The sequence below is a fragment of the Algoriphagus sp. genome (assembly GCF_013373065.1).
Taxonomy (GTDB): domain Bacteria; phylum Bacteroidota; class Bacteroidia; order Cytophagales; family Cyclobacteriaceae; genus Algoriphagus.
Map to the genome: position 1 here is coordinate 115343 of NZ_JABXIN010000011.1, position 115343 is coordinate 230685.

The following is a 115343-nucleotide window of genomic DNA, read 5'->3' on the forward strand; positions in this document are numbered from 1 at the left end:
TTTTTGGAAGATGTTTCCTACTCTGGAACTTTTCACTCATCTATTACAATCCATCATATGTTGAGCCATACCTCAGGTATTCCAGACTATGATGGGGTTTCTGATTCTTTAAAAGAAGAAGGTTTTCTAAGACTAAAACGACAGCATTTTGATCCAGTATCCTACATTGATTTCATTAGTCAGCTACCTCCTGTTTTTAATCCTGGCGAGGGATTTTATTATAGCAATTTCAGCTACCATCTTTTGGCCATAATTCTCGAAAGAATTTATGACATGCCTTTTGATAACCTTTTGAAGGAAAAAATTACTATTCCATACGGGATGGCTCAAACGTTTTCTACTACGAATAATGAACAGGTTTTTCCTCGGCTCGCAGAAGCTTATAATTATGATGAGGGAAAGATGGAATGGTACAGGAACGGATTTATTGATTTGACATTAGGAAGAAGAATTTTTTCTACAGCGGGTGATCTTTTTAGATGGGGTCAAATCACAGCGAACAATGAATTACTAGATGTGGGTCTTTATAAATTAATGACAACCAATCACTTGAAATCCATTACTGATGAAATTTCTTATGGCTATGGTTGGGTAGTTTTTCAGCCTGGAGATCACTTCCGGATGGGTGATTTGGGGATTGATATGCCGTATTTAATTCATGGAGGAAATACAGAAGGATACCGATCAATGCTGATCATTTTGGATGGAGGAAAGCACATTTTAGCTATGACCACCAATTCTGGAAGTCGGTCAAATGAAATGGAATTAAGCAAACGAATTATTCAATTATTGATAGAAAAGAAATGATAAATCAAATTCTAAAACTTTCGCTTTTTCTGGTTTTATGTATCGGGAATGTCTCGTTTTCACTCGGCCAAAACTTGGTTGGACTGTGGGAGTTCGAGCATGTCAGGGTAGGGGATCAAGAGCTTACGCCGATTGCGCGGTGGACAGAAATAACAGAAGATGGGACTTATTATTCTGGAAATGGCTGGTCGCGTCATTCCGAAGGAACCTGGAGTTTTGATGCTTCCACCAACGAATTTCTGCCTGTAGACCGATATGGGCCAGAGGACCCTTCAGGACCATTTAAAGTCGTTTTTGAGAGTAATGATAAAATGATTTGGACCCGTATGGAGGAAGGGGAAAATGTGGTGGTCTCCATAAAAAGAATTGAAAAAAAGCCTACAGCTCATTGGGATTTAGTAGTTGGTTTGTGGGAATTATCGGATGTAGCTGATAAGGGAGGATCTGAAACAGAGCAGCAGAATTTCTATGTAAATAGTTTTCTTTATTTCGGATGGGATCGAAGATATAGGCAAATGTCTACCGAAGAAGGGAGGCAAACGGGTTATTGGCATGCACATGCCCATCGTCCAGAGGTCACCCTACTAAGTCATAATCCAAATAAACCCGTAGAAAGCTGGAAAATTCTGTTTAGAGGTGAAGATGAACTTGAATTAGAAGGTGTTTCTGATAGTAACAAAGGAGTTAAAATTGTTTTCCAACGAAAGAAACAATTCCCTGGTTAAAAAAACACCCCTTCAATTTTGAAGGGGTGTTTTGTTTTAGTGTGGTGAGTGATTGGACTTTTTCTAAGCAAAAAGCCCAAACATTTCCCGCTCGATTTTTTCAACAATGAAGGAAAAATCCTCTGGTCTTTCTACAAAGTCCAAATCATTGACATCTATGATCAGTAATTTTCCTTCTTTATACCCTGCAATCCAATCCTCATAATGTTGATTGAGGTTTTTTAGGTAGTCAATTCGCATGGCAGTTTCATAAGTTCTGCCACGTTTTTCAATCTGCCCTACCAGCTTGGGAATGTCAGCCTTCAGATAAATCAACAAATCCGGAGCATTGACGTGTTGAATCATGGAGTCGAATAGGCTCCTGTAGTTCCAATAATCTCGTTCAGTTAATAACTTACTCTTATAAAGGTTTGCAGCGAAAATATAGGCGTCTTCATAAATCGTGCGGTCCTGAATAGTATTCTCCTTGCTTTCCTGAATCTTCCGGATTTGATTGTAGCGGGAGTTAAGAAAATATACTTGAAGGTGAAAGGCCCATCGCTTCATGTCTTCATAAAAATCGGGGAGGTAAGGATTATTGTCCACCGCTTCAAACTCAGCTTTCCAACCGTAATGTTTGGCAAGCTTTTCTGTAAGCGTAGTTTTCCCACTTCCGATATTTCCGGATACTGCTAAATGCATACTTATTAACTTCTATTTATTTGATGAATCTTGGTGAAACCACCAATTCCTTGCTCCCTGGGTTGTATTTGTAAAATCCTTCTCCTGTTTTTACACCTTTGTACCCTGCTTCAACCATATTGATCAGCAAAGGACATGGGGCGTATTTTGGGTTACCGAAGCCATCATGGAGCACTCTTAATATGGAAAGACAAACATCCAATCCAATGAAATCTGCCAATTGTAGTGGGCCCATCGGATGTGCCATTCCCAATTTCATCACGGTGTCGATTTCTTCCACACCAGCTACACCTTCATACAAACTGTAAATGGCCTCATTGATCATTGGCATCAAAATTCGATTGGCGACAAATCCAGGGTAGTCATTTACCTCAACAGGAACTTTGCCCAAATCTTTTGATAATTCCATGATCGTTTTTGTGACTTCATCTGAAGTTGCATAACCACGGATGACCTCTACCAACTTCATCACAGGAACCGGGTTCATGAAGTGCATCCCAATTACTTGAGCCGGACGCTTTGTAGCTGCTGCGATTTTTGTAATGGATATGGAAGAGGTATTGGTAGCAAGAATGGCAGCAGGTGGAGTCAATTCATCCAACTGACGGAAAAGGTCCAATTTGATGGCCATGTTTTCGGTAGCTGCTTCCACAACCAAATCGGCAGTCTGAACGCCTGCATTTAAATCGGTGAAGGTTTGGATTCGGGCCAAAGCAGCTTCTTTTTCACTTTCAGAAATGACACCTTTGGAAACCTGTCGATCCAAGTTTTTGCCTATCGTAGCCAAAGCCTTTTGCAAAAACTCTTCTTTAAGATCAACCAAAGATACTTTATATCCTCGCTGTGCAAACACATGGGCAATGCCATTTCCCATGGTTCCAGAACCGATTACTGTAATATTTTTCATAAAAGAAAGTTGTTTAAAATGATTTATTTGGGTTTAATATTCTTTCCTAATTAGAGTTTCAAAACTACCCCTGAAAAGGAGTTTTTCCAATTTTTAACTGGAGCATCTCTGACTTTGTTTGTCTCAAATTTCGGAGAGTGGATGAATTATCCCTTACCTTTGGGATATGGAAGAACTCGGTCAAATTAGTTTACTACCCATCAATAGGTTTACAGACTTTGGGGCTTATCTGGCTACTAAATCCGGTGAGGAAGTTTTATTACCTAAGCGTTATCTGACTGGAACTGAGCGTGAAGGTGATGTCCTTTCCGTTTTTATTTACACAGATAGTGAAGATCGGCCTGTCGCTGTTACAGATACTCCAAAGGCTATTTTAGATCAGTGGGCAGTGCTTGAAGTAAAAGAAGTAACACCTATTGGTGCTTTTTTGGATTGGGGATTACCGAAAGATCTTTTTGTCCCTAAAGCAGAAATGGGGAAGTCCATGCAAGTCGGCCAAAAGTATCTAGTAAAGGTTTGTATGGATTACCGAACCAACCGATTGATTGGATCCGGCAAATACCGAGATTTCTTTTATCCCGCGCCAAAAGACTATGAGCCTGGAAATGAAGTTGAGGGATTGATTTTTGAAAAAACAGATTTGGGCTACAAGGTTTTACTTGAAGATCGCTATGAAGGTTTGATTTATGCCAATGAGGTTTTTCAACCAATTAAGATTGGAGAGCGAAAGCATCTGTTTGTGAAAAAAAGAAGAGATGATGGGAAAATAGATTTACAACTTTTACCCACCGGGCGAGCCAAATATGAAGAAGGAGCAGAGAAGATTCTTGAAATTTTGAACGAAAAAGGCTTTTTGCCTTTACATGATAAATCTGATCCTGAGGAGATCAAGGCCATGCTCGGAATGAGTAAAAAACACTTTAAGCAGTGTATTGGCCAACTTTACAAAGCTCGCGAAATACAGATATTGGATGATGGAATACACCTTTCCAAAAAATAGATTAGGAGTTTACTATTGATCCAAAGTTCTAAAATGGATTTAGAAAGTTTCAAAAAAGAAAGTCAATCTGACTTCCCCGGAAACAAAAAATTGCGGGATAGGCTAAAGCGCTTAAAGCCTAAAGAGTTGGATCAAAAATTCGAAGAATACCATGAGGAGGTGTTTGAAAATTTGGATTGTTTGGATTGCGCAAATTGCTGTAAAACCACAAGTCCGATTTTCTTGCTAACAGATATCGATCGTTTAGCCAGAGTTTTTAAGCTAAAGCAGGCTGTTTTTATTGAAGAATATTTGGAACGCGATGAGGAGGGAGATTACGTGCTAAAATCCTCGCCTTGTCCTTTCTTGGGATTGGATAATAAATGTTTGGTTTATGAGGATCGACCGAAAGCTTGTCGAGAATACCCTCATACCAATCGGAAAAATATAAGAGGGATTCTTAACTTGACCCTGAAAAACACATTGGTCTGTCCGGCGGTACACAAAATTTTCCGCCAGTTAGACAAAGAATATAGGAAGTAAGCCGAATTTTTGGCTTTTTTGAGAATCAAACCTATAAATAACTCTATGGAACAAGCGGAAACACACTTTTTGGGAGTGGATGTGGGCGGAACCCATTTGAAGATTGGATTAGTTAATAAAAACGGTGAAATCCTTGATTTTGAGAAGGAAGACACAACTCCTTTTCGTGATCACCCGAAGGGTTTTGGCTACGCATTTACCGAAGGTCTTTCAAAATATCTTCGAAAATATCCCCAAGTTGAGAAAATTGGAATTGGGCTTCCGGGCTTGATTTCTAAGGATCGGACCACTCCACTTGAAATCCCTGCAATTCCTAGCTTAAATAATTTTAACCTAAAAGAAATTCTGGAGGCTAGTTATCCTGACAAAGATTTTTTCTTGGAAAATGATGCTGCTGCTGCAGCTATTGGAGAGTTCTATTTTGGAAAAGACGATCCATCTGATAATTTCCTTTTTATTACCCTAGGTACTGGAATTGGAAGTGCCTTGGTTTTAGACGGGAATGTCTTCAAAGGTTCTAGAGGAAATGCTATGGAAATGGGACATATGCTTTCCAAAGGAAGTGCTAGGCTAGAAACCTTGATTGGAAGAAAGGGGATTCTGGATATTTTGGAGCGCATGATTGCTGCTTTTCCAGATAAGGCAGGTAGGTTACAAGGGGCAACCTTGGGTGCTCATTTGCTTGTCGAAACAGCTCGGGAAGGAAATCCAGTTTCCTTGATGGTTTTCGAAGAGGTAGGAGAAATTTTAGGCCAGGCAATTGTATCCACCGTGAGAATTCTGGACGTAACAGAAGTTTATTTTGGTGGTGGAATATCTGCCGGTTTGGAATTTATGATGCCAGCATTGGAGCGTACCATTCGTCAGTACCTTACCAATTACTACAACAAAGACTTGAAATTGAAGAAAGCAACACTAGAAAATGATGCTGGAACACTTGGAGCGGCTGCGCTCTGTTTTATGGGTTCAGGTCTGTAATTGTTACTTCAGAAACTTTGGATAATGCATTCATTCGGAAAAGAACCTTTAGGGGTTCTTTTTCGCTTTCTACCCCTTCACAATCTGAGCTTGGTTCCAAGTAGTAGAAAAAGAAGCTTTGGCTTTTGTCTACTAATTCCACTCGATCCGGCCTTCCGAAAGTTTTAATCAAAGCCTGATTGCTAGCTCCCAAAAAGTTATTTTTAATTTTTTCAAGCTCATCTAAGTCTTGAAGCCGAAGGCCCTTGCAGCCATCTCGATCAGCCTTCCAATTTTCTAAATTGACAGCACCTGCATCCAATTTTGAATCACAGGCAAAAAGGAGTAAGGAAAGAATTCCTAAAATGAGGAATTGCGAAAGTTGGTTTCGAAGTTTTTTCATTCTAATGGCAAAGGTAATGTCCATTTTTTTGACATCAAGTCGAATTTGAAATCGAGTACTTTTTATTTGATCAAATTTGTTTCGTTAAAATTCTGATTTGACTTAGGGTAAAAGGAATTTGAAAACGAAGGACAGTATTTGAGACAATATTTGTCACAATCCTAAACCCGATAAATCACATTCTGTTTGGCCAAATCCTGTATATTAGCGCAACTAAATTCAAGCATATGTATTATCGATTTGGGAAAGCTTTCTATTTCCTGAGCATCTTGTTTTTCCTCTTTTTCTTATTGTATTTCTACTCGGCTCTTCCTGAGCAAGTTTCACTACGCCCTTCGTCTGAAGGAGAAGAAACCTTCCGTTGGAGTAGGGGTAATTTCTTCTATGGAATGGTTGCGCTTTTTGTTTTATTTAATGCCATCGCTCTACTTCCTCCAAAAATGTTGGAAACTAAAACTTCCATGAAACTGCATCGGATTTTCCCAAAAGGTGATCCCTTTAGAGATTATATTTTGACTTGGTTTTATTCCTTTGGAGGAATTTTAAATTTAAGTTTGGGTATGATGGTCTTTTACACTCATTCCATCAATAATCAGCAAGAAATAGGCTCCGATCAGTTCAGTTTCTTCTTTTATTTAATCCCAATTCTCCTTGCAGTTTGGGTCCTCGCACTTTTTTTGCTATTTGTTGGAAAAACCAAGCAACTCCAAAATCAATCTGAGTAAAAGTAATGGCAAACAATCCTGTAAATTACACAGAAGACAGTATTAAATCCCTTGACTGGCGCGAGCATATTCGCTTACGTCCTGGTATGTACATTGGGAAATTAGGAGATGGAAGTGCCCAAGATGATGGGATTTATGTCCTTGTAAAAGAGGTTGTAGACAATTCCATTGACGAACACATGATGGGATATGGCAGGACCATCGATATAAAGATTTCCGAGCATCGGGTGGAAGTGCGGGATTATGGAAGAGGAATTCCTTTGGGTAAAGTCATTGATTGTGTTTCTAAAATCAATACTGGAGGAAAGTATGATTCCGGAGCCTTTCAAAAGTCTGTGGGTTTAAATGGAGTTGGTACCAAAGCTGTAAACGCACTTTCGGAGTATTTCAAAGTGCAATCCTTTCGGGATGGGGAAAGCAAGGTGGCTGAGTTTGAAAAAGGGGTTTTGATTCAGGATAAAAAGATTGAAAAAACATCCGAGCGAAACGGAACGAAAGTAATTTTTTCACCTGATTCTACCGTTTTCAAAAACTACCATTTCATTCCAGAATACCTTGAAAATCAAATCTGGAATTATGCTTACCTCAATGCTGGTTTAACAATCAATTACAATGGCAAGAAGTATTTTTCCGACAAAGGCTTGTATGACTTGCTTTCCAATAAAGTAGATGAAGAGTCTATCCGATACCCTATTATTCATTTGAAAGGGAATGATATCGAAATGGCTTTGACTCACTCCAATCAGTATGGTGAGGAATATTATTCCTTCGTAAATGGTCAATTCACTACTCAAGGAGGTACACACTTAGCTGCTTTCCGTGAAGCCATAGTCAAAACTGTTAGAGAATTTTACAAAAAAGATTTTGATGCTTCTGATATTCGTCAGAGCGTTGTTGGAGCTATAGCTGTAAGAGTTCAGGAGCCAGTCTTTGAATCTCAAACAAAAACCAAGCTTGGTTCTCAAAATGTAGGCCCTGAAGGTCCAACCCTTCGAACTTTCGTCAATGATTTTGTTAAGACTGAACTGGATAATTACCTGCATAAGAATCCAGCAACTGCAGATGCACTCTTAAAAAGAATTCTTCAGTCTGAGCGGGAGCGTAAGGAAATTTCCGGAATCAAGAAATTAGCGAATGAACGAGCTAAAAAGGCTAATCTCCACAATAAAAAATTAAGAGATTGTCGAGTTCATTACGATGATAACAAGGCAGATGAAGATTTGAAAAACAATACCATGCTCTTCATCACGGAAGGTGACTCTGCCTCGGGCTCCATTACCAAATCCCGTGATGTACAGACCCAAGCGGTTTTTTCACTGCGTGGTAAGCCGTTGAATTGTTATGGAATGACCAAAAAGGTGGTCTATGAAAATGAAGAATTTAACCTTCTTCAGCATGCTTTGAATATTGAGGACGGGATAGAGGGTCTTCGGTATAGAAAGATTGTTATTGCGACTGATGCTGATGTGGATGGAATGCACATTCGTCTTTTGATTATGACCTATTTCTTACAGTTTTTTCCGGACTTGGTGAAAAATGGTCATTTATTTATTCTGGATACTCCTCTCTTCCGAGTTCGAAATAAAAAGGAGACCATCTACTGTTATTCGGATGAAGAGCGGCAACGAGCGATTCATAAGCTTGGAAACAAGCCAGAGATTACCCGATTCAAAGGGTTAGGAGAGATTTCTCCAGAGGAGTTTGGCAAATTTATCGGAGAAGACATTCGCTTGGAGCCAATTATCCTTAGAAAAGACACCAAGATTGCTGACTTGCTTGGATTCTACATGGGTAAAAATACTCCAGACCGTCAAAACTTTATCATTAAAAACCTGAAGGTCGAAAAGGACTTGGCTTTGGATGATCCAAAGAATGAGCCTGAGGCTGAAGAGGAAGAAGCTGCATAAGTTTTATTATGCCTTGAATTTGCGGTATAAGGGTGTTTTCATTGGTTAAAGCTTAAGAAAAAACTGTCAAAATGAGTGACAACGAAAATATAATCAATCCCGGAGACGAGAACCTGCACGATTCGGTTCCTGTGACGGGGATGTATAAAGACTGGTTCTTGGATTATGCTTCCTATGTAATTTTGGAGCGAGCAGTTCCGGCAATTGAAGATGGGTTGAAGCCAGTTCAGAGAAGAATTTTGCATGCCATGAAGGAAATGGACGATGGCAGATTCAACAAAGTGGCTAATATCATCGGTCAATCCATGCAATACCATCCCCATGGAGATGCTTCAATTGGTGATGCCATTGTCAATTTGGGACAAAAGGATTTATTGATTGAGACGCAGGGTAACTGGGGTGATATCCGAACAGGTGATTCAGCTGCCGCTGCTCGTTATATTGAAGCTCGCCTTTCTAAGTTTGCGCTTGAGGTTGTTTTTAATCCGCAAACGACTGATTGGCAACTTTCTTACGATGGTCGAAAACGAGAACCAGTTACGCTGCCTGTAAAATTCCCGCTTTTGCTTGCCCAAGGGGTAGAGGGGATTGCAGTTGGGCTTTCGACGAAAATCCTTCCTCATAATTTCTGTGAACTCATTGAAGGCTCCATTGAAATTCTAAAAGGGAATAAAACCAATATACTTCCTGATTTCCTTACTGGGGGCTTGGCTGATTTTAGTGAATACAATGGAGGTCTGAGAGGTGGGAAAGTAAAGGTTCGTGCGAGAATTGAAGAGGAGGATACCAAGATTTTGGTTATCAAAGAAATACCTTATGGGACAACTACCGATTCTCTTATTGATTCGATTTTGAAAGCCAATGATAAAGGCAAAATCAAAATCAAGAAAGTTGTAGATAATACGGCAAAGAATGTTGAAATACAGGTTCATTTGGCCTCTGGTGTTTCACCGGATGTAACCATTGATGCGCTTTATGCATTTACGGATTGTGAGGTTTCTATCTCACCAAATGCCTGCGTGATCATCAATGAGAAACCGGTATTCCTTTCTGTCAATGACATTCTAGAATACAATACCAAGCAAACCAAAAAGCTCCTTAAGCAGGAATTAGAGATCCGAAAAGGGGAGTTAATGGAGAAGCTTTTGTTTTCTTCCTTAGAAAAAATCTTTATTGAGAATCGAATCTATAGAGACATTGAAGAATGTACGACTTGGGAAGAAGTTCTTCAGGCCATTGACAAAGGATTGGATCCTTATAAACCTGATTTTTATAGAGAGATTACCCAGGATGACTTGGTTCGTTTGACGGAAATCAAGATCAAGCGGATTTCCAAGTATGACTCTTTCAAAGCTGATGAATTGATGCGTCGATTGGAAGAAGAACTGAAGGAAGTAAATTACAATCTTCGACATCTTACTGAATACTCCATTAAGTATTATGAAAGGCTTTTGGAGAAATATGGTAAAGGACGAGAGCGAAAAACTGAGATTCGTGCTTTTGATACCATTCAAGCTACTGTTGTAGCTGCTAACAATGCAAAGTTGTATGTAAACCGAAAAGATGGTTTTGTTGGCTTTGGTCTTAAGAAGGACGAGTTTGTTTGTGATTGTTCTGATTTGGATGACATCATTGCGATCCGGAAAGATGGGAAAATGATGGTGTCTAAGATCCAGGATAAGCTTTTCATGGGGAAAGACATTCTTCATGTAGGTATTTTCCGAAAGAATGATGACCGCCTGACTTTTAATTTGATTTATCTGGATGGAGCCAGTGGTCGTGCAATGGTCAAGCGCTTCCAACCTGGAGGTGTTACTCGGGATCGTGAGTATGATCTCACCAAAGGCACGAAAGGGTCTAAAGTTTTGTATTTGACTGCCAATCCTAACGGAGAAGCTGAAATTGTAACGGTTTATCTCACACAAGGAGCGAAGGCTAGGGTGAAAGTTTTTGATTTTGATTTTGCCACCTTGGATATCAAAGGACGGGGTGCTGGAGGAAATATTTTGACTAAGTATCCTGTAAGAAAGGTTCAGCTGAAGATGGAAGGCGTTTCCACCTTGGGAGGCTTGGATATTTATTATGACCCAGTTGTCGGTAGATTGAATACCGATGAGCGAGGGCAGTTGATTGGTAATTTCTTAGGTGAGGACAAGATTTTGGTCTGCTACAAATCTGGAGATTATGAATTGACAGGATTTGAATTGACCAATAGATATGAGCCCAATGAGGTTCTTTTGATCGAAAAATTTGATCCTGAGAAAGTCTTGTCTGCAGTTTACTATGATGGTGGTAGCAAAACCTATTATGTAAAACGCTTCCAGATTGAGACTACTACCATGAACAAGAAGTTCAACTTCATTACAGATCATCGATCTTCTTACCTCAAATTGATTTCTACTGAAAAACAGCCGCAAGTCAAGGTTCTTGTTCTAAAAGGAAAAACCGAAGAAGAGCAGGAATATGATTTGGATATGCTGATAGATGTGAAGGGTTGGAAGGCTATGGGCAATAAGTTAAGTTCTCATCCTGTGAAGGAGGTGAATCTGATTTCTTCTCAAAAGGCTGAAAATAAAGTGAAAGAGGGACAAGATGATGATAGTTCAGATGAATTGGAAATTGGAAGCACTATCGATTTGAGTCCCAAAAAGGATAGCGACGAGGAGCAATTGGGCTTGTTTTAAATTCGATTCATGAGTCAAAAACAACCGGAAATAGCATTCGATCAGGGACTTTTAGAGTATTTGGGCCAATATATTACAGACCATAAGAAGAAACTGATTGATGACGTTCTTGAAAAAAGAACTCGTTTTATTACGGTTGTTTTAGAGAATATTCATAAACCCCACAATGCAAGTGCAGTCATCCGTACCTGTGATTGTTTCGGTGTTCAGGATATGCATGTCATCGAAAAGACAAATGCTTATAAAGTAAATCCCTATGTAACGAGAGGAGCAGCTCAGTGGGTGGATTTACATAAATACTACCGAAAAGAGGGTTCTTCAGTCGATGCTTGCTTTGATGATTTACGGGGAAAAGGATATAAAATTTATGGAACGAGTCCTGATCCGACCTCTTTAACTCTTGATGAGCTTGAACCAAAAGAAAAAATAGCCTTAGTCTTTGGAAACGAGCATGAAGGAATTTCTGAAGAAGTAAAAGAAAAGGCCGATGGTTTGGTTCACATTCCAATGTTAGGTTTTACGGAAAGTTTCAATATATCAGTATCAGCCTCTATTTTTCTGTATGAGTTGATCAAAAAGGCTGAGAGTTTCCATCATCCTGATTTTTACTTATCTGAAAGCGAAAAGGACATTCTTCGAATGAAATGGTATCGATCGATAGTTAAGCGATCTGACCTGCATGAAAAGCATTACTGGAAAAGTAAGGAAGCATAAAAAAATCCCCAGTCGGGGATTTTTTCTTTATTCTTCGTGGATGATGATTTTTTCAATTTTATCACCGGCTCGGATATCATCAATGACCTCAAGCCCTTCATATACTTTTCCAAAACAGGTGTGATTTCTGTCTAAGTGACTGGTATTTTGTCTGCTATGGCAAATGAAAAATTGAGACCCCCCGGTATTTCTTCCAGCGTGAGCCATGGAAAGTACCCCTCGATCGTGGTATTGATTTTCTCCAGTCAACTCACAATCGATCATGTAACCTGGTCCCCCTCTGCCTGTTCCTTCAGGACATCCTCCTTGAATTACAAAGTTTGGTATGACACGGTGAAAAGTAAGTCCATCATAAAATCCTTTTTTAGAAAGATCAATAAAGTTTTTCACTGTATTGGGAGCATCCTTTTCATAAAATTCCACTTTCATGGTTCCCTTTTCAGTGATGATTTCAGCTGTTTTCATGGATTTGGTTGGTGTTAAGAATATTAAAGTTGCCAAAAATAAGCCTAGAATCTGAAATATCTACTCAAATCAGATTTTGGATTAAAAAAAGCCCACTTCAAAAGAAGTGGGCTAAGGGTTACACTTGGGTTATTGAATGGTTTAAATAGAAGGTGCCCCTTTTAAGATGTCCTCAGAAGCAAATTCTTCAAACTGTTTGAAATTATTGATGAAGGATTCCGCAAGAATCCATGCTTGTTTATCATAATCCTCTGGATTGTTCCAGGTATTTCTTGGATTAAGGACATCACTTGGAACCCCAGGACAACTTTGAGGAACTTCAAAGCCGAAAATCGGGTGTTTCTTATAGTTTACATCTTCAAGTTTTCCTTCCAAAGCTGCTGAAATCATCCCACGAGTATGTGATAACTTCATTCTGGTACCGACTCCATAATGTCCTCCAGTCCATCCTGTATTTACCAACCAAACATTGGTTTGATATTCTTCCATTTTTTCCCCAAAAAGAGTCGCATAAGCGGTTGGGTGGAGCGGAAGAAATGCTGCGCCAAAACAGGCTGAGAAGGTGAGTTTCGGTTCAGTAATTCCCATTTCTGTACCAGCGACTTTTGCAGTGTATCCAGAAATAAAATGATACATTGCCTGACTCTTGTTCAATTTTGAGATTGGGGGAATTACTCCAAATGCATCTGCGGTGAGGAAGAAAATATTTTTAGGAATACCTGCAATAGAAGGATTTTTTGAATTGTGAATGAAATGGATAGGGTAGGCTGTTCGGGTATTTTCAGTGACAGACTTGTTCTTGAAATCCACTTCCCTACTATTTGGCTTGAACCGCGTGTTTTCTACAATCGCCCCAAACTTTATGGCGTCATAAATCTCCGGTTCTTTCTCCCGATTAAGATCAATAACCTTTGCATAACAACCACCTTCAAAATTGAAAACGCCATTTTCTGCCCATCCATGTTCATCATCTCCAATCAAAGCCCGTTTTGGATCGGCAGAAAGGGTAGTTTTTCCAGTCCCAGATAGACCAAAGAAAATAGCCGTATCTCCTTCTTCTCCTACATTGGCCGAGCAATGCATCGAAAGCGTATTTCGTTCTTCTGGAAGAATGTAATTCAAAACGGAGAAGATTCCTTTCTTCATTTCTCCGGCATACCCCGTACCTCCAATAAGAATCATTCTTCTGGAGAGGTTTAAAATTGCAAAGTTTGGATTTTTTGTGCCGTCTGTAAAAGGATCGGCTTCAAAGCCAGGTGCGCAAATAATAGTGAAATCATGTTCAAAGTTTTCCAATTCTTCCGAAGTGGGCCTTAAGAACATGTTATTGCAGAATAGGTTATGCCAAGCCCAAGTATTGATCACTCGGATGTTTAATCGATAATTTGGGTCAGCACCTGCAAAAGCGTCTCTAACATACAGGTCCTTATCCTGTAAGTAGTTTTTCATCTTTTCCAGAAGACTATCAAACTTTCCTTCATCAAAGGGAATGTTGATGTCTCCCCACCAAACCGTATGCTCGGTTTTGGAATCTAAAACGATGTAGCGGTCTTTTGGCGATCTTCCCGTAAATTTTCCGGTATCGGCCATTAAGGCACCGGTAGAAGTTAAAGAACCTTCTTTTCGAGCCAAGGAATGCTCAATTAACTCGGCTGGGGTTAGATTGTAATGGATTTTTCCACTCGTTATAAGACCAAGGAAATCCAAGGGAGAGGTTTTTAAATCCATAGCTAAATCCTGCATAAATATTGGGTTTATATACTGAAAATTGTCTGTTCAAAATTAAGTAAATACCTTTTACTAATTACCAAAAAATCTTCATTTTTTGCTCATTCAATCGATTACGAAGAAAATTCAGAAAATTATTTGGTGTATTCTAAAATTCTGTTTTTTCCATTAATCATAAACTGACTATTGTCATATCTATAATTGAATAATCTTAGGATGTAGGTAGGCTTTTTTTGGAAGTAAGTACCAAATTGCTTTATCATTGTAAAATCTATACACCCAAAAAATCTTGATCCTTGGAAACACCAAATAATCCTGAATTTGAAGGGCCTACCATTTTTGGCCATCCAAAAGGTCTGATGACCTTGTTTTTTACCGAAATGTGGGAACGCTTTAGCTATTATGGAATGCGTGCCCTCCTTATTCTATTTATGACCGCTGCTATTGCAGATGGAGGTCTAGGTTTTGATGATAAAACCTCAGGTGCCATCTATGGACTTTATACCATGGGGGTTTATCTCTTAGCCTTGCCAGGTGGTTGGTTAGCGGATCGACTTTTTGGTTTGAAAAAATCTGTATGGTATGGTGGAATTATTATTGCTATGGGTCACTTTACAATGGCCTTACCAGGTATTTTTTCTGCTGGAGATTATGCCTCTAAAACTGAATTGAGTTCACTGGACATTAATTCATTCTTCTTGGGATTGATTTTAATTGTTTTTGGTACTGGTCTGTTAAAACCTAATATCAGCTCTATTGTAGGTCAATTATATCCTGCAGGAAGTGCCAAACGCGATGCTGGTTTTTCCATTTTCTATATGGGAATCAATCTAGGAGCCTTAATTGCACCAATAGCATGTAGTACACTGGCAGAGTATGATTGGCACCTGGGCTTTGGTTTAGCAGGCTTTGGAATGGTATTAGGCTTGATCCAGTATAAATTGACTGGAAGTTCTTTAGATGGATACGGCGAAGCACCAATTCCAGTAAACGATGTTGAAAAGTCTCAGCAAAGTCGTCTTAAGAAATCTGTTAGTTGGATAGGGCTGGTAGTTTTAGGAATTATAGCTGTTTTGTTTACAGGAGTTGTCCCGGTTAATGCTGCCGCTATTGCGAGTCTTTCGGGTACAATTATCGCTTTGGTGGCTTTTGGATACTTAGGCTATGTGATTCTTTTTGGAGGTCTCGATAAGTCCGATAGAAATAAGGTGGGTGTTATTGCCATTCTTTTCTTGTTCTCAGCGATGTTCTGGTCCGGATTCGAGCAAGCAGGTTCTACGCTGAACTTATTTGCTGATCGATTTACAGATCGCACCGTTTTAGGGTTTGAAATCCCAACAGGTTATTTCCAGTCGATCAACTCCATGTTCATTATCATTTTTGCTCCAATTTTTGGTGGAATGTGGGTTTGGTTGGGTAGAAAAAATTTAGAACCTAGTTCTCCATTGAAGTTTACTTTTGGTCTTTTCCTTCTTGGCTTAGGCTTCTTAGTAATGTATTTCGCAGCTAAAATTGCGGCATCTGGTGAATTGGCAGCTCCCACTTGGTTGATCATGACTTATATGCTACACACCTTTGGAGAGTTGGCGCTTTCTCCGGTAGGATTGAGTTTGGTGACCAAATTGGCTCCTAAAGGATATGGAGGTCAGATGATGGGTATTTGGTTCCTTTCTGTTTCTTTGGGTAACCTATTTGCAGGTTTGATTGCAGGAGAAGCAAGTGGGGGTACGGAAGAAGCCTTGGCTCAAATGCCTGATCAGTATATGTTGATTGTTTATACAGTGATAGGTTCAGCTGCAGTACTCTTCTTGTTGAAACCAATCATTCGAAAAATGATGGGAGAAGTTCATTAAAGTTCATCAACGATAAAAAAGAAGGCTATCCAATTTAGGATAGCCTTTTGTTTTTAAAACAAACTTGTTTGAACTGTTGAAGGTCGGCTGGCTTGTATTGTACCTTTTAGCATGTCCTGTAATAATTTCAAAAACCCATGCTGCCAGTTTTCGGGGTTTATTTTTACCTCTTTTCCCTCATAACCAATCGGCCCGAGCATTTTTTCGAAACCGATAATCATGCTCCATACGGTGTAAAAAGTGATTTCAGGCTGCAATTCAGGGCGAATACTTCCATCTTTGATTCCTTGGCTAACCATCATTACTCCAAACTTGGCCGGTTCATGATGGATTTCTAAAAGCTTCTGGAAATGCTGACTCTCCAAAATTAAAGGATCAATCGTTTTACGGGATTCTTCATCATTGAACTTTTTGACAAGGTCCATAAAGCCAATTATTGAATCATATAAAATCTGGTTTTTCTTAGCGAATTCAACCACTCGAATAACGAGCTCATTGAGCTTTTCTAATCCATTTATTCCTTTCAGGAGATAAACTTCCCGGAATTCATCCTTAAATAGATCAAATGCTTTTTTGGTCAGGGCCATGAACAAATCTTCTTTGTTCTTATAATAAAAATAGGTAAGCCCCTTACTGATACCAGCAGATTTGGCAATATCATCCATTCGCGTGGCTTGATAACCTTTTGTTGTGAACAGGAAGATTGCAGTATCTAGAATTAACTTTTCTTTATTCTTCTCCTTAGGCATCGTAACAAATCAAATTTCTTTCGCTCTGTGAAAATATTAAACCTTGGTCAAAAAAATGAATTAGCCCTCAGTCAATTTTAAGAAAATGGCCGAAATAAAAATCCCGGCCATTATTTCAATCTTTTTTAAGCTGTAACCTCTACGATGAAATAATTCTTCTTTCCTTTTTGAACAAGAAGGTATTTTCCTTGTAAAAGTTGGGAAGTGAATGCTCCGTTTGGATCCGTTTGTTTTTCCTTATTAATACTTAGACCACCTCCTTGAATCAACTTTCTAGCCTCTCCTTTAGAGGAAAAGATGACTCCTTGAGTCATTTCGCCAAATAGGTCTAAGACAGTTTCAATTTCTTCGAATTGAGTTTTGTTAATTTTCACCTGTGGAACTCCATCAAATACTTGCAGGAAGGTTCGTTCGTCCAGGGTCGCCAAGTCTTCTGTAGAAGATTTTCCAAAGAGAATCTGTGAAGCTTTTTGAGCTATCAAATAATCCGCTTCACTGTGAACCATAGTCGTTACCTGTTTTGCAATTTCATGCTGCAAAAGCCGCAAATGTGGAGCTTCTTGGTGAGACATTTCCAAGTTTTCGATAGTTTCTCGATCCAGGGTTGTGAAGATCCGGATATATTTAGAAGCGTCTTCGTCTGATACGTTTAGCCAGAATTGATAGAAGGCGTAAGGAGAAGTTTTTTCGGGATCCAACCATACGGAGCCACTTTCTGTTTTTCCGAATTTGCTTCCATCAGCTTTGGTAATCAAAGGAACGGTCAACGCATAGGCAGAACCTCCACCCATTCTTCGGATTAATTCGGTACCTGTGACGATGTTTCCCCACTGATCAGAACCACCCAATTGGACGGTACAGTTTTTATTTTTCCAAAGATGGTAAAAGTCATATCCTTGGATCAATTGATAGGAGAACTCTGTAAAGGAAAGACCGCTACCTTCTTCCAATCTTCGTTTGACACTGTCCTTCGCCATCATGTAATTGACGGTAATATGCTTTCCTACATCCCGAATAAAATCAAGGAATGAGAATTGGGACATCCAATCGTAATTATTGACCAGTTCGGCTTTATTGGATGAGTCCGTCGAAAAATCTAAGAATTTGGAAAGTTGGTTTTGAATACAAGATACGTTATGGTCTAGCGTAGCTTTATCCAAGAGGTTTCGCTCTGCAGATTTAAAAGAGGGGTCTCCGATCATTCCTGTCGCTCCACCCACCAAAGCATAAGGTTTGTGTCCCGCTCGTTGAAAATGCAAAAGTGTCATAACCCCAACCAAATGGCCGATATGCAAGGAGTCTGCCGTTGGATCAAATCCCAAATATGCAGCAGCCATGCCTTTATTAAGGTGATCATCAATTTCAGGAGTCATGTCTTGGAGCATTCCTCTCCAACGTAGTTCTTCTATAAATGAATTCATTTTTGCCTTTTGGTATTTAGCCTGCAAATATAGGATGCTTGTTTTAGGGATGGAAAGAAAATAGGATGCTTTACCATCTTAAATTGAATTCTTATCTATAAAATAAGATTGCTGGTTAAGAATTTGGTTTTTTCTTACTTTGGGTCCGCATTTTACAGATAATAAGAAATGAAAAAAATCAGCCTTTTAGGAGTTCTTTCGGTATTGCTTAGCCAATTAGTTTTTGGTCAAATAAACCCGCAGTGGATTAGGTACCCAGCAATTTCACCAGATGGTAGTCAGATTGTCTTTACGTATAGAGGAGATCTGTTTACTGTTCCCAGTGGCGGTGGAGAAGCCAAACAGTTGACCTTTCATGAAGGCCATGATTTCAAGGCCATTTGGAGTAATGATGGTCAAAAGATTGCCTTTGCTTCAGATCGATATGGTAATTTTGACATTTTTATTATGGATGCCGCCGGTGGTCCTGCTGAGCGTTTGACCTTCCATTCCAATGATGAAATGCCTTATGACTTTTCTGCGGATGGAGCTCATGTGATTTTTGGTGCGCAACGAATGGACATTGCTGCTCATCGTCAATACCCAACCGGATCCCAGCCTGAATTGTATAAAGTTCCGGTAAATGGTGGTCGGGTTGATCAAATATGGACCATTCCTGCCGAATATGTTCAAAGCAGTTCAGATGGATCCAAAATGATATACCATGACAAAAAAGGAGGGGAGAACGAATGGAGAAAACATCATGAATCAGGAATCGCAAGGGATATATGGCTCTATGATGCAGCTACCAATTCACATCAAATGTTGTCCACTTTTTATGGTGAAGATCGTAACCCTGTTTTTTCACCGGATGAATCTGAAATTTATTACCTAAGCGAGCAGAATGGGAGTTTCAACGTATTTGCTATGCCATTGGAAAATCCTTCTCAGGTCAGATCCTTGACGCAATTTGAAAATTTCCCGATCAGATTTTTATCTGCCTCCGAGGATGGCTTGATGAGTTTCAGCTATGATGGGGAATTGTATACACTAAGAGATGGTGAAGCACCTCAAAAAGTATCTGTGAATCTTTTAACCCAGGCTATTTCAAATCCTGACAATTTTATTTCTATCAATGGAGGTGTCAGTGAAATGAGTCTTTCTCCGGATGGGAAAGAAATTGCATTTATCGCAAGAGGAGAGGTGTTTGTTACATCTGTGGATGGAAGTCTTACTAAGAGAATTACAGAAACTCCAGAACAGGAACGGTTTGTCGAGTTTTCTCCAGATGGCAAATACATTCTTTATTCCAGTGAACGAGATGGAAGATGGCAGATTTTCAAGGCGGAGAGGGAACGGGAGGAAGAGAAATTCTTTTTCGCTTCTACCTTAATTAAGGAAAGTCCTATGTTGGAATTGGATGTGGATGTCTACCTACCAAAACTTTCTCCTGATGGAAAAAAACTAGCATATGTAGAAAACCGAAGATCTATTGTTGTTTTGGATTTGGATACAAAGGAAAAAGTAACGCTTCTTTCTCCAGATGAATTGTTTCATATGCGTGATGGAGACCAGTATTTTACCTGGAGTCCAGATAGTAAGTGGTTATTGGCAACCTACAATCCGACGATGGTTAATGGAGAAGTTGTTCTTCTGGATGCATCTGGGAAGGAGCCATTCCGAAATTTAACCAAAAACGGGTATGACGACGGTCAGGCTATTTGGGTAAATAAAGGAAAACAAATGATGTGGTTTTCAAACCGAGACGGTCTCCGGAGTTATGCAACTTCTGGACGAAGTGAACGTGATGTTTATACCTTGTTTTTTGACAAAGAGGCTTGGGATCTCTTTAATTTGGATGAAGATGACTACAAACTCTGGAAAGAGCTTCAAAAGTCAAAAGAAGATGAGAAAGATTCTGAAAAATCCGAATCAAAAGAGGAAAAGGCTGTAGCGGCATTAACATTTGATTGGGATGGAATTGAGGACCGAAAAGCTCGTCTGACTATTCACAGCAGCATGCTTGGTGATGCTGTTCTGAGCAAAGATGGAGAAAAGTTATTTTACCTTTCTCGTTTTGAAAAAGGTTACGATCTCTGGTCAACTAACCTTCGAACTAAAGAAACCAAAAAGGAGATTTCTTTAGATGCAAGTTTTGGAAGCTTGGCTTGGGATAAAGACCAAAAAAGTCTTTTCCTATTAAGTAATGGATCGATCAGTAAGATTAATCCTGAATCTATGAAGCGTGAATCGATCAAGATAAGGGGTGAAATGACTTACGATCGACAAGCTGAATGGGCACATCTTTTTGACCATGTATGGCAACGTACCAAGGGGATTTTCTACACTCCTGAAATGCATGGTGTAAATTGGGAAAAGGCTCGAATTGATTATGAGAAATATATTCCGCATGTTGGGAATAATTATGAATTCGCGGAAGTGCTTTCTGAAATGCTCGGTGAGTTGAATGTATCCCATTCCGGCGCTAGATATTCAAGAAGTATTCCGTTACCTGATCAGACAGCTGCTTTGGGGATTTTCTGGGATTATAATCATCAAGGAAATGGAATTAAAATTACCGAAATCATTCCAGGTGGGCCTTTGGATAAAGCTGATTTAAACATCAAAGCAGGTATGATTATCCAAAAAATCGATGGAATTCCTGTTACTGAAACAGTTGACTTTGCAAAACTTCTTAATAGAAAAGAAGACAAATTCACTTTATTGGAAGTAACCGATGCACAGGGTCAAAATCAGCAGCAAATCACGATCAAACCGATTTCCCTTCGGGAAGAAGGAAGTTTGTTATACAAGCGATGGGTGAAAAAGAACCAAGAAGAAGTTTCTCGATTAAGTAATGGAAAGCTGGGATACGTTCATATTCCTGGCATGAGTGATGGGCCTTATCGAAATGTGTATGAGGAAATGATGGGGAAATATCATGATACAGACGGTGTCATTGTTGATACTCGATTTAATGGAGGAGGAGATTTAGTTGCAGACTTGGCGATGTTCTTTACAGGTGAGCGATTCTTGACCTATGCAACTACAGCGAAAGAGGTTGGTTATGAACCAACTGCAAGATGGACGAAACCAACTTTAGCAATGTTTAATGAGGCAAATTATTCAGATGGACATTGTTTTGCTTGTGGGTATACAGATTTGAATATTGGTAAGACAGTAGGGATGCCAACTCCTGGTACTTGTTCGTTTGCCGGATGGGAAGGATTACCAAACGGAGTCCGTTGGGGAGCTGTTCCAATTTCCGCTAAAAACAAAGCAGGTGAGTGGTTAGAAAATAACGAAACAAGACCTCAATTTGAGGTTAAGAATATGCCAGGAAAAATCGATCAAGGCGTCGATCAGCAATTGGAAAAAGCTGTGGAAGAATTACTCAAAGACGTAAATAAGTAAAACGTTTAAAATGAAAAAGGCTGCTGGTAAAAACTAGCAGCCTTTTTTAGTGCTTATCCCAAAATTACGTCCGTACTTATTGATAGTTCTTATTGTTCAAGGTTTCTTCTTCCTTGAAGAACTGAGTCATTTTAGCAAATGAACTATCGAAGTATCCTTCAAGCATTCGTTTGATGATGAAGGTTCGGTATTCATCTTTTGAAACGATTGGAAAATACTCGTGGCTTTTGCCATAAGATTTGTGACTTACAAAGCCTTTGCGTTCCAAAATCCGTACGATAGTCGAAACGGTATTGTAAGCTGGCTTTGGTTCTGGCATAGGGACAAGAATATCTTTAACGAATCCCCGCTCGATATCCCAGAGGATTTGCATGATTTCCTCTTCTGCTCTGGTTAATGGTTTCATATGGGTGTGTGTTAAGTTTTAAGATGTTTGAAAATTATTGGTTTAGTTCCATAAATCCAAGAATTATCCAAAAAATCGGTGTATTTTTTAGTTCAAATACAATAACTATCTAAAAATCAGTAAAATAAAAAAGGAGCTTGAAAAAGCTCCTTCTTAAATTTTTTACGTTGTACGTAGTCGAATAATCCCCGATGCATGTAAAAGCTTTACAATAGGATAGGTTGGATCAAATTCATACCATTTCACAGCGAAATTTGGCCGATTTGGTAGCTTATGATGATTGTTTTGGAAAAGTTCACCAAGCATCAAAACATCCAACAAAAGGCTGTTTTTAGATTTATCATTATTGTCAAAATTTGCATAGCCATATTTATGACCGCTCCAATTCACGATAGCTCCATGAACTGGTCCCATTAAGAAATGAATGGGCAATAAGAAATACATCCACCAATGGGTGCCAGGAAGTTCAAATACTGAAATACAAAGGATGTAAATAAGTACGTAGAAAAGCCCCCAAGCAACACGTACCCCCATGTTGTCAGCGAATCGATCAAAAGCTTGCCAATCCGGTATATCTTTTGAAAAACGATCTTCAGGTTTTAGTCTAAATGAGAAGTAATCATTGTAGATGTTTTTTGTCTTCCACATCATTGTGAAAAGGTTCTCAGTATGATGAGGAGAATGGGGATCTTTTGGTGTGTCACTGTAGGCATGATGCATTCTGTGTAGAATAGCATAAGCTCTTGGAGAAAGGTAGGAGCTTCCTTGCCAAATCCAGGTGAAAAAATAGAAGAATTTTTCCCAATATTTATTCATGACGAACATTTGATGGGCAGCATAGCGATGGAGAAAGAAACTCTGGCAGAATAAAGAGAAATACCAGTGTAGGAGAAAGAAAATAATAATAATCACTCGTAATTGATAATTTGGTTTTCAACAAATATAGAGGTTCACTATGGAAAAATGAGAAAGGAATTTGAACAGTGGTAAAAAAAAATTGAAATTGAATAGATTAAAAAAAGAAAAGTAAACATCATGGCGACAGAAAATAAAGGATCTTCGATTTTAATTAAAATAATTTTAGGTGGCATTGCAGTTTTGATTGCAGAGTTTTTCTTATCAGGGGTTCACATTGATGGCTGGTTGACAGGATTTCTTTTAGCTGCTGTATTAATTTTAATCAATATGACAATAAAGCCTTTGATGATCATTTTCACGCTTCCCTTAACGCTACTTACTTTAGGGCTATTTTTACTTGTTATCAATGCACTCACGATAATGATCGCTGATTATTTTATTCCTGGCTTTGTTGTAGACAGTTTTTGGTGGGCACTTCTTTTTGCAGTTGTTCTAAGTATTATCAACTCTTTATTTGGCAATAGCTTAAGTTCCACTGATTGAAATCGTCCGATCTCCCTTTCTTTCGAAATATTTTTTTTCTCCACTTTTACCAATCCAGAATGTACCTGGATTTTTAGTGATCGAAACAATCAGAAAGTATTTATCGATGGGTTGGAATTGGTTTGTGTCAAAATCTCTGAAGTGAATGGTTCGGGATTTTATTTGAGTAGGAGGATGGCAATAGGTTTCATTTGCGGATTGGATCATATACAGTTCTTCCTCAGGGTCAATGCCGGTAATTTCTCCTTTATCCGAAATTCCTACTAACAATACACCTCCTTCTGTATTAGCCATCGCCGCTATAGTTTTGGCAATTTTTTCTCGGGAAGTAATTTTTTGCTTTCGATCCAATTGCGTTCCTTCTTTTGATTTTAGTAGGTTATCGAAGCTTTCTGGATCAAAGTTTTCAAATTTATCTTTATTCATTGTTGATTTACTTTCAAAATTCTTTGTTATTAGTTGTAGAAAGTTAAATTACTAGTCTGATACAAAAACGCTCAGCAATGAATTCGTTGGAAAACCCAGGATTTGACCCAAAAGAGGTCAACAAACTCAGGAGTTCACTTGAAGCTTCTGGTAAAACTTATTACCTAGTCCCTGAAGCAGAGAATTCAGATGAATATGTCAATTTCTATTTTATAGGAATGTATGAAGGTAGAGAAGTAATTTACGATGCTGCTCTGTATACGTTGCGTTTGCATCATGCCAGTGAAGTTTACGAACTGGCGGAGCATGAAGCTGCCAAAAAGTTTTCGGATTTTAATGGTATTCGTTACGAAGAGGATGAGAATGGTAATTTGTTACCTCTAACTAGTGAAGAAGAGGAAATAGGTTGGTTTATTACTGAAATGATAATGGAAATTGAGGAGGAAGAATCCGTTAAAGTTCAAGAGTTTTTAGATATTGATACGCATCATGACTACGGAATTGGTTTGGATGCTGCTTTGAATGTAGAGCACATCGACGATGCCGTAATTAAAAAATTTATAGTAGAGTTTAATGATGACACCATTCAATTGGACGAGACACTTTATTCTTTCCAATCTGAAGAAGAGGATGCCTAAATAAAGGTTTTAACAATTTTAGCTAACGCTTGTTAATTTACAAGCGTTTTTTTTATGCTTAAAATTGCTTGGTCACCCGAATATGTACACCCGCTACCAAAGGGACATCGCTTTCCTATGGAAAAATATGAATTGCTACCAGAGCAACTCATTTATGAGGGCACAGTTCATTCCTCAAACTTCTTTAAACCCCAACCACTTCCTGAAGAAGAAATCATTGCAATTCATAATTTGGCCTACTGGGAAAAATTAAAAAACCTACAACTCAGTCGTTCGGAAGAACGAGCAACTGGTTTTCCGCTTAGTGAGGAATTGGTAAAAAGAGAAGTTTTAATTGTTGGGGGATCGATTGAGGCAGCGAATTATGCTTTAACCCATGGCATCGCCATGAATATAGCAGGTGGAACACATCATGCGTTTTCTGATCGGGGTGAAGGTTTTTGTTTGCTCAATGATATTGCCCTGGCCTCAAATTTTCTCTTATCTCAGGGCTTAGCTCAAAAAGTTTTGGTTGTGGATTTGGATGTTCATCAGGGAAATGGGACTGCTTCAATTTTTAGAAATAGACCTGAGGTTTTTACATTTAGCATGCATGGACAAAAAAACTATCCTCACCGAAAAGAGCGTTCAGATCTTGATGTTGAACTGCCAGATGGGATAGAGGATGACTCTTACTTGAAATTATTGTCCTCCCATTTTCCTCGATTGATTGAAAGTTTTGAACCTGACTTTATAATATACCAATCTGGTGTAGATGTATTGAAAACTGATAAACTTGGCCGGTTGGGAATGACACTAGAAGGAGTTCAGAAACGGGATTATAAGGTGTTGTCTATTGCCAAAAAGAACAACATCCCCATTATGTGTTGTATGGGAGGAGGCTATAGTCCACAAATCCGCCATATTATCGAAGCACATGCCCAGGTTTATCGCTTGGCTCAGGAGTTATTTTTCTGATTTGGATAATTTAAGAAAGGAGAGTCAAAAGCGACCTTGGAAAATCAATTCTTTCTTTATATTTGCGCCCTTGTCAACCATAATGAATTTATCGTGAAAAAAGTATTACCCATCTTTGTTTCTTTTGGAATCCTGTTGATTGCTTTTGCCTGTCAGCCAAAAGCTTCTGAAACTGCAGAGACTCCTACTCAGCCTGAATCCAATGCTTCATTTTCTGATTTAAAAGTAGCTTACGTCTACACAGATAGCGTTATCAGTAAGTATGAATACTTTAAGGCTAAGTCGGAGGAATTGACCGAAAAGGGAAAGAAATTTGAAGGTGATCTTCAGAGTAGAGCTCGCGGATTTGAGCAGGAAGTTTCCAATTTCCAGCAAACTGGTGGTAACATGACTCCTAATCAACAACGGGCAAAACAAGAGGAGCTTTTGAAGAAGGAACAAAACTTGATGACCTATCGAGACAACTTAATGCAGGAACTGGCTTCTGATGAGTCAAATCTATATAGTGAAGTTTATGATAAAGTTCAAGCTTATTTAAAGAAGTATGCTGAAGAAGAAGGATTGGATTTGATCCTGAGCTATACTCGAGGAGGAGCTGTTTGGTATGGTAAAGGAGCTCTAGATTTGACTGAAGAAGTAGTAGCTGGATTGAATGAAGAATACGCGGCTTCATCAGAGCCGGCGAAATAATCAACATAAACCAAATATAAACCCGGTAAATCCGGGTTTTTTTATGCCTTATTTTAGGTATTTTTGGCCTGAATTTAAAAAAACAGAAATCATGAAGATCACGGAATTTTTGAAACATCATTACCGACACTTCAATGCGGCAGCTTTGATTGATGCAGCTGATGCTTATAAAAAACATTTGGATGAAGGGGGGAAGATGATGATTACCTTGGCGGGTGCCATGTCCACAGCTGAATTGGGTATTTCTTTGGCTGAAATGATTCGCCAAGATAAAGTTCAAATAATCACTTGTACCGGGGCTAACTTGGAAGAAGATGTATTCAACTTGGTGGCGCATGATTATTATGAGCGCATTCCTAACTACCGTGATTTATCTCCGGAGGAGGAACAAGATCTCTTAGACCGACACATGAATCGGGTGACAGATACTTGTATTCCTGAGATGGAGGCTATGAGAAGAATTGAGGATGTCATTTTGGAAGAGTGGGTAAAAGCAGACCAAGCAGGTGAAGCTTATTTTCCGCATGAGTTTTTCTACAAGATTCTATTGTCTGGAAAATTGGATGATTCATTCCAAATTGATCCTAAAAACTCCTGGCTCTTGGAAGCAGCCAAAAAAAATCTTCCAATCATCGTTCCGGGATGGGAAGACTCTACGCTTGGCAATATGTTTGCAGGACATGTTATAGCAGGAGATGTGAAAAATGTGCACACTGTTCGTTCAGGAATTGAATACATGATGTTCTTGGCAGATTGGTACACCAATAATGCTACCGAAGAAAGTAAAGTAGGATTCTTTCAAATTGGAGGTGGTATTGCTGGTGATTTCCCGATTTGTGTGGTTCCAATGCTTCATCAGGATTTGCAGAGAGATAATGTTCCACTTTGGGGATATTTCTGCCAGATTTCGGATTCAACTACCTCTTATGGTTCTTATTCCGGTGCAGTTCCAAATGAAAAAATCACTTGGGGTAAGCTTGGCCTAGAAACACCGAAATTCATTATTGAATCAGATGCCACGATCGTAGCTCCTCTGGTGTTTGCCATAGTTTTGGATCAATAAAATGAGAAAAATTAAATCGTATATACTTCAGGCAGGCAGAATTTCTCTGCTTGCTTTTTTTATTTCAGTAGGCGTAAAAGCACAGGAAATTCAAAACCTATCCGGTGCGAATAGTGCTCAAGATGACCAAAATCCCGTTTGGATTGGGGATGGAGTTCTTTTGTTCACAAGAGCCAACCATTTTCAAAATGTAGGCGGAATTACTGATCCTGGAGACATTTGGATGACCAAAAAAGATTCAGATGGGAATTGGTCAGATGCGATTCACCGACCCGACCTAAGTACAGATGGTTATGATGTGGCTTTAGGCTTGGAGGATTTACTAACCTTATTGGTGTATCATCGAGGTCAAGATAAAACAGGTGTTTTTCAGTATTCCAAGTTTGGAAGTGAATGGAATTTTTTGCGTCAAGTTTCTATTGAAGGAATTTTTGAGTTGGAAGGAAATGTAACTGGAAGAGTTACAAAAGGAGGGAAGTATATTTTTCTTTCTGGTAAAAATTCGGATAGCAGAGGAAATGAGGATATCTATGTGAGTGAAAAAATTGGTCCTATTCAGTGGTCTCAACTCTCCAATTTGGGAAATGTCATCAATACTCCAGGACAAGAGATTAGTCCATTTTTTGACCCAGAAACTGATTTGTTGTATTTCTCTTCTAATATGCAAATTGGCGCAGAAGGGAAGGATATTTTTGTTGCAAAGCGAATGTCAGATTCATTTGATCAATGGAGTGCACCAAAAAAATGGATTCAATTAAATAGTCCCGGCTCTGAAAGTTCAGTAACCTTTGTTTCGGATCAGGAAATTGTATGGACTACTACTCAGAATAGTGATGGGTTTGCTGACCTTGTGACTTTTAAAAGTCCCGTCCCATTAGAAATTCCAACTGATTTCAATAGCCCCACTATCGTAGCAGTAGTTCAATCTGAGCAAAGTAACGCCTCAGCAAAGGTGTCTGAATTGAAACCAATTTTCCCTTCCAGTTCCGTTGGAATTCCTGAAGTTAAATGGGAAGAAAAAGAAGTGGAAATTAAAGAGGAGCCCCTTCGCTGGTTGGTCATTGATCAAAAAAATAAAACTAGGGTTGAAGAATTTGAGGTATTTCTAGGAGATTCCAATTTAGGGGAACCATTAGACTCAAAAAATTTAAGACTTTCTGAGCTTCAAGGATCAACCAATTTCCTTCGATTTGAAGCCCCTCAATTTTTTCCAGTGACTATTTCTCTAAGTACTGTAAGAACCAATGAGCCAAACGTTGTTTTAATGACTCGGGCTGAAGCTGGAAATAGTTTGCTATTAGATCAGGTTAATTTTAAACGTGGTACGGCTGAATTAGAAGATGATTCTACCAAGGCTTTTTTGGATCAACTAGCAGGATTTTTAAATGATAATCCAGAAGTAATTATCCGAGTCAGCGGACATACGGATAACGCAGGAGATCCAGGTCTTAACAAAGCCTTATCTCTCGATCGTGCGGGAGCAGTTCGGGATTATTTGGTTGAAAAAGGAGTAGCATTTGAGCGTCTTCGTATCGCTGGTTGGGGTGGGACACGACCGATTGCATCCAATGCTACGGAGACTGGAAGAAGTAAAAATAGAAGAGTAGAAATCACTGTTGAAAATTAAAAAAGCCCGTATTCGGGCTTTTTTTCCTACAGGCTATAACCTTCTCGATAGGTCCTTTTTACAAATTGATTGGCTGGTTCGAAATTCGTAATCTTCATGTTTGGACCATCCCAAACAAGTTTTATTCCTCGACCAGGATAATCAAATTGGTTTTGATTTCCGCCCTCTCTTGGAACTCGGTAATCATAACTTCTGATTGCTAAATTACCCATGAGGACAGATTCTGTCAAAGGACCTGCTACACTAAATGGAGAGCTTAGACGCTTATATTCTTCGGAACCATATCCGGCAATACAAGCTTCCACCCAGTTATTGTAATGGCCTCTATCCCCTCCTGGTACTCGGTATTCTGTCTCCGGAACTTGAATGTATTGGTTTTTAGAGGTAGGCAATAGTTTTGGGTTTATACCATAAGTGGAACACATCATTTTGCCAGCGGTTCCTTCGATAATAACGCCATTTCCACCATCTCCCATTACTTCATTAGGTTCCAATTCTTCTGGTCTTGTAGGCTGAATTCCTCCATCCATCCAATGGAATTCCAATTCTTTGCCACCTGGCATATCAAATCGTAGCGTGATGTGAGAAGATGGGGGACAACTATCCGGAAAATATCCTCTTTGAAATTCTCCGACATACACAGAGCCAACAGAACACTCAGCCGACTTGGGATAACCAAGGCCTAAAACCCGGAATGGTGGCTCCATGATATGACAGGCCATATCACCCAATGCACCGGTTCCGTAATCCCACCATCCTCTCCAGTTGAATGGAACTAGGTTGCCCACGTAATCTCGATAAGGGGCAGTTCCCAACCAAAGGTCCCAATCTAAATCTGAAGGAGGAGTTTGTGGCTCTGAAGGCCATGGAATTCCTTGGGGCCAAACAGGCCGGTTTGTCCAAGAATATACTTTTGTTGCTTCACCAATAAGGCCTGCATTATACCATTCAACCATCTTTCGAACGCCGTCCCCCGAAGAGCCTTGGTTCCCCATTTGTGAGACGATTTTATACTTTTCAGCAGCTTCGGTTAGCATGCGGGCCTCATAAATATCATGGGAAAGTGGTTTTTGAACATAAACATGCTTACCCATTTTCATGGCCATCATCGCCTGCACAGCATGCATATGATCTGGTGTCGAAACGGTAACAGCATCTATATTATCGGCCTCCTTTTCTAACATTATTCGGAAGTCCTTATAATAGGCAGCCTTTGGATGCTCTTCTCGACTCCGTTTTGCTCGGGTGTCATCTACATCACAAAGTGCAACGAAATCAGCTTTTCCGCTTCTATAAACTCCACTTACATCATTGTAACCCATACCCCCAACTCCAATGCCTGCAACTCGCAGTTTATCACTTGGAGCAATATACCCTTGGCCTCCAAGGACATGCCTGGGGACTATATAAAATCCAGTTAAGGCCAAAGCAGACCCTTTGATAAAATTTCTTCTTGAATTTTCTGGTTTGTTTGGGTTTTGTTTCATATCTGACTTCTTCGATTTAAAGTATTCTAAACTATTCAAAATCAATAAATAAATCTTTTGATTTTGGGATTAAATACCAAATGATTAGGATGAATGGATATTCATTTTTAAGATTTTAGTAGATATCCTTTTACATCTGTAATTAGGTAAGAAATTCAGCAAAGAGCTAAGCATTTACAAAAAAATTAAAGTAAGTTTAGGGTCATTTCCATTATAATTATGAAAAAGCACAATTTAATCATCACCCTCCTGTTTATCTCTATATTCTATGCTTGTCAGTCCTCTGGTCCCTCATTTGAGGAACGGGGATTAATTCCTGTCCCAAGCCAAATAAATTCATCCCGAGGCGCATTTGAGTTGACAGGTTCTGCTGCAATCCAATTGGTAGGAGATGCTTCTAGTCTTTCTTCTGTTGCCACTTATTTGGCCGATCAAATTCGCCCTTCCACAGGTTTTGATCTCCAACAAAGTGAATCAGGCAACATTATCCTTGAACTTACAGGCAATGATTTATCAGATGAATCATACCGACTTGAAATTCAACAAGATCAGGTGAAAATTCAGGGGAATTCACCTGCCGGTGTTTTTTATGGTGTTCAGACATTTTTACAATCTTTTCCGCCCGAGTTATTCTCAAGTGAAAAGCAAGCTGTCAAATGGTTAGCTCCAACAGGTACGATCGAAGATGCTCCTGAATATGAATACAGAGGAGCGATGCTTGATGTTGCGAGACACTTCATTGGAATGGAAGATGTGAAACACTTTATCGACCAAATGGCCCACCTAAAGTTGAATTATTTTCATCTTCATTTGACCGATGATCAAGGATGGAGAATTGAAATCAAATCCTGGCCTAAGCTCACGGAGATTGGTGGAAGCACAGAAGTTGGGGGAGGTGAAAGTGGATTCTTTACCCAAGAGGATTATCAAGAGATTATTAGATATGCAGCAGAACGCTTTATTACGATTGTTCCAGAAATCGACATGCCCGGTCATACCAATGCAGCTTTGGCTTCTTATGGCGAATTAAATCCTGGTATTAATTTACCAGATGGTGATTTGAGTACGGTTAATAAGCCAGTTCATGGTTCTGAAATAGACTTTTCTTCTAATTTGATTATTCGAGAACCAGCTGAATTGTACACGGGTACAGAAGTTGGGTTTAGCACATTTGACACGGATTTGGACTTAACCTATCAGTTTATCGATGATGTGGTGCGTGAACTTTCAGCAATTACTCCGGGCGACTACATTCATATTGGTGGGGATGAATCCCATGTAACCCGAAAAGACGATTATGTGGTCTTTGTTGAGAAGGTTCAGGAAATTGTTCAAAAGTATGGAAAGACTAGTATTGGTTGGGATGAGATTGCTACAGCCAAGTTGCTATCAGGAAATATTGCTCAATTCTGGGCGGATGAAGAAAATGCTGGCTTAGCTGTGGAGCAAGGAAATAGAATTTTAATGTCTCCGGCGAAAAAAGCTTATTTGGACATGCAGTATGATTCTACCAGTAGAATTGGTCTCCATTGGGCTGCCTATATAGAATTGGATTCCGCTTATCTGTGGGATCCAGCACAATATGCTTCAGGAATTTCCAAGGAAGATATTTTCGGTATTGAGGCTCCTCTTTGGACTGAGACTGTAGAAAACCGTGCTGATATTGAATATCTGGTTTTCCCAAGGTTAGCGGCGATAGCAGAAGTTGCCTGGGCTCCAGCTAATACAAGAGATTGGACAGATTTTCAAGCTCGAATCAAGGAGCTTGGAAAAGATTGGGAAGCTCAGGGAATAGAATTCTACCGATCGCCAAAAGTTAATTGGTAATCAAATTTTTCAAATAAAACCCGGAAATGAGTTCCGGGTTTTTTATTTCTAAATACCCTTTAAAAAATTGGTTTTTGGATATTTTGGGGCTATTATGGAAGCTTATTTTGAATTTATAATTAAAGAAGATTAGGAAGTTTATGGGAGAAATTATCATATCGTTTGCGAATTGGATTTGGGGCATGCCGATGCTGATTTTATTGATGGGAGGAGGGATGATATTGTTGATTCATTCGGGATTCGTTCCATTTCGAAAAATAGGTCATGCCATTGGTCTTCTTCGCGGAAAATACGATGATGATTTAGCTCCTGGACAAATCACTTCTTTTCAAGCTTTATCGGCCGCAATTGCTGCTACCGTTGGTTTAGGAAATATTAGTGGTGTTGCAATTGCGATAAATATGGGAGGCCCGGGTGCGATTTTTTGGATGTGGATGTCCGCCTTCGTGGGAATGGCTACTAAATATTACAGTTGTAGCTTGGCAATTATGTTTCGTGGAACGGATTCAGCAGGTGTAGTGCAAGGTGGTCCTATGTATGTAATTGAAGAGGGGATGGGGAAAAAGTATAAGTTCTTATCAATTATATTTTCTGTTGCTGGGGTACTGGGACTTTTAGCCATTTTTCAAGCCAATCAATTGTCGGCAGTATTTCGGGCTGTCATGTTGGAACCTGTCGGGATAGAATCCACTGAAACTGTTCGATGGATTATTGGAATTACCATGATGGTATTAGTGGCTTTTGTCATTTTAGGGGGGATTAAACGAATTGCAGCTGTAGCTTCCAAATTGGTTCCTTTTATGGTGGTCTTATATTTCATTACAGTTCTAATTATTGTTGGAAAGAATTTTACAGTAGTACCTGAAATGCTTTGGCTAATAATTTCTGATGCTTTTACAGGAAAAGCAGCGGCAGGTGGAATTGTAGGTGCAGTCATTATCACAGGTGCAAGACGGGCAGCTTTTTCAAATGAAGCAGGAATTGGTACAGCTCCTATGGTTCATGGTGCTTCTAAAAACCGAGAACCTATCCGGGAAGGTTTGATTGCGATGCTTGGACCGTTTATTGACACTATTGTGGTTTGTACACTTACTGCCTTGGTGATTATGGTAACAGGTGTATGGCAATCAACCGAAGCCGATGGAGTTCGATTGACTCTAAATGCTTTTGAGTCGGCCTTGCCTGGAATTGGTAAATACCTCTTAATGACAGCTGTTTTGATTTTTGCTTTGTCTACTATGTTTACCTACTCCTATTATGGACATAAATGTTTCAATTACTTATTTGGAGCAAAAAGAGCTGATTATTACAATTATTTCTACTTGATCACCATTGTAGCAGGTGCTGTTGCTTCTTTAGAGGTGGTTGTAAGTCTGGTTGATGGGATGTATGCGGTCATGGCGATTCCAACCATGATTTCTACCATCTATTTGGCCCCAAGAGTTAAGGCGGCCTACAAAGACTATTTTCATAGAATGGAAATGAAAAAATGAAAATTCTCCTTGCTCCAAATGCGTTTAAAGGGACTCTTTCTGCATTCGAAGCAACGCAGATTCTTTCAGATTTTTTTAGAGATCGATATCCAGAGGCAATTCTTCAATCGATTCCTATCGGGGATGGAGGGGACGGTACCTGTCAGCTGTTAACTGATCATTTGGGGCTTCAACAAGTTGGATGTTGGTCTTTAGATGCGCTGGGAAGGCCTATATATGCTTATTATGGACTAGATAAGGATTCTTCTACCATTTATTTAGATGTATCCTCTGCCAGTGGGATAGCAGTATTGAAAAAGGAAGAACTAAACCCACATGTTGCCTCTACCTATGGGACTGGACTTCTGATAAATGATGCCTTGAAATTTGGAATCAATCGAGTTATTCTTGGATTAGGAGGGAGCGCCAGCATTGATTTAGGTTTAGGGATTCTTCAAGGATTAGGATTTGTGTTTTTGGATCGGATGGGAAAAGAAATCATTCCTTTTTCAGACCGTTTGCTGAGTTCTATTGCTCATATTCAGCGTAGCCCAAAAATCCCTTCTTTGACTTTTGATTTTTTATGTGATGTAGATAATCGATTTTTTGGAGAGGATGGCGCCATCCCGGTTTTTGGTCCTCAAAAAGGCCTAGATATTCAAAATGTGAATGAATTTGAAAGGAATGCTAAAAATGCTGTCGATTTAATTTATTCGAAAAGCAAAAGGACATTTCTGGATAATCCCGGTTTTGGAGCGGCAGGAGGGATTGCTTTAGGAATCAGCTCGTTTTTTCCGGCTCAAATAAATTATGGCGCAAGATTTTTCTTCGAACAGGTAGATATGGAAGAATCTGTAGCAGAAGCTGATCTCATTATTACTGGTGAGGGGAGGTTTGATGGACAATCGCTTTCTGGAAAAGGATGTTTTGAATTGCTCAAACTAGCCCAAAAATATTCCAAATCAGTATTTATTATAACTTCTGGAAAAGAGGCTGAAAAATTTGATTTCCAGAAAGTTATAAGGTTGCCTGACCTGGATTTTTCTCAACCTGATTTCAAAAAAATTGCTAAAAAGAAATTTATTGAAACAATAGAAAAAGAGATTGAAATTTAAACTCTTCGATAATCTCCTCTCCAGTTTTTGATCTTCATTTTAATTTCCTTGCTGGATAAATTATTAGAAATACTTTCTTCTACTAAGGGAATTAGCTCCTCGTCAGATGCAAACCTTAGAGCAATAATTTGTCCACCAGAAAGCTTGGATTCCACTTCCGAAAAAGACCTTCCTCTGAGCTCAGCATATCGAGCCCGCATCTCGGCAAAGATGATCCGATTTTGATTTTTAAGTGCGTAAATACGCGCTAATAGTGGAAGGCAAACAATAATGAAGGCTAAAATCAGAGACTTTATACTTTCTGAAGTGGCTGAACCCGAAGAAAAATCCAAATCTACGATAGTCCAAATGAAGTAGACTAAGGTAAGCGGGGTCAAAATAAAATGGTGAAAGGGAAAGTACCTTGTATGATTCTTGAAGTTCTGTGTTTGTTCCATGGCAAAAAAAAAGGAGGCGAGCCTCCTTTATATTTTTAATGATTCTTTTTTCCTTTTGAGAATGTTTTTCTCGCATCCATTGCTGATAGACCTGCGCCAAGTCCAATCAAAATAACCACAATCAATAAGAATAGTTGTGCACCAGAAGCAATAGGGGAACTGAAGATATCAAGCAAGATCATGAGTTTGAATTATTAAATTTTCAATGCCCGAAGATAAAACCAAAGGTTGATATTCACAACATTCGGGTTTAGGCTTTGATTTTTTTAAAAGTCGTCCTCAAAATCGTCTTCTAGATCCTCATCGTCGTCTTCGTCGAAGTCTAGAATATTGTCATCAATAAATTCGGAGTCTTCTTCTAGATCATACTCATCTTCAAATTCAGTGTCGAAATCGTTCTCGGTATCGAAGTCGTCCATTTCGTCAAAGTCATCTTCGAAATCTTCCATAGCTAATTTGGTTTAGGTTGATATGGTGCGAATTAAATTAAAAATTCAATTCACTCAATACACTGAAATTATATTTTTTTTCTCCTCTTCAATATTTAGTGCTGGCTGTTGTTTTTCCCATCTCTCTCTGAGCACCTTAGCCCAGGTTTCAAGGTAAAAAATCACGTCTTCTTTTTTATTCTGCGATAATCCATTTCTTCTTTCCTGCGGCATGTTTGATAATACTTCTGGAGAGGAAAGACGTTCTAAATGTCCCAAATCATCAAGAGTCAAACCATAAGAAAGCATGCGCTCTATTATCAAATCAATTGGATATCCACTACTTGGACAAAATTCTAAAATCTGATCATTCCAATCGCCAGATCGTTCCATAGCAAAACGATGAATTTCAGCTTTAGTAAATGGGGTTAATTCTTGGGCTAAATTCCCACAATTACATGCTCCCATGTGGCCCCATTGATATGCAGCCCCTTCTTTTAATCGCTTGGCTGTTCTTTCGATTGCGACAATAAGTTCAGGATGTATTGGTTTCATGGTCAAGTTTTTTCTTTAAAACGAAAATTTAACCAAGTTGTTAATGCAAAAAAAATGACCCTTCTCTGGGTCAACTGAAAATGCTTTGAATGTATTTTTTTATCAGTGGTTTAGAAAGATAATCCTTTACTACCTGATAATGGCTGGCCTTATTTATATCACGTTCATCGACCGAACTGCTGAGGATATAAATTTCGGCTTCATTTTTCTCCGTGTCAAAATTGTCTAAAAAATCCCATCCCGTCATTTCAGGCATGTTAAGATCTAAAAAGAGGTAGTTTGGCTTGATATCATAAATTTCATTTAATGCTTTTTTGGCACTTTGATACTTGAAAAACTTACAAGGCTCCTTCACATTTTTGGAGATAAGTTTTTCAGTCACAAAAGTGCTGATTGGGTCATCATCTATGAGAACAATGGTTAGCATTAAATGCAAATATTTGCGATTGAAATACAATTAAGCTTATACAAAAGTACTACTCTTTTGTATCCTTACAAATAATTTGCCAAATAAGTTTTTGATTCTCCTTTAAAACTGGAAGTAAACCCATATTTTTCAATGAAATGGGAAGGATTTAGACAAAAAGACCGAATAATAGTTCTTTTGAAACTACATGTTGTCTTTTTATAAATCCAAAGACTTTCTAATTTAAGAGGAAATTCAGGAGTGGTAGGGGAAGGGTTTGGAAATTAGATTTTCGTAAAATCTTCAGTTACTTACCTTTTTTCAACTACTTCTTCTCGGCTCTCTTGTAGAAATCGTTCAATAACCTTATTGGTGGTTTTTAGGACTTTTTTTTCCTTGCTCTGAGGACTATTTACTTCTGTGACTCCTGTTAGTGTCATTAAAAATTTATCCTCTTTTGCATCAATAAAATCTACAATGACCTGGACCAGTTCATAGTTATCAGTTCGTGGTCGATTATCATAAAAGGAATAGGGATTATACATCCAAGGATCCCAAACTCGACTACCCCAAAATGGGTAAGGATTGTTAAAACTATTAATCTCCCGTTGCCTTGGATCTTCGTTTGAAGTATATCGAATGACTAAATCAGGATTTATCCGGTCATAAACCAACCCCTCGGCTTCTAGTGCCTGCAGTAATAAGTCTTGAACTTTTGCATCTAAAAATTGAGCTGAAAATCCGCTCATGTTTACCTCTTTATTTACTAAAACAAAGGAGTTGTAGGAGTGCCTAATTGGAATCTCTGAATTTTCTTTAAAGACCTCAATACTACTACAAGCTGTGGAGCCTGAAATTAGGAGAACTAATAGGAGTAGCCGTGAAATTTTAGAATTCATATCTGAAAATATCTTGTTTATAATTTCCCTGCAAGTCAGACTTAATCATAAACATTTTTTTGAAGCTTTTAGTGTTCTTTTTCTTTGGGTACAAAGCAAATACTATTTTTGAACAAAATTCGCGACATGATTCGACCTGATTTTGACGATATTTTTATGGAGTTGGCTCTTAATTTGGCCAAAAGGTCTCACTGCATCAAAAAACATGTAGGGGCTGTTCTGACAAAAGACACACGCATAATTTCTATAGGTTACAATGGACCTCCTGCAGGAACGCATAATTGTGATGTAGAATTCCCGGATAAAGGTTGCGCAAGAGACAGTAAAGGGAGTTGTTCTCTAGCTTTACATGCAGAGCAAAATGCCATCTTGTATGCAGTCAAAAATAATACTTCTGTAGAAGGTTCTACCCTTTATGTCACCCTTGCACCTTGTTTGGCCTGCGCGAGGATCATCTTCTCCATGGGTATTTCAAAGGTTGTGTATTTGTTTTCTTATGCAGAATACAAAGGAATCGGCAGTGATGAAGGAGTAGATTTTTTAAGAAAATTTGGAGTTAATGTGGAACGGTATGCGAAGGAGTTGGATGTTCAAGATCCTTTGATTTAAAGGAAGTTCACCTCGGGACTTAGTTTTATTCCAAACCTTTCTTCAACTGAGGATTGAATTTCTGAAGCTAGCTTGGCGATTTCGGCCCCATCTCCATCTCCAAAATTCACCAAAACAAGTGCTTGTTTGTCGTGAACTCCGACTTTCCCTCTTTTGAAGCCCTTCCATCCCGCTCGCTCGATTAGCCATCCTGCAGGAACTTTTATTCCATTGGGTTGAGGATATCCAGGTACTTCAGGAAACCGTTCTTTTAGTTTCTCGAATTCTTCAAAAGAAATGGTAGGGTTCTTAAAAAATGATCCTGCATTTCCAATCATTGAAGGATCAGGAAGCTTGGATTGACGAATCTTTATGACAGCTTCGGATATTGTTTGAATGCTGGTCTCTGAGACATTCATCTCTGAAAGAGTCTCTTGAATAGCTCCATATTCAGTATGAAAGGTGGGTTTTTTCGAAAGTTTAAAAACTACAGAACAGATTACAAATTGATCTTTAAGCTTGTGTTTGAATACACTTTCACGATAGCCAAACTCACATTTATCTTTAGTGAAGATTTCTAGTTCTAGAGTATTCCTGTTTATTGCTTTTAAACTGTGAAATACGTCCTGAATTTCTACACCATAGGCTCCTATATTTTGCATAGGAGATGCCCCAACAGTTCCCGGAATCAATGAAAGGTTTTCTAATCCAGCCCAATTCTTATGGATAGCAAATTGAACCCATTCATGCCACACCTCACCGGCACCAACTTCTACAAAAACCTCTTCCTCATTTTCTTCTAATATTTGGATTCCAGTTAATTTGATTTTTATGACTAGGCAATCCAAATCCTGTGTAAGAAGGATATTACTGCCACCTCCTAAAATGATGATGGAAAGGTTCTTTTGCTTTCCAAAGGTTAATGCTTCTTGAAGTTCTTTAATCGTAGTGACTGCAGTAAAAAATCTTGCTTTCTTATCAATCCCAAAAGTATTGAAAGGTTTTAGAGAAATGTTTTCTTGTATATTCATGGACAATTTTGCTGCATTGCAAAGGAAAGAAGTTTTGAATGAAATTGAAATTTTAGGCTTAGTCAAACTATGAGGGAAATTAATATCAATGGAACTAAAATCAGGCCTGGCCAAAAAGTGAACATTGAAATTCCTATTGCAAAGCTACCAAGTCATACCCTTATAGATCTTCCTATTTTTATTCGTTCTTCCAAAGTGGATGGGCCGGTTGTTTTAATCAGTGGCGGAGTTCATGGTGATGAAATCAATGGGATTGTTACCGCTCGTCGAATCTTAGAGGAAATTGATGCTGGTTTGAAGCTGCTGAAGGGGACAGTAATCATTATTCCATTGGTGAATATTTATGGTTTTTTGTCGAATAGTCGCACTTTTCCAGATGGCCGTGATTTAAATCGAAGCTTTCCAGGTAGTAAAAAAGGCTCACTTGCTGGTCGGATTGCACATATTTTAAGCGAGGAAATAATTCCCCTGATTGATTATGGAATTGATTTTCATACCGGAGGTAGAATGCTGAGTAACCAACCACAAGTTCGGGTGGATTTCAAGGATAAAACCTCAAAAGAATTAGCGGAAGTATTTGGAACTTATTATGTCGTTAACTCCAAAGTAATTGATAAATCTTTTCGAAAAGCTGCCAAATCTGCAGGAAAATATATCTTGGTTTTTGAAGGAGGGGAGTCGATGCGAATTGATGAAACTTCCATTGAAGAAGGAGTTTTGGGGACGAAAAGAATTCTTCACCATTTTGGAATGATTGACATTGCGCCTGAGCGGAGAGATAGCATCATTTTAAAGGAATCAAGTTGGATTCGTGCTAGGTCTTCGGGGATTTTCAATGCTTCAGTAAAGCTGGGTGATCATGTAAAAAAGGGACAGGTTTTGGCTCGAATTTCAGATCCTTACGGTGCAGTAAAAATACCTGTAAAATCTCCCTCAAATGGCTATGTCATTGGAATCAATAATCTTCCCGTCATTAATGCAGGAGAAGCTTTGATTCATTTGGGAAAAGAAGAATAGGGCGATATTTAAAAAAGAAAAAGAGCAGCTTCTAGGCTGCTCTTTCTTTTTTTAAGAAAAGTAACGCTTCAAGTCTTCCAGTCTTTTACTTAACTCACCTTCCACCTTGCGGTAGTCTTTCAAATTATCAAGTGGAGCATGGACTGAGAAGTAGTATTTGATTTTTGGTTCTGTTCCTGAAGGTCTGGCAGAAATTTTACTTCCATCGGCTAAATAAAACTGCATGACATTCGATGAATCCAAATCAAGAACTTCTTTCTTACCACTGGCAACATCAAGAATTTTGCCTTCTTTCACGTCAACAATTTTTTCCACAGGAATTCCATTCATCGACTTTGGTGGATTTTGCCTAAAATCCATCATCAAGGCTTGAATTTGCTCTGCCCCATCTTTCCCTTTTTTGGTAATTGAGATAAGTGATTCCTTGTAGAAACCAAACTGCTGATAAACTTCAGCTAAAACATCAAAGACAGATTTTCCTTGGGTTTTATAATAGGCAACAACTTCTGCAACCATGGCACAAGCGCTGACCCCGTCTTTGTCCCGTACAAAATCTCCTACCAAGTAGCCGTAAGATTCTTCTCCACCACCAATGAATTTCTCTTTTCCTTCTAAATCCCGAATGATGGCAGCGATATTTTTAAAGCCGGTCAATACGTTAAAACATTTTACCCCAAATCCTTCTGCAATACAATTAATCAGTTCTGTGGTAACAATGGTATTGACCATAAACTGCTTTCCATTGAGTTTCCCTGCTTCCTTCCATTTGGTCAATAAATAATATGAAAGGAGGGTGCCGGTTTGGTTTCCATTGAGAAGTTCAAATTCTCCAAATTCATTGGGTACAACTGCAGCATATCGATCGCCATCCGGATCACAGGCCAAAATCAAATCAGCATTGACTTTCTTGCCTAGGTCGATGGACATGGAAAGTGCCTCAGCTTCTTCTGGATTAGGATATATGACAGTAGGGAAATTGCCGTCAGGTTCTGCTTGTTCTTTGACAACGTGAATATTCTCGAAACCAAAGGTCTTGAGTGCGGCAGGAACCATTTTTCCTGAAGCACCATGAATTGGAGAAAAGACAATAGAAATGTCTTTTTGATCCTGAATTGCAGAAGGTTCCAGACTTAGACTTTTTACTTGGTCAAGGTAGATTTGATCAAAATCGTCCTCAATGTATTCAATCAAGTCATCGTTTTTATCCCAATTCACAAGGTCAAAGGAGGTGATTTTCTTTACCTCGTCGATAATGTTTTTATCATGTGGAGCCACTACTTGCGCGCCATCTTCCCAATATGCTTTGTACCCGTTGTACTCTTTTGGGTTATGAGAGGCCGTGATCATCACACCGCTTTTGCAGCCAAAATGTCGAACGGCAAATGAAAGCATTGGAGTGGGGCGCATTTCCCGGAAATAATAGACTTTTATTCCGTTTGCGGTTAACACATCTGCAGTGGTTTTCGCGAAAAGTGTATTGTTGATCCGGCTATCATGTGTAATGGCTACAGCTATTTCTTCTTTTGGAAAACATTGAAGGAGATAGTTTGCCAATCCTTGAGTAGCCATACCAACCGTATAAACGTTCATTCGGTTGGTACCAACTCCCATCAAACCTCTTAATCCCCCAGTTCCAAATTCCAGATCCTGGTAAAAGGAATCAATTAGTTCTGTCGGGTTTTCATCAATAAGCTTTTGGATGGCTTTTTTGGTATTATCATCCACATTTCCTTCGAGCCATGATTGAGCTCGGACCATGATTTTTGGATCTATTGCAGTCATTTGATTAAAAATTATTTCAAAATCTAAGTTATATAAAAAGTAAAAAAATGCTAGCCTCAAATCAGCAATGAGGTGGGGAAATAATCGAAAGGTTAAAGACTCAGCATAGAGGTTTAATACTTACAATAAATTAAGTATTTTCGTAACAAATTCACCCTTATTTAATGTTTGTCTTTCTCTCTCGAATCCTAAGTTTTTTATTTCTTCTAGTTATTCCTTTCGGGTTGGTTCCGAATGAATTGAAAATTACGAATTCTGAGGAGGTTGTTGGTGCTGTAGTCATTCGAGAATCTACCATTGATATTCAGGTTCGTGCAAACGAGCATCTTTTTGTTTTTTCGAAATCGGCAGGAATTCTGGAAAAGGTGAAAATCGGTATGGAGGTTATTTATTTTTCCCAAGAAAAACTTTCTAATGAGGGTTCTGCTGCATGGAAACGATTAAAAAATGGGGATGTACAGATTTTAACCTCCAATCAAAGTAAGCATCAAGTTTGGACTATACATGACAATGGAAGGCTTAAAATGGAATCTTTGCTTCATGAAAATAAAGATGAGGCTTCTTTGTCTTTTGAATTTTTAAATTCTCAAGTAAACCAACTTAGTTGGTTAGGTGGAAAAAATATAGAAAAATCAATTAAGTACCCTCTCAATGAAAGTTTTAGCCCAATTGAAACGAATAATATTCAATTTGTGATGGTGGAATTTACAAACGTTACCTTGAAGGTAACACCTGAATTCAAACCAGTTGGTTTCCGTTTTTTGGGTGGAACGGATGGGGCGCTAACATTCGAGAGAAATACTATAAAAACATCAACTTCTCAATCTGAGTCCCCTGATGGAATATCAGGCAAAGACCAGGGGGATGGGGTTGATGAAAAAGCGCTTGTACTTTGGTTTGATTTTAAATAATAGGAGCCTAGAGCTCGATTTTTCCTTTAAGGATTTTAAGCGAATCAATCCCTAGCGTTCTATTGATTTTTACCAAATCCGATTTTTGTAAAGTGGTGCTTTTCAATTGATTTTTTTTAAAAATCACCAAATTCCCACTCCAGCTTTCAGGAGATGAAGGAACAAATACGAGTACATTTTTTTCATCTAGATGTTCTACCAATAAACCAAACATCCAGCCATCAATAGGAGCTAAAACAACAGGGAAGTTGTCACTATTTTCAAGTCCTAATTTTGTTTCATAAGTGGTTTTGATCAATTGATACCCCGGGAAAAGTGTGAGAATATTGTTTTCAATCCAAGAAATAGTCCGCCTTCCAAGGCCAATTTTGGCGATGACACCTGCTAAAAAGAACAGAAATAAAATTAGGATTATGGTTAATAAATAGGGGGCTTTCAAGATGTGAAAGTTTATGTTTAAAAAATCTCCGATTTGAATGCTTATGGGCTTTATGATTGAAACTAATTTTTCGAACAGAATAATCACTAATGCCAGTGGAAGTAGAAAAAATAAGCCTCCTTTTATTGAATTGGTGATGAAATTTTTCATATGTCAAGGTGATTCTTTGTGAATGTTGCTTTGTATAATTCATAAAAAAAAGCTGGCCTTTCGACCAGCTTTGGAAATTAAATCAATATTAAAGATTTCCCCGTAAAGCCTGCTCTCGTTCTATGGCTTCAAAAAGGGCCTTGAAATTTCCTTTTCCGAAGGATGTTGCTCCTTTTCGCTGAATAATTTCAATGAATAAAGTTGGGCGGTCCTGAAGTGGTTTGGTGAAGATTTGAAGTAAATAGCCTTCATCATCTCGATCCACAAGGATATTTAAATCTTTCAAAGGTTGAATGTCTTCATCAATTTCACCAACTCGCTCAAACAAATCATCATAATACGTAGAAGGAACTTCCAAGAATTCCACTCCTCGACGTCGAAGTTCTCCTACTGTATGAATGATATCATCCGTAGCAATCGCCATGTGTTGTACGCCGGCTCCATTGTAAAAATCCAAATACTCTTCGATTTGAGATTTTTTCTTTCCTTCTGCAGGCTCATTAATAGGGAATTTGATGTAGCCATTTCCATTTGAAACCACCTTTGACATCAATGCAGAGTATTCTGTGGAAATATCTTGGTCATCGAATGTTATCAAGAGCTTGAATCCCATCACATTTTCATAGAATTCCACCCATTTGTTCATTTCACCCAATTCTACATTTCCTACGCAATGGTCAATATATTTCAGACCGATTGAAGTAGACTGATAGGTGCTTGCACGTGTAATAAATCCTGGTAGGAATACGCCTTGATAATTTTTGCGTTCTACAAATGTATGGATTGTATCTCCATAGGTTTTGATGGAAGCTACTTTCACCTCTCCATGCTCATCAGAAATGACCTTTGGTTCACCTGCAGATTCAGCTCCACGTGAGGTGGTTTCTTTCCAAGATTTTTCTGCATCATCAACCCAAAGCGCCAATACTTTTACACCGTCACCATGTTTTTGGATATGGTCTGCGATTGGATGGTTAGATTGAAGAGGAGAGGTAAGCACCAAACGGATTTTTCCTTGTTTCAAGACATAGGAAGCACGGTCTCGAATACCTGTTTCTGGCCCCGAATAGGCTATAAGTTCAAAACCAAATGCATATTGATAGAACAAAGCGGACTGCTTGGCATTGCCCACATAGAGTTCGATGTAGTCTGTGCCGTTTATTGGCAGAAAATCTTCACTCATGATAAGTATATTTTGGGTTACTATTCGTTTGTTCAAAGTTAAGGAATATGTCCAAATAATATTTGGCTTGGCAGTCTTATTCTTGAGGCGTTTTATTCCAAAAAAGACTGATTATCCCCATGATCAAAAAAGTTAAAGCCCAAGTGCCCCAATTCCCTCCAAATACTGCAGTCCAAAGTAAAAAGTACCAAAGCGGCCCAAGGAAAAAACCAATTAAAAACTTGAATGTAGAATAGAAAACATGGTCTTCAATTTTTGGTTTGATGACTAGCCAAATCCAGTATAAGGGAAGATGAAATAGCTTCATTAATTTATTTGGAAGACTGGAAGGAGTATTAACCGTGTAGAGAACTTGGTGATTAAGAAGGTATGCGTCTACCGCTTCTTTTGAAGTTAAGTCAACTTCAGCATCAAGTAGTTTTTGCAATGTTTCTGGGTAGTTTTCATTGGGGATTTCAACAACCAAGCCCTTCAAATCTTTTTCCACTTTTTTGGTGAGTTTTCCAGATTGTGCTGGGGGCATATCCACTGGAATTGGTTTCCCAAAAGTTATTCTAACCAATGAACCCGAATGTTTATGAGCACTAAATTCAAGGGCTGTTGGAAGAATAACTGGCTCTAGTTCAGGATATTTTTCCTTCAAGCCAAAAGCCATTCGGGTAAAGCCTTTACTTAATGGCCGTACATTTCGGACATGACTATGACTTCCTTCAGCAAAAATGACAACCGTTCCATTTTTTTTTAAGACATCAAAAGTGGCCTCAAAAGTCTTTTGATTTTGAGTAATGGTTGAGAATCCATCGCGTACCCGATAAACAGGTAGCATTCGGATAAAGTGTAGGATTTTTGCAATGATCGGATTTTTAAAAACGGAAGCCCTTGTAAGAAACCAAGGGTTAAGTCTCGTATGCGTGGCAATCAGTAAGGGATCGATTAAAGCATTTTGATGATTAGCCACCAAAATGATAGGAACTCCTTTTGGGATATTCTCTTTTCCAGAGACATAAATTCTTCGATAGAAAAGGTGAAGAGCAATTTTTACTAAGATCCGTAAAATTCCATTAAATAAGTTTTTCATCGGTAATTTCTCCAAAAGGCGGCGATCGCCATTCCAGAAATCAAATGCCAAATACCCCAAAGGGCAGTAATAATGGCCATTCCTCCTAAACCTTCAAAATACGTGAAAATTAGAACCAAGCCCAAGCCTGAATTTTGAATACCAGTTTCAATACTCAGTGTTTTTGTATCAGGCAAAGGTAATTTAGCCAGCTTTGCGGTTAGGAAACCTGTTGCCAAAGCAACTGAATTATGGGCCAATACCCATCCAAAAATAAGGGTGATGTATTGTAGAAAGAGATCAAAATTCCCAGCAAAGGCCACCACAACGAATCCCGCAAAGATCAAAATACTCAATGGTTGAAGTACCTTTTTTGCTTGATCAGCAAAATTTGAAAAAAAGGTTCTGGTAAGAATTCCCAAAAAAAGTGGAATTCCAAGGATCAAAATAATGGTCAAGAGGACATCCGAAATATCCAGGCTTATCGTACGTAGGAGTTGTTTACTCGCAGGATACTGACTTGCCCAAAAAGTAAAATTTAAGGGGGTAAGTAAGATAGATCCAATGGAAGAAAAACCTGTCAAACTTACGGATAAAGCAGTATTTCCCCTAGCTAAATTTGAGAGGAAGTTCGAAACGTTTCCTCCCGGACAGGCTGCCACTAAAAACATTCCCAAGGCTACAGAAGGGGGAGGATTCATTATCAAAATCAGGATCCAGGTAAAAAAAGGAAGCAATAAAAATTGGGCGAGAACTCCAAGAAGAAATGGTTTTGGATTTTTGAAAAGATAGGAGAAGTCTTTTAATCGTAAATCAAGTGCCACCCCATACATAATAAGCACCAAAGCCAAATTAAGTAAGAGTAAATCATCCGGTGAAAAATTTAATCGGACTTGGTCCAGTTCATGGGGAGATGTCATCGGTCCAAAATTCAAGGGATTTTGGAAATTTCCAAAATAAAATCAAAAGTGTTTCGAAAATGCAAAGCCTTAATAAAAAAAAGACCCTCTGAGTGAGAGTCTTGGATGTTTATTTTAAAGTTTTTCGACTTTTACGGCAGTGCCGCTTGCGGTAACCATCAGCATGCCATCTCGAATAGTTTCGTAATCTAAATCAATTCCTACAATTGCATTTGCTCCAAAACTTCTAGCCTGCATTTCCATTTCGGTCATCGCAGTTGCTTTTGCTTCGCGAAGTACTCGCTCATATGCAGCAGATCGCCCGCCAACAATATCTGTAATGCTTGCAAAGAAATCCTTAAAAACATTTGCACCGATGATTGTTTCTCCTGAAACTACCCCTAAATAGTCGTTGATTTTGTATCCTTCTAAAGAGTTTGTTGTGGTAATTAACATGGTGTTTAAGTTAAGATTAGTGATAGGTGATAAGACGCCACTCCACTATAATTTGTTTCCAAAAGTGAAAATTTTAAGTCCGATTTGAAAAAACAAAGGGAATTAGTCTCATAAGCTGTTGAAATTAATAAAATGAATTATCTTGAATTATGGATTTGGGAAATATTGTTTACATCATAGCCATTCTGGCATATTTTATCTATCAGGTAACGCGTAGTAAAAGTAAAATGGAAGGTCCAGAGGTTCCTTCCGAGAATGATGCTCCTAGGCCTGAGCGGGGAGTAAGTTTTGAAGATCTATTGCGAGAAATTCGTGATGCTCAACAGGGCAAAAGGACTTCTGCTCCTGTAGAAAAACCCAAGCCCAAGCCACAATTTGAACCTATCAGAGCACAAAAAGTCGAGCGTACTGTTTATAAGCCCCTCGAGGAAAATGATGATGAGATCAAATATTACCAAGGAGCCTTTGAAAATGTAGATCCTAGAAAGGCGAAAACTTCTGAAGGAATTCCAGAAATCCCAAAAACAGAAATAGAACGATTTGAGCAATATTCTGCTAAATCCAAGAAAAACCCTTATGCACAGTTGCTAAAGGATAAAAGCTCCATAAAACAAGCCATCGTTTTAAAAGAGATTTTGGATAGAAAGCACTTTTAAAAACTGGGATTTATCTCAATTATTTCTTTTCAAACTTTCGAATCCAAATTTGACCCAGATCCATCTCCTCGACTTTCCTATAATTTTCTTTTAACCAAGTTTCAATTTTTTCTACATCTTCTTCTTCTTTCGGATAAGCATGGTGATAGTATCGATAAATAAATACTTTCAGATGTTTCGGATTGGTTTGTTTAAGAACCTCTATCTCTTCGATAGGAGTTAAGCGGTTTTGAGCTTCTTTTTGATCTGCTAACACTATTTCCCGGCTAAATACCAAAAAGTTGTTTGTTAGAATAGGAGTTTGATTGGAAGTATTTTTAGCCTCCTCGTTCAGCTTTTGGACCAATAAGGGATATTCTTTCAGCTGTTTTTGGTATTGAATTACATAAATGGCTGGAACTATTAGTAAAATCACCAAAAGCGCCTGTTTCCAAAAAGATGCCTTGATCCAAATTACGAGCACGAATCCAAAATGAAAAAAAGACATTTTTAAATCCCCTTGGTAAATACTGACGATAGCTCCAAAAATTAACAAAAAAGTTAAAAGGCGCTTCCAAAACAAGGAGGCCACCCATAGCTTCCAACTACTTCCTATTAAGAAGGAGAGGAGAGGAATTAAAATAATTAAATGTCTGGGGTTCAAATAAATAGGGTTGTATACTTCAAGTGTAGAAGTCATAAACCAAAAACCTAATAAAAGACATAAAAAGGCAAGGGAAAACTCCTGTAGTCCTCTTCTAGAGTCTTGGAGTCCAGCAACTATTCCCGGTAAGGCAAAAACAATCCAAGGCCAGTAAGCCCGTTCTATAAATGTTAAAATGGGGAGGTAAGTAATCCGCTGAACTATACGTGCCCAACCCTTGTCGGCATAAGTGAACTCCGAAATATAATGACCTGCATTAATGGATTGGATGCGGTAAAGTGGATCTCCAAATTTTAACCAAAAATACCCTAGGTAAGCCGATAGTAGGATTATCCCTGTGAGAATTAAGGAAAAGTAAAAATTTTGATTTAGGTCTTTTCTTTTTAGATCCATGAAAAATAGGATCAATGGAAATAATGCTAATAAAACCATGGTTTCTTTTGTGACCATTCCTATAAAGAATGCCAGGCTCATCAAAATCCCACTGCTAATTCCTTGTTTTTTACGCCTAACACTTGCCCAAGCCACTAGGGAAACACATAATACCAATAAGGTGTCGGGATATACTTTTGTGATGAAATGAAGGAAATAGACCGGAGTTATAAACCAAAGTGAAAAAATCCAAGATTCCTTTCTATCCGTAATTAGCGAAATAATTAATAGATAAGATGATAGGATATATAGAAGTGAACTTAAAGAGGCTAATTGCGGATTCATTCCGAACAAATTGATGAGTAATCCAGCAGGAATATATGCTCCCCAGCGACTTGAAAAATGATAGTCATTAACTTCCATTTCTCCATTCCAAAAATCCCTTCCAGCCAATAAGTAATAAACGTCATCGCTAAAGGTGATTCCATCAAATCCAAACAACCAATAGAGGAATAAAAAAAGAAGGCTAGCAAGCGCTATTCTATTTTTTGAAATAATTGTCGAAGGAGGTAATGATAAATCCGCCATTGAAAACAAAAATAAAGGATTTAATTCCTGGAGGGATTTTGGATCACTTTTTTATTTTGACAGTTTATGACAAAAACCTTTAGATTTTGGGTCAAAAATTTACCTTTGGTTTCCTTTAACCTTTTCAAAAATGGCACAATCCGGAAAAATCGAACAACAGAAAATCCTTCGTGTTTTTAAATTAATAAATCTTTTACGTGGAAATGTGGGAAAGACTGTTCATCGTTTAGCTGAACTTTTAGAAACGGATGCTAGAACGATTTATCGTTATTTCAAATTGTTGGAAGCTTTAGGTTTTCGAGTTGAAAAGGAATTTAGTAAATACAAACTTGCGGAATATCCGGGCTCTTTAGATACACTCAACTATGCTACTTTTTCACCTGAAGAAAGCCAATGGCTAAAGGAGATTATTGAATCGAAAGGGAAGAAAAACTTACTCAAGGACTCGGTTTTGCAAAAACTTAAGTTGCGGTCAGAACTTCGGGAGGGTACGGATGAGTTGTTTAAAGCCAATATGGGGCGCTTTATAGATGAAATTGGAAAAGCGATTGAAGATCAAAAGCAGGTTTGGCTCAAAGAATATTACTCCTTGCATAGTGACTCTGTAAGTGACCGTCTTATAGAGCCGGTAGCATTTTCTAAGAATTATGAATTGATTCATGGATTCGAGCCAGAGAGTAATTCCATGAAGGTCTTTAAAATCGAGCGGATAGGAGAGGTTGTCATTTCCAAAGAAGATTGGAAGTTTTCCAAAAAACACCAGGTACCGGAAGAGTCATTTTTCGGCTATACAGGTAAGAAACGTTTTCATGTACGGCTGAAACTTAGCAAAAAGGCCTATCAATTGATGCTTGAAGAACATCCCAATGCACGTCCCTTTATGAAAGTAGAAAATAGAAATCACTATTACTTTGAAGGGGATATTCCTCAGCTTCCCGGCCTGGGAAGGTTTATTCTTGGGCTTCCTGGTGAAATTCGGGTTGAACAGGGGGAAGAAATGAAGGAATATTTAGCAGCGCAATTAGCTAAGGCAGCCTATTAATTAAAAAAAAACCGGTGATCATTCACCGGCTTTTCTGTTTAAAACATTTTTTGGATTTCATCAATCTTGGAAGACAAGTCTAAAATTGCTTCCGCATAACGTTCATCCCATTCTTCCAGTTTTTCTGTCCGATTTATAGCGACCTCATATTGTATACCAGGTAAAATCCAGGATGCGTAACCAGAGAAGGGATCATTACACACGTACAGTGATTTGTACCAATCCCCATAATACATCCCTTTTGGATCAATCCAACTTTTTTCCAAATTGATCAATTGCTGGTTAATTATTTTGATTTTATCATCGGATAGATTTCCGGAAGACAAAGCCTTATCAATCGATTCTTTATAGGCAGTGGAGCTTTGTTCTAATTTTACTAATGCCTGATTTACTTGGTCAAATTCTTTAAAGTCAGGAGAAATAGTTTGTACGTTTTTTACTGCCTGCTCAAAATGACCTTTTAAATCTTGGGCATACCGAGGCACATCGTAGGGAATTATCTCAGCATTAGCCATTCGAAGTGTTACAAGCCCAAATAATTGAGCGACTGCACCACCCATTTTAAAACTTGGATCTACAAATCGGCTATAGTAATTAAAATTATCATAATTGGAATGATAAGCCGTAGTACCTCCTGCGCCACCGCTTAAGCTCGGCACGCCAACATGCATGTAAAATGCGATGTGGTCTGATCCTCCTCCTAAATTTCCAATTCCTGGTTCTTCATTGTTTCCAGCCCAAACCTCAAAAACGGTTTTTGCAGAATCTGGATACATGACTTCTTGGGATGCATCAATGATCAATTTTTTAAGGGTAGGAGCTGCTGAAGCACCAAAATTTCTTCCAGAAACTCCACCATCAAAATTCATGTAAGCAACCGCTTTGGCGCTTAGTTCATCCCGAAGATGTTCAACCCATTCTGTAGAGCCAATCACTCCTTGTTCCTCCGCATCCCAATGTCCAATGAGGATGGATCGTTCAGGTTGAATTCCTTCCTTTACTAATTTTCCCAATGCTTCAGCCAATGTCAAAAGCATCGCTGTACCTGAGTTTGGATCAGTCGCCCCAAAACTCCAGGCATCAAAATGAGATCCTAGAATAATCCATTCATCTGGATATTTTGATCCTTTAAATGTCCCAATGACATTATTCGCACGGATAAAGTTCACAGGCTGATCAACCATCACACGAACTTTGAGATCCTTGCCTCCCTCAATTTTATAATCAAAAGGTAATCCTCCTTGCCACTCTTCAGGAACAGGTTGTCCTTCCATTCTTGACAAAATTTCTTCAGCTGCTCCGTAACCAATAGGGGTTACAGGTATGCTGTGAAATGCCACGTCCGATGGATCCAATCTTTCGACTTGAGTTGGACCATCTAAAGGAAGCGCAGGCTCATAAGGAGTAAGAGGATCTCCTGTCCAATCCAGGGTGAGCATAGAACCTCGCTGTATCGTTGTCTCATTATAATATGGTCCATTCGGGTAAACTTCTCCTTTGGTATAGCCATTGTCTTTAGGATCTGTGTAGACTACCAAACCAATAGCACCATGTTGTTCAGCAAATTTTGCCTTAAAACCCCGGAAATTACCTCCATAACGGGCAATAACTACTTTCCCTTTTAGATCTATGCCCATTTCCTCCAGTTTCTGGAAGTCTTCTCTTCTTCCGTAATTGGCATAAACTACCTCTGCGGTGACATCACCACTACCAGAGTAGGCATTAAAACCTAAATGAAGACGATCGTCTGCACTGAAGGGATCTTCTTCCAAGACTTTTTCCTGCTGGGAAAGCTTCATTTGAATGGGAGAAACGATTTCCAATTCGGATTTCCCTGGGTCATTTGGCAAATAAACATCATAGGGGTACAGTTTGACGTCCATTCCTGCATCCTCCATGATTTTTTTCATGTATTGCTGAACCAGTTCGTTTTCAGGCGTTCCTGCTATGTGTGGATTTTTGGTTAACTCTTGCAAATGAACCTTGAATCGGTCATAATCAACAGATTCAAGGAATCGGGTTTCAATAGATTTTTCTTTGTCTTGATTTTTTTGGAAAAATCCATCTTGTGCGAATACTGGCTGTAGGACGGATCCCAAACAAAAAGTAAAAAGCACGAAAGCTCTAATAATTTTCTTCATAGGGTTACCAATAAGAGGGCTGATATTTTCAATAGTGTATAAATAAAAAACCACAAGCCAATTTACATTAGCTTGTGGTTTAATTAACGATTAGATCAATTCGTTTTTAAACCTGGGCTTCGATCCAAGAACTCTTGATACAATCGAATATGTCTGTTGCTAAGTGGAATTCGGAATCCATTGATAAATACATGCATAATTTGTGCACGTGTTTCAAATGGGTCGTCAGTAGCAACAATCAAGTTTGCAATTTTACCTTCTTCAATTGATCCTAATTGATCCTGCAAACCAAAGATTTCAGCTGGATTGATCGTAACTGCCTTCCAAGCTTCCTCTTTTCCCATGCCATATGCAGCTGCGAATGCCGCATGGAATGGAAGATTTCTTACGTTCTCAGACTCGTTTGTTCTCAAGGCTACTTTCACTCCGGCTTTTGCCATTTTTCCTGCATTTGAATAGGCCGCATCATAACGATCTGACTCTCGGGAAGGCAAATCCTGAACCGGTCCAGTGATTACAGGGATTTTGGATTTTGCTATTTCATCAGCTACTCTCCAACCTTCTTTTACTCCAGAGAAAATGAAGCGAGCATTTTTTCCTTCCGTCCATTTGATGGCATTTTGGATATCAGAAGCTGCGTTGACCTCAATAATTAAAGCCAATTCACCTGAAACAACTTTTGCCAGCTGCGCGATCTCAGGGTAATATTCCAATTCCGCACCTTTGCTAATTAACTCATTGTAGGAAATTGCTTTTTCCCAAAGTTCGTTAGCATCCTTTAAGGCTTTTTCATTGTCCTTTTTGATATCATCATCAGAACGTCTGTCCCATCTACCTCTTCGGGCAGAACTTGGGAAATTCATGACTACACCTTTAAAACCAGCAAACATTTGATCTGGGGTATAGCCAACCAAATTGATCAATGCGGCAGTACCCGAAAACAATCCTCCCTGCGGAACCGCCAAAGTGGTTGTAACCCCTGAAACACGAGTTACAGGGATTGCCTCTGAATTCGGATTAACAGCAGTAAGAGCTTGCATATTCGGTGTGACATTTCCAATTTCTTGATAATCTACAGTCTCAGGCACAGAATTTACTTCTACCAAACCGAGTGTAGTACCACTATCAATCATCCCAGGATAGATCACCAATCCGGAACAATCTATTTCTTCCGCACCATCAGCAGTAAGGTTAGAACCCATTTTGGCAATTTTTCCATCTTCAATTAAGATAGATGTATTGGCCATAACGCCTTTTGTGATAGTATGGACTGTTGCATTTTTCAACAGAAATTTTCCTCCTTGGGGCTTAATGAATTCCCCATCGATTTGCGCCCACGAAAGGATAGGTAGGAGCGCAATTAGGAAGGTTAAAAAGGTTTTATTGAATCTTTTCATAACTTCTTTTTTTGGGGATTATTGGTTCATTTGGAATAAGGCACTAGCTGTTTCAAACAAGTGCTCTGTATCCTGCATGCAACGATGATTTTCTTCACTCAAAAGAATTGGCTCTACTGTTTCAGTAGGACTAATTCGCTGGCGTTGATCATCTGAATCCTCTTTAATATCAAAATACTTGATACCGTCTACAAAGGTCATTTGTGGAATAGCATAAGAAGAGAGCGGATGTCCTTCAAAGATGACAACATCTCCTTGCTTACCTTCTTCTAGCGAACCAACTTTGTCCTCTATACCCAATTGTTTAGCAGGGTTAATAGTAATCATCGCAAGAGCCTCATCATCTGTTAAGCCACCATATCGTTGAGTTTTGGCTGCCTCATGATATAAATGACGAATCAATTCTGCAGAGTCGGAATTAATAGAAGTGATCGCTCCATTTTGGTGAAGAATAGCAGCATTAAATGCCGTAGAGTAGTAAACTTCAAACTTATAAGCCCACCAGTCAGCAAAAACGGAGGCTCCCATTGTGTACTCTGCGATTTCTGGAGCTACTTTGAACCCTTCATTGGTATGTTGGAATACCAGTTTTTTAATTCCAAAATCTCTTGCAACATTGATTAGCATGTAGATTTCATCTGCTCGGTAAGAATGGCAGTGAATAATGATTTTACCATCTAGAATATCCGCTAATGTTTGCAATCGCTCATTGTATTCAGGTGCTACTGCTGTATTTCCTTTTTGAGACTTCGCTTGGTTATAATCTGCCCAAGCTTTTTTGTATTGTATAGCCTCATTGAAACCATTTCTTAAGATGGCTTCCACACCCATTCGGGTACGAGGTTGTTGACCATTTCCTCTTCCATGAACTCGGGTTGGGTTTTCACCCAAGGCAAATTTGATAGTTCGAGGAGCATCCTGCATGATGATATCAGTAGGGTTATTCATTCCCCATCTATGCTTCAAGGTTGCATTTTGACCACCTACTACGTTCGCAGATCCATGCATGGCATGGGAAATGGTAACTCCACCAGCCAATGCTCGGTAAATTCCAATTTCATAAGGATTCACCACGTCTTTCATTCGAACTTCTGCAACGATAGGAGAAGTAGCTTCATTCACTACATCTAACGCAATATGAGAGTGGGCATCAATTATTCCTGGCATCACGTATTTGCCAGTTGCATCTACAGTCATTACCCCAGATGGTGCACTTAGATTTTGACCAATTTGCTTTATAATCCCATTTTCAACGAGGACATCCGTGTTTTCTAAGGTTCCATTGGTCACCGTTAATACGGTCCCGTTTTTAATGAGGACACTTCCTTTTGGAGCTTGAGCCCAGGAAAAATTCAAACTCAAACTCAATAGCAGTGCTATAAATATATATTTCGTATTCATCTTCATACTTTTTCGAATTTTAGTTTGGATTTCGGGTAGCTGAAATTGGGAAGGATCCAAACTGAGCAATATTCATACTCCCATCCATGGTATTCCCTGATACATCCCCGGAAACATCTACAGAAATTGACATTCCGCCAGCATTTACTTCAAATGCAAAACTTAAAGATGAACCGGAAACGCTGATCTCTGATAGGGAAGAAGTTGCCTTCCCGGATCCAGAGGGATCATCATAAGTGATGGTGCCCTCGTATCCATTTCCATTCTTTTGAATGCTAATGGTACCACCTGAGCTTCCTGCTGGAGTTTCAGAAGTGTAGTCCCAGTTACCTGTAACTTCTGCTGAAGCAGTTTCCCCATTACCATTCTTTTTCTTGGCTTTAACTTCGTAATCGAAGATTTTACCGTCAACTACCACATGCTTGATTTGGCTTTCTGAATCGAAAATTGGTCCGGTAGACAGTACTAAGTTGGCTAATTTTCCATTCTCGATGGTTCCAGCCATTCTTCCAATACCCAAAGCATTTGCGGCATTTGTTGTCAAGGCAGCTAAAGCATCTTTTTCACTAAGACCAGCTTCAATCATTGTTTGTAAGGCTTTCATGCTATCATTAGCCTTTGCTCCAATGGTGGAGAAAGAGAAAGGAACACCAGCTGCTGCAAGTTTTCCAGCTTGTGCGATAGTTTTGTCATAAGCCTCTTTTACACGCTGATACTGTGCTTTTACGGATTCACTGACATCTTCCTTTTGATTTTTAATTGCCTTGTCATCTGGGATTTGCAATTTGAGGATCACTCCAGCTCCACTTTCCTTCAACAAATCAATGATTGATTCATATTCTTCGAGGCCATAAAGGACCAATTGGAATCCTAATTCTTTTTGTAGGCTGATGGCTCGACGAGCTTCCAAATCATCTTCAACTTCGAAAAATACCGGAATGGCACTATCAACTACTTCACTCATGGCCATAAACGTAGGATTGATCTCCGGACGAGTGATACCATTAGCTGATGCAAATAAGGCCATTCTGTCTTTAGTTAATTTCGTATTTTGATATACATCACGAAATTTCGCCATTACGCCGACAGTAGTGCCTGGGTACATTCCTCTTGCACCGTTCAAGTTTGCCGATAGGGATGTGTTTTCCTTTAAAACATTGGTAGACTCCTTTTCTCCAAAAAGCACCAAAGCACCTTTCCCAGCAATCATACCTCCATCTGGAAGAATATGTGCTAAAGTAAAACCTGCTTTTCGTAGATCATTTACTTGAGAAGACTCAATGTCAAATTGGTCTACCGCAGATCTCCATGGCGTAATTCCTGCTATTTCATCGGGGGGGCTGGAATAAACAAAATCCTTAGGTCTTTCTGGATCTTCTGGTTTGGTAATACCGCCTCTAGAAGCAGCATCAATAAACCCTGCGTAGGCATGCAAAGAATCACCTTCAATAATTTGTGCCTCGGCAGGTATACTTAGGTTTTCACCTACTCCTAATATTACTCCGTTTTTAATCAGAATACTTGCCTTTTTACCTTCCATGCCCGGCGATGTATGGACAGTAGCATTGGTAATGGCGTAGGTATTTGTAATGGATTTTTTTCCGGTAGGATCACTCTGTGCATGAACAGTAATCCCACTAGACAAACCCATCAAAAACAGCCCGAAAAGGCTTGCCTTCCAAAGTGTTTTTCTCATATGGATTGATGGTTTAATTTAAGCTTTCTAAGCTAACAAAAGGTTTGAGGCTTTCCTTGTTGAATTATTTAATGTTCGATTTTTTTTGATTAGTGGCAGTTAATTGCTACCAGTTAATCTAGACTAAACAACTGTAATGCTTGCAGTCCAAATTTCACTTAATCCTACCGGCAAAACATGATTATTAAAAACCAATGCCAATTCGGTCCCGCGAAAAATTATCATCAAGGCAATGAATATCAGAGACATGCCCCAAAAATTCCGGAGAAGGAGACGTATTATTTGGAAGAGTGGATTTAATCGAAGCCTTTTGAGCCATTAATAAGCGAGAGAATAGGGTAATGAATGGGAAAATATAGGGTAAAAACGAGTATCTTCAAGAATTCAATTTAAAATAATGAGTAAATCAAACCTTCTTCTTGAGCTTTATAGCAATTTAAGTACCACAGGAGCATTGACTTTTAGCTCCAAAGCCCTCGTCAAAAAAATGGTTTCCCAAGTTGATTTGAAAGGGGCAAAGCTTATCGTTGAATTGGGAGGCGGTGACGGAAGTATCACGCAAGGGATTGTAGATGAAATGGATTCAGATGCAGAGTTGTTTGTTTTTGAAATCAATGAATCGTTTTGCGAGGTAATGAAAAAACAATTTGATCAAAAAAATGTCCATATCATTAATGCTTCTGCCGACGAAATGGGAAACTTCCTAGATGGTCGTAAAGTAGACTTCATATTTTCATCCCTACCATTCTCTTTTATTCCAAAAGACGTCACCGATTCTATTTTAACCCAGTCTAATAAATCCCTCACGATAAAGGGAGCATTTATTCAGATTTGCTATTCTTATTTGTTGAAAAACTTGTTTAAAAAATACTTTGACCAGGTAAGTGTTTCTTTCACTTTGAAAAATCTTCCACCTGCCTTTGTAATGGTTTGCCAGCCATAATGATCAGCCTGTAAAATTGCAGCTTAATTTTCATGGATATTCTCCGAATTGCCATTTTAGAATTTTGTCGACAACGCCCTGATCGTTCCTTTTGCCCATCAGAAGTAGTGAGGAGGCTTTATCCAGAATCTTGGAGGGAATTCTTACCTGATGTTCGGGAAAAGGCCTTAGAAATGTATCGAGCCGGAGAAATCGTAATTACTCAAAAAGGGAAAACGATTGATCCAAAAATAGAACCTCGTGGGCCCATACGTATTTCGAAACCAAAAAGTGATAAATCCAGTTAGTCCTTAAATTGTAGACTTATGAATTCTAATCCTTCACTTCCTCAAACTCCAGTAACTATCCCCACCGGCCAAAAAGTGATTACACTGGGTGCAGGATGCTTTTGGTGTACAGAAGCCGTTTTTCAGCGTTTGGAAGGGGTTGACAAAGTTATTTCAGGATATGCTGGAGGGTTTGTAGAAAATCCATCTTATCGAGAAGTTTGTTCGGGTACAACAGGACATGCCGAAGTGATTCAGGTCTTTTTTGATCCTGAGAAAATTTCATTGGAAGAATTGTTAAAAGTATTCTGGGCAACCCATGACCCCACTACACTCAATCGACAGGGAGCAGATGTAGGACCTCAATATCGATCAGCTATTTTTTATCATGATGAAGTCCAAAAAGAAACTGCTGAACGAATTAAAGATGAAATGAATCAGCAGGAAGTTTTTTCAAAACCAATTGTCACGGAAATTACAGCTTTCAGTAATTTTTACCCTGCTGAATCCATGCATCAAAACTACTTTAATGACAATGGTTTCCAACCTTATTGTCAGTTTGTGATCAAACCAAAAGTGGATAAATTGGAAAAATATTTTTCTGATCTATTGCAAAAATAATCTTAATGGGGAATTTTCGCACCCCAATTATTAACGCCTTTTTCAGCCGTAGTTTTAAGACCCAAAAAGTATGAAGCGAACCAGAGCACAAGAATCCCGATCAGCAATCGAAAGATTGTATATCACCATGCGTCACTTGTTTACAAGAGGGACTTACAAGCCAATGGGAGTTTCAGGTGAAAGTCTTGTGAATGCACTGCGGATTTTGAGCCCTGAGATTTATGGAACTATCAATGACCCTGAGAAAGTAGAATTAGATGGTTTGCTTTATGTCATGGAGCGTTTACCGAAAGGCATTGAGGAATGTCGATTTATTCGACTCATTAGCCGGGAAGGATACGAGACATCCCACTTAGAAGCTATTATACCTCCAAAACGGAGAAGGAACTGTTACCGGCTTGATGAGCATGTGATGTACGTCGAAATGACTCGGGGTCGATCTGATATTTATGATATTCTGACCCACCTCACATTTTTATACATTGAGAGCAATAAGATTTACAACAACAGCACAGATCCAAAGGGCCATATATCCATTAACTGGCGAATGCTGGAAGAAATTATCGAAAAAGAGCAAGCGGGTAAGAGTTTCGATAAAGAAGCCGCTTCGGCCTATCTCAGTCATTTGATAGGAAGAACCTATGAAGAGACTGTTCGTGCGGTTGAAAAATTCGAAAAAAGTAGCAATTCCAACAGCCTGTATTCCATAGTTTATAGTTTGGGGAAATTGGCTATGGAGGAAATAAGGGAAGATAAAGACAGGGAAATCTCTTTTTCGGCCACGTTGCGGGAACGAATTGGGCATCACGTATATGGAGAGCGTTGGGCTAAGAAAATTATGCGACGATTGGATGAATTAAACCTTTTGGAACGGCCAATTCATATCATCTCTGCAAATCTTCATTCAGTTCTGAACACTATTTATGCTCCACAGATATTGGACTTAAAAACTTTTGAAGATATCGAGAAAGTTGCAAGTTCGATTGCCATGAACCAAAAAGGGAATCCCGGTAAGAAGATCTATGATTATGCCCTGAAACATGGGTTTGTCGATATTCCTGATGATTCCGGAACCAATATTGGTACGCAGATTATTGATACAGCCAAGTTGGCTAAAGATTACGTGATTCCTGGAGTTGATCTACCTAAAGAGGGAGAAAGTTGTCCTGTGTTTTTGGTTATGGATTATGCATTTGGGGAACAAGCCTATGAATGCATGGATGAGTTATTAAAGCCTTATAAAAAAGATGGGAAAGAACTTCCTCTAAATATTGTTTCTGTTTCCATTATGGGTAAAGCAGGAATTTTATATGGAGGCAAAGGGGATTTGATGATTCCAGACGCTCATGTTTTTGAAGGAACAGCGGATAATTACCCTTTCCACAACGAATTAAGTAAGTCGGATTTTGAAGGATATGGTTTAGGAGTCTATGCGGGAAGCATGGTGACTGTGCTTGGTACATCACTCCAAAATAAGGATATCCTCCGCTATTTTATGGAATCTTCTTGGAATGCAATAGGTCTAGAAATGGAAGGAGCCCATTATCAAAAGGCCATTCAATCGGCCTCAAAAATCAGAAAAAGCATTCGATCCAATGTAAAAGTATTATACGCATACTATGCTTCAGATAATCCTTTGGAAACTGGTAGCACCCTGGCCTCTGGAGCCCTTGGAATGGAAGGTGTTCGACCTACCTATTTGATTACTTACAAAATTTTGGAAAAACTCTTTAGCTAAAAAAATCCCACTATCGTCTCTAAGTGTAGGATTGAAAAATCAAAAAATCCCCAAAGCATGTGTCTTTGGGGATTTTTTTTTATTTTTCTCTTCGGCGGATTTCCTTTTTAATTGATTTCACTCGCGTGCCTATCATGGAAATAAAAGCACCTAGCATTGCAATCATTCCACCTGCAACTACATTTTGATTAGACCAACTATCGAAGATGATCTTATAGGCGAAATAGATTAAGTATAAAATTATTAAAGCTCCAAGAATATAAATAATAGTCTGAAGCGTCTTGATGCTACTTTTTAACTTCTCTGTTGATTTATCTTCCATATTTTGATTCATAAAGACTGCATCAAAAGCTTGGATAAATTATTGCAAATTTGAATTGATAGGAGGAGGGCCGTCAGGAATAAAACCCTTATAGACATAATCCCCTTTTTTCTCTTTAAACTCTGCTTTTACTGCCTCAATCAATTCTGGGTTTTGAAATAAATCCACCATAGTCATGGACAAAGCTTTTGCAGCGTAGGCCATTCCTTTATGTCCAATTGACATACCACTTGAGGCAACGACAGCCCAAGAATGCCAAGGAGTACCATTTGGAGCGGTAGTAGCAGAAAGTCTGATCGTTGGCACCACCCAACTGACATCTCCTACATCAGTACTTCCTCCCATGCTATGCTCTGCAGTTTCTTCCATAGGTTCGATCTTCGAAACCAATCCAATTTGAGGTTTATCGGTGGCTTCTTGGATTTTCTTTGCAAATTCCTGTTCCTCCTCTGTATAGATGATGGGACCTAAGGATTCTAAATTTTTCTGTAAGGCAGCAGACCCGGTACGATTTACCAAAATTTCATGCACTCCTGAGATGAGGCTTACCTTATATTCCACATTAGCCATAATAGCCGCACCTTCAGCCATCTCTTCTACACGTTTCCAAACCGGGATTAATCCTTCCCGACTGCTATCGCGGACACGGACCCATATTCTGGAATAGTCTGGCACCACATTGACTACTTTTCCTGCGTCTTGAATATGGTAATGGATCCGAACAGTGGGTTTGATATGTTCCCGGTAATAATTAATTCCTGTGGTGTATAGCTCCAAAGCATCACCCGAACTTCGACCATTCCAAGGGTCTGAGGAGGCATGGGCTGCTTGTCCAAAAAATTCAACTTGAAAATCTACCAGAGCTAATCCTTTTTGAACCGCTGTTTTGGTTTCTGCAGCCGGATGCCAATCCATCACTACATCTACATCATCAAATAATCCTGCCCGGACCATCCATAGTTTTCCAAAAAACTTTTCTTCAGCTGGCGTTCCATAAAATCGAACTGTTCCCTTGAGTTCTCCTTTTTCTATCAGGTCTTTGATAGCTGCGGCTGCACCTAAAGAGGCTGTCCCAAATAAATTATGCCCACAGCCATGACCAGGAGCACCTTCATTTAGGGGGCTTTTGTAAGGAACTTTATTTTGAGAAAGTCCCGGTAAAGCATCAAACTCACCCAAAACTCCAATGATAGGCTTTCCTGATCCATATTCTGCTACAAAGGCAGTTGGAATTTCAGCCACACCTCGTGTCACTTTAAATCCTAATGATTCTGCATAATCAGAAAGCGCCGCCGCGGACTGGGTTTCTTGAAATGCTATTTCTTCAAAGGACCATATACGGTCAGAGACATCAGTTAATTCCTCAAATCGGTTATCTACTGAAGCAATCACAGCTTCTTTTTGAGGATTTGGTTTTTGTTTTTTCTGTGCTGAAACCGATAGGGAAGTTCCCGAAAGGATGATCAGCAAACCAACTCGATAAGTAATTTTATTCATAGTAAGGTGATGGTTTAATTTATGTTTGGATTACCAGCCAATGCCATAATCTTCTCCGTAATTAGAACTTCCTCCCCAGAAACTTCCATGCTTCCAGTCAAACCAAATGGCATTGATAGGACCGGATGTTCGGGTCCAAAATTCCATGTTGTATCCTTTTTTCATTAATTCGGCACGAATCCAATTGGGCGTATCCTCGCGTAGAATCATATGTCCCGGCTTAATTTCATGAGCTCCAAAAGAGCTTTGCATTTGGAGGGAATTCATATTTGCTGCTTCAACAGCTTCCTGCACATTCATTCCAAACTCTACCACATTCAAGAAAAATTGAAGAAGATTTTGATCCTGCGAATCACCGCCTTGTACTGCAAAAGACAAGAAAGGTTTTCCATCTTTTAAAGCCATGCTGGGAGTAAGTGTTACTCGCGGTCTTTTTCCAGGTTCGGGTAGATTGTAAGGATTTAACTTTTCATCTAATACAAAACTTTGCATTCGTTGACTTAATCCAACTCCGGTTTTTCCTGCGATGACAGCTGGAACCCATCCTCCGCTTGGAGTAACAGAAACGACCCAACCATCTTTATCAGCCGCCTGAATGGAGGTTGTTCCACTGAAAAACTCATCAAAAAAAGGATCTTGGGGACCTTGGAGCTCATCTTCGTGAATGTAAGAGGCAAGGGGATTTTCTTGCTTTGACAAAAGGTTTTGGAAAGGATTCGTCCCTCCTTGGAAGGGATAGGGATCACCTGCTCCCATGGTTGGATCATTTTTATCTTTAATCAACTTTGCACGTTCCTTGGCATATTCTTTTGAAAGTAATCCTTGGATGGGGCTTTTGGGTTCAAAAGCTGGATCTGAATAATAGAAATCTCTGTCTGCAAATGCTAAATTCATTGCCTGATAAACAGTGTGAAGGTATTCCGAACTGTTGTAACCCATTTTTTGCAGGTCAAAATTCTCCAGGATATTTAAGGATTGAAGCAAAGCAGGCCCTTGCGTCCACTCTTGTAATTTGTAAACATCAATTCCCCTATAATTGACCATCAAAGGTTCTTCAATTTTTACCCTCCATTTGGCCAAGTCTTCCATGGTGAACAACCCACCCTGCTCACGAGTCCCTCTCACAATTTCCTCCGCAATATCTCCTTTATAAAACCGATCATAAGCTGCATAAATGGCCTCTTTTCTAGTTTTTCCATTACGTAGAGCCTCCTTCTCGGTTTGTACCAATTTCTGCAACGTTTGAAATAAATCTTCTTGTACAAAAATTTCTCCCGGTTCTGGAGCTTCACGTTCCTCGCCTAAATGGGTAAGAAAAACTTCTTTGGAATAAGGCCACTCTTTGATTCGGGCTTTGCCATTCTCAATTGAATTAGCGGTTTGGGCTTCAATAGGATAACCTTTGGCCAATTGCATTGCCGGTGCAAGTACTTCTTCCAAACTCATTGTTCCATATTCTGCAAGCATAGTCAGAAGGCCTCCAGGCGTACCTGGAGTAGTAGCTGCCAACGGTCCAAATGCTGGAGGGTAATCCATCCCTTGAGATTTGTAGAATTCAACTGTAGCACCCGTAGGAGCAATGCCCATCGCATTTATAGCAATCACTTTCTTCAGTTCTGGATGATAAATCAAAGCTTGGGTTTCTCCTCCCCAAGACAAAACATCCCACATTGTAGCCGTCGCCGCAAGCATGGCACAAGCTGCATCAACCGCGTTCCCACCTTTTTGAAAAATGGACGCTCCTGCAGTTGCTGCCAATGGTTTTCCGGTAATAGCCATCCAGTTTTTACCATGGAGGATTGGTTTTTGAGTAGAATTTTGACCAGGTGCAAGGCCTGGAAGGCTTTGACCAATAGTCAATAATGGAGTTAAGAAGAGGAGAATTAGAAGTTTTAAAGATTTCATAGGGTGAATTGGTTAATCAATTTCATCAAGGAGTTGGTCAATCAAGGGACTGAACCCAGGAAACATGGAATTATAGTGCGTGAATAATTGAAAGATAGCACTCGGATCTTTGACTGAAAAGCTATTTTCGGTAGCAAATGCTTCCATTTCAGACGCTTTTTCCCCAAATAATTCAAAGAACTTCTTTCTCTTTCGAGGTATTTCGATGACGTTTTTCCCTTTCAAATAATAGTAGGTATTACGTTTCACAATTTGGTCATTTCGTTCTCCAACCATCAATGCTTGGTTGTAATTTGACTCTTTGAGCACAGCTAGAGTCCTTCGCATTAGTGGTAATTCTCCATCTACCAAAACCTCGAAAAATCCGGAAATAGGAACTCCTTCATCTAAAAAATCCATTCCATTAACAAAATATCGGGGGACTTGATAAGTTGAATCAATCCAGACGATATTTTGAATTCGGAGTCCAGGCATCACTGAAACAAGATTGTTTTCAGGCTCCATCAATTCGAACATATTGGAGACAATATTATACCGCACTCTAAAACTTTCTAATACCTGTTGGTCACGGTACATAAGAATGGAAGCTCGATTCCATTTTGAGTCTAAGTAATTATGGCCTTCCAGCTTCTTAGGCTCGGGAGCAATTCCATAGACCATATTGCCTCCGATAAAATTTGGCCGTTCATTAATTAACCGAATGATATTATCCGATCGAATTGTTTTTTGAAGCGCCTGTCCACTTCCTGAAGCTCCAAATTTGACAAGCGGAATACTTCCCAAATTAGTGTCTTTGCTAAGTTTGACGACTTGCTCAAGACGATTGTATCCTTCCAAGGTGAATGATAAAATGTAGCGATCTTCAGGAATATTGGTGAATTCAAAATTACCACCTGCGACACTGACCGTTCCGTAAGCAGTTCCCCGTAAAGTCACACTGACACCATCGATATATTCACCCGATTCAGAATCAATTACCTTTCCGCTTAATCGATAGGTTTGTGACCAGCCATCTAGGGCAAAAACCATGTAGAATAAAAGGCAAATGGAATATTTTAGGCTAGTTTTTAAATGCATTCAATCAATTACTTAAAGCATGGGAAGATAGCTAAAAGCGCACGGTAATTCAATGAAGTATTTTTCAATGGAGCTATTTTTCGGAAATTGGCTTTCCCCATTTATTCACACTATATTTGATTACTACATAAAGTTTTTTATCACCTAATTACCCCCAAATTGGATTTCTCAGGATTTAATTTTGAACCAAGTTTACAGGAAGGCTTGGATGCAATGGGATTTGAACAACCTACGCCGATTCAAGAAAAAGCAATTCCTGTCATTTTAAAGAATAAGGACCTGATTGCATGTGCTCAAACAGGTACTGGAAAAACAGCTGCATTTATTCTTCCCATTTTGAACAAGATTTCAAAATCAGGAAAAACTACCCTAAATACATTGATTTTAGCACCAACCCGGGAGTTGGCGATTCAAATTGATCAACAGATACAAGGTTTCGCTTATTTTTTAGGAATTAGTTCAATTCCGATCTATGGGGGAGGAGATGGAATCGTTTGGGAGCAGCAGAAAAAAGCGCTTGAACTAGGGGCAGAAATCGTAGTTGCGACGCCCGGACGATTGATCGCCCTTTTAGCTGGAGGAAAAATGGATTTGAGTTCTTTAGAACACTTAATTCTCGATGAGGCGGACCGGATGTTGGACATGGGTTTTTCTGACGATATCCTTAAAATTGTCAATTACCTTCCCAAGAATCGACAAACAATACTTTTCTCTGCAACCATGCCTCCCAAAATCAGGCAATTCAGTTTGAAATTATTGCAGGAGCCAGAAGAAATTACAATAGCTATTGGTAAAACTGCCGAAGGTGTAACTCAGTCCTTTTACTCGGTCTATGATGATCAAAAAGAGGCATTGGTGAAGCATATACTTTCCCAGAAAAACTATGAGGCGGTTATCATTTTTGCCTCTACGAAGGAGAAAGTGAAATCCATCTACAAGATATTGAGAAAGAGCTTTGATGTTGAGGCTTTTCACTCTGATTTAGAGCAGGTTGAACGGGAAAAAATTATGTCCAACTTCAAGAATAAAATGGTGAAGATCTTGGTTGGAACAGATATTATTTCTCGAGGAATTGATGTGGTAGGTATTGAATTGGTTATCAACTATGATACTCCCAATGACCCTGAAGACTATGTTCATCGAGTGGGGCGAACTGCTCGTGCAGATATGGAGGGAGAAGCGATCACCTTTGTAAATCCAAAGGACCAATATAAATTTCAGCGTATAGAGGATTTGATTGGGATGGAAGTAAGCTTGTTGCCTCTTCCTGAAGGCTTTGAGAAAGGCCCGGAGTATGTGCGAGGTGGTTCAAAGAAAAAGGGTCATAAATCCTTTAACAGTAAGAATAAAAAACCTTCAAAATTCAAGAAAAAGTACCCAAAGTCCGCTGAAAAAAGAGCTGGAAATCAAACGAAAACATCACAGGGAGATACTAATCAATCAAAAAGAAGCAATAAGTTTTCAAATCGAAAAAATGTGATTGATTAATCTTTTTGAAGGAGCCTCCCTAATTTTTAATTCAAGATTAAAATGATAGAATCTTTTAAAATACTGTTTGATAGAGAATTGGATAAACTCGAGCAAGAGTTAAAACTTTTTCGATCTACAAAAAATCTATGGCGAGTTGAGGGAGAAATAAGCAATAGTGCTGGAAATTTAGCCATTCATTTGATCGGGAATTTAAGGACTTTTATTGCTCATGAAATGGGTGGTTTTGATTATACAAGGAACCGGGATCATGAATTTTCTGCTAAAAATATTCCTCTAGAAGAGATGTTGAATGAGATTCAATTGCTGAAAAGGCAAGTCATAGAAACCTTCCAAAGGATGGATGACTTTGTCTTGAATGAGCGATATCCCATAGAGAAATTTGGGAAGCCAATGACCTACGGCTACTTTTTACTTCATCTTTATGGCCATTTTGATTATCATTTGGGGCAGATAAATTATGCCCGGCGATTATTGGATAAGGCATAAAAAAAGCCGTCTCCAATGAAACGGCTTTAAAATTCAGACTATTCTGAATCAATATAGAATTCGGAATCTGATCGTTCCAGGAATATTTTTTAATGCCTGAATAGCCTCCTCAGTATAAGCCTTATCGATATCGGTAATCACATAACCAATCTTCTCATTGGTTTTCAAATATTGTCCAACAATATTGATTTCAAAGTCAGCTAGAATCTTATTGATTTTTGCCAAAATACCTGGCTCATTGTGGTGAATATGAATGAGTCTATGGGCATCTTGAAGGAAAGGAAGCTGAAGATTGGGGAAGTTTACAGAGTTAAATGTATTTCCCGTGTTGATGTATTCCATGATTTTTCCAGGCACAAATCGGGCTATATTTTGTTGTGCTTCGAGCGTACTTCCACCGATGTGAGGAGTCAAAATCGTATTAGGCAAACCGATAAGTTCGGAAACAAACGGTTCATTGTTGTTTTTAGGTTCTTCAGGGAAAACATCAACTGCGCATCCAGCCAAATGGCCACTTAAAATCGCTTCTTTCAAAGCCGGAATATCTACCACATGCCCTCGACTCAGGTTTACCAAAATGGCTCCCTTTTTCATCATTTTGATCTTCTTGGCATCTATCAGGCATTTATTTTCCTTTCTACCATCCACATGAAGTGAAATAATGTCACAGGTCTGAAGTAATTCCTCCAAAGAATCCAATTTGGTCGCATTTCCCAATGCCAGCTTCTCAACGATGTCGTAATAAAAGACATTGAGCCCCATGTTTTCTGCCAAAACGGATAGTTGAGCTCCGATATTTCCATATCCTATGATTCCCAGTTTTTTGCCACGAACCTCAAATGAACCGTTAGCAGATTTATCCCATTTACCTTCATGCATGGCGACGGACTTGTTATAGAAATTCCGCATTAGGAAAATAATCTCCGCTATCGCCATTTCTACTACGGAGCGGGTATTACTGAATGGAGCATTGAATACAACAATTCCTTTTTCCTGACAGGTTTCGAGGTCAATTTGATTGGTACCTATACAAAACGCTCCGATAGCTAACAGTCGATTGGCGTGATCCAAAACCTTTTTGGTTACATTCGTTTTAGATCGAATCCCCAAAATGGATACATTCTTAATTTTTTCGCAAAGCTCTTCCTCGCTTAGTGCTGTACTGGCTATCTCAACCTGATAGCCTTCCTCACTTAATAAATCCACAGCAATGGGGTGGATATTTTCTAAGAGCAGAACCTTGATTCTGCTTTTGGGATATGAAAATTTCGTATTCAACTTATTGATGTATAAAATTTCGTCAAAACTTGGCGCAATATGATCAGCCTTGGAAGTTACTCGTGGACGATGAACATTCTCTGTGAAGGCATAAAACTTATTTGCCAATCCAGAGGCTTTGATTTCATAGTCCGTATATCCATCGCCAATTACATAAATATCTCCCTCCAGATTCAAATTTTTGATGGTATGAGCCTTACCATTGTTTTCGGAAAGTGGGTTTTCTCGATTGAAATCAACAATTTTTCCTTCGGAGTCATAGACAAACTCATTGGCAAAGACATTCTGTTCTTTGATCCCATAATCGGCCACGATGGGGATGATGAAATCTTTAAATCCGTTAGAAATAATGAAGATATCATGGGCATTTTCCTGAAGAAATTCCCGATTCCGTTCGAAGGATTTGGATACTTTCTGTTTTAATGCTTCGATCAATCCAAAAATCTGCTCCCGGTCTGCCTTTAAAATTTCGAGTCGTTTTTCAAGACTTTCCCGAAAGGTCAAGGTACCTTCCATGCCTTGGTCGGTAATATCTTTAATCGCCTGTAGTTTTTGAGAAGAATCTGGATCATTTCGAAGTGAAATTTCGCCAAGGATATCCAAAGCTTCTACTTGCGTGAAGGTACTATCAAAATCAATGATGAATTTTTTGCTTTGAGGCATGTGCAGGGTTAGTTAAAGATTGGATGTAAAATTAAGAGATTGCTAAAAAAATGGAAGGTTTATTAGCATAAATGTTTTAAATCAAATTTTTGTCAATAATTATTGCAATGAGACAGAAAACTAATCGAAATCAGTTTTTTGATTGGTGATAATTCACACGTTAAATGTTTTAGGACTTCGAGAATTGCATTTATTTTTGAGGAAACTAAATAATCATGTTGAAAAGATATTTTACGGTCGGGCTATTCGCAGCTTCGTTATCATTTTATTCCTGTCAAAAATCAGAGCAAGAATCAACGTCTCATGAAGGTGAAATGCACCATCATGGAGGAGAAATGCACCATGAAGAAAGTTCTGCAGAAGCAGTGATTGGTGTTGCTGAAGTTGTTCCTGGAAACTATGGGGAAGAAATCATGGCCGAAGGTGCCATTTCTTTGGCAGATTTGGTTCAGGAAGTTGAGGCCAATGGAAGTTATGAAGGAAAAATCCAAGGTGAAATATTGGACGTTTGTACTTCAAAAGGATGTTGGCTAACCATGCAGCTTCCTGATGGTGAATCCATTCGAGTGACTTTTAAGGATTATGGCTTTTTTGTTCCAACCAATTCCAAAGGATTTCCGATTGTATTAGAAGGCGTAGCTAATTTTTCGGAAACTGATGTCGAAACGCTTCGACATTATGCAAAAGATGCAGGAAAGGGTCAGGAAGAAATCGATGCTATTGTATCGCCAAAGAGAGAAATTACTTTTGAAGCTACCGGGGTAGTTATTCAAGAAAAAGCCTAATGCCCATTGCTTTAGATAACCTTCGGGTAGGAAGAAAGTACCTTTTCATCAATCAAGGAGAAGTCCGTCAGCTGGAAATTATGGCGCGGTTGAGCGGCGATAATTTTAAGGTGAAGGATTTAGAAACCTTGGAATATTACACTATTGAAGAACTTCTTCGTTGGGGTAAGGGAAAGGATTATGAATTAGAAGAGCTCAGATAGGATTCGTCACCTGCGAATCCTGTCTATCGTGCTCTATGTCACAAAACAAAGTAGGCTGATTGCTACTTTTGCGAAAAATATCGAATAATCAATGGCAAAAGGATTAGGACAAGCGATGCTAGGAGGGAAATGCCCAAAATGTAGGGAAGGAAATATGTTTCCCGTCCCCATAGTAAGCTTTCGAAAGTTAACTGAGGTGAATAAAACTTGCTCGGTATGTAATGCTAGTTTTCAGCCAGAACCAAGTTTTTACGATGGGGCCATGTATATCAGTTATGCTTTCTCGGTTGCGTTGTTTATAACCGTTTTTGTAGCTATCAATATTTTAATAGAAAAACCGGAATTATGGATGTATCTCTCGACCATCATTTCGCTCAACTTGTTGCTCGTCCCTGTTATGCTGCGATATTCTAAAGTCCTGTATTTGTATGGCTTAGGAAAATTAAAATACCGAGGGTACTAAATATTATCTTAACTTTAGATAGGAGCTTGCTAGTTAGCAGGCTCTTTTTTTTGAATTTGATGCAATCTTCAATTTTAGTACTTTCTTGAAAGTAACTAGTAAACAATCACTCAAATGAAAATGAAGCTTATTCGAATGGGGTTGTACCTAATGGCAGGTTTTTATCTAATAGGAGGGCTCAATCATTTTTTAAATCCATCATTTTACCTCCCACTGATTCCAGAATATTTTCCGGAAAAGGAATTTATTAATTACTTGGCTGGAATTTTTGAAATCAGTTTTTCAATCTGTTTACTGCTGAAAAGATTTCGAAAAATTGCATCCTATGGCATAATAGCCATGCTAATTGCTTTTATTCCCAGTCACATCTACTTTATACAAATTAATGCCTGCGTACCTGATGGTCTCTGTACTCCTTTATGGGTTGCATGGGTTCGATTACTGATTATTCACCCATTATTGATGATGTGGGCTTGGATTTATAGAGATCTAGAATAGTAAAGGTCTACCTTTTGTAAATATTACTAACAAAATTGTAAATATTACTAAACTTAATCGAAGTAATACCCGTTATAGCCTCTGAACCTAGAAGAAAATGGAGGCAATTCTTAGTAAAATGAAGGTAGAGGTGAACCCAAATCTCTACCAAAAAGAGCCCTTTAGTTCAAGTTTGGGGATTTCGATTGTTCAAGAAGGAACTCGAATGATCAAGGAACTTGGATTGGAGAACTTTACCTTTAAAAAGCTTTCTCAAGAGATTGGTAGTACAGAAGCGGCTATTTATAGGTATTTTGAGAACAAACACAAATTATTGCTTTATTTGACCGCGTGGTATTGGGGTTGGATGGAGCACAATTTGGTTTTCGGAACAGCTAATTTGGAGGATCCAGCCATGCGATTAGAGTTGGCTATTCGCTTATTGTCAGATGGTCCTATTTTCCAAAAAAATGAATACCTCGACCCGATTCAATTACGGGAAATCGTGATCAATGAATCATTAAAAGGTTTTCTAACCAAAGAAGTTGATTACGAGCACGAAGCAGGTGTATTTGCGCAGGTATACAAATTTGGAGCGCGGATCGCAGCTATTATTTCTGAGTTGAATCCTAATTACAAATACCCGAAAACACTGGTCTATACCGTGTTAGAATCCAGCTTATTACAATCTTTCAATTCCCAGCATTTACCGGGAATGACTGAAAATTCTATCAATGCAGCTGAACGATTTAAGTTTTTCTATCAACTGGTGATCAAAACCATTCAACATGACAACTAATTCTGGTATTACACCCATGGCCCGTTTATTCCGTCTATTGAAGGAAGAAAAGAGCCAGGTTTATTCAATTTATTTCTATGCCGTACTGAATGGCCTTATCACGCTAACCTTGCCTTTGGGTATTCAGGCCATTTTGAATTTTATCCTTGGGGGAAGGATTTCTACTTCTTGGGTAATCTTGGTCATTATTGTGGCCGCTGGGGTTGCTTTTGGAGGATTTCTACAAATCTCCCAATTGCAAATCATGGAAAAACTCCAACAGCGAGTTTTTGCAAAGGCTGGTCTTTCATTGGCCTATCGGCTACCTAGAGTCAAGCCGGAATTGATGCATGGTAATCATGCACCGGAGGTAGTCAATCGTTTTTTCGATACTGTAAACCTTCAAAAAGGCCTTGCGAAAATTCTGATTGACTTCTCAACAGCCTTGTTACAGGTAATATTCGGTTTATTGCTTCTCTCTGTTTATCACTTTACATTCATCATTTTCGGGCTCGTACTAATCAGTATTCTAGCACTGATTTTCTATTTCTCAGGCCCTAGGGGTATGGAGACAGCGTTGAAGGAGTCAACTTATAAGTATAAGACTGCTTATTGGCTGGAAGAGATAGCCCGAACGATGAATTCTTTCAAGCTGGTAGGACAAACACGTTTACCGATTCTGCGTGCTGACAAGCTTCTTCAACACTATGTAGATTTTCGATCCAAGCACTTTGGAGTCTTGATTTTCCAATACAAAATCATGATTGCATTTAAAGTGCTAATCGTTGCAAGTTTGTTGATCGCAGGAAGTTTGCTTTTAATGGAAGAGCAAATCAGTATCGGCCAATTTGTAGCAGCGGAAGTAATCATCATCTTGGTTGTTAACTCCGTAGAAAAGCTGATTCTTTCATTAGAAACTGTTTATGATACGCTTGTAGCAACTGAGAAACTCGGGCATGTGATGGATTTGGAATTAGAGGATGCCGAGGGAAATGAAAAGGTAATCACCAGTACTTCTTCTGGATTGAAATTCGCGATGGAAAATGTCACTTTTCAACCCAAAGACAATTATTCCCCCATTCTCAATAACATCAATATGGTGATTGAGCCTGGGAAAAAGGTAGCCGTCACCGGAAGGAGCGGTTCAGGAAAAAGTGCCATGTTGATGCTTTTTTCTGGTCTTTATGAAGAGTATAAAGGAAAGGTGTCTATCAATGATCTTTCCTTGGATATGATTCAAAAGGAAAAATATAGATCCATGGTCGGCGATTTTCTCGAAATGCAACAAGTTTTTCACGGAAGCATTCTGGAAAATATAACGGTTGGTAGAGAATACGATCAGGCTCAATTAGAAGAAATTTTAGAGCTTACTGGATTAAAAGATCAGGTTTATCAGATGCCAAAAGACTTGGATACGGAGGTACAACCTGAAGGAAAAGGATTCTCAAAAAGAATTATTCAAAGTATTCTATTGTGTAGAGCGTTGCTTGGCCAACCGAAAGCCATGGTGATGGAAAATGCACTGGATCATCTTTTTGAAGATGAAAAGCAACGAGTCATTCAATATCTGATTAGTGGGGATTGGACCTTGTTATTGGTTACTCAAGATGAACAGGCAATCTCCCAGATGGATGAAGTTGTTCTGCTTGATAATGGAAGCTTGGTATACCAAGGTGACCATTCTGGATATGTTAAAATGAAAAAGGGATTGTAAGATGCTGAATATATCACGAATCAAAATCAAGGAATCTATTCCGTTTAGTGGTGCAAAGAGTTTGGTTATGACTTTGCCTCTTCGTGAAAGCCAAAAAAGGGTTCGAATCCTTCTTTCCATCATGTTGGTGTTCTTCATAATTCTTTTTGTGCCTTGGACTCAGAATATCCGAAGTAAAGGATATGTGACTGCTTTACGCCCTGACCAAAGACCACAAACCATTCATTCAGTCATTGCAGGTAGGATCGAAAAATGGTATGTCAGTGAAGGTTCCTATGTTCAAAAAGGAGATACCATCCTTACTATTTCCGAAATCAAAGATGAATACTTCGATTCATTGCTTTTGCCTAGAACACAGCTTCAAGTAGAAGCAAAAGCGCAATCTGTACAATCCTACCAGGAAAAAGTTCAGGCTTTGGAAAATCAAATCCAGGCTTTGCAAAGAAATAATATCCTGAAGCTGCAGCAAGCTGAAAACAAACTTCGTATGTCTGAATTAAAAGTTCAGTCTGATAGTATTAAGTTTCAGCAAGCGAAAGTCAATTTTGAAATCGGGAAACAGCAGTTGGAAAGATGGGAGGCATTGTATGAAGAGGGAATCCGTTCTCTGACGGACTTGGAAAGTAGAAGACTTAAATTTCAGGATGTTCAGGCTAAATTAATTGCAGCTGAAAACCAATATTTAAGCAGTCAAAATGAACTAATCACGGCTAGAATTGACTTAGACGCGATTGATAATGAATTTAAAGACAAGCTAGCGAAAGCCGAATCAGAAATGTATACGGCAATGTCTGCTCAATTTGATGCCGAAGCAACCGTTACTAAATTGGAAAATCAGTATTCAAATTACCAGGCTCGCTCTGGCTTTCGTCATATTCTTGCCCCTCAAAATGGATATTTGGCTAAAGCTATACAAGTGGGTATTGGTGAGACTATTAAAGAAGGGGACGCTATTTTGAATATTGTTCCGGCAGATGCAGATCTAGCTGTTGAAATGTATGTACAGCCAGTAGACTTGCCATTGATTAAGGTGGGGAATAAGGTCCGATTTATCTTTGATGGTTGGCCTGCTATTGTCTTTTCGGGATGGCCTCAAATTTCAAATGGTACTTTCGGAGGAGTTGTGGTGGCCATTGATCAATTTGCAGGTCCAAATAATCAATATCGTGTTTTAGTGGTAGAAGATCTAGAAGAAGAGTCGTGGCCGGATATGTTACGAATTGGTTCTGGTGCAGATGGAATTGCACTTCTGAACGATGTTCCGGTTTGGTATGAAATCTGGCGACAGTTGAACGGTTTCCCTGCGGATTACTATACCCAAGAACAAAAAGACGCAATCGAGAAAGAGAAAAAATGAGAAAGCTAGCTCTTTTAATTCTTCTGTTTTTTTCCTTTCACGGAAGCTTTGCCCAAAGCCCAGGCCTAGATACCCTGCGTTTTCAGGATTTTCTAGAGTGGGTGAGGGCTTTCCATCCGGTTTCTCGTCAAGCAGATATTACGCTTGAGATGGGACAGATGGAAGTCCGAACAGCGCGAGGTGGTTTCGATCCCTTGCTTTTTGGGAATTTGGATCAAAAGACCTACAAATCGACAGACTATTACGATCGCCGCGAGGCAGGCGTCACCATCCCTACCATGGCAGGGATTGAATTAATGGGTACATATGAGCAAAATTCTGGTCAATTCTTGGACCCGGAAAACAGCGTGCCATCGGGCGGTTTGTTTGCTGCTGGTGCTGCTGTCAATGTAGGACAGGGATTGATTTTGGATGAGCGTCGGGCTGCATTGCGACAAGCTAAAATCTATCAACAGTCTACTGAGGCAGAGCGTCAGGTCTTACTGAATGAACTTTATCTAAAAGGTGCTGAAACCTATTGGAAATGGTCTGAAAGCTTTTTCAATATGAAAGCGTTTGAAGAAGCAGTTCGATTGACAAAAATCAGGTATGAGGCAGTAAAAAGAAGCTTTGAGCAAGGGGATGTAGCGGCAATTGATACCGTGGAAGCTTATACACAACTTTTAAGCCGGCAGTACAGATTGCAGGGTTTGCAGAACCAATATTTCGTCCAAACTCAAATGCTGAGTTCTTTTCTTTGGAATGAAGAGGAAGAGCCCATGATGCTCAATTCATATGTATTTCCTCAATCCTTGGATCCGGAAGATGATTTTATGATAAATAATGAAGAACTACGAGTTTTAGTAGGGAATCATCCTCAGCTTCAAATGGCTGACTTTGAGCTGGCTAGTCTTGATGTGGAACGAAGGCTCAAAAGTCAATCTTTGCTACCTGTTGTTAAGTTGAAGTACAACTTTTTGGTGGAGTCTCTCGATGGGTTTGAGCAAGCTCCCTTTTTCGAGAACAATTATAAGTTTGGAGTCTCTTTTTATACTCCCATTTTATGGAGAAAAGCTCGAGGTTCCGTAGGTTTGGCAAAAGCGAAAATTGACTTCAAACAGAATTCCAGGGATTTAAAAGAATTGGAGCTTCGGAATAAACTGGAAGCTGAAATAGATACCTGGTCTACCTACAACTTACAAGTTCAAACTGTTCGGGAGAATGTCAATAATTTAGAGCGCCTGCTATATGCAGAAATGCGAAAGTTTGAAATGGGTGAAAGTAGTTTGTTTTTGGTTAATGCACGGGAGGTTTCAGTCTTTGATGCCCGAATTACATTAAATGGATTGGCTGCAAAACGGAAAATTTCCTTTGCAAAAGTTCGCTACGCTTCAGGGATAGGATTTGAACAATAATAAAAGATAAATGGCTGCATATGTGATCGTTCAGGTCGATATATTCGACAATAAGGTTTACGATGAATACAAAAAATTAAGTGGAGAATCGGTAAAAGCTTATGGGGGTAAGTTTGTGCTGAGGGGGAATCCCGTAGAGGTTTTAGAAGGGGAATGGGACCACGACCGTTTGGTAATGTTGGAGTTCCCGGATAAAGAAAGTGCAAGGAATTGGTACTATTCTAAGGAGTATCAAAAAGCAAAGGAAATCCGTAGTTCAGGCTCGGCTGCAAAATTTATTTTAATTGAAGGTTGAAAAATTGGCATTTTTATTGGTGTATACTTCAAAAAATGGAATATGAAATACAAAATTTCGATTCCATGATTCTTTAGAGTAAATTCTAACACCTTAAAATGTTCAATCGACCTAAAAAAAATTAAAATGAAAAAGAATTACTTCTTAGGAAAGAATCTCCTGATTCTTTTAACTGGATCCCTGATTGCTACTTCTTGTATGACTGATACTGAAAGCCCGGTTATTCAAGATGATCAGGTTGAAATTGCACTAGAGGAAACCGGAGGAACCGGTGATGAAAATCTTCGAAAAGGTGGATTTATGCCTTATGAGGATACTTTTTATAATTCTATTACCCCAACGTTTGGAATAGATGGCTTGTACTTTCCAGGGACCGGAACGGGTAAAGCAAGAGGTTTGGGCAAATCTTACTCCTTTTTAAATCAGCGATTAAGTGAAGATGGTACTCTTCTTTTAGGAGCGCCGGTTAAAGATTATTATACCCAAGAATTAAATGATTTTGGGATAGATAGTGAAACATTAGACGATAAAGTATCCACTGTTGTTATTAATGAAAGAGGCCATGCATTATTCATCGAATCTGAAGAAAACGAATTAATACGTGATATCGTAAATCCCGATATAATTTATTTTAATGCAAAAATTAATATTGTTGGAGGGACAAAAATTTATAAAGATGCAGCAGGTTCGGGTACAGTAAATGGTTGGTTTGATGAAAGTTCAAATGAAGGCGTTTCAAAAGTTTCTGCAACAATAAAATTAAAATAATTCATCACCCTCTATTCAATTAAGGAGCAACCTTCGGGTTGCTTTTTTTATTGGAATGGGTTTCATACTTTTTTATTTCCACCATTGGAATTGGGGCTAGGAAGCTGTAATTTCCATTTCTTAGTTTAGACAAATGAAATCAGTACTTACCCTCGGTGAAGTAATGCTTCGCCTTTCTCCCCCCAATCACTTTCGTTTTGAACAAGCCACTTCTCTGGAGATGGAATTTGGCGGTTCCGAGGCCAATGTGGGAGCTGCATTGTCCAATTGGGGAATTCACGTAAGACATGTTACTGCATTTCCCGATAATGAACTTGGCCATTCTGCAGCAGCTCATCTCAGAAAGAATGGAATCGATGATTCGCTGATTCAATTTAGTGAAGGAAGAATAGGCCTTTATTTTTTAGAACATGGAGCAGCCCAACGAGGATCTAAAATCATTTATGATCGCGCGGGAAGTAGTTTTTCCAATTATGATGGATCCGAGGTTGATTGGAAAGAAGTGCTGAGAAATATTCATTGGGTTCATTGGTCAGGCATTTCTCCTGCTATTTCCCGGAAGTCAGCGGATTTGACGCTTCGTATTTTAGAAGCAGCACATGAATTAGGGATTCGAGTATCAGGTGACCTGAATTACCGTTCAAACCTTTGGAATTACGGGAAACAGCCTCATGAGATTATGCCTAAATTAATGACTTTGACTCAGGTCATGATTGCAGGTAAACGGGATTTTAATCAATGCTTGGGAAAAGATTTTGAATCATTTGATCAGGCGAAATCATTCGCGTTTGATACCTTCCACAAGCTGCAAATGATTGTCCGAACAAAGAGAGAAGTTCACTCTGCTTCATTTAATAGCTTATCAGCCCATCTTTACACTAAAGATCAAGATGTTAGTACCGAAACATTTGAAGTTCAGCCTATTATTGATCGTGTTGGCACAGGGGATGCTTTTGCAGGCGGTTTGATTTATGGGTTATTAATGGATCAAAGTCTGGAGCATTCATTGAATTTTGCAATTGCATGCAGCGTATTTAAGCACAGTATACCAGGAGATATTTTAAACGGAACGGTAGAAGAAATAAATGAGATTCTTCAAGGAAACAGTGGAGCAATCAAACGATAACATGAGAAATCCAGAGAGTAAATTCATTCAAAAGATGGGAGCAGCAGGAATGATGCCCATATTTTTTAATCCTGATTTAGAAACCAGCCTTCGACTAATTGAAGTTTCCTACGAAGCTGGAATTCGCGTTATTGAAATGGTAAATAGAGGGAAGGAAGCTTCTACCATTTTTCCTGAATTAAGAAAATTAGCTGATCAAATGCCGGGCTTGTCGCTCGGAGTCGGTACGATTTACCAGCCTTGGCAGGCTGAAGAATTTGTAGATCAAGGGGCAGAATTTGTGGTAGCCCCGGTGATGAATCCAGCTTTGGGAAAGTGGTGCAAGGCAAATGATATTCCCTGGGTTCCAGGTTGCGGAACGGTTACAGAAGTTTGGGAAGCTCAGGAGCTAGGTGCAGAACTAGTCAAAGTCTATCCAGCCAATGTACTTACTCCAAGTTTTGTTAGTTCGGTTCATGCTGTTTTGCCTACCATTGAAATTATTCCTACCGGAGGAATTGAACCTACTGCTGAGTCCGTAAAGCCTTGGTTTGATGAAGGGGTTCTCTTAGTGGGAATGGGATCCCAACTTTTTGATAAAAAACTAATTAAGGAAAAGAATTGGCAAGAACTGAAAAACCGAATCCAGGTAGCTGCTGCACTTGTTGAAAGTTTCAAAGGGACTTAATGCGTTAAAAATCCTTCGATTACCAAAATTTCCTATTCAAACTCGCATTCAGTTAAAATATCATTTACTTTTTTCGGCACATGGAAAAAGAAGCAATCATCATTTTTCAAAAAAATCCTGAAAAAGGAAAGGTGAAAACCAGGCTTTCTGCCGAAATAGGAGAAGAAAAAGCGTTAGAAGTTTATAAATCACTTTGTAACCTCACATACAAAGCCTGTAATGCTTGGGAAGGCACGAAGTTTCTTTTTTTTGATTCCTATTTACCTCAGAATAAAATTCTCGGCACTGAAAATTACAACTATCAAGTTCAAGGAAAAGGGGATTTGGGTTACCGGATGGAAGAAGCTTTCCAGAGGATTTTTAAGCAGGGATTTGAAAAAGTGATTCTTATCGGTACTGATTGCCCTGAATTGACCTCCGATCATTTGAAAGAAGCCTTTCTACAGCTGGAAAATTATAGGATCGTGATTGGGCCTGCTAAAGATGGTGGGTATTATCTCATTGGTGCAAAAAGAGAAACTCCGCCCGTATTTAAGGGAATTCCATGGAGCACGGATCAAGTACTAAAATTAACCAGGAAAAAGTTGGAAACGCTTGGGCTATCCTATGGAGAACTTGAAACCCTATCGGACATTGATACCAAAAAGGATTGGGATCACTTTAAGGAGTTTTTGACAAATAAATGACTGAAATTCAGTCTTATTCTAGTTTTCTAACTTTTTTAAAAGCTCGATCAAATCAACTAATCGATTGGAATAACCAGCCTCATTATCATACCAGCCAACTAGCTTAATTAAATTCCCTTTGCTCGAAGTAAGGGCTGCATCGATGATGCATGAATGAGGATTTCCAATGATATCCATGGAGACGATGGGATCATAGGTGACTTCCAATACCCCTTTTAATCTTCCTTTCGCAGCTTCCTCAAAAGCTTGATTAATTTCTTCTACATTGGCTTCTCGCTTTAGTTCAATGATCAAATCGGTCAAAGAACCATCTGGGACAGGAACTCGCATAGCTGAAGCTTCTATTTTCCCAGCTAAATAAGGTAAAACCCTGTCCAGAGCTTTTCCGGCATTGGTGGTTGTAGGGATAATTGAGTAGGCAGCTGCTCTCGCTCTCCTTAAATCCCGATGGGGAGCATCATGGAGGTTCTGATCGTTTGTGTAAGAGTGAACCGTAGAAGCATATCCTTTTTCAACCCCGAAGGCTTCTTCCAAAACCTGAACCATTGGAGCTAGACAATTTGTAGTGCAGGAGGCATTGCTTATGATTTTTTCCTCACCAGTCAAAATGGCGTCATTTACGCCTAATACTACCATTTTGATGGAGGAATCGCTTGCTGGAGCGGAGATAATCACCTTTTTAGCACCCGCCTTTAAATGCAAACTGGCTGCTTCCCGGCTTGTAAACCTTCCAGTTGATTCGATTACAAGGTCTACATCCATATCTTTCCAGGGCAGCAGCTCTGGATTGGATTGGGTAAGAAGTTTAGTTTTTTTCAAACCAACTTTTAAATAGCCATCCTCTAGTTTCAATTCCTGATCAAATTTTCCGTGGATGGAGTCGTATTTGAGGAGGTGAACTAGAGAGTTGTTATCTGCTAGGTCATTGATAGCGACTAATTCAACATTAGGATGTTGAAGGAGTAATTTACTTGTATATCTTCCTATTCTTCCGAAACCATTGATAGCTATTCGGATAGGTCTTTCTAAGCTCATTTGGTTCTTATATTTGAATCAAAATTAGAAATAATTCCAGGCTTTTTGGGCTAAAAATTTTTATTGCTTTGAATCAATCACTTAGACCTAAAATCAAGAAATTTTTTAAGGGGCTTTGTTATTCTTAAAACAGACCTCTATATTTGCACAACCTTTCGGAAAAGGCAGTTTTTCTGACTAAAATGGTCCGTTCGTCTAGGGGTTAGGACGCATCCCTTTCACGGATGAAACACGGGTTCGATTCCCGTACGGACTACAATCTCCAACTCAATCACCCGGAGAAAAATTATTTTTATTTATGGTTGTTAGTGGTTAAAGAGAACAGTTCCCGGCCTTTGGTCGGGAACTTGTTTTTTAACCCTATCTAGAATAGTTGCAGCTTCGGATAAATGAAATCCGTTTCTCTTTGTGAAAAAATATTTTTCATTCTAACTCTTATTTTTTGATAGAAATAGGCGGGTAAGGCTTATAACTATTTGCTTTTTTACAAGTGGATAAGGGTATAATTTGATTTTCATTATTTTAGATTCAAATACCAGTAAACCCGAACTATGCCTAATCTCAAATTCCTTCCTAAAGCTCTAAGCTATAGCTTTTGTATTTCAATTTTGGTCTTTTCATGCAAGCCCAAAGAGCCCGTAGATCTCCACATTAAAAAACTAGCGAAGGAAGAAATCCTTGCCCAAGTTGAAGCTGCAAAATCCACGGTAAGCCCCGTCATCAAAGAAGGTCTTGAATTATCTGTTTGGGCAGTTGATTCCTTGGTATATGATCCCATTTCTATTCACATGACGGATGATGGGGATATTTATTATTCTCGCACGAATAGGCAAAAAAACTCTGAGTTTGACATTCGTGGCCACCAAGACTGGGAAATCCGATCTATTAGCCTACAAACCATTGAAGACAAGCGGAAATTCCTCCATGAGGAATTGTCTCCCGAACGTAGTGAAATCAATTCCTGGCTGGACGATTTGAATGGAGATGGTTCTCATGATTGGCGGGATATGACCGTTGAAAAAGAGGAAATCTATCGTCTTTCGGATACAGATGGGGATGGATTTGCAGATGAGTCGCAATTGGTAGTGGAAGACTTTAATGATGAAGTTACCGATGTCGCAGGAGCCGTCATGAAAGGGGAGGATGCGCTATTTGTTGGAGTAGGTCCAGACCTATGGAGACTGATTGATAAAAATGGGGACGGAATCATGGATGAAAAGGAGTCCTTATCGCATGGGTATGGAATTCACATCGGATTTGGGGCCCATGGAATGTCAGGTTTGGAAATGGGGCCTGATGGCCGAATTTATTGGGGAATAGGAGATATTGGGTTTAACGGAAAAGGACCTGATGGAAAAGAATGGAAATACCCAAATCGGGGTGTAATTGCTCGAGCAAATCCAGATGGTTCCGACTTTGAAATTTATGCGATGGGGGTTCGAAATACCCACGAATTCGTATTTGATGCTCATACCAATTTGATTTCAGTCGATAATGATGGGGATCATGCTGGTGAAAAAGAACGATTGGTATACCTAACGAATGGATCTGATACAGGATGGCGAATCAACTGGCAGTTTGGCAAATATCGGGACCCCGATAATAATACTTATAAAGTTTGGATGGATGAACGTCTATTCACTCCTCGTTGGGATAAGCAAGCAGCTTTTATTACACCCCCTATTCAAAATTATGTTTCGGGACCCACCGGAATGGTTTTTAATCCGGGAGCAGGCTTAGGTCCAAGATGGAAAGATCATTTTTTTGTTGTGGAGTTTGTGGGTAATGCCGCTAATTCCGGAATTCATGCATTTACCCTAGAACCGAAAGGGGCCACTTTTGAACTGAAAACAACGGAACGAATCTTATCAGGAGTATTGCCTACAGGGATGGATTTCGGGCCTGATGGAGCCTTATATTTTGCTGATTGGATTACCGGCTGGGGCACAAAAAATTATGGACGGATTTGGAAGTTGGAAGATGATTCTGCTAAGGGATGGGAATTTCAGTCAGATACTCAAAAAGAACTTCAAGCAGACTATAAAAAGGTATCTGAGCAGGATTTAAAAGAAAAACTTTTCCATGCGGATTTAAGGGTTCGTCGCAAGGCCCAATTCGAATTGGCAAAACGAGGACAAAAAGGAGCTGATGTATTTGAAGAAGTGCTTTCAGATCCATCAAATCAATACGCGCGTATTCATGCCATCGTAGGTTTGAGTCAATTGGCTCGTCTTGAAAACATGGACTATGCTGATCTGATTGTTCCTTATCTAACTGATGCTGATGCAGAAATTCGCGCCCAATCCGCAAAATGGTTGGGGGATATTCGGTATCCGAAAGCTGCTTCTCAATTAATTCAAAACCTTCAAGATGAGAATGCAAGAGCTCAGTTTTTTGCTGCTGAGGCACTGGGTAGGACATCCAATCAAAATGCATTTGATGGATTAGTTAATCTATTAGAACGAAACAACGATGAAGATGCCTATATCCGACATGCAGCTAGTCTAGCACTTGCCAGAATTGGACAGGAAGAAAAACTTATTAGTCTCCACGATCATGCATCTCCCGCTGTTCGGATGGGGGCTGTAATAGCACTCAGAAGATTGGAAAGCCCTGGTCTATCCAATTTTTTGAAGGATTCAGAGGAATTAATTGTCACTGAAGCAGCACGTGCGATCCATGACGATTTTTCGGTTGAAGAATCCCTCCCAGATTTAGCTGCATTGATCCAGACCACACCATTTCAAAATGAACCATTAATTCGCAGAGTTATCAGCGCGAATCAACGGGTAGGAGGTGAGCAACAATTGACTGATCTATTGGCATATATCAGCCGAAAGAATGTTCCTGAAGCTATGAAAACAGAAGCAATAGCAGCTATTGGGACTTGGGCAAAACCATCTGTCGTTGATCGTGTCGATGGTAGGTATCGCGGGGTCGTTGTTCGGAATTCAAGTTTGCTTCATGAAAAGGCCACGCCTGTATTGTTATCCCTTCTGAATGATAGCCAAGCAGAAGTTCGAATTGAGGCTGCAAAAGCTCTTGGAAAAGCTGAAATTTTAGAGGCTGGAAGTGCTTTGCTCACTGTAATAAATAATTCCTCTGATCCTGATTTAAAAGTTACGGCTATAGTAGCTTTGGACAGAATGGGCTCAGAAGATTTATCAGCGGCCATTCCTGTGGCTATGAATGATAAAAATCAAGCTGTCCGAGTAGCTGGTTTGTCCCTGCTTTCCCAGTCGGATTTAGATTCAAAACAAAAAGAAGATCTTCTTTTGAATATCATTCAAAATCAATCTAATGATGAAAAAAGACAAGCGCTGCTGACGCTTTCAACTCTTGAAGAGTCCAGTGCAGTCGATGGATGGAATATCATATTAGCTGATTTTAAATCAGGAAAATTAGATCCTGCAGTTTGGATTGAATTGGAAGAAGCGATTGATAAAACAGGGAACGAAGACTTGATTGCTCAATTTGATCAGGAGTTAGAGGCTAAATCCAATGATGAGGCTTGGAAGCTATATCAAGGAGCTTTGGCGGAAGGAAGTGTTCGAAATGGAAGAACTATATTTTTCCAAAACCAAGCAGCTCAATGTATACGATGTCATGCTTATGATGATATGGGAGGAAATGCAGGTCCACGGTTAAATGGAATTGCAAATAGACTCAGCAGGGAGGAATTATTGATTGCCTTGGTCGATCCAAGTGCAAGAATAGCTCCCAACTTTGGATTTGTGACCTTGGAACTATCGAATGGAGAAACTGTAAGTGGTACCTTACTCGCTGATGAAAAGGCTTCAGTAAGCTTGAGAACTGGAAGCGGGGAGGAAAATACTTATTCCATAGATCAAATTAAGTCCAAAAAATTAGCACCATCCAGTATGCCAGCAATGGGAGCAATCCTTAGCAAGCGGGAAATCCGGGATTTAGTTAGCTTTTTATCGACGCTGAATCAGGAGGAATGAAAAATCTCTTGAAATGGGGGATAGCAGGACTTTTGATGATACTCCTACTATCCCCTTTTATTTTGATCATAGCGGGAAATCAACTTCTTCATAACCGAGATATTCCAGAAAGGGATTCTTTAATTCCAGTTGAAGAGCCCAAGACAATAATGGCTTTTTTCCCACATCCCGATGACGAAATAACGGTTGCCGGTACGCTAATTTCCTTGATTGAAAAAGGTCATAAAGTCCATTTAGTATGTTTGACAAAAGGGGAAGCTGGAAGCTCCAAAGAAAATTTTTCTAAACAGGAATTAGGAGAAATTCGCTCGAAAGAGATGAAAAACGCCGCTGCTGCCCTAGGAGTGAAAGAGTTACATCTTTTGGATTATCCCGACAGTGGCTTGGCGGATTTAGGCTTGGACAGTATTAAGGGAATAGCGAGGTTTTGGATTGAAAAAATTCAACCGGAAATCCTTCTAAGTTACGATTCTAGGGTTGGGCTTTATGGCCATCCTGATCATCGTTTGAGCGGTTTAGCTGTGCAGGAAGTTTTTCTTGATAATAAGGGGCAATCCGACTTTTCTCCATCTCAGCTTTTTCAAGTTACGCTTTCACCCAAGCAGATTGCTTTTGCGCTTAAGGTTTCCGAAGGCTTTCAACGGAATTATCCAAAAGATCCTGAAAAGGGTCTACCGCTTCCGGATTTTTCCATCGATACGCATGAAAACTTCAAACAAGTCCTTAGCGCAATGCAGGCTCATGAGAGTCAACAAAAGGTTCTTAAGGATTTAATGCCCTATCATGATCAAATACCTGTTTGGATATATTCTCGGGTTTTTGGAAGAGAATATTTTCATGAAGTGAACTGATTGATCTGAAGAAGAAACATAAAAAAAGACCGCCATGCAGCGGTCTTTTTGTAGGGTTGGTGGTTGATTGTTTCTTTCTTAATTCAAGAACTCATCGAAAGTCAAGCTTACGAAATACATGGTTCCAACGGTAGGGTTACCCCAAGCCTGGCGATAGCCATTGCTAAATAGGTTGGATCCACCAATTTTCAAGATTGACTTCATGCTTTTCAACTTGTAGCTGATTTGTGCATCGAAAGTTCCAAAGGCCGGCATAACAGAAAGCTGACCTGCAGAGACAGCTGGTCCAACGAAGGAAGACTGCCATGCAAATTCACCTTGCCATCTGTAAGCCATAGCAAAACCAAAGTTTTTCCAAACTTCACGATTTGCAAAGTTTACGACATAACGGTACTCTGGAGTGTTGAATGAAGGTTGGAAACCAGTCTCTACTAATTCATCCAAGTTGGAAAGAGTATTGTAAGAAACGTTACCTCCTAAAGTATAACCTTTGTTAAATTTATAATCCAAGCCCAAAGCCCATCCCCAAGATTTGATAATCTCTGTTCTGTTAACTGGGATTGAGAATACATTTCTTCCTCCTGGACCAACTCCTATTAGGTTCAAGCCGGAAATAGCATTTGGACCTAGGCTACCAGTTGTAGGATCTCCATCCTGAACTAATACTTGACCTCCGATGAAGTTTTCAAATCGGTTGAAGTAAGCATAAGCATCTACTAACAATCTGTTACCCCAGATTCCTTTGTAACCTACTTCGAAAGACTTCACTCGCTCAGGCTTGAATTCTGTCAACTCAAATGGTTGAAGAGTATCCAAGTTGTTATCCGCTGCAATAACAGGGACTAGCTGTGGAGTCAAGGCTTGAATAGCTGCAGCAATAGCCGCTGGATCATTTGGAATCTGACCTGCTGCTACTTGCTGAAGTACAATTTGAGTCGCTTGAGAAATAGCTGCTTGGATAATTGCTGGATTAGAGACATCAGCAGCCACACCTGCACCAAAGTTTTGTACAGTGGTAAGGGTGTAAACCGGATTGGTATTGAAGTTATAGCGATCTCTGAATAGTGGAAGACCACCCAACAATCTTGCTTGAGGAGTTAACAGGTCAATGTATTGATCCTGTGTAGTTGGGATTCGGAAACCGGTCTGATAAGATGCTCGGAAATTGTGATTTCCTGTAGAATAAACACCAGAAACACGAGGAGACCACTGTCCTGCAAAGTTTTCATTCTTATCGTAACGTACAGAAGCTGTTAATTTGAACTTGTCATCAAATAGCGACTTGGATCCTTGTACATATCCACCGTATTCCTTGATATTAAACTCATTGCCATTTTCATCTGTAGCGAAAAGAGTCTTTTCTGAATTCAATTGATAAACCCGGTAGTTAGCACCTACTACAAATTCAGCAAACTTGATTTGGTCACTCAAATTGTAAGAACCTTCTACATGGTATAAGTTGGTCTTGTCTACAAATTGAGCACCTACGCCAGAGGCATTTCCTGGAATAGGTCGAGAAGTAACATCTGCCAAAGCTTGGTTGAATTCAGCAGTTCCAGGCAAAAATCTACCCTGATCCGCGAAAGCTCTAGCTGCTCCATGGGCTTGTTCAGGAGTCAAACCTCCTTGAATAGCTTGTGTATAAGCACCCACGTATTGAGGAAACCACAACGTACTTGGTTTCCATGCTTCGTTGATACCTTGAGCAGCGATTCCGACAGCATAAGCATCACCTGAACGCTCCTGAGTGGTATAGGCTCTTAAATACCAGTTTGAACCTCTAAGCTCTGCCTTGTATTGACCTAAGTTAAAGTTAGCAATGGAATAGCGGTCAGCACCAGTATATACAGTGGTACCGAAGCCGTAATTACCTTGTAGAATCGCTTCTACTCGGTCATTTAATCTCCAATGCAAAGCAGCATTTAATTTCAAAGACTTTGTTCCATAATCGGCAACATCACGCTCGAAGTAACCGGTTCTGGATACATTCACATTTGTTGGAATAATTCCCAACGCTGCCTCAGGAAGTACGCCTGCAGCAACCATTCCCTGTGCAACGGAGAACATATTGACATTTGTCTCATCTCCATAAACGTTTACACCATTATATCCAGGGTTGTTTTCTCTAGTACCATTAGCGATACCAAATCCATTTAACAATGATTGATCTCGGAAATCATTGGCTTGCCAGTCATCAGCTTTCAGGTATTGTAAGTTTACTTTAAAAGCTACTTTATCATTGAATGCTTTGGCATATCGAGCACTGAAATCATAGAATCCTGTGGAAGCTGTAGAACGTCCATCTTCACTCATGATACCAGTTCTCACATTTGCAGAAAGACCTTGATATTGGAATGGATTCTTTGAAGTCATCAACAAAATACCATTGATGGCATTCGGTCCATAAAGCGCAGAAGATGCTCCTGGCAACAATTCTACACTTTCCAAATCCAATTCAGAAATACCTACAATGTTACCTACAGAGAAGTTCAGGCCTGGAGCTTGGTTATCCATTCCATCGATCATCTGGACAGTTCGAACGTTTCCGTTAGCATTGAAACCACGGGTGTTGAAGGATTTAAAGGTGAGTGATTGCGTACTCATTTCTACACCCTTGAGATTGTTAAGGGCATCGTAGAAACTAGCCTGAGGAGCTTCACGAATCGCAATGATGTCCATTTTTTCAACAGACACTGGGGATTTCATTACGCTTTCTTCAACTCGGGATGCCGAAACTACCACTTCTTGTCCTAAAACTGTGGCTTCTGATAATTCAACATCCAAAGTGCTCATTCCACCCGTTACCTCAATTTCTTGGCTGGTATATCCAACCATTGAGAAAATCAAAGTGAATGGAGGAGCCTGATTTACATTAAGAGAGTACTTACCATCGAGGTCTGTAATTGTACCAATTACTTTTCCCTTCACGATAATGTTTACTCCGATTAATGTTTCTTTTGTTTCTGCATCCGTAACTGTACCGGAAATAGTCGTTTGGGCAAAAACTTTCCCCATTCCTAGGGAAACCAGAAGAAGACAAAGCATAATGATCTTCTGGAGATTTGAAGTAAAATTGCTCATAGGCTAATTTGGATTTTAGTGATTGAAAGCTTTCAGGCTTTGGGTGAAAGCTGAATTTTCATTCGAAATTTATATCAAAAAGTGAATAATCAATGAAATAAGGTAGAAAAACATTTTCCCTTTTTTTGGAAAATTTTTTGCTCTAAATGGAAACTTGAGGACTTTTTAAGAAAACAATTAAAGATTCCCCTTGAATATTAAGGATTTATAAGAAGGTTTCGTTGAATATTAAAAATTCATCAAAAAACAGGAATCTCTAAAAAAAAAGAAGTCTGGAATTTTCCAGACTCTTTTTTGACTTTATCACTTGTTTTTAGCGTTTTCTTCGTTGACATGCCGGACAAGACGATCGCAAAGATCCTTCATTTCTTCAGACATGAATTCATCTCCCGTACTATTAAGAATAGTCTGTGCCATCCCTCCAATAATGTCTATGTAGAAGCGTTTCATCTCCACCACCGACATTTCATTTGTCCATAGATCAATGCGAAGTGTACTTTGATTAAGATTATCCCAAACATTCACACTGATGCTCCGAGTGGATTCAGGGCCTTCGCCTTCTTTATCACTGGCATCCCACAGAATTTCTTTGGGAAGATTATCCTGATCCAGACCAATCTGGAAATTAATTTCTGATTTTTTCATGGCGCAAATTTGAAGCTCATCTGGTAATATTCCAAAAAGGTAGAATAAACAGACATTGATTAAAATTTCATTTCAGGAATTTCTCCCTCAATGATGAGTTTACCAGCAGTCTTTTGAGTAATTTCTTCCACACTTACTCCTGGAGCTCGCTCTTTTAAGATGAAACCACCTTCTTTATGGATTTCCAAAACTGCTAAATCGGTGACTATTTTTTTGACACAACGAATTCCGGTAATCGGAAGAGTACATTCTGGAAGTAATTTAGAATCTCCGCTTTTGGAACAATGCTGCATGGCGACAATGATATTTTCAGCAGATGCTACCAAGTCCATGGCACCTCCCATTCCCTTTACCATTTTTCCGGGTATTTTCCAATTTGCAATATCACCTCGCTCGGAGACTTCCATAGCACCTAATATGGTTAAGTGGACATGTCCACCACGAATCATGGCAAATGATTCTGCTGAATTGAAAATAGCTGATCCTTTTACCATCGTGATTGTTTGCTTTCCAGCATTTATCAAATCAGGGTCTATTTCTTCTTCAGTAGGGAAGGGGCCGATTCCCAATAAGCCATTTTCGGATTGAAGTACAATTTCCAAATCCTCAGGAATATAATTTGCGACCAAAGTAGGAATGCCAATTCCTAAATTGATGTATTGTCCATTTTTGACTTCTTTCGCTATTCGTTGTGCAATTTGTTGTTTGCTCAGCATATCTCTGGTTACTTGGGTTTATAAATCAATTGGAACTAACGGTTCGTTGTTCAATCCGCTTTTCATAATTTTCACCTTGGAAAATCCGTTGGACGTAAATTCCTGGTGTATGAATTAGGTTAGGATCCAATTCTCCTGCAGGAACAAGTTCTTCCACCTCCGCGATGGTAATTTTACCAGCCGCTGCCATCATAGGATTAAAATTTCTGGCTGTTCCTTTAAAAATCAAATTGCCTGCAGTATCACCTTTCCAAGCTTTTACCAAAGAAAAATCTGATCGCAGCCAGCGCTCCATGAGGTATACTTTACCATCAAACTCTCTTGTTTCTTTTCCTTCGGCTACTTCGGTTCCAACTCCTGCTGGAGTGAAAAAAGCAGGAATACCTGCACCTCCTGCCCGAACACGTTCTGCTAATGTTCCTTGGGGAATAAGATCTACTTCCAATTCTCCGCTAAGTAGCTGCCGTTCAAATTCTGCATTTTCTCCTACATAGCTAGAGATCATTTTTTTCACCATTCGCTTTTTGAGAAGGAGACCGATTCCAAAATCATCTACACCGGCATTGTTGGAGACAATGGTTAAATCTTTAATGTCACGCTCCAACAAAGCAGAAATGCAATTTTCAGGAATCCCACATAATCCAAAGCCGCCCATCATTAAAAAAGCTCCGCTAGGAATGTCTTTCACAGCTTCTCGGGCATCTTTTACTGTTTTGTTGATCATTATTTTTGGGTTTATAGTAACATTTTAGCTTGTTGCTGATCCTTTAGCAATTGGGCTTGTAAGGCTGCTAAACTCTCAAACTTCTGTTCCTCACGCAAGTAGGCTCTTAAGTATATGGTAATTTGCTTTCCATACAAATCTCCTTGAAAATCAAACAGATGTGTTTCTACACTCTTCTGTGTCCCATCCACTGTAGGTCTATTCCCAATATTCAGCATGGCTTTGTACAAATTACCATTTACTTCAGCCTCTACTGCATAAACACCATCTTTTGGAATGAGTTTGTAACTATTGGGGATATGTACATTAGCGGTTGGAAAGCCGATTGATCGGCCGATCTGCTGACCTTTAATAACTATTCCATTCAGCTCATATGACCTGCCTAAAAATGAATTGGCAGTTTGGATATCGCCAGATTCCAGTGCTTTTCGAATTTTCGTACTGGAAACACCAATGGCATCCACATCTTGCCGAGAAATTTCTTCTAATTCAAAACCAAAGTCTGAAGCATGTTCCTGTAAATATTCAAAGGAGCCTTCCCGGTTTTTGCCAAATCGATGGTCATATCCAATGACTAGTTTTCGAGTATGAATTTTATCAACAAGCATTTTTTGGATAAACTCCTTGGAAGACATCTGGGAAAATTCTTTTGTAAAAGGAATCGTAATCAGATGATCAATTCCAAATTGGCGTAGGAGTTTAGTTTTTTCTTCAAAAGTGCTCAGCAACCGTAAATTATGCTCCTCAGGGTATAGCACTAAGCGGGGATGCGGCCAAAAAGTCAAAAGAATGGTTTCTCCATGAATTGACCGTGCAATTTCCCGGATTCGCTGTAGAATTTTTTGATGCCCTAAATGGACCCCGTCAAAAGTTCCACTTGTTACGACAGGATTTGGAACAGGTTTGAATTCACTAAGTCCTTCATAGATTTTCATGGTTCCTTCGGGATTTTAGAGTTTCCACCAATTCAGAAAGGGAATGCGCATCTTTCAAATGAAATTTGCCGATTCGGGTTCTGCAAAGACTTTTCATATAAGCTCCCACATGAAGAATTTCGCCTAAATCCCGGGCTATACTACGGATATATGTGCCTTTAGAACAGGAAATCCGAAAATCCACCTCATCATTTTCGAATCGGGTAATTTCAAATTCCCGAATAGTCACCGGTCTTGGCTCTAATTTAACCGACTTCCCTGCACGTGCAGATTCATAGACACGCTTTCCATCCACCTTTACAGCTGAATGCATAGGAGGGACTTGAAGAATATCTCCTGTCAATTGACGAGCGGCATCTTCAACTTGCTCCAAGGTAATAGAACTTGGATCGGCTACTTCTACAACCGGCTTCTCAAGGTCGTATGATTCCGTTGTTTTACCGAGAACAAAGGTTCCTGTGTACTCCTTTTCCTGCCCCATGAAGCTTTCAATTTGTTTGGTCATTTTTCCGGCACAAACAATTAAAAGTCCTGTAGCTAAGGGGTCCAGGGTTCCAGCATGCCCAACTTTTTTGATTTTTAGGGCGTTTCGGATCTTTTTAACCACATCGAAAGAAGTCCACTCCAGAGGTTTGTCTACCAAAAAGACTTCTCCATAGGCTTCTTGTTGGTTATTCATCGTCATGAAATGGCTTTACTCTGACTTTGCCAGAATGGCATATATTTCAAATAAAAACCCACTCAGAGTCACAATTGGGCCAATTGTTAGCCCGAGAACGCCATTACCATGAGGTTCGGGATCCAGTCCTATTAGAACAAAGCCTAAAATGATAAGGCCGATACCGATAAACATCAGCTTGTAGTTTTTCTTTGAAAATGGAAATGAAGCTTTGCTCATAGATTAATATAATTCGTCTAAAGACATATTTAAATATTTATTCACCGCCCGAAGCGTACTTAGAACGGACAATATGCCACCAGCAATAATTAAAACCGCAAATAAGACAATTACCAATTCCTGATTTTGGAGCAGTGCAAACCCTTCAATGGTTGATTGGGTATAGGTGATCAATCCATACAAAATCAAAGAAGCCATTGCACCGGCCAGCATTCCGAAAATCCATGACCGGATTAAAAAAGGCTTTCGAATAAAGCCTCGGGTAGCTCCAACCAATTGCATGGATCGGATTAAAAAGCGCTGTGAAAATAGGGCTAATCGTATGGTATTGTTGATTAGCATTACGACAGTAATGACCAAAATCAAGATGAATCCACCCATGACCAAACTGATTTTTAATAGATTCTTATTGATGGAATCCACTAAATCGGTCATGTAGGATACCTCAAAAACCCCTGAGAGGGTCTGAATCTCGTTGCTGATTTCGGCTAGTTGTTCAGAGGTTTGAAATTCCTCTGCCACAGTAAAAACAAAACTATCCCGGAGCGGATTGTCTTCGAGGAATTTTGTAAAATCTTCTCCCGTACTTTCGATGAAGGTTTGGGCGGCCTCTTCATCAGAAATATATTTAAATGACACAGAATCGTCTTTTCTTAACACAAATGGACGGTTTTTTAGGTCATTTTCAAGTTTGGCCAATTCCTGTTCTGATAAATTCTTATCAAGAAAAACCTGAATTTCCACATTCTCACGTATCATTGTTGTAAGCCCTTTGGCTTGGATTAAAATCGCTCCAAAAAGCCCTACAATGAATAGGGAAAGGGTGGTGCTAAAAAGTACACTTCCAAATTTGAAATGACCGAGTCTTTTCTTTTTGCGAGGATAAGTTGCCATTTAGAGATGAAATTCAAACCAAAGCTAAACATCCCCAAGGATTTTGCCAATCATTTTAAGAAACGATAGGAAATACCTTGGATGGAGTGATTCCGAAAACGGTGGCTTCTTGGCTTAATTGAAGAAGTGCTAATCCAGTGAACTGTCCAAAAGCAGGAAGGATTAGATGGTGCTTTGTTTTGTAAAAACAAGGAATCCGAAGGGATTGTCTTCCTCTACCTTTCATTCGAATTCCAGGGTGAATATGTCCACAAAGATTCAAAACTCCATCTTCAACTTGCTCCAAAGGTTCATGGGATAGAACTAAATTATCGATGTAAACAGGTTGGGACAAAAGCTCGAAAGGAGCCTTCTCATAATTGTAAGCCGGTAAAATATCATGATTTCCTCTCACGAGAAAGAATTCAATTTCTAAGTATTGATCTAAAAAACTCATTAATTGATCCCATGATTCATTCCAATCACTATGGAACAAATCACCTAAAAAATAAACCTGGCTCGGAAGATAATTTTCAAAGAGAAAAGAAAGGTTTTCTAAGTCTTTGTCGTGTATAGGTTCGGGAATTGGAATACCAGATTTCCGAAAGTGGGAGGCTTTTCCAAAATGAAGATCAGAAATAAACAATATCTCTCTTTGTTTCCACCAAATTGCTTTTTCTTTTAATAACTCTAGTTCTACCTCCTCGTGATTTAATAGCATTATTCGACTTCTTTCACTAAAATGGACCTTGATTTATTTTAGCTTGTTCAATTGAGAATACAACAGTGTACAAAACAATTTCAAAGCTAAAATGATTTTAAATCTAAAATTGAACCCGTCTATGAAAATACGTCAATTGGCTTCGCTTTTCGCTGTCTTATTTTTAATCACCATGCACGGAGTAATTGCCCAAGAACAGGATGATATTCTTGGTGTTTGGTATAACACAGAAAAAACCGCAAAAGTCCAGATAACTAAATCAGGCAAGGAATTTATGGGTAAAATCGTTTGGTTATTGGAACCGGAACGAAATGGTGTTCCTGCCATGGATGACCAAAATGACGATGAAAATCTTCGAAAAAGACCTTTGATGGGTTTGACTATTTTGGAAGGATTGCAATACAAAAACGGTACTTGGAAAGGAGGGAAGATCTACGACCCTAAATCTGGCAATACCTATTCCTGTGAAATCAAATTACTTAGTGAAGATGTATTGGAAGTGACTGGATATTTAGGTTTTTCTTGGATAGGACGCACGGTAGAGTGGGAGAAAGCTGAAGATTGACCAAAAGTCAATTTCTGCTTTCAGTGCTAACATAGAAAGATTTTAGGATGTAATGTAATTGTTCAAATTCTATCAAAAACGCATCGTGCCCAGCGGTAGATTGAATTTCTCTGTAACTTCCTTTGGGGACAAATCGGGAAATTTCCAGAGACTCTTCAGGTAAAAACAATAAATCAGAGTTTACACCAACAGCCAAGGTTCTAGCTTTGATCTTTTTTAAAGCATCCTGGTAACTATCCCTATTCCTTCCCAAATCATGATTATCCATAGCCTTACTTAGAATCCAATAGGAAAAAGCAGTAAAACGTTTGGCTAATTTTTGACCTTGATAACGTAAATAAGAAGCTGCACGAAAATTATCCAACATTCCCGAAGGGCTTTCTTGTTTCCTAGCAAAATCAGAAGGATGCCGATAACTAAGCATTGCAATTGCCCGAGCGGTTTCAAGACCTTTTTTTCCAGCATCCGGATTTTCCTCACCCCAGGTACAATCAGACTCTATCGCCATTCGCTGGCTTTCATTGAATCCTATAACCCACGGGGAAGATTTAGCTGTAGATGCCAGTATGACCAATTTTTCTAAGGAATCACCCAATTGATAAGCCCATTCCAAAGCAACTTGACCTCCCAATGACCCGCCCAAAAGCGTGTGAATTTTTTTGATGCCAATGGATTCCCTTACCAAATCCAGGGACTTAGCCATATCCCTTGTTGTCAGTAAGGGAAAATCATAGAAGTATGGTTTACCGGTTTTGGGATTTTGAGAAAGTGGGCTGGTCGATCCATAGCAGGACCCCAGCAAATTGACACAAATGATGAAATAATCTGCTGGGTCAAAAAACTTATCCTCACCCACCATACCATTCCACCAATCACCAACTCGTGAATCTCCTGTTAGGGCATGGATTATCCAAATGACATTATCCTGAGCTGCATTTATCCGCCCGTAGGTAGTATAAGTCAATTCGATTTCAGGTAATTCTTGTCCTGATTCCAAGGTAAATGGGACGTTCGAATGGAAATTTTTGGTCTGCATTTCGGAAGGAGCAATAGGGTAGGTGAGGTTAATCATTAGATTTTATTAAAAGCTTGTTCCAAATCTTCCTTGATATCATCTATGTGTTCGATACCAACAGAAAGCCGAAGTAAGTTTGGAGTTACACCTGAGGCGAGTTGTTCTTCCTCTGTCAATTGCTGATGTGTGGTGGCTGAAGGTTGAATTATCAAAGTTTTCGCATCACCAACATTCGCTAAATGGGAAATCAGCTGGAGACTATCAATGAATTTGGTTGCTTTTTCCTTATCGCCTGCTATTTCAAAGCTTAATACACCACCAAAGCCATTCTTTAGGTATTTCGTTGCCAAATGATGATAAGGAGAAGAGGAAAGGCCGGGATAGTTTACTTTACTTACTTTCGGATGTTGCTCTAGCCAATTCGCTAAATTGAGGGCATTATCTACAGTTCGTTGAACTCGAAGCGCTAGCGTTTCTAGCCCTTGAAGAAGGAGAAATGAATTAAAAGGACTTTGTGAAGGTCCAAAATCCCGTAAGCCTTCTACTCTTGCTCTTATTGCAAAAGCTATATTAGGAAGGCCAAGAGGGTTGTTTTCTCCGAAAACCTCCCAAAAATTCAATCCGTGATATCCTTCTGATGGTTCAGAGAATTGTGGAAACTTTCCATTTCCCCAATCGAAATTTCCTCCATCGACTATGACCCCTCCGACGGAAGTTCCATGACCACCTATCCATTTGGTTGCTGATGCGGTAACAACATTTGCCCCATGATCCAATGGCCTGAATAAATAACCTCCTGCACCAAACGTATTATCTACGACCAAAGGGATACCATATTTTAGGGCCAAAGCTGCTATGGCCTCAAAATCAGGAATATTAAATTCTGGATTACCGATGGTCTCTAAATACAAAGCCTTTGTGTTTTCATCAATTAATTTTTCAAATGCTTCAGGCTGATCACCCTTTGCAAAACGAGCTTCAATTCCTAGCCTTTTGAACGCGACTTTAAATTGATTGTAGGAACCTCCGTATAGAAAGGAAGTGGAAACGAAATTTTCTCCTGCTTGTAGAATGTTGTTTAAAGCCAAAAACTGAGCTGCTTGGCCAGATGATGTAGCAACAGCAGCTACTCCTCCTTCCAATGCAGCTACTCGCTTTTCGAAAACATCGGTGGTGGGATTCATAATTCGGGTATAGATATTCCCAAATTCTTTCAAGCCGAAGAGGTTCGCACCATGTTCTGCAGAATTAAAGGTGTAGGAAGTTGTTTGGTAAATAGGAACTGCCCGAGAATTAGTTGTTGGATCCGGTTCCTGTCCAGCATGAAGCTGTAGCGTCTCAAAACGATAGGTAGTTGACATAATCAATACGGTTTAAAGGGTTGTGAAAAGATTTTGAATAAATAAGTCCTACGATGGATTCCAGAAAGAACCATCACATGAATAAAATCCGTGAAGTAGTAGGGGTAATAAAAGGGGTATAAATTATCATACTGTGAAGAATTTATAGCTCCAATTGAGACCTTCTCAATTGGCAGGATTTGGCACCTTTCCAAGATGGAAGGTTGCCAGAGGGTCACAGAGCCTGTCTCTCACCTCTTCTTTATAAATCCTCACACTCAAAAAGTATAAGGATACTCAAAGTAAAGTTCCTTAATCCATATATCAAAGCTTTGAAGTCAAGAATTTTTTTAATGAGGAACTTTTAACTGTTCTTCACTATATCGAAAAATGGGGTCGATATTTTCAAAATCAGCTGGAATAGATACCAATTCATTCACCAGACCATCCTTGATCCCATACACCCATCCATGAATATGAGGGGCTTTTCGCTCCATCCAGGCTTTTTGTATTATGGAAGTTTTGATCAAATCCTGACATTGTTCAATGACATTGAATTCTATTAGTTTATCCAACTTCCCGTTTTTATCTTCAATCATATCAATTTTATCCCGGTATAAACGGTACACTTCTTTGATATTTCGAAGCCATTTATTGATAAGTCCGAGATGTTTATTGGATAAAGCCGCTTCGACACCCCCGCATCCATAATGCCCACATACAATGATATGCTCAACTTTTAGGACCTCAACCGCATATTGCAATACAGAAAGGAGATTCAAATCAGTATGGACCACCATGTTGGCGATGTTCCGGTGAACAAATATTTCACCTGGATCTGTGCCAGTGATTTCATTTGCAGGAACTCGGCTATCAGAACATCCGATCCAAAGGAATTTTGGCTTTTGTTGTTTTGCTAAACGTTCGAAAAAATTCTCATCTATGCCTGTTTTTTCTTCAGACCAGGCTTTGTTCTGTAACAAGAGCTTTTCATAATCATTCATAGTATTTCCTCTAGGTTGTATTTTAATCCCTCTGTCTCAACTTCAATATTCTTCTCAGGTGCGGCATTAATAAAATCATTCAAAACCTCCTGAATATCATGGTCGATAAATTGGGCTTTAGTGGCATTTATGATGACTTCACTTCCTTCAGGAATAGTTTCTAAGGCTTTTCGAAGAGGAGCCTTATTGAGAAAGGAAACATCTTTTTGAAGTTTTACCAAATATTTTCCTTTGAGCTCAGTCACAATGATGGATTTGCGATAGTTGGTCCGCATTACAAAAAAGACACCAGCGACAAGTCCAATTCCTATTCCGATCAACAAGTCTGTAAAAAGAATGGCAAAAACAGTGATGATGAAGGGCAAAAACTGATTGGGACCTTTTTCATATTCTCCCACAAAAATCGATGGTTTGGCAAGTTTAAAGCCAACCATAAATAAAACAGCTGCTAAACAACTCAAAGGAATTTGATTCAGGAGATTCGCGATTCCTACGACTAAAACCAACAACAAAACACCATGTAAAATGGCTGAAAGCTTGGTTTTTGCACCTGATGCAATGTTAGCTGATGTCCGAACAATGACCGCTGTAATTGGAAGGCCTCCAATCAGACCTGACACTGAATTTCCAATTCCTTGCGCGACCAATTCTTTTGAAGCAGGGGTGATCCTTTTCTTTGGATCCATTTTATCTCCAGCCTCAATACTCAGTAATGTTTCAATACTTGCTATAATGGCTATCGTGAAGGCAATTAGCCAAAATTCGCTACTTGCAATTTTAGAAAAGTTAGGGAAAGTGACTAAGTCGGCTAAGTCTTCTACTCTTTCAACAACAGGGATATTTACCAAATGCTCTCCAGACAAGGTCCATTCAGGGATATAGGAGGCATAAAATTGATTCGAAAGAATTCCGAAAAGAACTGCCCATAAAGCTCCCGGAACCAAGCCTAAAATCGGGTTATTTTTAATGACAGGTCTTTCAAAAAAGTAAATGATAAATAAGGAAATGAGGGTAATAGGAATAGCACCAGGACTAAAATATTGGATAGCATACCAGATTTCAGAAAAGGTATTAGCATTGTCCAGTTGGAGAAAGGCCATATCACCCATGGCATCCTTATCCCAACCCAAGGCATGAGGGATTTGCTTTAGAATTAAGATCAGGCCTATGGCTGTTAGCATTCCTTTGATCACGGAATGCGGGAAATAATAACCCAAGACGCCACCTTTTAAAAGGCCAAAGGCCAATTGAATAATCCCAGCAATTACTACCGCACCTAGGAAAAGTTCAAAACCTCCCAAAGTGGCTATAGAATCCAAAACAATAACTGTCAAGCCTGCAGCAGGCCCGCTGACACTTACATGAGATCCAGAAAGGGAACCAATAATGACACCTCCAATAATCCCCGCAATTAATCCAGACATAGGAGGCGCACCGCTAGCAACGGCAATACCTAAGCAGAGCGGTAAGGCTACTAAAAATACAACTAATGAGGATTTTAGATCATATTTCAAAGAATTGATCAGCAAAGGCTGGGACATATATTGGACTACAGGATCAAGGGTTGTTTTACCTAATTTAAGATAAAACTAATGGCAATTCAACTCTTTGGACTATAATCATTTGCCTAATAAAGCACTGATAGCCTCATCTATAGATTCAAAATTGAATGAGTTCACTGCCAATTGTACCTTTTGGTTGATTTCTTCCAAATTTAAATTCCCAATACTGCCTTCATGGGTATGAGCAACTTGGCTTTGATCTGGTTTAAATGTCCCTGCCTCAATATCCAATCCCACTTTCTTATAAGCATCTCTAAAGGGCATTCCTTTTAAGACGAGGTCATTCACAACTTCAACAGAAAACACATGTTGATAAAAGGAATCAGATAGGATGTTTTTGCGAATTTTAATCGATTGAAGCATAAACGTACTCATTCGCAAACAATCTTTTAAACTTTCTATTGCTGGGAAAATTTCTTCTTTCAACAATTGTAAATCCCGATGATATCCTGTCGTGGAATTGGTTAGTAAGAGAGAAATCGTTTGAGGAACTGCCTGAATTTGGTTTGTTTTTGCTCGGATCAATTCAAATACATCCGGGTTTTTCTTATGCGGCATGATGCTCGATCCTGTCGTCAGTTCATCCGGAAAAGAGACAAAGGCAAAATGTTGATTCATGAACAAACAAATATCATCCGCCAGTCTATTTAAGGTAGCTGCAATTCCAGACATAGCAAAAGCTAATGTACGTTCAGTTTTCCCCCGGCTATTTTGAGCATTAATTACGTTATGGTGTAAATCCCCAAAACCAAGCAATTGAGTAGTTAAAGTTCGGTCTAACGGAAAACTTGACCCGTACCCAGCCGCAGAACCTAGAGGATTTTTGTTTGATAAATCAAAGGCTGTTTTCAAAAGCTGTAGATCTTCAGAAAGCCCCTCTAAAAAAGACGCAAACCACAAACCAAAACTAGAAGGCATGGCCAATTGAGTATGCGTATATCCTGGCATGAGATCTTGACGATGTTTCTCAGAAAGCTGAGCCAAGAGATTGGCTAGCGATGAGATTTCCATAACCAGTTCTCGAATAGCTTCCCGATAAAAAAGCTTTAGGTCTACAAGCACTTGGTCGTTTCGACTGCGGCCAGAGTGAAGTTTTTTCCCAACAGGACCCAAGCGCTGAGTCAATAAGAACTCAACTTGAGAATGAACATCTTCTACGCCTTCACCTATTTCAAATTTTCCCGCTTCAATTTCCTCAAAAATAGTTTTTAGACCTTGTTGCAGGGCTAGATTTTCTTTTTGGGTCAATAAGCCTATTTTCTCGAGCATGGTGGCATGCGCCATCGAACCCAAAACATCATATGGAGCTAAAACCAGATCAAATTCAGGATCCCGTCCAATTGTGAATTGTTCAACTTCTTTTTTATTACCACTGGCTTTTTGCCAAATTTTCATAATTCTAGTCTAGTTTGATTTGAGCGTATTTTTCAAGCAAAAGGACGTAATCCACAATTGCCTTTTCAATTTCGCTGATATAAATAAACTCATCGGCACTATGGGAGCGGGCCGAATCACCTGGTCCAATTTTAACCGAAGGATAAGGAATCAAAGCTTGGTCCGAAAGGGTAGGGCTTCCAAAGGTTTCCATCCCACATTTTGCAGAAGCTTTGATGATGGGGTGATTTTCAGGAGTTTTGGAACTTCGAAGTCGCATGGATCGAGGAGTGAGTTTTGCAGTAAGTGACTCTTTTAATTCTTCCAAAGCTTCTTCCAAGGTATAGACATCTGTCACCCGTACATCCAAAGTGTAAGTACATCGGTCCGGGACCACATTGTGCTGGCTTCCTGCCTGAATGATAGTTGCTGATACCTTGGATTTTCCTAAATAAGGAGATACTTTCTTGAATTCGAAGTTTGTGATCTTTTGAAGGTCATCCAAGGCTAGATAGATCGCATTAATCCCTTCATTTCTTGCAGCATGGCCAGGCTTCCCAACTACTTCTGCATCCAATACCATCAAGCCTTTTTCTGCAAGGGCCATTTTCATTTGAGTAGGCTCTCCAACAAGTACCAATTCTGGTTCGGGTAAATGCTCAAGTACCAATGCAATTCCCTTTTTTCCCGATATCTCTTCCTCTGCTGAGGCAATGAAAATCAAGTTAAAGGGGAGAGGCTTGTCTTTTAAAACAAGAAAAGCCCCAAGCAGGCTAACTAATGGTCCTCCTGCATCATTTGAACCCAAACCATAGAGTTTTCCATCTTCTATATCCGGTGAAAAGGGATCTCGAGTATAGGCTTTATTGGGCTTGACCGTATCATGATGCGAATTCAGCCAAACACTTGGTTTTGTTGAATCGTAAGGCTTTGCAAAGGCGACAATATTATTCCCGTACCGTTCAAAATCAACCTCATTTGTTACTAAGAATCGACTGATGGTGGTTGCGGTTTCTTCTTCTTTTTTGGAAAAAGAGGGAATCTTGATCAATTCACGCAAAAGTTGGATACAAGCTCCCGTGATTTCTTCGTAATTAACCATCAGTATAAGTCGTATCGGTGACGTTCAATTACAGTTCCGGAGATTTTTCCTTTGGTAGATAGTAAAAGATTTTCCGCTTTTCCAATCCAAACATGATGCACTCCTTTTTCCAGGGCTACAAAGGCATTATCCAATTTGGGAATCATCCCGGAGTGGATAACATTTTCTTTTCTTAGTTCGGCGTAAATATCCTCATTAATCAAAGGAATAATGGAATTTTCATTTCGCTCATCAACCAATACCCCGCTTTTATTGAAGCAAAAGTAAAGATTAACCTCATGCTTGGTAGCCAAACTTGTAGCCAAAGCAGAAGCAATACTATCGGCATTTGTATTCAAAAGTTGTCCATGGGCGTCATGGGTGATCGCATTGAAAACCGGTACCAAATCAGCGTCTAATAACTGCTTGATAAGTGTGGTATTAATTTCCTTGACATCCCCAACAAATCCATAGTCAATTTCCTTAAAAGGGCGTTTTTCTGACCGAATTGCATTGCCATCTGCCCCTGTCATTCCGATAGCGTTCACTCCTAAAGCCTGAAGGGAAGCAACCAGGTTTTTATTGATCAATCCTGCATAAACCATGGTAACAATATCCAAGGTTTCCTTGTCGGTTATTCTTCTTCCATCCACCATCTCAGGCATAACACCCAAGGATTCACCAAAGCGTGATGCCATCACACCACCTCCATGAACAAGAATCTTAAAACCCGGAAATTTTGCGAATTGATGAAGAAATTCTTCCAACTTTTCAGGGTCGTCAATTACATTTCCTCCGATTTTTATTATAGATATTTTCATAGGACAGGGGGCAGCAGGGTTATTCAATTATTTTGCTCAAGACAGCCTGAGCCGCGAAAATTCTATTTTTAGCCTGAATCTGTACCAAGGACCGATCACTATCCAATATTTCATCCGATAATTCCAGATTTCTTCGAACAGGCAAACAGTGCATTACTTTGGCATTAGGACCATGCTGAAGGTGCTTTTGAGTCAACATCCAATTGGGATCGGTGGATAGAATTTTTCCATACTCGTTAAAAGATGACCAATTCTTAACGTACACAAAATCAGCACCTTCTAGCGCCTTACTTTGATCATATTCTAATCTAGCTCCATTTGTAAAACGCTCATCCAATTCATATCCTTCTGGATGTGTGATGGTTAAATCATACCCCATGCCAAGGGACCATTCTGCAAAGCTATTGGCTACTGCATGAGGAATTGCTTTGATATGAGGAGCCCATGTTAATACCACTTTGGGCTTATAATCTTCAGGTTGATGTTCTTGGATACTAATCATATCCGCCAAACTTTGGAGAGGATGGCGTATGGCTGATTCCAAACTTACCACAGGGATCCCCGCGTATTTTATAAATTGGTTAATTACAAAATCACTGAGATCTTCTTGCTGCTGGGTAAGGGTAGGGAAAGCACGGATTGCCAAAACATCAAAAAAACTTCCCAAAACGCCTGCTGCATCTTTAATATGCTCCACCGTTCCTTTATTCATGATGGCTCCGTCCTGCATTTCCAAGGCCCATCCTTCCTTGTCCATATTCAAGACTATGGCATCCATTCCAAGGTTTTGGGCAGCTATTTGCGTACTTACTCGAGTTCGGAGGGATGGATTGAGAAATACACAGCCTATTCGCTTTCCACTCCCTTTTTGACCATCTATCCGTGGATTAAACTTATACTGAAGTGCTAAATCAATAAGCTCTTGTCCTAATTCACGGGATTCAAATTGAGTAAATTGTTTCATCGTTGCTATAGCCAATCAGGCTAAAATTTCTTTAATGGCGGTTAAAAACGAATTTAATTGATTCCATTCAACAGACAAGGGCGGAAGCAAACGAATCGTTTGTTTTTTTGATGCAGAGCCAGTAAAAATTTTGTATTTGGATACCAATTCAGAACGAACAGAAGCGGCTTCTCGATCCAAATCTATTCCTATCATGAGTCCTTTTCCTCTTACTTCTTGAACCTGGGGAATGGTCTTTATTTCCTCAATCAGTTGCTCTCCTAGATCTAGGGCTTTTTGCTGTAGATTTTCAGCTTCCAACACTTCTAAAACAGCTATTCCAGCAGCACATGCCAAATGATTTCCGCCAAAAGTAGTGCCCAATAGTCCATAACTAGCTTCAAATTCTGGAGAAATCAGCAAGCCTCCAATTGGAAAACCATTTCCCATTCCTTTGGCCATGGTAATCAAATCGGGTTTCAATCCTTCAGCCCATTGAAAGGCAAAAAAACGTCCCGTTCGTCCAAAGCCTGACTGTACTTCATCAAGAATTAATTTGGCTCCATATTTTTTGCAAAGACTGGAAAGACCATGAAGAAATTCTGGATCTGGAACTTGAATTCCTCCAACCCCTTGAATTCCTTCAATAATCACACCTCCGATAGACTCGGTTTTCAATACTTTTTCAACCTGCTCTAGATCTCCAAATGGAAGAATTTGAAAATCTTCTCTTGCGTTGCAGGGAGCTACAATTTTGGGGTTATCGGTCAATGCTACAGCTCCGGAAGTCCGACCGTGGAATGAGCCACTAAATGCGATCATTCCGGGCTTTCCACTTGCAAAAGAGGCTAATTTGATAGCATTTTCATTAGCTTCTGCACCCGAATTACATAGAAATAGTTGATAATCGGGTAAACCGCAGAGCTCCCCCAATTTGGACGCATAGGCTTTCTGAATAGGAATTTGGACTGAATTAGAGTAAAAAGCGATAGCATCTAATTGATCCTTGATCCTCTTCACATAATGAGGGTGCGTATGTCCAATCGAAATAACCGCATGACCACCATATAAGTCCAAATACTCCTGCCCCTTATCATCCCAGAGTTTTGCGCCTAAGGCTTTTTCAATGGTGACAGGGATCAAGGGATATACATCAAATAAATTCATTTCTTCTGTTTTAATGGAAGCTTTCCAGTGACGGGAAGATTCAAGAGTAAGCTTTTTTAAGGATTCAATACCAATTCTACTGCTTAAAAAGCAATGCTTTTCAAATTTAAACCTGTTCGTTCATCCAATCCGAAAGCAAGGTTGAAATTTTGGACAGCTTGACCAGATGCGCCTTTCAAGAGGTTGTCAATAGCTGAATAAATGACGAGTTGTCCTCCTTCTTTTTGAACTTGAATCAAGCACTTGTTGGTATTGACAGCCTGCTTTAAATCTAGATTTTCAGTGGTAACATGTGTAAATGGAGTATTTTGATAGAACTCCCTGTAAATCTTCTCGGCCTCCTCCAAGTTTCCTTCAAAAGGGAAATAAGCAGTAATCCAGATCCCTCTTGTGAAATTCCCACGATAGGGGACAAATAATAATTTCTCATCAAACCCTGGCTGAATCTGTCCAAAAGTCTGTTTGATTTCTTTTAAATGCTGGTGTGTAAACAGCTTGTAAACAGAGATATTATTGTTTCTATAGCTAAAATGAGAGGTTTCCGCCAATTTTTTACCGGCACCTGTACTTCCGGTAATTCCTGAAATGTGAATAGAGTCTTTCACCCATCCTTTTGCTATTGCAGGAGCTAAAGCCAATTGTATTCCTGTGGCAAAACATCCTGGATTTGCGATCCGTCTTGAGGACTTAATTTTTGTCTTATTTACCTCCGGCAAGCCATAGACGAATCCATGAGATTCATCCCTAAAATCAGTCGATAAATCAATAATGACGGTTGATTCAGGAAAAGGATTTTCTTCCAAAAAGGCCTTCGTTTGACCATGTGGTAAACCTAAAAATACTGAATCCAATCCATCAGTCTCTACTTGGTCGGTAAATACAAGATCACAATCCCCGATCAAATCCGGGTGAACAGCGGTTACCGATTTTCCTTTTTGACTATTGGAATGAATATAAACTAATTCACAGTTGGGATGATGAACCAATAAACGAATCAATTCCCCACCTGTGTATCCTGCTGCTCCAATAATCGCCGTTTTTATTTTATTCATGATAATTGACTTGATGGAAAATGGAAGTTTGATTTCCTAGAATTCGGGTAAATCCTTTCACATCTTCAGCAGTATAACCTTTGTTCATTTCTCCATAGCTACCAAATTTGGAGGCCATTAAGTCATGTGAGGAAGAAATTCCCAACAAGGTGAATCGCTTCTCTTCCAAACGTACAAAAACATCTCCGCTGACAAATTCTTGAGTTGAAGCTAAAAATGCTTCTAGGTTTCGCATTACTGGGTCTAAATAATGTCCCTCATGCAAATGATTTCCATAAAATTCTCCCAATTGGTTTTTCCAGAAGGCTTGCCACTTCGTTAAAGTGTGCTTTTCAAGTAATTGGTGCCCTTTGATTATGATGATGGGAGCCGCTGCTTCAAAACCAACCCGCCCCTTGATTCCAATAATCGTATCTCCAACATGAATATCACGTCCAATCCCAAATGGAGCTGCTAAAGATTGAAGCTTTTGAATAGCATCAACTGGACTGGCATACATTTCTCCGTTAACCCCTTTCAACTCTCCTTGAACAAAAGTCAATTTTACTTCTTTTGGCTCTTTTTCAGTTACTTGAGTAGGCCATGCTTCTTCTGGAAGGTAATCGGAAGACGTCAATGTTTCCTTTCCTCCAACAGAAGTACCCCAAATTCCTTTGTTGATAGAATAGGCTGCCTTCTCAAAATTCATACTTACCCCATGTTTTTTGAGGTATTCAATTTCTTCCTGTCTTGACAATTTCAAATCCCGAATAGGAGTGATGATCTCAATATCCGGAATGATAGTTTGAAATATCATATCAAATCGAACCTGATCGTTACCAGCACCTGTAGAACCATGTGCTACAGCTTTTGCTCCTATGGATTTCGCATAATCGGCTAGGGATTTGGCTTGTAAAATCCGCTCTGCGGAAACAGAAAGGGGGTAGGTTGCATTTTTTAGGACATTCCCAAAAATCAAATACTTAATGACTTCCTGATAATAGGTCTCAACCACATCCAAGATTGTAAATGAGGCAATTCCAAGACTTTTAGCCCGACTCTCGATGTTTTTTAATTCATCATCAGAAAAGCCTCCGGTATTCACGAGGACAGCATGTACTTCATAACCTAGATCTTTGGATAGATGCAAGGCACAAAAGGTAGTGTCCAAACCACCACTATAGGCTAAAACGACTTTTTTCATGATAGGGGATTCTTTATTGATTAAATAAATATACTCTGTACAGATTTCTTAGACTTCGAAAGCTTCAAAAAGACATACTTTTTCAGGCGTACCCAACGATCAAATAACTTGATTCTCTTCTCAAAATCTTTACGCAAGGCCATTTCTGCTAGCTTATTTTTGGGCGCATTGGGATCATACAGCATAGCAGTACACAAGCAGTTTTGTCTGTTTTTTGACATCAGAATTTCATAATTCACACAACTCTGACATCCTTTCCAGAATTCATTGTCATCCGTTAAATCGGCATAAGAAACCGGGATATAGCCTAATTCTGAATTGATTTTCATGACTGCCGGTCCAGTTGTCAATCCAAAGATTTTGGAATCTGGATACTTCGCTCGACTTAGTTTGAAAATCTCCTGTTTGATCTTTCGAGCTAGGCCATACTTACGGAATTCAGGAGACACAATTAATCCTGAATTGGCAACATACTTTCCATGCCCCCAAGCTTCGATATAGCAGAAGCCCGCCCAACGACCATCACCGGTCAAAGCAATTACTGCTTTGCCTTCTTCCATTTTGGTTTCGACATATTCAATGCTTCGCTTTGCAATACCAGTTCCTCTGGCCTTGGCGGAATTAGCCATTTCCTCTGTCACTTCCTGAGCGAATGATTTGTGACTTGCATCAGCCACGATGATTTTAAAGGTGATTTCTTCCATATGAGTTGGAGAAATTAACTGCCAATTGGCAAGGATTGAATTAAAGAAAGGGAATTAATAGATGGATTTCCCGCATGGGGAAATGAAATAAAGTACAGGGTCAAACCCTGAAAAAATACCTTCGCCTCCTTACTGGGGAAAAATCAACAATAACTTTTGCTACCTCAACCAGCATACCAGTTGGGCGGTTAGAAAGTGTTATGTTGTTAAAGGTTTTCATTTGAGGTCATAAAGTTGTGGTCTTGGAAATCATTATCCAAGATAATTTTTATAAAAATCTTGAAATAAAGGCCAATACTTGATTTAGACTCAAGCTAAAGGTTTTTTATTCTGTAATTTAAAGTTTGATAGAATTAAATATTGTTTCAGTTAGGCGTTTCCAGACAACTTTTTGAGTGCTAAGACGAATTGGTCCAATTCTTCAATGCTCGTGTAAATATTTGGTGTAATCCGGCATCCTTGAACTCCTGCGCCATCGATGGCAACCGTATAAACTTTAAATTCACCCATCAACCGCTTAGCCAATTCAGCTGGTTTCATAGAAGGTATCCCTACATTGGCAATAGCACAGGATCGATGAGGCTCTACAGGGGTGTTTATTTGAATATTTTCCAGATTCCTCACCTGATCTGACCAATAGCGTTGAATAAATCGAAGCCGATCTTCTTTTCGTTTTGATCCTATCTTTTCCTGAAATTCTATGGCATTCAGCACTGCCAAGTCAGTGGCAACAGGGTGAGTCCCTGTGTGATTAAGATTCAATATTCCCGGACGATCTAATTGATAGGGGGCAAGTAAAGGTCTTATTTTGTCAGCTTTCCCCTTCTTTACAAATAAGAGCCCTGCCCCTAAGGGTACGCTTAACCATTTATGTAGGCTGGATCCATAATAGTCGCAATCCAGATCCTTCATAGAAAAGGTAAAATGTCCTACAGCATGTGCACCATCTACCATGACTTCCACACCATGACGATGAGCCATGTCACATATTTTTCGAATTGGAAGAATATGCCCAGTAATATTTACAATATGCGGAACCATTATCAGCTTTGTTTTACTGGAAATGGCCTTTTCATACACCTTAACAATTTCCTCATCTGATTGCGGATGCATCGGAATATCAATCCTTTTGAGATGGACTCCATATCGACGATGAGCTAATTCAAACATCGTCAACATACTACCATAGTCCTGATTGGACATAATGGCCTCATCACCACGCTCCCAGGGAAATCCTGAAATGATCAAATCCAGGGATTCTGTAGTATTTCTTGTAATTGCCACTTCCTCTGGATCGGCTCCTACCAATTCCGCCAACTTAGCGGCGGATTTTGCCTTATTATCCCATTGAACCGTTCGCATATAATAGGATCCTTGGTAATTCACCTCCCGAATATGTTCTATGTATTTTTCCAGCGTTTCTTGTGGAAGAAAGCAATAATAGCCGTTCTCGAGATTGATATAATCTGGCTTGAGTTTATAGCCTTTTCGGATTTGCTCCCAAATGTCTGGAGCTTCAAAATCCAATTGATCAAAAGAAAAGGCGGGGCTTTGGGCTCCAAAAGAGGCTAGTGAACCTAAGCCTAATCCGGCCAATGATTTTAAGAAAGATCGTTTTTTCATAGGGGTTGGGTCAGAGAATATAGGTCAAAATCCAAATGATAAGTAGAAGAATAGCCAACCAAGTTATCCAAGGGGATCGTTTGGGAAATTCGTATTTGCAAATGGGGCAAATCTGTGCTTTTGCATCGATTTCCATGGCACAGGAAGGGCATTCTTTAGTTTTCAAACTTTGAGTGAACTCTTTTGATGGTCTTGGGTTTTCTCCCTTAAGTAAAGCAAAAGTCTATGAAAATCGAAATCTGGTCAGATGTAGTTTGTCCTTTTTGTTACATCGGAAAACGAAAATTGGAGAAAGCTTTGGAAAAAGTTCCATTTAAGCATCAAATTGAAATTGAGTGGAAAAGCTTTCAACTCAATCCAGATGAAAAAACGAATCCGGAAATCAACAGCTTGGAGCATTTAGCGAATTCCAAAGGATGGACCTTTGAACAAGCCCAAGGAATAAGTGCACAGGTAGCTTCGATGGGAAAGGAGCAAGGATTAGATTTTAATTTTGAAAAAGCCAAAGTAGCCAACACCTTTCGAGCCCATCAATTGATTCATTTAGCCAAAGCACTTGGAAAAGGAAGTGAAATGAAAGAACGGCTTTTGAAAGCCTATTTTTCGGATGGATTGAATGTGGATGATACCGAAACTTTGAAAAAGCTAGGTCAAGAAATAGGTTTGGATTCAGAATCCATAGAAAATGCCTTGACTTCTGAGCAATTTACTAATGAGGTTGAACAAGATATTTATGAAGCTCGATTGATTGGGGTTCGGGGTGTTCCTTTTTTTGTTTTTGATAGGAAATATGCCATTTCTGGCGCCCAACCAGATGAAGTTTTTGATGAAACCTTGAATAAGGCCTGGTTGGATTTTTCAGCAAGTCAACCTACTCATCTTATCCAAGAAGGGGAAGATGGGGATACCTGCGATTTTGAGGGAGAAAATTGCTAAAATAAAAAGAGACTGTCTCTTAAATACCCTTAGTTACGTTGAGCGGAGTCGAAACGTTAATAAATCAACCTAAAATAGGCTTTAATTTACTTTCCTTGCGGGAAAGCAGGTGCTCAGCCTGACAAAAACTGACTTTTGAGACAGCCTCTTTTTAAGATCGTTTTTTACCAAACACCTCGAACCTTCATTTGCAAAGTATATACCGCGTCCATAGCGGTAATGAATAGTGTTTTTCGGTCTAGTGAAGCAAATGTCACATTTGCGGTCCATTTGGCCGGAACAGGGATATGAGCGATTTTTTCTCCTTTGGAGCTGAAAACCGTTACTCCATCACCAGTTAAGTAGACATTGCCTCGGTTGTCAATGGTCATTCCATCAGATCCCATTTCACAAAACAATTCCTTGTTGATTAAGTAGCCATCATCTCGTATTTCATAACGATAGGTTTTGCTATCTCCGATATCAGCAACATAGAGGTATTTACCATCAGGTGTTCCGACAAGTCCATTGGGCTTTACAAAATCCTCAGCAACCCGGAAAAATTCGGAACCATCTTCGGAGAGAAAATAGACATGTTCTCCATCTTGCTCCATCTCTGAGCTTCGAATTCCTTCCCAATAGGGACGAGCGTAAAGCGGATCGGTAAAGTACATTCCTCCTTTAGGTCTGACCCACACATCATTGGGTCCATTTAACTTATTTCCGCGAAAATTCTTCACCAAAACGGTTTCATTTCCTTTTGTATCAATTGCCCACAATTGATTTTCTTCATCTGCACAGGAAATTAAGGTTCCATCCAGTTTAAAATACATCCCATTAGATCTTCCTGCATTTTCCTTAAATACAGATATTTCTCCTGAGATTGCATTCCAATGTAAAATCCGATTATTAGGCTGGTCTGTAAAATACACGTCTCCAACCCGACTGACCGCAGGGCCTTCAGTAAATGAAAAACCATCCTGAACCTTCACTAATTCAGCACCTTTTTCAACAATTCCTTTTTTATCTTCAATCTGAGCCATCAACTGATTTGTCATTAACAGACCTGCTGCAATAAGCAGGCTTACTTTATTCTTTATCATTCTTAATTATTGTTTTTTCTTTCCATAACAGCCACTAAAACATTTAAATCCGCACTGTATGCCATTCGGGATATATTTTTATGGGAAGGGATGGTCAATTCTCCAATTTCGATCCAAGAGTCTTCATTCCATTTTCTGCTGAAAACTTTATTTCCTTTACCCATTAACAACACTTGTTTATCCAACCAAATAAAATCCATAGCACCAGGAAGTCCAAATCCCAAATCAATTTGATTGTCATCTTTAAAATCAAACCCTCTAAGACTATAGGCGGAACCACCAGGAAAATCCTGTTTTTGATCCATGGAAAGGTAGGTGATTTGATCCGTTTTTGGTCTTCTTTTAATCGATCGTCCTACATTTTGATCAATTTTGAGAATGTCGCCTCGGGATTTCGCATAAATTAATTCATTGGGTTCACCCAAGACAAACATGGCCGCTTTGTTATCATACCAATCATAATAACCCACCGGTTCGATGTCATCATAAAGAAGCTCAGGCTCTCCAAAATTAGTAGGATATAACCAAAGCCGTTGGCGATTATCTGGCTCGACTACAACTGAAGCTATGAATTGACCACATTCGGTAATTGCTGGTGAATATTCACTACGATCCACCGTTTTTGTAAGATTGGTGAATTTCTGATTTTCGAAATTATAGACGATGATATCATGGTTCCCATTCTCATCTGAAGCCGAAAACACGAGTTGAAATTCATTGATAAAATTAGGCTGATTATCATAGGCATCTCGGTCAGTCAAAAGTCTTTCAGTTCCAGGTATCAATTTTAAATTTTTACCTTTTCCTTGTGTATCGACAACCACTAGATCAAAAGTACCTTGGCCATGAGATTTTATAATCAGAATAACTAGGAATAGGTTGACTAGGAAGAATTTCGTTCGCATTGATCAATCAAATTATGTAACCAAATTACAAAATCAAGGTTAGAATGCTGTGGAAAAATTAAAGCTTTACACTTGGGAGCATCTCGATGCCCTTCGAAAAAGAAAAGATCCGCTTGCAGATGCTGCAGTGGCTACGCTTATAAAAAATCCCAGCTTAGCTGAGGAGATAAATACTTGGACTCAGATTCCCGATGCCTTTCCTAAGAATTACCCACAGCCATTAGTGGAATACCTTTCCTTTTTTAACGTGGCGAAAGAATTTGCAAATCCTGAAATTCTAAAAGTTGGGCAGCAATTTTTTAATAAGGAAGGAGATATTTATTTGGGACTTCTTGGATTCTATTCCTTGCCTTATTGCTATGCTTTTGGAGATGGGGCGGAGGTTTTGGTTCGTTCCAAACGTATCGTTAATGAAATTGGAAGTCGCTTAGGGGAAACGGGGCTTTTTGTCTTGGATTTATTTAAACCGGGAGGTTTTATTTCAGATTCCTCGCCCTATCTAACTTGTGCAAAGGTTCGATTGATACATGCTTTCAGCCGCTATTTCATCCTCAATTTTTCCAATGATTGGTCAGATGAATTTGGAGCCCCAATCAATCAAGAAGACATGTTGGGTACCAATTTAGCATTCAGCATGATTGTACTTCGTGGCATGACAAAAATGGGAACTGCCATCGATTCCGAAACATATAATACGATTTTAGAATATTGGAAATGGATTGGATACCTTCTTGGAGTTGATCTTAAATTTTGGCCAAGCAATGCAAAAGAAGCTTTCGAATTGGATCGATTAATTCGGAAAAGGCATTTAAAGCCCACCCTGGCAGGTAAGGCTTTGATTACTGCACTTGCAGCCTTCTACAAGGAAAATATTCCAGATCCATTAATTCGGGATCAAGTGGATTTGCTTTTGGGATTTTTCCTTGGAAAAGAGGCTGGTGAAGCTCTTGGGCTTCCCTCTTCAACAAAACTTCCCGGAAGTCTTGTCGAATTGATGTTTAAATTATCTGGTTGGAGAAATTACGGTTCTAAGAAAAATTATTCCCTCATTCGGAAAATGATGGAATTACAACATCAAGAGCAATTCGGGAAACAGTTTGAAATTCAAATTCCAGTCATCAATCGTTCATAAACGGACACATTTTTGTACGTTTATCTAGCATTTTTTCAAGAAAATGTCGGAAAAACCTTCATAATTAAGCATTTTCGGTACTGGCACTCTTTTCGTATCACTCATTCACATGAAAGCATTCATCCATAGACTTCAAAAGTTTCCATTGGAACTTGTCTTTTGGATTGGGAGCATTCTGGCGATTCTTACGATTGACCCTTGGGCTACGCAACATCTGACACTATGCCCTTTGGAAAATTTAGGATTCGACTGGTGCCCCGGATGTGGATTGGGAAGGTCCATGAACCTACTCGCAAGAGGTGAGTTTCAAGCTTCCTGGGACATGCATCCATTAGCAGCTTTAGCCTATGTGGTGATTCTTTCACGAATTTGGAATTTAATAAACAACCTTAAAGCAACACACAATTATGGCTAATGTATTAAGACACTTGCCCGAACTGGAAGGAATGGAATTAGGCTACATCCAGGGCTTACTTAAAAACATGGACGATGAACAAGCGTCTTTATTTGCTCAAGTTTATCGAGCAAGACGAAAGGATGCTCAAATGATTCTAATCCTAACGCTCTTGGGCTTCTTTGGATTTGCAGGGCTTCATCGCTTTATTCTAGGCCAAATTGGCTTAGGGATCTTATATATCTTGACAGTAGGACTTTGTTTCATTGGTACGATTGTCGATTTGGTCAACTATAAGAGTTTGGCTTATGAGTACAACATTAAAATGGCGCACGAAACACTTGCGATGCTATCCACTCAGTTTCCTACAAATTTCGAAGGCTCTGAAGAATCAAATAGCTAAGCGAAAAAACCACTAACCGAAAAACTCCAGAAATCTGGAGTTTTTTTTATTTACCAATTTTCATCATCCTCGGGCTCGGAATTAGTCGTCGATATTTCTTGAAAAAAATCTTTCCCCTCAGCTGATAGAAATAAATGGAAATTTAACAGTGCCGAATAACTGCTTTGAAGTTCCTCAAATGAAGCTTGATGATAATGAAAAGGAAGTGAAAGTACATTTTCCTGCTTTGGAGAAAATGGGGGAGAAACTTCAGCATTGAAAAAATAGGGCCAAAGGGTTTTGCTACAAGAAATTCCCCACCTGCTAATTGGAAACTTTTCAGAATAATCTTGAAGCCTTTCATTTATTTCATTAAAAAATCTAGCGGTCTCTGCTAGTCGAATACGCGATCCGGCGCGGGATTTACCCTTAGTCTTCAGATGCTTAATTTGAGATTTTCCCTGTTTTTGCCGTACCATGTAAGCCCGAAAGACTTTGTGGTCTTCTAATTGGTCTTGGTGAAAATACCCAGCAAAAGCTTGACCGGCACGAATAGCCAACAAGGCTAAATGAAAATCTTCAATTTTTTGGAGTTCATTTTTTATCCAATCATGGTCCCAAGGAAGATAAAGTTTTGCCAGCAGTTGGTGATTTTTAGAAATTTCCAATTGGTGTTTTTCGGGGACATATTCGATACCCAATCCTTCTTT

At 39.3% G+C, this 115343-nt stretch carries 111 protein-coding genes, 1 tRNA gene and 1 riboswitch (2 of these 113 running past the window's edge); of the genes, 52 read left to right on the top strand and 60 right to left on the bottom strand.

Going from position 1 to position 115343, the window contains the following annotated elements; genetic code table 11:
- On the top strand, positions 1-807 hold the 3' portion of the coding sequence (locus HWE15_RS07350; RefSeq protein ID WP_290506870.1) for a serine hydrolase. 336 nt of this gene lie to the left of the window's left edge; the window shows 807 of its 1143 coding nt (coding positions 337-1143); its start codon lies off the left edge, out of view; its stop codon occupies positions 805-807.
- Positions 804-1532, top strand: a complete 729-nt coding sequence (locus HWE15_RS07355; protein ID WP_290506871.1) for a hypothetical protein — start codon at positions 804-806, stop codon at positions 1530-1532. Before HWE15_RS07350 ends, HWE15_RS07355 begins: the two co-directional genes overlap by 4 nt.
- Before the next feature lie 63 nt (positions 1533-1595).
- Here the strand turns inward: HWE15_RS07355 and HWE15_RS07360 are convergent, their stop codons facing one another.
- The gene (locus HWE15_RS07360; protein WP_290506872.1) at positions 1596-2213 is read right to left on the bottom strand and encodes a deoxynucleoside kinase; all 618 of its coding nucleotides are present in this window, start codon (positions 2211-2213) and stop codon (positions 1596-1598) included.
- 16 nt (positions 2214-2229) lie between these two features.
- Positions 2230-3120: a 3-hydroxybutyryl-CoA dehydrogenase gene (locus HWE15_RS07365; protein ID WP_290506873.1), complete on the bottom strand. Its 891-nt coding sequence runs from the start codon at positions 3118-3120 to the stop codon at positions 2230-2232.
- 166 nt (positions 3121-3286) lie between these two features.
- On the opposite strand from HWE15_RS07365, the gene HWE15_RS07370 reads away from it, so the two are divergent.
- From HWE15_RS07370 to HWE15_RS07380, 3 genes are read left to right on the top strand one after another with little or no spacing between them, the layout of a single operon-like run.
- Positions 3287-4120, top strand: a complete 834-nt coding sequence (locus HWE15_RS07370; protein ID WP_290506874.1) for a S1-like domain-containing RNA-binding protein — start codon at positions 3287-3289, stop codon at positions 4118-4120.
- A gap of 33 nt (positions 4121-4153) precedes the next feature.
- Positions 4154-4642, top strand: coding sequence for a YkgJ family cysteine cluster protein (locus HWE15_RS07375; RefSeq protein WP_290506875.1), 489 nt, complete (start codon positions 4154-4156; stop codon positions 4640-4642).
- A 45-nt stretch (positions 4643-4687) separates the two neighbouring features.
- A complete protein-coding gene (locus HWE15_RS07380) occupies positions 4688-5620 on the top strand; it encodes an ROK family protein (RefSeq protein WP_290506876.1) in 933 nt (310 codons plus the stop codon).
- Here the strand turns inward: HWE15_RS07380 and HWE15_RS07385 are convergent.
- Complete coding sequence (locus HWE15_RS07385) at positions 5601-6026, bottom strand: hypothetical protein (protein WP_290506877.1); 426 nt, start codon at positions 6024-6026, stop codon at positions 5601-5603. The genes HWE15_RS07380 and HWE15_RS07385 overlap by 20 nt on opposite strands.
- 203 nt (positions 6027-6229) lie before the next feature.
- Here HWE15_RS07385 and HWE15_RS07390 point away from each other — a divergent pair, with 203 nt between their 5' ends.
- From HWE15_RS07390 to HWE15_RS07405, 4 genes are all read left to right on the top strand, one after another.
- Positions 6230-6727, top strand: a complete 498-nt coding sequence (locus HWE15_RS07390; protein WP_290506878.1) for a DNA topoisomerase IV — start codon at positions 6230-6232, stop codon at positions 6725-6727.
- A gap of 5 nt (positions 6728-6732) precedes the next feature.
- Complete coding sequence (locus HWE15_RS07395; protein ID WP_290506879.1) at positions 6733-8634, top strand: DNA topoisomerase IV subunit B; 1902 nt, start codon at positions 6733-6735, stop codon at positions 8632-8634.
- Between the two features lie 71 nt (positions 8635-8705).
- Positions 8706-11318, top strand: a complete 2613-nt coding sequence (locus HWE15_RS07400; protein WP_290506880.1) for a DNA gyrase/topoisomerase IV subunit A — start codon at positions 8706-8708, stop codon at positions 11316-11318.
- 9 nt (positions 11319-11327) lie between these two features.
- Entirely contained in the window at positions 11328-12032 is a 705-nt protein-coding gene (locus HWE15_RS07405) for an RNA methyltransferase (protein WP_290506881.1), read from the top strand.
- A 27-nt stretch (positions 12033-12059) separates the two neighbouring features.
- Here HWE15_RS07405 and HWE15_RS07410 read toward each other — a convergent pair whose 3' ends face one another.
- Both HWE15_RS07410 and pckA read right to left on the bottom strand, forming a co-directional pair.
- Positions 12060-12497, bottom strand: a complete 438-nt coding sequence (locus HWE15_RS07410) for a peptidylprolyl isomerase (protein ID WP_290506882.1) — start codon at positions 12495-12497, stop codon at positions 12060-12062.
- Positions 12498-12638: 141 nt separating this feature from the next.
- A complete protein-coding gene (gene pckA / locus HWE15_RS07415; protein ID WP_290506883.1) occupies positions 12639-14240 on the bottom strand; it encodes a phosphoenolpyruvate carboxykinase (ATP) in 1602 nt (533 codons plus the stop codon).
- A 281-nt stretch (positions 14241-14521) separates the two neighbouring features.
- On the opposite strand from pckA, the gene HWE15_RS07420 reads away from it, so the two are divergent.
- Positions 14522-16078: a peptide MFS transporter gene (locus HWE15_RS07420; protein WP_290506884.1), complete on the top strand. Its 1557-nt coding sequence runs from the start codon at positions 14522-14524 to the stop codon at positions 16076-16078.
- A 53-nt stretch (positions 16079-16131) separates the two neighbouring features.
- On the opposite strand, the gene HWE15_RS07425 is transcribed toward HWE15_RS07420, so the two are convergent.
- Positions 16132-16827 (bottom strand): TetR/AcrR family transcriptional regulator, encoded by a 696-nt coding sequence (locus tag HWE15_RS07425; protein ID WP_290506885.1) that lies wholly within the window; start codon positions 16825-16827, stop codon positions 16132-16134.
- A gap of 125 nt (positions 16828-16952) precedes the next feature.
- Positions 16953-18248 (bottom strand): tyrosine--tRNA ligase, encoded by a 1296-nt coding sequence (gene tyrS / locus HWE15_RS07430; RefSeq protein ID WP_290506886.1) that lies wholly within the window; start codon positions 18246-18248, stop codon positions 16953-16955.
- A 168-nt stretch (positions 18249-18416) separates the two neighbouring features.
- On the opposite strand from tyrS, the gene HWE15_RS07435 reads away from it, so the two are divergent.
- On the top strand, positions 18417-21641 hold the full coding sequence (locus tag HWE15_RS07435) for a S41 family peptidase (RefSeq protein WP_290506887.1): 3225 nt from the start codon (positions 18417-18419) through the stop codon (positions 21639-21641).
- 76 nt (positions 21642-21717) lie between these two features.
- On the opposite strand, the gene HWE15_RS07440 is transcribed toward HWE15_RS07435, so the two are convergent.
- Complete coding sequence (locus tag HWE15_RS07440) at positions 21718-22047, bottom strand: BlaI/MecI/CopY family transcriptional regulator (RefSeq protein ID WP_290506888.1); 330 nt, start codon at positions 22045-22047, stop codon at positions 21718-21720.
- Between the two features lie 162 nt (positions 22048-22209).
- Positions 22210-22959 (bottom strand): acyl-CoA desaturase, encoded by a 750-nt coding sequence (locus tag HWE15_RS07445; protein ID WP_290506889.1) that lies wholly within the window; start codon positions 22957-22959, stop codon positions 22210-22212.
- A gap of 123 nt (positions 22960-23082) precedes the next feature.
- Here HWE15_RS07445 and HWE15_RS07450 point away from each other — a divergent pair, with 123 nt between their 5' ends.
- The gene (locus HWE15_RS07450) at positions 23083-23448 is read left to right on the top strand and encodes a phage holin family protein (RefSeq protein ID WP_290506890.1); all 366 of its coding nucleotides are present in this window, start codon (positions 23083-23085) and stop codon (positions 23446-23448) included.
- Here the strand turns inward: HWE15_RS07450 and HWE15_RS07455 are convergent.
- Positions 23431-23874 (bottom strand): helix-turn-helix domain-containing protein, encoded by a 444-nt coding sequence (locus HWE15_RS07455; RefSeq protein WP_290506891.1) that lies wholly within the window; start codon positions 23872-23874, stop codon positions 23431-23433. The two genes, HWE15_RS07450 and HWE15_RS07455, sit on opposite strands and share 18 nt — an antisense overlap.
- Positions 23875-23951: 77 nt before the next feature.
- Here HWE15_RS07455 and HWE15_RS07460 point away from each other — a divergent pair, with 77 nt between their 5' ends.
- The 5 genes from HWE15_RS07460 (at position 23952) to HWE15_RS07480 (ending at position 28849) form a co-directional block, all read left to right on the top strand.
- Positions 23952-24512 carry a hypothetical protein gene (locus HWE15_RS07460; RefSeq protein WP_290506892.1) on the top strand — a complete coding sequence of 187 codons (561 nt, stop codon included), beginning with the start codon at positions 23952-23954 and terminating at the stop codon, positions 24510-24512.
- Between the two features lie 54 nt (positions 24513-24566).
- Positions 24567-25469, top strand: coding sequence for a histone deacetylase (locus tag HWE15_RS07465; RefSeq protein WP_290506893.1), 903 nt, complete (start codon positions 24567-24569; stop codon positions 25467-25469).
- Positions 25470-25562: 93 nt separating this feature from the next.
- Positions 25563-26159 (top strand): OmpH family outer membrane protein, encoded by a 597-nt coding sequence (locus HWE15_RS07470; protein ID WP_290506894.1) that lies wholly within the window; start codon positions 25563-25565, stop codon positions 26157-26159.
- A 91-nt stretch (positions 26160-26250) separates the two neighbouring features.
- Positions 26251-27222, top strand: a complete 972-nt coding sequence (locus HWE15_RS07475) for a deoxyhypusine synthase family protein (protein ID WP_290506895.1) — start codon at positions 26251-26253, stop codon at positions 27220-27222.
- A 1-nt stretch (position 27223) separates the two neighbouring features.
- Positions 27224-28849 (top strand): OmpA family protein, encoded by a 1626-nt coding sequence (locus HWE15_RS07480; protein ID WP_290506896.1) that lies wholly within the window; start codon positions 27224-27226, stop codon positions 28847-28849.
- Positions 28850-28875: 26 nt separating this feature from the next.
- Here HWE15_RS07480 and HWE15_RS07485 read toward each other — a convergent pair whose 3' ends face one another.
- Complete coding sequence (locus HWE15_RS07485; protein ID WP_290506897.1) at positions 28876-30336, bottom strand: Gfo/Idh/MocA family oxidoreductase; 1461 nt, start codon at positions 30334-30336, stop codon at positions 28876-28878.
- A gap of 219 nt (positions 30337-30555) precedes the next feature.
- Here HWE15_RS07485 and HWE15_RS07490 point away from each other — a divergent pair, with 219 nt between their 5' ends.
- From HWE15_RS07490 to HWE15_RS07500, 3 genes are all read left to right on the top strand, one after another.
- On the top strand, positions 30556-32163 hold the full coding sequence (locus tag HWE15_RS07490) for a beta-N-acetylhexosaminidase (protein ID WP_290506898.1): 1608 nt from the start codon (positions 30556-30558) through the stop codon (positions 32161-32163).
- A gap of 140 nt (positions 32164-32303) precedes the next feature.
- On the top strand, positions 32304-33656 hold the full coding sequence (locus HWE15_RS07495; RefSeq protein WP_290506899.1) for a sodium:alanine symporter family protein: 1353 nt from the start codon (positions 32304-32306) through the stop codon (positions 33654-33656).
- The gene (locus HWE15_RS07500; RefSeq protein ID WP_290506900.1) at positions 33653-34750 is read left to right on the top strand and encodes a glycerate kinase; all 1098 of its coding nucleotides are present in this window, start codon (positions 33653-33655) and stop codon (positions 34748-34750) included. The genes HWE15_RS07495 and HWE15_RS07500 overlap by 4 nt, the downstream gene beginning before the upstream one ends.
- Here the strand turns inward: HWE15_RS07500 and HWE15_RS07505 are convergent.
- The 6 genes from HWE15_RS07505 to HWE15_RS07530 all read right to left on the bottom strand — a co-directional run bounded on the left by HWE15_RS07505 (position 34747) and on the right by HWE15_RS07530 (position 37475).
- Positions 34747-35187: a DUF6526 family protein gene (locus HWE15_RS07505; RefSeq protein ID WP_290506901.1), complete on the bottom strand. Its 441-nt coding sequence runs from the start codon at positions 35185-35187 to the stop codon at positions 34747-34749. The two genes, HWE15_RS07500 and HWE15_RS07505, sit on opposite strands and share 4 nt — an antisense overlap.
- 35 nt (positions 35188-35222) lie before the next feature.
- Positions 35223-35369, bottom strand: coding sequence for a hypothetical protein (locus tag HWE15_RS07510; RefSeq protein ID WP_202615334.1), 147 nt, complete (start codon positions 35367-35369; stop codon positions 35223-35225).
- An 84-nt stretch (positions 35370-35453) separates the two neighbouring features.
- Positions 35454-35636: a hypothetical protein gene (locus HWE15_RS07515; protein ID WP_290506902.1), complete on the bottom strand. Its 183-nt coding sequence runs from the start codon at positions 35634-35636 to the stop codon at positions 35454-35456.
- Between the two features lie 54 nt (positions 35637-35690).
- On the bottom strand, positions 35691-36170 hold the full coding sequence (locus HWE15_RS07520) for a hypothetical protein (protein ID WP_290506903.1): 480 nt from the start codon (positions 36168-36170) through the stop codon (positions 35691-35693).
- 70 nt (positions 36171-36240) lie between these two features.
- On the bottom strand, positions 36241-36597 hold the full coding sequence (locus HWE15_RS07525; protein ID WP_290506904.1) for a response regulator: 357 nt from the start codon (positions 36595-36597) through the stop codon (positions 36241-36243).
- Between the two features lie 290 nt (positions 36598-36887).
- On the bottom strand, positions 36888-37475 hold the full coding sequence (locus tag HWE15_RS07530; protein ID WP_290506905.1) for a DUF4136 domain-containing protein: 588 nt from the start codon (positions 37473-37475) through the stop codon (positions 36888-36890).
- 126 nt (positions 37476-37601) lie between these two features.
- On the opposite strand from HWE15_RS07530, the gene HWE15_RS07535 reads away from it, so the two are divergent.
- Positions 37602-38084, top strand: a complete 483-nt coding sequence (locus HWE15_RS07535) for a dCMP deaminase family protein (protein ID WP_290506906.1) — start codon at positions 37602-37604, stop codon at positions 38082-38084.
- Here the strand turns inward: HWE15_RS07535 and murB are convergent.
- A complete protein-coding gene (gene murB, locus HWE15_RS07540; RefSeq protein WP_290506907.1) occupies positions 38081-39094 on the bottom strand; it encodes a UDP-N-acetylmuramate dehydrogenase in 1014 nt (337 codons plus the stop codon). The genes HWE15_RS07535 and murB overlap by 4 nt on opposite strands.
- A 69-nt stretch (positions 39095-39163) precedes the next feature.
- Here murB and HWE15_RS07545 point away from each other — a divergent pair, with 69 nt between their 5' ends.
- Positions 39164-40111 carry a succinylglutamate desuccinylase/aspartoacylase family protein gene (locus HWE15_RS07545; protein WP_290506908.1) on the top strand — a complete coding sequence of 316 codons (948 nt, stop codon included), beginning with the start codon at positions 39164-39166 and terminating at the stop codon, positions 40109-40111.
- 51 nt (positions 40112-40162) lie between these two features.
- Here the strand turns inward: HWE15_RS07545 and HWE15_RS07550 are convergent, their stop codons facing one another.
- Positions 40163-41893 (bottom strand): phospho-sugar mutase, encoded by a 1731-nt coding sequence (locus HWE15_RS07550; protein WP_290506909.1) that lies wholly within the window; start codon positions 41891-41893, stop codon positions 40163-40165.
- A gap of 365 nt (positions 41894-42258) precedes the next feature.
- On the opposite strand from HWE15_RS07550, the gene HWE15_RS07555 reads away from it, so the two are divergent.
- Entirely contained in the window at positions 42259-42804 is a 546-nt protein-coding gene (locus HWE15_RS07555; RefSeq protein ID WP_290506910.1) for a hypothetical protein, read from the top strand.
- Positions 42805-42811: 7 nt separating this feature from the next.
- Here HWE15_RS07555 and HWE15_RS07560 read toward each other — a convergent pair whose 3' ends face one another.
- The 5 genes from HWE15_RS07560 to HWE15_RS07580 all read right to left on the bottom strand — a co-directional run bounded on the left by HWE15_RS07560 (position 42812) and on the right by HWE15_RS07580 (position 46988).
- Positions 42812-43393 carry a hypothetical protein gene (locus HWE15_RS07560; protein ID WP_290506911.1) on the bottom strand — a complete coding sequence of 194 codons (582 nt, stop codon included), beginning with the start codon at positions 43391-43393 and terminating at the stop codon, positions 42812-42814.
- An 88-nt stretch (positions 43394-43481) separates the two neighbouring features.
- Entirely contained in the window at positions 43482-44576 is a 1095-nt protein-coding gene (gene hppD / locus HWE15_RS07565) for a 4-hydroxyphenylpyruvate dioxygenase (protein ID WP_290506912.1), read from the bottom strand.
- 76 nt (positions 44577-44652) lie between these two features.
- Positions 44653-45654, bottom strand: a complete 1002-nt coding sequence (locus tag HWE15_RS07570; RefSeq protein WP_290506913.1) for a 1-acyl-sn-glycerol-3-phosphate acyltransferase — start codon at positions 45652-45654, stop codon at positions 44653-44655.
- Entirely contained in the window at positions 45651-46553 is a 903-nt protein-coding gene (locus tag HWE15_RS07575; protein ID WP_290506914.1) for a bile acid:sodium symporter family protein, read from the bottom strand. The genes HWE15_RS07570 and HWE15_RS07575 overlap by 4 nt, the downstream gene beginning before the upstream one ends.
- A 114-nt stretch (positions 46554-46667) precedes the next feature.
- A complete protein-coding gene (locus tag HWE15_RS07580) occupies positions 46668-46988 on the bottom strand; it encodes a YbjQ family protein (RefSeq protein ID WP_290506915.1) in 321 nt (106 codons plus the stop codon).
- A 149-nt stretch (positions 46989-47137) separates the two neighbouring features.
- Between HWE15_RS07580 and HWE15_RS07585 the strand changes: the two genes are divergently transcribed.
- On the top strand, positions 47138-47644 hold the full coding sequence (locus HWE15_RS07585) for a hypothetical protein (protein WP_290506916.1): 507 nt from the start codon (positions 47138-47140) through the stop codon (positions 47642-47644).
- 19 nt (positions 47645-47663) lie between these two features.
- Here HWE15_RS07585 and HWE15_RS07590 read toward each other — a convergent pair whose 3' ends face one another.
- Entirely contained in the window at positions 47664-49247 is a 1584-nt protein-coding gene (locus tag HWE15_RS07590; protein WP_290506917.1) for a hypothetical protein, read from the bottom strand.
- Between the two features lie 130 nt (positions 49248-49377).
- Here HWE15_RS07590 and HWE15_RS07595 point away from each other — a divergent pair, with 130 nt between their 5' ends.
- Positions 49378-50289 (top strand): YafY family protein, encoded by a 912-nt coding sequence (locus tag HWE15_RS07595; protein ID WP_290506918.1) that lies wholly within the window; start codon positions 49378-49380, stop codon positions 50287-50289.
- Positions 50290-50327: 38 nt separating this feature from the next.
- On the opposite strand, the gene HWE15_RS07600 is transcribed toward HWE15_RS07595, so the two are convergent.
- From HWE15_RS07600 to HWE15_RS07615, 4 genes are all read right to left on the bottom strand, one after another.
- A complete protein-coding gene (locus HWE15_RS07600) occupies positions 50328-52430 on the bottom strand; it encodes a M28 family peptidase (protein ID WP_290506919.1) in 2103 nt (700 codons plus the stop codon).
- Positions 52431-52525: 95 nt separating this feature from the next.
- Positions 52526-53827, bottom strand: coding sequence for an amidohydrolase family protein (locus HWE15_RS07605; protein WP_290506920.1), 1302 nt, complete (start codon positions 53825-53827; stop codon positions 52526-52528).
- Positions 53828-53845: 18 nt separating this feature from the next.
- Positions 53846-55228: an amidohydrolase family protein gene (locus HWE15_RS07610; protein ID WP_290506921.1), complete on the bottom strand. Its 1383-nt coding sequence runs from the start codon at positions 55226-55228 to the stop codon at positions 53846-53848.
- A 19-nt stretch (positions 55229-55247) separates the two neighbouring features.
- Entirely contained in the window at positions 55248-56924 is a 1677-nt protein-coding gene (locus HWE15_RS07615; protein WP_290506922.1) for an amidohydrolase family protein, read from the bottom strand.
- A 397-nt stretch (positions 56925-57321) separates the two neighbouring features.
- Here HWE15_RS07615 and HWE15_RS07620 point away from each other — a divergent pair, with 397 nt between their 5' ends.
- From HWE15_RS07620 to HWE15_RS07635, 4 genes are all read left to right on the top strand, one after another.
- A complete protein-coding gene (locus HWE15_RS07620; RefSeq protein WP_290506923.1) occupies positions 57322-57867 on the top strand; it encodes a methyltransferase domain-containing protein in 546 nt (181 codons plus the stop codon).
- A 32-nt stretch (positions 57868-57899) separates the two neighbouring features.
- Complete coding sequence (locus HWE15_RS07625; RefSeq protein WP_290506924.1) at positions 57900-58154, top strand: DUF3253 domain-containing protein; 255 nt, start codon at positions 57900-57902, stop codon at positions 58152-58154.
- A gap of 18 nt (positions 58155-58172) precedes the next feature.
- Positions 58173-58754, top strand: coding sequence for a peptide-methionine (S)-S-oxide reductase MsrA (gene msrA, locus HWE15_RS07630; RefSeq protein ID WP_290506925.1), 582 nt, complete (start codon positions 58173-58175; stop codon positions 58752-58754).
- Positions 58755-58824: 70 nt separating this feature from the next.
- Complete coding sequence (locus HWE15_RS07635; protein ID WP_290506926.1) at positions 58825-60492, top strand: hypothetical protein; 1668 nt, start codon at positions 58825-58827, stop codon at positions 60490-60492.
- A 79-nt stretch (positions 60493-60571) separates the two neighbouring features.
- Here the strand turns inward: HWE15_RS07635 and HWE15_RS07640 are convergent, their stop codons facing one another.
- The 4 genes from HWE15_RS07640 to HWE15_RS07655 are packed head-to-tail and all read right to left on the bottom strand — an operon-like array spanning position 60572 to position 65293.
- Positions 60572-60814 carry a hypothetical protein gene (locus tag HWE15_RS07640; RefSeq protein ID WP_290506927.1) on the bottom strand — a complete coding sequence of 81 codons (243 nt, stop codon included), beginning with the start codon at positions 60812-60814 and terminating at the stop codon, positions 60572-60574.
- A gap of 39 nt (positions 60815-60853) precedes the next feature.
- Positions 60854-62311: an amidohydrolase gene (locus HWE15_RS07645; RefSeq protein ID WP_290506928.1), complete on the bottom strand. Its 1458-nt coding sequence runs from the start codon at positions 62309-62311 to the stop codon at positions 60854-60856.
- Positions 62312-62341: 30 nt separating this feature from the next.
- On the bottom strand, positions 62342-64216 hold the full coding sequence (locus HWE15_RS07650; RefSeq protein WP_290506929.1) for a gamma-glutamyltransferase family protein: 1875 nt from the start codon (positions 64214-64216) through the stop codon (positions 62342-62344).
- Between the two features lie 12 nt (positions 64217-64228).
- Positions 64229-65293, bottom strand: a complete 1065-nt coding sequence (locus HWE15_RS07655) for a carboxypeptidase-like regulatory domain-containing protein (protein ID WP_290506930.1) — start codon at positions 65291-65293, stop codon at positions 64229-64231.
- Positions 65294-65452: 159 nt separating this feature from the next.
- Between HWE15_RS07655 and HWE15_RS07660 the strand changes: the two genes are divergently transcribed.
- Both HWE15_RS07660 and HWE15_RS07665 read left to right on the top strand, forming a co-directional pair.
- The gene (locus HWE15_RS07660; protein WP_290506931.1) at positions 65453-66781 is read left to right on the top strand and encodes a DEAD/DEAH box helicase; all 1329 of its coding nucleotides are present in this window, start codon (positions 65453-65455) and stop codon (positions 66779-66781) included.
- Positions 66782-66823: 42 nt separating this feature from the next.
- Positions 66824-67270 carry a DinB family protein gene (locus tag HWE15_RS07665; protein WP_290506932.1) on the top strand — a complete coding sequence of 149 codons (447 nt, stop codon included), beginning with the start codon at positions 66824-66826 and terminating at the stop codon, positions 67268-67270.
- A gap of 48 nt (positions 67271-67318) precedes the next feature.
- On the opposite strand, the gene serA is transcribed toward HWE15_RS07665, so the two are convergent.
- Complete coding sequence (gene serA, locus HWE15_RS07670; RefSeq protein ID WP_290506933.1) at positions 67319-69211, bottom strand: phosphoglycerate dehydrogenase; 1893 nt, start codon at positions 69209-69211, stop codon at positions 67319-67321.
- A 215-nt stretch (positions 69212-69426) separates the two neighbouring features.
- On the opposite strand from serA, the gene HWE15_RS07675 reads away from it, so the two are divergent.
- The 13 genes from HWE15_RS07675 to HWE15_RS07735 all read left to right on the top strand — a co-directional run bounded on the left by HWE15_RS07675 (position 69427) and on the right by HWE15_RS07735 (position 79924).
- On the top strand, positions 69427-69996 hold the full coding sequence (locus HWE15_RS07675) for a DUF4920 domain-containing protein (RefSeq protein ID WP_290506934.1): 570 nt from the start codon (positions 69427-69429) through the stop codon (positions 69994-69996).
- Positions 69996-70199, top strand: a complete 204-nt coding sequence (locus tag HWE15_RS07680; RefSeq protein WP_290506935.1) for a hypothetical protein — start codon at positions 69996-69998, stop codon at positions 70197-70199. Before HWE15_RS07675 ends, HWE15_RS07680 begins: the two co-directional genes overlap by 1 nt.
- 91 nt (positions 70200-70290) lie before the next feature.
- A complete protein-coding gene (locus HWE15_RS07685) occupies positions 70291-70662 on the top strand; it encodes a DUF983 domain-containing protein (RefSeq protein ID WP_290506936.1) in 372 nt (123 codons plus the stop codon).
- Positions 70663-70776: 114 nt separating this feature from the next.
- Entirely contained in the window at positions 70777-71160 is a 384-nt protein-coding gene (locus HWE15_RS07690) for a hypothetical protein (protein ID WP_290506937.1), read from the top strand.
- A 97-nt stretch (positions 71161-71257) separates the two neighbouring features.
- Positions 71258-71938, top strand: a complete 681-nt coding sequence (locus tag HWE15_RS07695; protein WP_290506938.1) for a TetR/AcrR family transcriptional regulator — start codon at positions 71258-71260, stop codon at positions 71936-71938.
- Positions 71928-73631: a peptidase domain-containing ABC transporter gene (locus HWE15_RS07700; RefSeq protein ID WP_290506939.1), complete on the top strand. Its 1704-nt coding sequence runs from the start codon at positions 71928-71930 to the stop codon at positions 73629-73631. The genes HWE15_RS07695 and HWE15_RS07700 overlap by 11 nt, the downstream gene beginning before the upstream one ends.
- A gap of 1 nt (position 73632) precedes the next feature.
- Positions 73633-74988 (top strand): HlyD family efflux transporter periplasmic adaptor subunit, encoded by a 1356-nt coding sequence (locus tag HWE15_RS07705; RefSeq protein ID WP_290506940.1) that lies wholly within the window; start codon positions 73633-73635, stop codon positions 74986-74988.
- A complete protein-coding gene (locus HWE15_RS07710; RefSeq protein ID WP_290506941.1) occupies positions 74985-76382 on the top strand; it encodes a TolC family protein in 1398 nt (465 codons plus the stop codon). Before HWE15_RS07705 ends, HWE15_RS07710 begins: the two co-directional genes overlap by 4 nt.
- A 10-nt stretch (positions 76383-76392) precedes the next feature.
- Complete coding sequence (locus HWE15_RS07715) at positions 76393-76677, top strand: DUF1330 domain-containing protein (RefSeq protein WP_290506942.1); 285 nt, start codon at positions 76393-76395, stop codon at positions 76675-76677.
- Between the two features lie 126 nt (positions 76678-76803).
- Positions 76804-77445 carry a hypothetical protein gene (locus HWE15_RS07720; protein WP_290506943.1) on the top strand — a complete coding sequence of 214 codons (642 nt, stop codon included), beginning with the start codon at positions 76804-76806 and terminating at the stop codon, positions 77443-77445.
- 133 nt (positions 77446-77578) lie between these two features.
- Entirely contained in the window at positions 77579-78571 is a 993-nt protein-coding gene (locus tag HWE15_RS07725; RefSeq protein ID WP_290506944.1) for a sugar kinase, read from the top strand.
- A 1-nt stretch (position 78572) separates the two neighbouring features.
- Positions 78573-79238, top strand: coding sequence for a bifunctional 4-hydroxy-2-oxoglutarate aldolase/2-dehydro-3-deoxy-phosphogluconate aldolase (locus HWE15_RS07730; RefSeq protein WP_290506945.1), 666 nt, complete (start codon positions 78573-78575; stop codon positions 79236-79238).
- 80 nt (positions 79239-79318) lie between these two features.
- Complete coding sequence (locus HWE15_RS07735; RefSeq protein WP_290506946.1) at positions 79319-79924, top strand: TIGR04282 family arsenosugar biosynthesis glycosyltransferase; 606 nt, start codon at positions 79319-79321, stop codon at positions 79922-79924.
- A gap of 18 nt (positions 79925-79942) precedes the next feature.
- Here the strand turns inward: HWE15_RS07735 and gap are convergent, their stop codons facing one another.
- Positions 79943-80959 (bottom strand): type I glyceraldehyde-3-phosphate dehydrogenase, encoded by a 1017-nt coding sequence (gene gap / locus HWE15_RS07740; protein WP_290506947.1) that lies wholly within the window; start codon positions 80957-80959, stop codon positions 79943-79945.
- 184 nt (positions 80960-81143) lie between these two features.
- On the opposite strand from gap, the gene HWE15_RS07745 reads away from it, so the two are divergent.
- The 3 genes from HWE15_RS07745 (at position 81144) to HWE15_RS07755 (ending at position 85775) form a co-directional block, all read left to right on the top strand.
- Positions 81144-81215, top strand: a tRNA-Glu gene (locus HWE15_RS07745).
- A 295-nt stretch (positions 81216-81510) separates the two neighbouring features.
- Complete coding sequence (locus HWE15_RS07750) at positions 81511-84924, top strand: HEAT repeat domain-containing protein (RefSeq protein ID WP_290506948.1); 3414 nt, start codon at positions 81511-81513, stop codon at positions 84922-84924.
- Positions 84921-85775 (top strand): PIG-L deacetylase family protein, encoded by an 855-nt coding sequence (locus HWE15_RS07755; protein WP_290506949.1) that lies wholly within the window; start codon positions 84921-84923, stop codon positions 85773-85775. Before HWE15_RS07750 ends, HWE15_RS07755 begins: the two co-directional genes overlap by 4 nt.
- Positions 85776-85853: 78 nt before the next feature.
- On the opposite strand, the gene HWE15_RS07760 is transcribed toward HWE15_RS07755, so the two are convergent.
- The 9 genes from HWE15_RS07760 to pdeM all read right to left on the bottom strand — a co-directional run bounded on the left by HWE15_RS07760 (position 85854) and on the right by pdeM (position 94368).
- On the bottom strand, positions 85854-88856 hold the full coding sequence (locus HWE15_RS07760; RefSeq protein WP_290506950.1) for a carboxypeptidase-like regulatory domain-containing protein: 3003 nt from the start codon (positions 88854-88856) through the stop codon (positions 85854-85856).
- Positions 88857-89159: 303 nt separating this feature from the next.
- Entirely contained in the window at positions 89160-89501 is a 342-nt protein-coding gene (gene gldC, locus HWE15_RS07765) for a gliding motility protein GldC (RefSeq protein WP_290506951.1), read from the bottom strand.
- Positions 89502-89560: 59 nt separating this feature from the next.
- Positions 89561-90217 (bottom strand): 3-oxoacid CoA-transferase subunit B, encoded by a 657-nt coding sequence (locus tag HWE15_RS07770; protein ID WP_290506952.1) that lies wholly within the window; start codon positions 90215-90217, stop codon positions 89561-89563.
- 25 nt (positions 90218-90242) lie between these two features.
- Complete coding sequence (locus HWE15_RS07775; protein WP_290506953.1) at positions 90243-90941, bottom strand: CoA transferase subunit A; 699 nt, start codon at positions 90939-90941, stop codon at positions 90243-90245.
- Between the two features lie 11 nt (positions 90942-90952).
- The gene (locus HWE15_RS07780; RefSeq protein WP_290506954.1) at positions 90953-91876 is read right to left on the bottom strand and encodes a bifunctional riboflavin kinase/FAD synthetase; all 924 of its coding nucleotides are present in this window, start codon (positions 91874-91876) and stop codon (positions 90953-90955) included.
- Positions 91863-92555, bottom strand: coding sequence for a tRNA pseudouridine(55) synthase TruB (truB, locus tag HWE15_RS07785; RefSeq protein ID WP_290506955.1), 693 nt, complete (start codon positions 92553-92555; stop codon positions 91863-91865). The genes HWE15_RS07780 and truB overlap by 14 nt, the downstream gene beginning before the upstream one ends.
- Before the next feature lie 15 nt (positions 92556-92570).
- Entirely contained in the window at positions 92571-92774 is a 204-nt protein-coding gene (locus tag HWE15_RS07790) for a DUF3098 domain-containing protein (RefSeq protein ID WP_290506956.1), read from the bottom strand.
- A gap of 3 nt (positions 92775-92777) precedes the next feature.
- Complete coding sequence (locus tag HWE15_RS07795; RefSeq protein WP_290506957.1) at positions 92778-93668, bottom strand: ABC transporter permease; 891 nt, start codon at positions 93666-93668, stop codon at positions 92778-92780.
- Between the two features lie 55 nt (positions 93669-93723).
- The gene (gene pdeM, locus HWE15_RS07800) at positions 93724-94368 is read right to left on the bottom strand and encodes a ligase-associated DNA damage response endonuclease PdeM (protein WP_290506958.1); all 645 of its coding nucleotides are present in this window, start codon (positions 94366-94368) and stop codon (positions 93724-93726) included.
- A 121-nt stretch (positions 94369-94489) separates the two neighbouring features.
- Here pdeM and HWE15_RS07805 point away from each other — a divergent pair, with 121 nt between their 5' ends.
- A complete protein-coding gene (locus HWE15_RS07805; protein WP_290506959.1) occupies positions 94490-94933 on the top strand; it encodes a DUF2147 domain-containing protein in 444 nt (147 codons plus the stop codon).
- Between the two features lie 7 nt (positions 94934-94940).
- Here HWE15_RS07805 and metX read toward each other — a convergent pair whose 3' ends face one another.
- From metX to HWE15_RS07870, 13 genes are all read right to left on the bottom strand, one after another.
- On the bottom strand, positions 94941-95969 hold the full coding sequence (metX, locus tag HWE15_RS07810) for a homoserine O-acetyltransferase (RefSeq protein WP_290507010.1): 1029 nt from the start codon (positions 95967-95969) through the stop codon (positions 94941-94943).
- A 35-nt stretch (positions 95970-96004) separates the two neighbouring features.
- Positions 96005-97309: an O-acetylhomoserine aminocarboxypropyltransferase/cysteine synthase family protein gene (locus tag HWE15_RS07815; protein ID WP_290506960.1), complete on the bottom strand. Its 1305-nt coding sequence runs from the start codon at positions 97307-97309 to the stop codon at positions 96005-96007.
- Between the two features lie 139 nt (positions 97310-97448).
- Positions 97449-97559: riboswitch (SAM riboswitch) on the bottom strand.
- Positions 97560-97638: 79 nt separating this feature from the next.
- Positions 97639-98292, bottom strand: coding sequence for a carbonate dehydratase (can, locus tag HWE15_RS07820; RefSeq protein ID WP_290506961.1), 654 nt, complete (start codon positions 98290-98292; stop codon positions 97639-97641).
- A complete protein-coding gene (locus HWE15_RS07825; protein ID WP_290506962.1) occupies positions 98289-99833 on the bottom strand; it encodes a SulP family inorganic anion transporter in 1545 nt (514 codons plus the stop codon). Before HWE15_RS07825 ends, can begins: the two co-directional genes overlap by 4 nt.
- 78 nt (positions 99834-99911) lie before the next feature.
- A complete protein-coding gene (argH, locus tag HWE15_RS07830) occupies positions 99912-101249 on the bottom strand; it encodes an argininosuccinate lyase (RefSeq protein WP_290506963.1) in 1338 nt (445 codons plus the stop codon).
- 4 nt (positions 101250-101253) lie between these two features.
- Positions 101254-102330 (bottom strand): M20/M25/M40 family metallo-hydrolase, encoded by a 1077-nt coding sequence (locus HWE15_RS07835; protein WP_290506964.1) that lies wholly within the window; start codon positions 102328-102330, stop codon positions 101254-101256.
- Positions 102330-103130: an acetylglutamate kinase gene (gene argB / locus HWE15_RS07840; protein ID WP_290506965.1), complete on the bottom strand. Its 801-nt coding sequence runs from the start codon at positions 103128-103130 to the stop codon at positions 102330-102332. Before argB ends, HWE15_RS07835 begins: the two co-directional genes overlap by 1 nt.
- Positions 103131-103149: 19 nt before the next feature.
- Complete coding sequence (locus HWE15_RS07845) at positions 103150-104094, bottom strand: acetylornithine carbamoyltransferase (RefSeq protein ID WP_290506966.1); 945 nt, start codon at positions 104092-104094, stop codon at positions 103150-103152.
- A gap of 15 nt (positions 104095-104109) precedes the next feature.
- Entirely contained in the window at positions 104110-105240 is a 1131-nt protein-coding gene (locus tag HWE15_RS07850; protein ID WP_290506967.1) for an aminotransferase class III-fold pyridoxal phosphate-dependent enzyme, read from the bottom strand.
- A gap of 83 nt (positions 105241-105323) precedes the next feature.
- Positions 105324-106292, bottom strand: coding sequence for an N-acetyl-gamma-glutamyl-phosphate reductase (argC, locus tag HWE15_RS07855; protein WP_290506968.1), 969 nt, complete (start codon positions 106290-106292; stop codon positions 105324-105326).
- Positions 106285-107475: an argininosuccinate synthase domain-containing protein gene (locus HWE15_RS07860; RefSeq protein WP_290506969.1), complete on the bottom strand. Its 1191-nt coding sequence runs from the start codon at positions 107473-107475 to the stop codon at positions 106285-106287. Before HWE15_RS07860 ends, argC begins: the two co-directional genes overlap by 8 nt.
- A 20-nt stretch (positions 107476-107495) precedes the next feature.
- Positions 107496-108179 carry a GNAT family N-acetyltransferase gene (locus HWE15_RS07865; RefSeq protein WP_290506970.1) on the bottom strand — a complete coding sequence of 228 codons (684 nt, stop codon included), beginning with the start codon at positions 108177-108179 and terminating at the stop codon, positions 107496-107498.
- Between the two features lie 369 nt (positions 108180-108548).
- Positions 108549-109802 (bottom strand): aminotransferase class V-fold PLP-dependent enzyme, encoded by a 1254-nt coding sequence (locus HWE15_RS07870; protein WP_290506971.1) that lies wholly within the window; start codon positions 109800-109802, stop codon positions 108549-108551.
- 225 nt (positions 109803-110027) lie between these two features.
- Here HWE15_RS07870 and HWE15_RS07875 point away from each other — a divergent pair, with 225 nt between their 5' ends.
- Positions 110028-110738, top strand: a complete 711-nt coding sequence (locus HWE15_RS07875) for a DsbA family oxidoreductase (protein ID WP_290506972.1) — start codon at positions 110028-110030, stop codon at positions 110736-110738.
- 164 nt (positions 110739-110902) lie between these two features.
- On the opposite strand, the gene HWE15_RS07880 is transcribed toward HWE15_RS07875, so the two are convergent.
- Together HWE15_RS07880 and HWE15_RS07885 are read right to left on the bottom strand one after the other, a co-directional pair.
- Positions 110903-111820, bottom strand: coding sequence for an SMP-30/gluconolactonase/LRE family protein (locus HWE15_RS07880; protein ID WP_290506973.1), 918 nt, complete (start codon positions 111818-111820; stop codon positions 110903-110905).
- A gap of 2 nt (positions 111821-111822) precedes the next feature.
- On the bottom strand, positions 111823-112725 hold the full coding sequence (locus tag HWE15_RS07885; RefSeq protein ID WP_290506974.1) for a hypothetical protein: 903 nt from the start codon (positions 112723-112725) through the stop codon (positions 111823-111825).
- Between the two features lie 49 nt (positions 112726-112774).
- Between HWE15_RS07885 and HWE15_RS07890 the strand changes: the two genes are divergently transcribed.
- From HWE15_RS07890 to HWE15_RS07900, 3 genes are all read left to right on the top strand, one after another.
- Complete coding sequence (locus HWE15_RS07890) at positions 112775-113857, top strand: oxygenase MpaB family protein (protein WP_290506975.1); 1083 nt, start codon at positions 112775-112777, stop codon at positions 113855-113857.
- Positions 113858-113966: 109 nt separating this feature from the next.
- A complete protein-coding gene (locus tag HWE15_RS07895; protein WP_290506976.1) occupies positions 113967-114272 on the top strand; it encodes a DUF2752 domain-containing protein in 306 nt (101 codons plus the stop codon).
- A complete protein-coding gene (locus HWE15_RS07900) occupies positions 114265-114654 on the top strand; it encodes a TM2 domain-containing protein (protein WP_290506977.1) in 390 nt (129 codons plus the stop codon). Before HWE15_RS07895 ends, HWE15_RS07900 begins: the two co-directional genes overlap by 8 nt.
- 50 nt (positions 114655-114704) lie before the next feature.
- Here HWE15_RS07900 and HWE15_RS07905 read toward each other — a convergent pair whose 3' ends face one another.
- On the bottom strand, positions 114705-115343 hold the 3' portion of the coding sequence (locus HWE15_RS07905; protein ID WP_290506978.1) for a hypothetical protein. It continues 66 nt past the right edge of the window; the window shows 639 of its 705 coding nt (coding positions 67-705); the start codon falls outside the window, past its right edge; its stop codon occupies positions 114705-114707.

What these genes read in the sequence shown, in the direction of transcription:
- HWE15_RS07355 (WP_290506871.1), top strand. Translation starts at nt 804, where the DNA reads ATGATAAATCAAATTCTAAAACTTTCGCTTTTTCTGGTTTTATGTATC.
- HWE15_RS07360 (WP_290506872.1), bottom strand. Translation starts at nt 2,213, where the DNA reads ATGCATTTAGCAGTATCCGGAAATATCGGAAGTGGGAAAACTACGCTT.
- HWE15_RS07365 (WP_290506873.1), bottom strand. Translation starts at nt 3,120, where the DNA reads ATGAAAAATATTACAGTAATCGGTTCTGGAACCATGGGAAATGGCATT.
- HWE15_RS07370 (WP_290506874.1), top strand. Translation starts at nt 3,287, where the DNA reads ATGGAAGAACTCGGTCAAATTAGTTTACTACCCATCAATAGGTTTACA.
- HWE15_RS07375 (WP_290506875.1), top strand. Translation starts at nt 4,154, where the DNA reads ATGGATTTAGAAAGTTTCAAAAAAGAAAGTCAATCTGACTTCCCCGGA.
- HWE15_RS07380 (WP_290506876.1), top strand. Translation starts at nt 4,688, where the DNA reads ATGGAACAAGCGGAAACACACTTTTTGGGAGTGGATGTGGGCGGAACC.
- HWE15_RS07385 (WP_290506877.1), bottom strand. Translation starts at nt 6,026, where the DNA reads ATGGACATTACCTTTGCCATTAGAATGAAAAAACTTCGAAACCAACTT.
- HWE15_RS07390 (WP_290506878.1), top strand. Translation starts at nt 6,230, where the DNA reads ATGTATTATCGATTTGGGAAAGCTTTCTATTTCCTGAGCATCTTGTTT.
- HWE15_RS07395 (WP_290506879.1), top strand. Translation starts at nt 6,733, where the DNA reads ATGGCAAACAATCCTGTAAATTACACAGAAGACAGTATTAAATCCCTT.
- HWE15_RS07400 (WP_290506880.1), top strand. Translation starts at nt 8,706, where the DNA reads ATGAGTGACAACGAAAATATAATCAATCCCGGAGACGAGAACCTGCAC.
- HWE15_RS07405 (WP_290506881.1), top strand. Translation starts at nt 11,328, where the DNA reads ATGAGTCAAAAACAACCGGAAATAGCATTCGATCAGGGACTTTTAGAG.
- HWE15_RS07410 (WP_290506882.1), bottom strand. Translation starts at nt 12,497, where the DNA reads ATGAAAACAGCTGAAATCATCACTGAAAAGGGAACCATGAAAGTGGAA.
- pckA (WP_290506883.1), bottom strand. Translation starts at nt 14,240, where the DNA reads ATGCAGGATTTAGCTATGGATTTAAAAACCTCTCCCTTGGATTTCCTT.
- HWE15_RS07425 (WP_290506885.1), bottom strand. Translation starts at nt 16,827, where the DNA reads ATGCCTAAGGAGAAGAATAAAGAAAAGTTAATTCTAGATACTGCAATC.
- tyrS (WP_290506886.1), bottom strand. Translation starts at nt 18,248, where the DNA reads ATGAATTCATTTATAGAAGAACTACGTTGGAGAGGAATGCTCCAAGAC.
- HWE15_RS07435 (WP_290506887.1), top strand. Translation starts at nt 18,417, where the DNA reads ATGAAAAAAATCAGCCTTTTAGGAGTTCTTTCGGTATTGCTTAGCCAA.
- HWE15_RS07440 (WP_290506888.1), bottom strand. Translation starts at nt 22,047, where the DNA reads ATGAAACCATTAACCAGAGCAGAAGAGGAAATCATGCAAATCCTCTGG.
- HWE15_RS07450 (WP_290506890.1), top strand. Translation starts at nt 23,083, where the DNA reads ATGGCGACAGAAAATAAAGGATCTTCGATTTTAATTAAAATAATTTTA.
- HWE15_RS07455 (WP_290506891.1), bottom strand. Translation starts at nt 23,874, where the DNA reads ATGAATAAAGATAAATTTGAAAACTTTGATCCAGAAAGCTTCGATAAC.
- HWE15_RS07460 (WP_290506892.1), top strand. Translation starts at nt 23,952, where the DNA reads ATGAATTCGTTGGAAAACCCAGGATTTGACCCAAAAGAGGTCAACAAA.
- HWE15_RS07465 (WP_290506893.1), top strand. Translation starts at nt 24,567, where the DNA reads ATGCTTAAAATTGCTTGGTCACCCGAATATGTACACCCGCTACCAAAG.
- HWE15_RS07475 (WP_290506895.1), top strand. Translation starts at nt 26,251, where the DNA reads ATGAAGATCACGGAATTTTTGAAACATCATTACCGACACTTCAATGCG.
- HWE15_RS07480 (WP_290506896.1), top strand. Translation starts at nt 27,224, where the DNA reads ATGAGAAAAATTAAATCGTATATACTTCAGGCAGGCAGAATTTCTCTG.
- HWE15_RS07485 (WP_290506897.1), bottom strand. Translation starts at nt 30,336, where the DNA reads ATGAAACAAAACCCAAACAAACCAGAAAATTCAAGAAGAAATTTTATC.
- HWE15_RS07490 (WP_290506898.1), top strand. Translation starts at nt 30,556, where the DNA reads ATGAAAAAGCACAATTTAATCATCACCCTCCTGTTTATCTCTATATTC.
- HWE15_RS07495 (WP_290506899.1), top strand. Translation starts at nt 32,304, where the DNA reads ATGGGAGAAATTATCATATCGTTTGCGAATTGGATTTGGGGCATGCCG.
- HWE15_RS07500 (WP_290506900.1), top strand. Translation starts at nt 33,653, where the DNA reads ATGAAAATTCTCCTTGCTCCAAATGCGTTTAAAGGGACTCTTTCTGCA.
- HWE15_RS07505 (WP_290506901.1), bottom strand. Translation starts at nt 35,187, where the DNA reads ATGGAACAAACACAGAACTTCAAGAATCATACAAGGTACTTTCCCTTT.
- HWE15_RS07510 (WP_202615334.1), bottom strand. Translation starts at nt 35,369, where the DNA reads ATGATCTTGCTTGATATCTTCAGTTCCCCTATTGCTTCTGGTGCACAA.
- HWE15_RS07515 (WP_290506902.1), bottom strand. Translation starts at nt 35,636, where the DNA reads ATGGAAGATTTCGAAGATGACTTTGACGAAATGGACGACTTCGATACC.
- HWE15_RS07520 (WP_290506903.1), bottom strand. Translation starts at nt 36,170, where the DNA reads ATGAAACCAATACATCCTGAACTTATTGTCGCAATCGAAAGAACAGCC.
- HWE15_RS07525 (WP_290506904.1), bottom strand. Translation starts at nt 36,597, where the DNA reads ATGCTAACCATTGTTCTCATAGATGATGACCCAATCAGCACTTTTGTG.
- HWE15_RS07530 (WP_290506905.1), bottom strand. Translation starts at nt 37,475, where the DNA reads ATGAATTCTAAAATTTCACGGCTACTCCTATTAGTTCTCCTAATTTCA.
- HWE15_RS07535 (WP_290506906.1), top strand. Translation starts at nt 37,602, where the DNA reads ATGATTCGACCTGATTTTGACGATATTTTTATGGAGTTGGCTCTTAAT.
- murB (WP_290506907.1), bottom strand. Translation starts at nt 39,094, where the DNA reads ATGAATATACAAGAAAACATTTCTCTAAAACCTTTCAATACTTTTGGG.
- HWE15_RS07545 (WP_290506908.1), top strand. Translation starts at nt 39,164, where the DNA reads ATGAGGGAAATTAATATCAATGGAACTAAAATCAGGCCTGGCCAAAAA.
- HWE15_RS07550 (WP_290506909.1), bottom strand. Translation starts at nt 41,893, where the DNA reads ATGACTGCAATAGATCCAAAAATCATGGTCCGAGCTCAATCATGGCTC.
- HWE15_RS07560 (WP_290506911.1), bottom strand. Translation starts at nt 43,393, where the DNA reads ATGAAAAATTTCATCACCAATTCAATAAAAGGAGGCTTATTTTTTCTA.
- hppD (WP_290506912.1), bottom strand. Translation starts at nt 44,576, where the DNA reads ATGAGTGAAGATTTTCTGCCAATAAACGGCACAGACTACATCGAACTC.
- HWE15_RS07570 (WP_290506913.1), bottom strand. Translation starts at nt 45,654, where the DNA reads ATGAAAAACTTATTTAATGGAATTTTACGGATCTTAGTAAAAATTGCT.
- HWE15_RS07575 (WP_290506914.1), bottom strand. Translation starts at nt 46,553, where the DNA reads ATGACATCTCCCCATGAACTGGACCAAGTCCGATTAAATTTTTCACCG.
- HWE15_RS07580 (WP_290506915.1), bottom strand. Translation starts at nt 46,988, where the DNA reads ATGTTAATTACCACAACAAACTCTTTAGAAGGATACAAAATCAACGAC.
- HWE15_RS07585 (WP_290506916.1), top strand. Translation starts at nt 47,138, where the DNA reads ATGGATTTGGGAAATATTGTTTACATCATAGCCATTCTGGCATATTTT.
- HWE15_RS07590 (WP_290506917.1), bottom strand. Translation starts at nt 49,247, where the DNA reads ATGGCGGATTTATCATTACCTCCTTCGACAATTATTTCAAAAAATAGA.
- HWE15_RS07595 (WP_290506918.1), top strand. Translation starts at nt 49,378, where the DNA reads ATGGCACAATCCGGAAAAATCGAACAACAGAAAATCCTTCGTGTTTTT.
- HWE15_RS07600 (WP_290506919.1), bottom strand. Translation starts at nt 52,430, where the DNA reads ATGAAGAAAATTATTAGAGCTTTCGTGCTTTTTACTTTTTGTTTGGGA.
- HWE15_RS07605 (WP_290506920.1), bottom strand. Translation starts at nt 53,827, where the DNA reads ATGAAAAGATTCAATAAAACCTTTTTAACCTTCCTAATTGCGCTCCTA.
- HWE15_RS07610 (WP_290506921.1), bottom strand. Translation starts at nt 55,228, where the DNA reads ATGAATACGAAATATATATTTATAGCACTGCTATTGAGTTTGAGTTTG.
- HWE15_RS07615 (WP_290506922.1), bottom strand. Translation starts at nt 56,924, where the DNA reads ATGAGAAAAACACTTTGGAAGGCAAGCCTTTTCGGGCTGTTTTTGATG.
- HWE15_RS07620 (WP_290506923.1), top strand. Translation starts at nt 57,322, where the DNA reads ATGAGTAAATCAAACCTTCTTCTTGAGCTTTATAGCAATTTAAGTACC.
- HWE15_RS07625 (WP_290506924.1), top strand. Translation starts at nt 57,900, where the DNA reads ATGGATATTCTCCGAATTGCCATTTTAGAATTTTGTCGACAACGCCCT.
- msrA (WP_290506925.1), top strand. Translation starts at nt 58,173, where the DNA reads ATGAATTCTAATCCTTCACTTCCTCAAACTCCAGTAACTATCCCCACC.
- HWE15_RS07635 (WP_290506926.1), top strand. Translation starts at nt 58,825, where the DNA reads ATGAAGCGAACCAGAGCACAAGAATCCCGATCAGCAATCGAAAGATTG.
- HWE15_RS07640 (WP_290506927.1), bottom strand. Translation starts at nt 60,814, where the DNA reads ATGGAAGATAAATCAACAGAGAAGTTAAAAAGTAGCATCAAGACGCTT.
- HWE15_RS07645 (WP_290506928.1), bottom strand. Translation starts at nt 62,311, where the DNA reads ATGAATAAAATTACTTATCGAGTTGGTTTGCTGATCATCCTTTCGGGA.
- HWE15_RS07650 (WP_290506929.1), bottom strand. Translation starts at nt 64,216, where the DNA reads ATGAAATCTTTAAAACTTCTAATTCTCCTCTTCTTAACTCCATTATTG.
- HWE15_RS07655 (WP_290506930.1), bottom strand. Translation starts at nt 65,293, where the DNA reads ATGCATTTAAAAACTAGCCTAAAATATTCCATTTGCCTTTTATTCTAC.
- HWE15_RS07665 (WP_290506932.1), top strand. Translation starts at nt 66,824, where the DNA reads ATGATAGAATCTTTTAAAATACTGTTTGATAGAGAATTGGATAAACTC.
- serA (WP_290506933.1), bottom strand. Translation starts at nt 69,211, where the DNA reads ATGCCTCAAAGCAAAAAATTCATCATTGATTTTGATAGTACCTTCACG.
- HWE15_RS07675 (WP_290506934.1), top strand. Translation starts at nt 69,427, where the DNA reads ATGTTGAAAAGATATTTTACGGTCGGGCTATTCGCAGCTTCGTTATCA.
- HWE15_RS07680 (WP_290506935.1), top strand. Translation starts at nt 69,996, where the DNA reads ATGCCCATTGCTTTAGATAACCTTCGGGTAGGAAGAAAGTACCTTTTC.
- HWE15_RS07685 (WP_290506936.1), top strand. Translation starts at nt 70,291, where the DNA reads ATGGCAAAAGGATTAGGACAAGCGATGCTAGGAGGGAAATGCCCAAAA.
- HWE15_RS07690 (WP_290506937.1), top strand. Translation starts at nt 70,777, where the DNA reads ATGAAAATGAAGCTTATTCGAATGGGGTTGTACCTAATGGCAGGTTTT.
- HWE15_RS07695 (WP_290506938.1), top strand. Translation starts at nt 71,258, where the DNA reads ATGGAGGCAATTCTTAGTAAAATGAAGGTAGAGGTGAACCCAAATCTC.
- HWE15_RS07700 (WP_290506939.1), top strand. Translation starts at nt 71,928, where the DNA reads ATGACAACTAATTCTGGTATTACACCCATGGCCCGTTTATTCCGTCTA.
- HWE15_RS07705 (WP_290506940.1), top strand. Translation starts at nt 73,633, where the DNA reads ATGCTGAATATATCACGAATCAAAATCAAGGAATCTATTCCGTTTAGT.
- HWE15_RS07710 (WP_290506941.1), top strand. Translation starts at nt 74,985, where the DNA reads ATGAGAAAGCTAGCTCTTTTAATTCTTCTGTTTTTTTCCTTTCACGGA.
- HWE15_RS07715 (WP_290506942.1), top strand. Translation starts at nt 76,393, where the DNA reads ATGGCTGCATATGTGATCGTTCAGGTCGATATATTCGACAATAAGGTT.
- HWE15_RS07720 (WP_290506943.1), top strand. Translation starts at nt 76,804, where the DNA reads ATGAAAAAGAATTACTTCTTAGGAAAGAATCTCCTGATTCTTTTAACT.
- HWE15_RS07725 (WP_290506944.1), top strand. Translation starts at nt 77,579, where the DNA reads ATGAAATCAGTACTTACCCTCGGTGAAGTAATGCTTCGCCTTTCTCCC.
- HWE15_RS07730 (WP_290506945.1), top strand. Translation starts at nt 78,573, where the DNA reads ATGAGAAATCCAGAGAGTAAATTCATTCAAAAGATGGGAGCAGCAGGA.
- HWE15_RS07735 (WP_290506946.1), top strand. Translation starts at nt 79,319, where the DNA reads ATGGAAAAAGAAGCAATCATCATTTTTCAAAAAAATCCTGAAAAAGGA.
- gap (WP_290506947.1), bottom strand. Translation starts at nt 80,959, where the DNA reads ATGAGCTTAGAAAGACCTATCCGAATAGCTATCAATGGTTTCGGAAGA.
- HWE15_RS07750 (WP_290506948.1), top strand. Translation starts at nt 81,511, where the DNA reads ATGCCTAATCTCAAATTCCTTCCTAAAGCTCTAAGCTATAGCTTTTGT.
- HWE15_RS07755 (WP_290506949.1), top strand. Translation starts at nt 84,921, where the DNA reads ATGAAAAATCTCTTGAAATGGGGGATAGCAGGACTTTTGATGATACTC.
- HWE15_RS07760 (WP_290506950.1), bottom strand. Translation starts at nt 88,856, where the DNA reads ATGAGCAATTTTACTTCAAATCTCCAGAAGATCATTATGCTTTGTCTT.
- gldC (WP_290506951.1), bottom strand. Translation starts at nt 89,501, where the DNA reads ATGAAAAAATCAGAAATTAATTTCCAGATTGGTCTGGATCAGGATAAT.
- HWE15_RS07770 (WP_290506952.1), bottom strand. Translation starts at nt 90,217, where the DNA reads ATGCTGAGCAAACAACAAATTGCACAACGAATAGCGAAAGAAGTCAAA.
- HWE15_RS07775 (WP_290506953.1), bottom strand. Translation starts at nt 90,941, where the DNA reads ATGATCAACAAAACAGTAAAAGATGCCCGAGAAGCTGTGAAAGACATT.
- HWE15_RS07780 (WP_290506954.1), bottom strand. Translation starts at nt 91,876, where the DNA reads ATGAAAATCTATGAAGGACTTAGTGAATTCAAACCTGTTCCAAATCCT.
- truB (WP_290506955.1), bottom strand. Translation starts at nt 92,555, where the DNA reads ATGAATAACCAACAAGAAGCCTATGGAGAAGTCTTTTTGGTAGACAAA.
- HWE15_RS07790 (WP_290506956.1), bottom strand. Translation starts at nt 92,774, where the DNA reads ATGAGCAAAGCTTCATTTCCATTTTCAAAGAAAAACTACAAGCTGATG.
- HWE15_RS07795 (WP_290506957.1), bottom strand. Translation starts at nt 93,668, where the DNA reads ATGGCAACTTATCCTCGCAAAAAGAAAAGACTCGGTCATTTCAAATTT.
- pdeM (WP_290506958.1), bottom strand. Translation starts at nt 94,368, where the DNA reads ATGCTATTAAATCACGAGGAGGTAGAACTAGAGTTATTAAAAGAAAAA.
- HWE15_RS07805 (WP_290506959.1), top strand. Translation starts at nt 94,490, where the DNA reads ATGAAAATACGTCAATTGGCTTCGCTTTTCGCTGTCTTATTTTTAATC.
- metX (WP_290507010.1), bottom strand. Translation starts at nt 95,969, where the DNA reads ATGCAGACCAAAAATTTCCATTCGAACGTCCCATTTACCTTGGAATCA.
- HWE15_RS07815 (WP_290506960.1), bottom strand. Translation starts at nt 97,309, where the DNA reads ATGTCAACTACCTATCGTTTTGAGACGCTACAGCTTCATGCTGGACAG.
- can (WP_290506961.1), bottom strand. Translation starts at nt 98,292, where the DNA reads ATGAATGATTATGAAAAGCTCTTGTTACAGAACAAAGCCTGGTCTGAA.
- HWE15_RS07825 (WP_290506962.1), bottom strand. Translation starts at nt 99,833, where the DNA reads ATGTCCCAGCCTTTGCTGATCAATTCTTTGAAATATGATCTAAAATCC.
- argH (WP_290506963.1), bottom strand. Translation starts at nt 101,249, where the DNA reads ATGAAAATTTGGCAAAAAGCCAGTGGTAATAAAAAAGAAGTTGAACAA.
- HWE15_RS07835 (WP_290506964.1), bottom strand. Translation starts at nt 102,330, where the DNA reads ATGGTTAATTACGAAGAAATCACGGGAGCTTGTATCCAACTTTTGCGT.
- argB (WP_290506965.1), bottom strand. Translation starts at nt 103,130, where the DNA reads ATGAAAATATCTATAATAAAAATCGGAGGAAATGTAATTGACGACCCT.
- HWE15_RS07845 (WP_290506966.1), bottom strand. Translation starts at nt 104,094, where the DNA reads ATGAAACAATTTACTCAATTTGAATCCCGTGAATTAGGACAAGAGCTT.
- HWE15_RS07850 (WP_290506967.1), bottom strand. Translation starts at nt 105,240, where the DNA reads ATGAATTTATTTGATGTATATCCCTTGATCCCTGTCACCATTGAAAAA.
- argC (WP_290506968.1), bottom strand. Translation starts at nt 106,292, where the DNA reads ATGAATAAAATAAAAACGGCGATTATTGGAGCAGCAGGATACACAGGT.
- HWE15_RS07860 (WP_290506969.1), bottom strand. Translation starts at nt 107,475, where the DNA reads ATGAAAAAAGTCGTTTTAGCCTATAGTGGTGGTTTGGACACTACCTTT.
- HWE15_RS07865 (WP_290506970.1), bottom strand. Translation starts at nt 108,179, where the DNA reads ATGGAAGAAATCACCTTTAAAATCATCGTGGCTGATGCAAGTCACAAA.
- HWE15_RS07870 (WP_290506971.1), bottom strand. Translation starts at nt 109,802, where the DNA reads ATGAAAAAACGATCTTTCTTAAAATCATTGGCCGGATTAGGCTTAGGT.
- HWE15_RS07875 (WP_290506972.1), top strand. Translation starts at nt 110,028, where the DNA reads ATGAAAATCGAAATCTGGTCAGATGTAGTTTGTCCTTTTTGTTACATC.
- HWE15_RS07880 (WP_290506973.1), bottom strand. Translation starts at nt 111,820, where the DNA reads ATGATAAAGAATAAAGTAAGCCTGCTTATTGCAGCAGGTCTGTTAATG.
- HWE15_RS07885 (WP_290506974.1), bottom strand. Translation starts at nt 112,725, where the DNA reads ATGCGAACGAAATTCTTCCTAGTCAACCTATTCCTAGTTATTCTGATT.
- HWE15_RS07895 (WP_290506976.1), top strand. Translation starts at nt 113,967, where the DNA reads ATGAAAGCATTCATCCATAGACTTCAAAAGTTTCCATTGGAACTTGTC.
- HWE15_RS07900 (WP_290506977.1), top strand. Translation starts at nt 114,265, where the DNA reads ATGGCTAATGTATTAAGACACTTGCCCGAACTGGAAGGAATGGAATTA.